Raw genomic sequence first — 115,343 nt, 5'->3', positions numbered from 1 at the left:
TCGCCGCCGCGCGCCCCAGCCAACTCGCCGGCGTGGTGCCGCCGGAGATGCCCACCCCCACGCTGCTGGTCAGGTACACGGCGAAGACGAAGGTCGCCACGATCGCATTCAGGCCGGTGGATCCGCAGTCCCACAGCGCCCACGCCACCACTCGGGATGGCACGGGCGTGAGGGAACGCGACGACGGCTGGCCCATGCCGGGCAGCCTATTGCTTCCGCAGTCGACCCGCCGCGCCCGGCTTCGCCGCGCTCGCGATCGCTGCGATGTGTTCCGCAGTCGACCCGCCGCGCCCGGCTTCGCCGCGGCGGCTGTCTACGATTGGCTCATGCCGATCCCCGCTCCCAGCCCGGACGCGCGCGCCGTCGTCACCGGCGCTTCGCAGAACATCGGCGAAGCGCTGGCCACTGAACTGGCCGCCCGCGGCCATAGCCTGATCGTCACCGCCCGGCGGGAAGACCTGCTCAACGCGCTCGCCGCCCACCTGAGCGACAAGTACCGCGTCGCGGTCGACGTGCGCCCCGCGGACCTGGCCGACCCCGGCGAACGGGCGAAGCTGTGCGACGAACTGGCCGCCCGGCCCATCTCGATCCTGTGCGCCAACGCCGGTACCGCGACCTTCGGTCCGGTGGCGACGCTGGACCCGGCGGTCGAGAAGGCCCAGCTGCAGCTGAATGTGCTGGGGGTGCACGACCTCACACTCGCGGTGCTGCCCGGCATGGTCGAGCGCAGGGCCGGCGGCATCCTGATTTCCGGCTCGGCTGCGGGCAATTCGCCGATCCCCTACAACGCAACCTATGCGGCCAGCAAGGCGTTCGCGAACACCTTCAGCGAGTCGCTGCGCGGCGAACTGCGCAACTCGGGTGTCCACGTCACGCTGCTGGCGCCGGGACCGGTGCGCACCGATCTCCCCGATGACGCCGAACGGTCGCTGGTCGAACGGCTGGTGCCGGACTTCCTGTGGATCTCGACCGAGCACACCGCCAAGCTGTCGCTGGATGCCTTGGCGCGCAACAAGATGCGGGTGGTTCCGGGCCTGACGTCCAAGGCGATGTCGGTGGCCAGCGGGTACGCCCCCCGCGCGATCGTCGCGCCAATAGTGGGCAGCTTCTACAAGAAGCTCGGCGGCGGGTAAGGGTCAGCGGCGGCGGCGGCCTCGGCCGGTGCCGAACAGGTTCTTCGTAATCTCGCGTATTGCCGTGTTGATGCCGCTTTTCACGGTGGGGTTGTTCAGTACCTCCTCCCACACCGCGGGCCCCTTGGGCTCCGCAGGAGCCGGCATCGGCGGTGGCGGCTCGTTGCGCGGCACCGGCGGGTACTCCGACTGGGCCTGCGGTGGCTGCGGCGCACCGGCTTGTCCGTCCCGCGGACCGGCCTGAGGCTGCGCCGGTCGTTGAACCGTTTGACCGTACTTCGCCTGCAGCGGACTGTCTTTCGCCGCCCGCGCGATCGCGTCGTCACCGATGGAAGCCATCAACGAGCGCGGCACCCGCATGCGGGTCCACGCGACGGGTGTGGGCGCGCCCTTCTCCGACAGCACCGTGACGACGGCCTCCCCGATGCCCAGCGACGTCAACGCCGATTCCAGGTCGTACACATCGGTTTTCGGATAGGTCCGCACCGTCTTGGCCAACGCCTGCTGGTCGTCGGGGGTGAATGCCCGCAGCGCGTGCTGGATTCGGGCACCCAGCTGGGAGAGCACATCGTTGGGCAGGTCGGTGGGCAACTGCGTGCAGAAGAACACCCCGACGCCCTTGGAGCGGATCAGCTTGACTGTTTGCTCGACTTGCTCCAGGAACGCCTTGGACGCGTCGGCGAACAACAGGTGCGCCTCGTCGAAGAAGAAGACCAACTTGGGCTTGTCGACGTCACCGACTTCGGGCAGCACGGCGAACAAGTCGGCGAGCACCCACATCAGGAACGTGGAGAAGATGACCGGACGCAGCGACTGACCGCTGAACTCGAGCAGCGAAATGATGCCGTGGCCCTGGTCGTCGACGCGCAGCAAGTCCTGGGGGTCGAGCTTCGGCTCACCGAAAAACGTGTCGCCGCCCTCGCCGGCGAGGTTGACCAGCGCCCGCAGGATGACGCCCGCCGTCGTTGGCGAAACACCGCCCAGGTCTTTCAGGTCGGCCTTGCCCTCGTCGCTCGCCAGGTGGCTGATGACGGCGCGGAGGTCACCCAGGGTGACCAGCGGACGGTTGGCCTGCTGAGCCCAGTGGAAGATCAGTCCCAGCGTCGACTCTTGAGTGGCGTTGAGCCCCAGCACTTTCGACAACAGAACCGGACCGAAGCTGGCAACGGTCGCGCGGACCGGGACGCCAACCCCGCCGGTGCCCAGCGACAAGAATTCGACCGGGAATCCGGTCGCCGCCCAGTCGTCACCCGTGTCTTTGGCCCGCGCCGCGGTCTTGTCGTTGGCCTCCCCCGGCCGGGCCAGACCCGACAGGTCGCCCTTGACGTCGGCCATCATCACCGCAACGCCCGCCGCGCTGAGTTGTTCGGCGATCAGCTGCAGCGTCTTGGTCTTGCCGGTTCCGGTCGCACCGGCCACCAGGCCGTGCCGGTTGATCGTGGCCAGCGGGATGCGAATCTGCGCCGTCGGGTCGACGGCGCCGTCGACAACGACGGTGCCCAGTGCGAGTGCCTGTCCGTCCACGGCGTACCCGTTGGCAATCCGGCGCGCGGGTGTTCCCGCGGATTCGGTGCTCATCGTGCTGCGCCCCCGTTCCCAGTGGTTCGGCATGCGGTCCGGCAACGCTCACCCTACTTCTCCGCGGGATTGGGGGGCGAAGGGCAACGTAAGCGCCACCTGGGCCTAGTGTGAGCGCTGTGCGAGACGAGTTGGTGTGGATCGACTGCGAGATGACCGGGCTGGATCTCGGGTCGGACAAGCTGATCGAGATCGCGGCCCTGGTCACCGACGCCGATCTGAACATCTTGGGGGACGGCGTCGACGTGGTGATCCACGCCGACGAGGCCGCGCTGTCGTCGATGATCGACGTCGTCACCGAAATGCACACGCGTTCAGGGTTGATCGACGAGGTGAGGGCGTCCCCCGTCGACCTGGCGACCGCCGAGGCCATGGTGCTCGATTACGTCGGCAAGCACGTCAAGCAACCCAAGACTGCGCCGCTGGCGGGCAATTCCATCGCCACCGACCGCGCGTTCATCGCCCGCGACATGCCCGCGCTGGACTCGTTCCTGCATTACCGGATGATCGACGTGAGCTCCATCAAGGAACTCTGCCGGCGCTGGTATCCCCGCATCTACTTCGGCCAGCCCGTCAAGGGGCTCGCCCACCGGGCGCTGGCCGACATTCATGAATCCATCCGCGAGCTGCGGTATTACCGCCGGACCGCGTTCGTCGCCCCGCCGGGGCCGTCTACCAGCGAGATCGAGGCCGTCGTCGCCGATCTGGACGGCGGAAAGGGCACACCGGGACCAATCGATTCGGCCCCCGAGCCACCGACGGGCTAGTATCGACGTCGCCGCTCGTTGGCCGAAAGGCCGGATGGCGGCGATGGTGGCTGTAGTTCAGCTGGTAGAGCACCAGGTTGTGATCCTGGGTGTCGCGGGTTCGAGTCCCGTCAGCCACCCCACAGGTCAGAGGCGGTATCTAGCCCCTCTGACCTTTTGCTTTGCGAGGGCCCCGTGCGATTAGCGTGCGACTCGCCCCAAAAACTGGGCGAATTACACTCACGATAGATAGAAAACCTATATCTGCAGTTCAGCCGCCGTGCCGAAAATTAGTGACCATCGACTCCGACAATCTTGCGGTTGTCCGTGGTCATGATTACGGCATGAAGCACCACGAGACGACGCTGCCGGCACAGCCGACCATGCAGCAGGCGGCCGAACACTTCGGCGTTGATATCAAAACGATTCGGCGATGGATTGCGGCCGGGCACTTGACCGCTCATCGCATAGGGCCGCGACTGATCCGGGTCGACCGGGCATCCATTCTCAAGCTAGGCAGCCCGATCGGCGGACGGTGTTGAAGTAGAGAAGCACGTCAGCGCTTAGCCGAAATCGTGAGTTTGGCTAACAATCGTGAGTGTAATCGAATCGATGGATTTAATGCGCTCAGAGCGCACCCCATTTGATAGGCTGAAGCTATGCGGAACGTTCTCTGTCGAACGTTCCGCATAGCCCTTTGGGTCACCCCCATTTGTGGCATGTCTGCCACAACTACTTTAGCGTTACCTTTACTAGAATCGACCTACATTGACTAACTTCTATGCGGTCCCGTCGCGTTAGCATCACTGGCTTCGAAGAAGCATTGAGATGGGAAGTGAACGAGGCGGGCGTTATTTACAGGCAGCGCCACCGACAACCCATCACCAATCTGATCCATTACCTGCCAACAGTAGATGTCGGGCCCACCTACGCAGGCCCGGTTCCGCCGCCAGGGTGCGCCGCGGATTGTCCAGGCTGCAGAGGCGACGGCGCCAAGCACAAGCCCAGCACTCTGCGTCTCGTTGAGGAGATCGTGTGCTACCAGTTCCACGGCGCCCCATCGAGCTGGAACGCTTGCCGCGTAGTGCATCACGACGGGGACGATGGGAACTGCAGTGCCGGTAATCTGTCGTGGATCGCAGACGCGGAGTATCTGCAGCGGCAGGACGAGCTTGTGTATCGCAGGTTCATGCGACCGTCCAACCTGCCGCCCTCGCGCGCCAAAGGAATAGCTGGCAGCAGCGGCCTCCTCGTGGCTCACAAGGTGGGCAACTCCGAGCCGCTCTTTACCGGTTCATCGAACGTCCCCGGCCACCTACCGACCCGCTCCGAAAGAATTGCATGACCACTATTAACTACAATGAGCGCACTAAGCGCCGTGTAAGTGCTCCAGTACACCTCTACCCTGCCAGCGTTGAGGTACTGGTCGATAATAACCCACCCGAGGGTCTAGAGCCTGTCATTGCCTTGCAATTCGAACACCCCTCGGGCCCGATAATTACGCCCCTCACCTACGAATGCGCAAAGCAAACGGCGTACATGATGCTGCAAACCCTCCTTGCCGTGGCTCCGCAAATGCTTCTCGGTGAGTGAAACGTGGAAAAGGTTACTATTTCCGACCCCCACCGGATTGAAATGAGCGCGTCGCGAATGAGCGATGGCCGGGTCATCGTGCACACGCCGGGCCGGCCTCCCTTGTTCTTCTCGGTTGCGGAGTGTGAGCGGCTGGCCGCCTTTGCCGGCAACAAGCCCCGCCTGATGCGCTTCACTGCCGATGGCGCCTAGCGGCTGCCCACTAAGCATTCCGCCGCCGCCCTGGTGGGGTTCCCCTCTAGCGCCTATCGAGCACGACTCACCCGCCTACAACGGGCTACCCGGGATGGCTGGCAGCTTCCCCGGACAAACGGGCGGCGACCAACGCCGCTATCTAGCCCTTGAGATGAGGGGACGCTGCTCGATGTGCGGAATTTCAATGCCCCGTGGTAAGCCCGTTTACGGGATCTTTAACTGCGCCGAAGGCCGGGACGCGTTGAGCGAGGCTGAAAAGCATCCCGGCGGCGTTTATGTCCGTTTCTCGCACCCGGGCAGCATGCATCGGTCATGCGCGATCTACAGCGCCATGGTTTGCCCATACCTGCGGCATCGTCGCGCACGGCGCCACCGCCTGCGGCCATGGGAGATCAGGCGCGGCCGGGCCGAGGTCTTGGGCTTCGATCATCGCGGCATCGGATTCTTTACCGAGACGCCGACGAACGCTAGCGATAACCGCGCGTGGGCCTACTTCGGACTCGCCGAGAGCATCCCGTACGGGAGCTGGCGGGAGCTTTGGCCCCTCTATGACGACGCCATCGCGGCCGACGGCAAGATCATCGACTACTCCTCCCGGCTGCACTGGACTGACTCTCAAGAGGACCAAAACCGCCTGGCCTACTTGTCGAGCGTGGACCGGGCGACGGTAGCCCGCATGCGGGCAACGGCTACAACGGCGATGGGCGGCTATGTCTACCGGCTGGCTGTCCTCGCATGACGACGAAGCCCAGCGGCTGCCCGGCGCACAACGACTTCCCCGAACCCCCATGGATGAAGGATCTTCCGCGCCTCGCGGCTGACCCGGAACCCGGCTATCACCGGCCGCCCACTTTTCAGCAGCTCGGGGGCGCCCCTGGCGCTGTCCCCGGGCATACGCCAAGCTGCCTGAAACGTTCCCTGGCGTTAGGGCTGCGCTTCCGCTGTTGGGCATGCGGATGCCGCATCTCAGGGCCGCTGCGCCACACCATCTTTCATTCGTCCCCGGAAGAACAGTCTGGCGACGAATTTCCCGGCGGCCTGTTTACGAGCCAGCTTGGCTCGATGCACCGTAGCTGCGTGATTTACGCGGCGGCGGTGTGCCCATTTCTGCGCCACCCGTCAGCGAAGCGGCACTATGGCCGTGGCCGCGGGAACAGGCGCGGGAACGCCCAAATCGTCGCCTTCCGCCGCTACGGGTTAGCCCACTACGACGAGCCCTTGGGGTGGTATGACGACGAAGTCGGCGCCCACTGGAATTGGGCGTACACGGGCCTAGCGGGACGCACCGCATACGGCTCGTACACAGAGCTTCAGGAGGACTACCGCGAGGCGCTTGACGCGGACGCAAAGACCATCGATGTATCTACGCGACTGTATTGGGGCGCTGACGATCGAGACAGGATCCGGCTCGCACAGACAGATCAAAGAGATCAGCTGGCCCTCGCGCATCTGCGGAGGACTGCTTGGGTCACCGCCCGATCCGCCGGCCCCGACGGCTACTGGGTGTCGTGGTTATGACGTGCCCACTTTTGCCGAATGTGCTTGTGCCGTATAGCCGTTGGGGCACCAAGCGCATTAGCAGCGGTCATCTTTATGATGAATGAGAGCCGTTGCACCCCTTGATGATTGGCAACCGCGAGATTGGCTGTCTGCCAAGGAATTCCGACCGTGGGGGGGTGGTGGAGAATCCCTAGCGCAGGCGGCCCTCCGCGACCGTCCCGCCGCCGTCTTGCGTGCGCAAGAGAGGCGCGACCACTTTTTTGCAGCGCGAGCAGGGGAAATGGAGATCATTGAGTGATTTGACGCCTCCGCGCCCCATGACTTCGGTGGCGCGAGAAATATTCGACCGCCATGCTAAAAGAATATCCGCGGAGGGCCGCTGGGGTGCGGTCGATCACGACATGCTGGCCGCCTATGCCGAGGCCTGCGAGATTTATTTGGCATGCAAGGAGGCCGTTGATGAGTACGGCGTCCTCATTCCGGGTCGGACGACTTCGAGCGAGCGGGTGAAAAACCCTGCGCTGGTGCCGTTGAACCAGGCCCGGGAAGCGATGCGCCGCCTTGCGCTCACTGTCCCTCTGGTGGATCACAAGGCCGCTGGCGAGCGCGCCGACTGGGATCGATTTTTGGAGGAGATTTCGTGAGCAACCATGAACACGAGGACGCGATTCTTGAGTGGCTGGATCAGTGGGTGGGCCGCAGTGATGCCGTCGCCCGCCGCTATGCGAGGGCTGCCGCGAAGTGGTCTTTGCTGCGTTTGAAGCGGTATCGGGGGGAAGCCGGCGAGGCCGAGGAGCGCCAGTACGCGGTGTTGACCGCGTTGGTGCGGAAGCTGAGCGGCGAGTTGGGGATGCGCCTGTGCACCGAGGGGGAGCCTAGGGAGGCGCGGATCGGGGACAAGGTGGTTTACGACGTGAATCCGGTGCCGGGTATCACGACCAGCACCGGGCACCTCCCGTGTGACCGCGGGGCTTACATCATTGGCGATACGTGGCAGGACGCGGTTGCGGTGTTCCACGGGCTGTGTAACTGGCAGCAGGGCGATCAAAGTGCGAGTAGCTCACGTGGCCGCTAACGCTGCTGGGATTGGTCATCGGTTTTCTCGCCTGATGCTCGCCGTGCTCGAAGGCCATCCTGTCGACCCGAACGAGGTCCTGGTGGCTGCTGAGGCGTTTTTGTGTGCCGCGCAGGATGGTGACCCCACCAGCTTGTCTCTGTGCCGCGAAATGGGTTATAGGGCTATGGATTGGGCCGTTTTCGGCCGCCCCGAACTTTATGCCGAACTGCGACGGGCCGTGAGAATTTTTTCCATGTTCAACCAATTGAGACTTCGGTAACATCACCCTCACCCAACGAGGGGAGTGGTCATGTCGATTCGCGCTCTCATCCTTGCCGCTCTGCTGGCGCTTACTACTGTCACCACATCTGGCTGCCTTCCCGCCTGTACCCCGGGTGCTGGGGGCTATGTGAATCCGTATAGCTGCGCAGCCTAGAACGATGAAACGACCCGCTCGCCCCGGTTAAGGGATACCGGGCACGGGGGCGTCAATCTGACGCCCCTTCCCAAGAACTTCGGTGATCAGTGTCGATCACCTTTGGCCGAGTTTTTAGCCCGCTCGCCGCTCACCTAGGCCGCCTCCCCCCGGGAGCCCGCTGTTTGGTGACCCATGACCCGGCTGTGAAATGACGCCGACTGACCGCACCCTTGTGGTCCCGTCAGATGTAAGAAATTCCATCTGAAATAGAAAGAACATTTAGGTGAGTGCTATCTCACGAAATTTGATAAATCAAAAAGCCGAGCTTGAGGTACGCAAAAGCGACCTTAAGAGGCGTTATGGCGAATTTGAACGAAAGGGTTGGCCCGCCGCGAGCGATCCCATCCTTAAGGCGTTCGACCGCGATCTAGAGCGCTGGTTTGCCGATGCCGAGGCATACAAGTCGGACCGTGAACGCCAGGATGCGGGCAATGACTTTGTCGGCAAGATGACCAATTGGGGCGACATCCCCAATCCCGGGTTCGCTAAAAACATTGAAGGAAATAATCACAACATGAGCGACAGGCTCAGCGCCGCAAAATTTGTCGGTGTCGACGGGCGCGTCATCGAAACAAAGGGCGCGCAACTTTCCCCGCTGAATGTTGACGACAACGCCGTAAAGGCGATGGATCAGCATCACCGCACCGGCCTGCCGGTGAACGTCAAGGGTATGACTGCCGCTCAGGGCAGTGTCGGTTTGAAGACTCTTGACGCCTCGATGCCGACTATGACCGGCCTGATCCCCGCGCAGCTGCTGCCTGGGATCGTTGAGCGTGTCTGGCCTTTCCGCATCGCGGATCATCTTCCCTCCATCGGGGGGGACGCGGCACAGTTCACGTACATCAAGGACACGACTTCCGCTGCGGCGCAGGCTGCCGTGGTAGGTGAAGGCCAGGTCAAACCTACTGTCGACGTGGCCCTGACCGCCGTCACTGCCGCCTATGCCAAGATCGCCGGTAAAGCCATCTTCACCCGTGAGCAATCCGACTATCCTGCGGCGTTCTCCTATCTGATTAATCAGCTACAGAAGAATGTTATTTCGGCCGAAAATCACCAAATTTTGTATGGTGACGGCTCGACTAATTCTGACGGTTCGGTCAACATGATCGGGCTTAAGAACCTGTCGGGTATTTTGACGGCAACTGCTACAACTCCTACTAGCCCCCGCAGCTATTTGGATAACATCCTGGCGGCGATCGATAGTATGAATACGGGCGCGGCCCTGGCGCAACCTAACCTGATGCTGACCCACCCGAGCACTTACCATGCGTTAGTCCAGCAGCTGGACGGGTTGAATCGCTCGCTGTTGGCCCCTGACCCGTCGCGTTCGCCGCTGACGGAGATTTACGGGGTCGAAGTCAGGCTCAGTACGGACGTGACAGCCGGCGACTGTTTCTTCATTGACAGTACGAAACTCGGCTATCTGGTAATTCGAGAGGCCATGAACATTATCACTGGCACGAATGCGGATGACCTGGCGCGTAACCAGAACACCTGGATTGCGGAGCTTCGCGAGGGGCCTGCTTGGGTGCGGGCGAGTGCTGCGTTTTATTTGACTGGGCTGCCGACTTCGGTCGCTGTCTAGTCAGATGTTGCACAACTATCAAGGGCCGTTCCCCGTTCGGGGGCTCGTGGACCTCGGGCCATATTGTGGTGCCGTCGAGTATGTGCGGACCGTTGAACCCGAGGGCGAGTCCTCGGGTTTGATTTTTGTCCGTGATGACGATGTGGAGGATGGGCGTCGGCGTGGCCGGCGCCCCATTCCGCCCGAATGAGTGAATGACTGTTCCTGGGGGTGAGTAAGCACCCCTAGGAAATCCGGTAGCGGACTCTTCACCCCGCGTGACCGGTATGCGATGGTGGTCGTTTTGCCTTTCCATCGCTGGGTCTGTGATGGGACTTTTTACGGGTTTTAGGCATATTGTCCCGTTACTCCTTGCCCATTGCAGCCCCGGGCCGGGGGATGTGTTACCTCATCCGCATCCTCCGGCCCGCCCCCAAGTTTTCAATTTTTCGTCTGCGCGCCCCCTCTGGCCCGGCTGCTGCGCGGCGAAATAGGCCGGGCGGTGTCCGCTGCTGTGCGCCGCCCGGCCCCCCCAAAAAAACGCCGGGCCGCCCCCGGAGAGTAGGGGCGACCCGATCACCTATTCAGACGTGGGCCCGTCCGCGTCGGTTCCGAGAAAAAAGAGAAAGGCCCCCAGCCATCCGGGACTGGGGGCCTTCTTGAGGGCTTCAGCTACTTACCTCTCTTCTTCTTGGCGGCATCCGCTAGGGCACTAGCAGCAATCTCCTTAGCCTTCTTGCTCGACTTGGGGTTGGCCAGCACCCTGCCGGCATCACTCGCGACCTTCTTCGATGTGGTCATCTCGCACTTCCCTGATCTCGTGTGCCCGACTTCCCCGTCGGGGGGTGTCCACGATGGACGCCCAATACGAATCTAGGTCCGGACATCGACATCCTTGGTCCGCGACACGCCGAAGGAATGGAAATGCCGCCGACCGTTATCAAGCTCCAGCATGATGCCCCTGAAGTGTGTCTTGGGTGAGCCCGGCCGCGCGGACTGAGTAGTCAATGAAACCACTCCCCGACGGACAAGAGCGGCGGCTGCGGCCAGATCGTTCGACATGGAAGGCGCGAACATGGACGACGACCTACCCAGGCCGGCACGGGTCGCGATTTCGGTTGTCTCGCCCGAAGGCGAACTCGTAGAGATCGCTTTCATCTTTACAAACATTGTTCGGCGCGACACGGCAGATTTCCGCCAAGAACTTGAGAACCTAGTGAACTCGCTTGCCGAAAGCGCTTCGGATACTAAGCCTTTCATTACAGAGCAGGAAACTCCTTACCCCGGCGGCGGCCTCGCCCAATACGGCATCCATTTCTTGGTGGGGTTGCCGATGGCGCTTGCCGGTGCTGGCATTTACGACCTTTTGAAGAACCTGTCGAATCGGTTCTCGACTGGCGGGTCAACACCCGCCAGAGAACAACTGCTGATGGAAAACGCAAACCCCATGGCGCTGGGAGCAATCGAGCAAGCGTTTGGAGTGACACGGGATGACTTGAGGCCGGTCATCACGGACGTCCAGGGCGAACACGCCAAGCTTGTTTACCAGGCGAAAGACGGATCGACCTTCACCGTGAACATGGAAATGACTGACAAGTGTGCAGTCACCGGTATCACCAAGAGTTGGCCCCAGACTGAGAGCGGCGGCGAGTCATAGCCGTCCCACACTCACCGTCTACCCGCTGCTCACTACATGGGCCGGCCTGGTGAGCCAAGCTGGGTGCCTTTATGGGCGCACCGAGCGCTGCCGGGGCAGGCCAGCCATCAGGTGTCCGCATTCACATCGCAGTACACCAGCGTCCACTCGCCGATCGTCCCCCTCGGGACCTCCGACAACTTCTGTCTTAACGACTCGGCAGCGCGCCCGTACATCATGGTGCGCCCGTACTCGTTCCCGCATTCTCGACACGGCCTGTCGAAAATCCCGTGGTCATGGTCAAACGGCTTGATTCGTCCATGTTCGATGACCTGGGGCTCGACACCCGGGCTGGTCTGCCACAGTTGGGTAATTGGGTGAAGGTGCTTGTCGCACTTCAGGTTCAGGCGCGCGTCCAGAGCTTGGACTCCATCGTCGGAGAGGTCATAATTCATTTGTCGGCTCTCCCTTATCTCGCGAACTGAGGGCAGTAGGCCCGAAGCGCTTGGTTCACAACTAGTGCCGCCTGCCAGGGCGCTAGCGATGGACTCTTGGCCAAGGTGCCGCTGACGTATGGCTCGATACTTCCGCCGTTGGCCAGATCCCGACACATCGCCCGGGCTTCGGAGTCGACGGTGGCCGGGGAATCGGTTGGGTGTAGGCCATTCCCGCCCTGCGTCTGCGGCCTGTCGCTTCTCAGCGCTTGGGTGAACTGCTGGTGTGCCGCAGGGGGCGGGGCCTCCACGGGTGGTGCTGGTTGCGCCGCATGCTGAGGCACCTCCCTTTGCGCTGCGGGTGGCGGTGGGGCAAGTTTCGACGGCACCGGGAATGGCCCAATCTGCGGGGGCGGTACAAATGTCTGCGCGGGGCTGGGCGGCCGGGCCGTCGGGAAATGCAGGTTGGCTCTCTCCCCGATCACATAGGCGCCGAGGCCGATCCCGCACACCACCACGCTGGACAGCAGGATCATCAGCGCCGCGGGCAGTGGGCGCCGGTCTGAGTCGTCCAGGTCATCCGCGTCGTCACTCTCGGTCCACGCCAGTACGCGCTCTGTGTCTGCTAGCGGGCCCGCGGGCGCTTCCGCTGCCTGCGTGTCGTCGGTCATGGCGCTATGCCACCACCCTCGGCACCTCGCGGAACCCGTGGTTCTTCATTTGGGTAGCCAGCTCGGCCTTTACGGCCGCCTGCCCTTCGGCAACCAAGTCCGACAGCCCGCGGATGAGTTCCTCCGCTTGGGCGAAGCTCAGCAGCTCGTACCCGACGGCGATCCCCCAGTCGAGCACCTCGCCGTGCGGATATGCGGCTTGTCGGCCTTCGATGCGCGCCTCGATGCCGCTGACGCGGATCGACTTGCCGCGGAAGGTGCGCGTGACGGTCTCCTTGTTGACCTGCCATTCGCCGACGTCGAGTGCGCCGGCCGGAAAGGGCACGGGGGTTGCGTCCATGGTTGTCTCCGTTCGTAGGCCCCGGTTGCGCATGTGTGCAACAACGATAGATCCATGTTAGCCGATGCGACCCGCTGCTGTCGAGTGCGATCTTACGAATCACGCTGTGCTGTAAGGAATTTGCACCGATTCGGAGTGTCATCCGTACGGCTACAGTACGGTCTAAATCCTTTGCTGCCGTACAGTAGCCGTACGGCAAGAGCCCAATTGTTGTGGCGCTGCCGCCTAGACCACGCCCGAGCCGAAACCCGCTAGCTCCGAGAGCTTTTCAGCGATCGCGGCATCTCTCTCCTTCGCCGCAATTTGATAACGCATCGACATCGCGGGCGTTGTGTGGCCAATTCGAGCCATTAGCTCTTTGGTGGTCGCGCCCGCCTGCGCAGCCAACGTCGCCCCGACATGCCGAAGGTCATGGACCCTCATGTCGGGCTTGCCCACCTTCGCAAAACCGTTCTTGAGCGTCTTGGTGAAAGCCGTCTTTGACAGGCGACGGCCCCTGGTCGTGGTGAACACGAATGATTCAGGCCCCTTGCCCGTGTGCTCCTTCATGTGCGCCCGCAGCGCTGCGGCGACATGCGGGGGGACCGTAACGTTCCGCACGCCAGCATCCGTCTTGGGTTTGCCCACTACAAGTTTCCCGTCGACAATCGTGGCCGCCCTGCGAATCCTCAGCACCATACGGTCCTCGCCTACGACGACATCTTTACGGCGCAGCTCGATCAACTCCCCGAACCGCAGCCCGCACCATGCCGCCACTGCCACGGCGGCGCGGTAGGCGACGGGGACGGACTCTGCCACCTTCTCTAGTTCTGCCGGCGTTAGCGCCTGAACGTCGCGCGGCTTCGGCGCCCGCGCGGCGGTCTTAATCTGGCAAGGATTCTCCGTGATCAGCTTGTCCTCGCGGGCGGTGTTGAACATCGCACGTAGGAGCTGGTAGGCGTGCCGATTGCGGGTGGGCGTCTCGGGGAGGCCTACCCACCATGCGCGCACCGTTGCGGGCGTGATGGCCTTGACCATCTCCTCGCCGAACGTCGGCAGTATTCGGCTTTCCAGCAGATCGCGATAGAGCGCCCGCGTCCTCTCGGTTAAGTCGCGGTGTTCAAGCCATCCCTTGGCAAACTCCCCCAATGTGATGCCGCCGAGGGCTTTCACTTCGGCACGGGTGCGGGGCGGGGTCCAGTCGCCTTGGTCGATCAGCTTGCGCTCATCTCGCAGCCAGCCCTCCGCGTCGATCATGGTCGAAAACGTATGCGGGGCTGTGTAACGGCGTCCGTCGTCGTGGACGTAGCTTGCCTGTACATACCCACTGGGCAGCCTGCGCAGATAGCCCCATGACCGCCGCGTCGATTTCTTGCGCGCTCGCGTTGCCATGGGTGCGAGCATACCGTGCGATTAGCGTGCGACAAATGAGTCAGATCAAGACCGTTTACCAGGGGATTTGTCTGCTCGTGTCCGAATGGTTTGCTGGCAGGAAATATGCTTTGAAGTGCGCAAAAGCACTGCTTTGACGCTCAGGTTGTGATCCTGGGTGTCGCGGGTTCGAGTCCCGTCAGCCACCCCAACCGGCAGGGGATGCGTTCCCGCCCAACGCGTCAGGTATTGGCGTTGCCCGCTTTCCACTGCGGCCAGGGGATGTTCCAGTCGCCCAGGCCCTCGGTGCCCGGCAGCGTCGGTCCCACGGTGTTGATCACCTCGACGATGTCGCCGCTCTTGCTGTGGTCGTAGAACCACTCGGCGTTGCTGGGGCTCACGTTCAGGCACCCGTGGCTGGTGTTGGTGTGGCCCTGGGCGCCGACCGACCAGGGTGCCGAGTGCACGAAGACACCGCTATAGGACATCTGGGTGGCCCAGTCGACTTCGGTGCGATATCCGTTGGGCGAGTTGACCGGAACGCCGTAGGTCGACGAATCCATGATGATGTGCTTGAACCGGCCGCCGATGATGTAGAAGCCGTTGTCGGTTGGCGTGCTGTCCTTGCCCATCGACGTCGGCATCGTCTTTACCACTTCGCCGTTGACGCGCACGGTCACGGTCTTGGTGGTGTCGTCGGCGGTCGAGATCACCTCGTCCCCGACGGTGAAGTGCGTCTTGACGTTGTCCTCGCCGAACATCCCGTCACCCAGGTCGACGCCGTAGGTGTTGACCGCCACATCGATGGCCGTCCCTGATTTCCAGAAATGCTCCGGGCGCCAACGCACTTCGCGGTTGTTGAGCCAGTAGAACGCGCCCTCGACGGGCGGGTTGGTGGTGATGGTGATGGCTTTCTGCGCCGCCGCCCGATCGGCGATGTTCTCGTCGAAGCGGATGGCCACCGGCTCGCCGACCCCGACGACGTCACCGTCGCCCGGATAGACGTAGGGCATGGTCAGGTGAGCCGGGGAACTGGTCTGGAAGGTCATCTGCCGATTCGCGGCGCCCCCCATGCCCAGCGCTTTGGCGCTCAAGGTGTAGCGCCTGTTGTAGCCGAGTTGCTCGGTGGTCGACCAGCGCAGACCATCGGGGCTCAACTGACCGCTTATCGACTTGCCGTTCTCGTTGACCACGGTGACCGACGCGAGAACGCCGTCGGCGACACTCACCGTCACAGGCGTATCCACGGTGACGCCGACGGCCCCGTCGGTCACCGACGCGGTGAGCTTGGGGACGAGCAGATCGGCGAATGGAGTGCCCTTGTCGAAGATGACCTTCGCCGGTGCCGCGGTGTGGTCACCGCCGCAGGCAACGCCGAACACAGCAAGCGAAGCGATCGCGGCAGCCAGCCACGACCGTCGTCTGCGCAAAGGCGTCATCAAGTGACCTTCCATGAAAATCGATGTAGTTGGTCACCGCTGACCAGAAACAGTGGATGCATTGTAATGGGTTTTTTCGCGCGCACATGCCGTCCTCGGTGGGTCCCCGAGCGGGTGTCGCGGGCCGGCGATCAGGCCGGTTGGCCGACCGTGTCGCGGCGTTCCGCCTCGACCCGATCGCGCGTCGCGACGGCCTCGACACGCGCGAGCTGAACGATGGCCACCGCGACCACCAGCACGGCCACCGCCAACGCGACCATCCCGGCGCGACCCGCGCTCAACGTCTCGTCGAGCACGCCCACCCCCAGCACCGCCCCGACGACCGGCTGTGCCACCTCCAGCGTGGGCATCGACGCGGTCAGCGGCCCGGCCCGGAACGCCGCCTGGCTCCACACCACCCCGCCCACGATGACCAGGACCGCCGCGTAGAGCTCCGGGGTTCGGATCATCGCCCATCCGCCATCGCCGAGCCGGGCGACGACCTCTTTGGCCAGGACGGCAAAGATGCCCCACAGCGAGCCCGACACGAGCGCGAACAGCACCGCGGCCGCGGCGCCGCCGAGGATGCGGCCCGCAACAACGCAGGCGACCAACAGCGGGCCGAGGGTGACGGCCACCACGGCCCACGTACGAAGCGGCGCGGAGGCATGACCGGCCTGCGGATTGCCGACGACGACGATCACGGTCACCGCGGCGGTGAGCAGACCGGCCCACATCCACTCGGCCCCGGTCACCCTGCGATGGAACAACCGGGCGTTGATCGGCAGCGCGAACAGCAGCGAGAACATCAGCAGCGCCTGTACCAGCAGGACCGATCCCTGACCCAATGCGGCCGCCTGCAACGCGACGCTCCCGGCGAGCAGCAGCGCGCCAAACCACCACCGCCTGTTGCGCAGCAGGGTGGCGAACAGTTCGACGTGGCCAACCGAGCGCTCCTCGATGCAGTGCGCGACGCGTTGCTGCAGCACGTCGCCGCTCGCGACGCACAGCGCCGAGGCCAGTGCCAGCAGGATGGCGATATCCGTCTTGGCGATCAAGGGTTCTCCGTCGACATTGGATACGAGCGCCAATACCGTTGCGGTGCAATACCTTCCGTTAAGTTAGCCACGGTACGTGGCGGCTTTGGTGGGCCACCTCCGGATCGAGGGGCGCTGCGGTTCCGGCGCGTCACCCGCCCAGCGGCGCCGCCCCACCGCGGCGGCGGCGTCTTCACCGGTCTCGGACCGCTGCCGCAGCCACTCCAGCGGTTTGGGCGCCCACCACGTCCACCGGCCGAGCAGGTGGATGAACGCCGGAACCAGGACCATCCGCACCAGGGTGGCGTCGGCCAATACGGCAAGGGTCAGGCCCAGCCCGAGCATTCGCATGAAGGACACGTGCGCCGGTATCAACGCGGCGAACGAGATCGACATCACCAGCGCCGCGGTGGTGACCACCCGCCCGATGCCCGCGATGCCCAATGCCGTGCTGTCGTCCGTGGCGGCGCGGGCCTCCGCGGCGGTCGGCGGCGCTTCCTGGATCGCCTGCGACGCCAGCCAGTATTCGTGGATCCGCGACACCAGGAACACCTCGTAGTCCATCGCCAGCCCGAAGGCGATGCAGAACAACAGCACCGGGATGTTCGCGTTCAACGTCCCGTTGGGCGTGGTCCCCAGCGCACCCAGGTTGCCGTCCTGGAAGATCCACACCATGGCCCCGAACGCGGCCGTCAGCGACAGCAGGTTGCACACGAGCGCCTGCAGCGGCAGCACCGCGCTGCCGGTCAGCAGGAACAGCAGCGTGAACGTGATGAGGGCGATCAGCGCGAACACGACGGGCAACCCCTTGGTGATCGCGCCGACGCTGTCGCGGTTGATCTGGCTCAACCCGGTCATCTCCACCGACCGCCCCGCCGGTCCTCGGACCTTGCGCAGTTGGTCCAGCTGGGTGTTCGAGGCTGGCGAATAAAGCGGTGCGCTGCTGGTCACGGTGAAGAAAGCGCTGCCGTTGGCGGCGCCGGTGGCCGCGGCGGGCGGTCCCACCCGCCGGCCCTCGACGAACGTCCCGGTCGGGGCGGTGACCGCGGACACGTCGGACACCCGCGACAGGGCCGCGGCATAGTGGTCCAGGTCGGCCGGGCCTACACCCTGCGCGTCGGGAACGACAGCGGTGACCCCCGTCCCGAAACCGTTGGCGAAATCGTTGTCGAGCATGTCGGCGACTTGGCGCGCCGAGGCCGACCGGGGCAGCACTCGCTCGTCCGGAAAGCCCCACTTCACGCCCAAAAACGGCACCCCCAGCAACAGCAGTAACGCGACGACGCTGAGGCCGACCGGCAGGGCGTGGCGCAACACGTACCTGGTCGACCGGTACCAGAACTGTTGCTCGAGCGGTTTGTGCGCGTGATCCCGGAACGACCGCTGCCCGTGCAGGATGCGATGCAGCAGTGGGCGCGCGTCCAGCGCGTCCAGCCGGGGCCCCAGCAGCGCGATCGCCGCCGGGGTGACCACGATCGCCGCCAGCGCCACGATGACCGCGGTGGCCACGATGGTGTAGGCCGAGGATTTCAAGAAGTACATCGGGAACACCGCCATCACGGCCATCGACAATCCGACCGTGGTGGCGGAGAACAGCACCGTCCGGCCCGCGGTGGCCATCGTCCGTACCAGCGCCCGCTCCCGGTCGCCGCTGCGGGCCAGCTCCTCGCGGTAACGGCTGATGATCAGCAGGTTGTAGTCGATCGCCAGGGCAAGCCCCATCGCGATACTTAGGTCCAGGGCGTACGTCGAGACGTCGGTCACCATGCTGATCAGGCGCAACACCGACATGGTGCAGACGATGGCCAGGGTGCCCAGCACGATCGGTAGCGCCGCCGCCACAACGCCACCCAGCACCCAGACCAGGACCGCGAAGCTGAGCGGGATCGCGATGGATTCCATCAACAGCAGGTCCCGCTCGTTCTGATCGTTGATCTGGGCGTACGCCACGGCCACGCCCCCGGCGCGCACGGTGACGCCGTCGCGGTCGTGCACCAGTTCGTCGGTGAGAGTGCTGGCGTACTTCTGGGCGTCGTTCTCCCCGCCCTTCAGGCCGGCCACGATCATCCCCGACTTCTGGTCTTTGCTGACCAGTTGGGCGGCGGCCTGGGGCGGTGACGTCCACGCCGAGGACACATTCAAGACCCACGGCGATGTTTTCAGGCGGTTGGCGATGTCGGTTCCGACGTCGCGCGCCTGGTCGCTCTGGAAGCCGGCCGGGGCCGTCACCATGATCAGCATCTGCTGATCGGTTTGGTTGAACTTGTCGCGAAGCACGTTGGCCGCCCGAGCAGATTCCGACGTCGGGTCCTGAAAGCCGCCGCCCGACAGGCTCTTGGTTACCGGAAGACCGAAGATCGCCGCCACTACAAGGACCAAGAGCGCGATCGCGATTATGCGACGCGGCGCGGCGATGGCAAGGCGGGTGATCGCTTGCAGCATCTTCGTCCTTTCATCGCCAGTCCCCAGCCCTATACCCGAACGCGGCCGGCTGACCCACCTTCCCCAGAGGCGGCTCGACGACGTTTGACAATTCGCCACTCGGGTATCGAACGAAAAGGGGTGCATTCAGCTACTCATTCGCGTGCGGAGCGCCGGTTTGGCTGGGCTATAAGCGGATTGGATCAGCGATGAATTCGATGGACAACGCCATCAGCATGAGACATCCGACCGAAGACGACTTGCAGGCGGTTTACCGGAACCAGGCTCGCACTTTCGGGGACCCGGTCGACGCGTGCGGCATCGAGGCGTGGAAACGCCGCGTCAAAGTCGACGACATCCTGGTAGCCGAGGACGTCTCCGATCCGCAACGGCCGTTGCTGGTCGGAACGTCCATCATCTACCCCACGCAGCTCACGGTGCCGGGTGGGACCAGCCTGCGGGCCGCGTGGCTGACGATGATCGCCGTCGCGTCAACGCATCAGGGCAAGGGGGTATGGGGACAGCTCAGCGCCAAGGGGCTGGGCATCCTCATCGACCGCGACTATCCGATCGTCTTCGGTGTGCCGACGCAGACCGCGATGTACGACGGCTTCGGCGCCGGCGTCGCGAGCTACCTCCGCAGCTACCGCATCGACCGTCGATTTGCCAAGCTGCGCACCCCGCCGAGCGATATCCGGGCTCGCGAGGTGCACACCGAGGAGGCGCAACGCCTGCTGCCGAAAATCTACGAAAGATGGTGCGCCACAACGCCCGGCGCGGTGACCCGCGACGAAGCCTGGTGGGCGGACTACTTCGAGGACAGGCCAAGCCAGCGCGGGAACGGGACCGCGTTGAACTACACGATCCATCCAGACGGCTTCTTGACGTATCGGGTCGTTGGCCAGTCGAACCACGGGTACCGACCCCCGTTGGGGACCGTGGTGGTTGAAGACTTCTGCCCCGTCACGGACGAGGCGCACACCGAGTTGCTGCAGACATTGCTGGTCTTGGAGATGTTCGACACCGTCGAGATCGACGTGCCGGTTGACGACCCGCTGCCGCTCAAGCTCACCGACCTGCGGGCCGCGGAGACCACCGGCGTGAACGATTTCCTGTGGGTGCGGATCAACGATGTCCCCGAAGTGCTCGGCAACCGCGCCTATGCCGCGGACGCCGAGGTCACGCTGGAAGTCGACGACCCGCTCGGCCTGGCGGGCGGGCAATTCGCCCTCCAGACCCGCGATGGCGTGGGAAAGTGCACGCCGCACGACGGTCCCGCCGACGTGAAGATCAGCCTGGCCGATCTCGCCACGATCTATACGGGTGCGCACGGCGCCTCCGAACTCAGCCGAACCGGCCGGATCACCGAGCTGCGGCCGGGCACGATCCGCGAGCTGGATTCAGCCTTCGCCACCGACCGGGCCCCGTACTGCGGGACGCTGTTCTGAGCTGTCCCCGTGACCATGCGCCACAGGTCCTGCCTGCCATGGCAGGGCGTCTATCCTGGAGGGGATCGGAGGATTTCACACCGCGGCAGGACGCCTGTTATTGTCGCGTACGCGGTCTCGGCCGTCGAAAGCGCCGTTAGCTCAGTTGGTAGAGCAGCTGACTCTTAATCAGCGGGTCCGGGGTTCGAAACCCTGACGGCGCACCACAGACCTATTCACGCAGCGTGTCGCCCCCACATCAGCATCGATGCGTCGGTTGTCGCGGCCAGGATGGGCGATCGGCGGGGCCCGCACGACACGCGCCGCCAGCTGTTCGGTTCATCGAACTTTCCCGCCGCAGCCCGAGCCGGCCGCGCTCACCTCATCGGCGGCGGCGAGTTTGCCCCAGCTCACCGGGAGCGACTCGAGGGCAAAACTCTTCGAAGGAAACTTGATCTTCGGGACGTAATCCCGCGCCACTTCGAAGTCTGGGATGTGCTTAAGCCACTCGTCGACGACGATCGTCAGCTCTATGCGCGCCATGTGGGAGCCGATGCAGCGATGCGGTCCGCCCCCAAATCCCCAGTGGCGGTGCACCTTTCCGTCCATGACTAAGTCGTCGGTCGATATCTCGTCGGTACCGTCCCGGTTGATCGCGGCCGTACACAACCGCACTGATGTGCCGGGTGGAAGGGTCATGCCACCTACCTTGACGAAGTCCGTGGTCACCCGCGCCGCCAACGGGGCCGCCGGCTCGAGTCGGACGATCTCTTCGATGAAAACCTTGACCTGCCCTGGCTCGTCGCGAAGTTCCCTGCGCAGGTGGGGTCTGCGCGCCAGTTCGAACAGCGAGAACCCGATGGCCGCGGCCACGGTGTCCAGACCGGACAACACCAGCAGGTGGCTCAGACCGAGGAGCTCGAGATCACTCAATTCACCCGGGCTCGTCATTATTTGCGACAAGAAGTCCGAGCCAGGTTTCTGCCGACGACGCAAGATGGCGTCGGTGAAATATTCCAGTAGCTCGTTCCCCTCGGGCCCGCCGTTCACTGCGGCGTCCTTCCAGCCGATCACACGGTCCCGGTCTTCCAGCGGCAGCCCGTAGAGGTCCATGAACACCTGGTAGGGGTAGAGCCGCGCGAAATCCGCCATCACCTCGCATCCGCCTCGACCGGCGAGATCAGCGATCATGTCGACGGCGTGGCGTTCCATCACGGGCCTGGATCTGGCCAAGGCGTGCGGGCTGAAGTGCGGTTGCAGGATCTTGCGGTAGCGGGTGTGCTCGGGAGGGTCGAACGCCGACGGCAGCACCGGCACCGGGCTGCCGGGAGGCTGGAGCGCCAAATGCGCCGAGAAGAGGTTGGGTTGGCATAGCGCCGCCAGCACATCCTCGCGGCGGGTCAGGTAATACGCGCCGTTCATGAAGACGACGGGCCCGGCGTCCCGCAAGGCCTTCCATCCCACGCCTCGATCGGCGGCCAGCGGCAACGTGGAATGCTCCAGCCTCGGTAGGTGGAACGTCTGTGGTCCGCATGCGCCGAGCGGGCAGCCCGGAGGTACGTGTCGCGGATTGGACTCGTGCCCCGGCGAGTTCATTGCCATCCCCCCCGGCACGCGAGACAGGGATGAGTGCTGCTGTTGAACATGGCTGTTCCTCAAGGGGAAGGCGACAGGCCGACCCTCGGCGCGTCGCAAGGGTTGAAGGAACGGCATTAGCCGCTCAGGTGATTGCCTTGCGCGCGCGCAAACGCGCAACATCATCAAGGCAGGTTGGTGCGCGCGTTGACCTCACGGCCTAGTCGGACGCACGAAGAATTTGCGCCGACCTCTCAGCAGCGGATGACGCAGAGCCTGTTCGAAATATCGCGACCGGGCGGAGCCACCGTGGGCGGAGCCCAGCTGGTCGAAGACGCTGGGGCGAAAGACATCGGGAGGACCAGCCAGGCAGCGTGCGACGACATGGGGGGCCAACTGTTCGGCAACTCACGCGTCATCCACATGCTGTGGAAGGGTTTCTTGTCCGTCGGCGTGGCCCCAGTCGCCAGGCCGTGGTGCAGACGACTGCTGGCTTGGGCCGCGTGAGCTGGCGCCTCACCGGCTTGCGTGTGCGCACTGTGGGTGCCGTGGGTCCAGGCCGCCGGCTCCGGGAGTGTGCCCGCCGCGAATTGCGGACGCAGAGAGGATCCCGCGATCAAGGCGATGAACAGGCTCAGCGCGGACACGACGGCGACGATCGACCGCCGTCGTCGGGTCATCCGAGCGCTCTCACGGCCCACAGTGGCAGGACTATACAAGACGTTACTTGCCAGCTGGCCACCAATGAGCTGTGAAAACGATCAAAGTCAGATGTGCGGCGTCGGGTTGGTGACCAACGTGACCCGGGCGGCGTCGACTCGGCCCGAAAGGCAGCCCTACACAATGGTTTTGCAGTTGATAGCCGCTTCCGTCCCGCATTGTTTGCCGGTCCACCGCCGTTGGAGGCGTACGAAATGCGGGTCGGCGGTACCGTCCGCCGCCGAAAACGGGCCCGGCCGCCGGGATTCGGCCCCATCCGTGGCCGAGTCGGTCGTGCCACTTTCTCAAGTCCCGAAAACTACTGACCTGCAGGTTATTTGAGTTCGTACGTAACATCCGGACAACGCGGCGCCGCACGCAGCGACTGGCCATCTAGAGGCGAAAACCGACCGCCAGCGAGACGCAAGGAACCGACGAAATTTTTGCCGCCGTATGCCCACACGATAGCTGTTGCTCCAGGTAGTTTTTGCTGGCACCGGTCAGCGCCCACGGCGCGGCCGGGGTCAGTGGGACGAGTGCGCCGAAGGAGCCGCCATGGGGTTCATCCAGCCGAATCTGCCCGTCGTCGACATGGCCGAATGGAGCAAGCAGAGCCGCGCGCGACGGATCGTGCCGATGGTGCGTCACATCGCGGAAAACGGGTTCGGCACCCCGCTGGTGATGCATGTGATGTACGGCGCGAAGATCGCGCTGTACGTCCTCGGCGGCTGGGTGTTCGGGTGGTGCACGACGGGCATCGGCAGCTTCACGGGCATCGCCGCCTGGTGGTCGGAGCCGATCGTGTTCGAGAAGGCCGTGCTGTACACGATGCTGTTCGAAGTCGTCGGCCTGGGTTGCTGCTTCGGCCCACTGGCCGGGCGTTACTTCCCGCCGATGGGCTCCATCCTGTACTGGCTGCGGCCCGGCACCATCCGGTTGCCACCCTGGCCCAACCGGGTCCCGCTGACCAAGGGCACCGTACGCAGCCCGATCGACGCGGCGCTCTACGCCGCTCTGCTGGTGTTGCTGGCGATCGCGTTGGTCTCCGATGGCACCGGCCCAATCCCCGCCCTGCACACCCAGATTGGGGTGTTGGCGCCCTGGCACACCGTGGCGATCCTGGCGGTCCTGGCTGTCGTCGGCCTGCGCGACAAGGTCATCTTCCTGGCCGCTCGCGGTGAGGTCTACGCGCCGCTCGCACTGGTGTTCTTGTTCTCCGGGGCGGACTCGATCATCGGGGCCAAGGTGGTCTTCATGGTCATCTGGCTGGGGGCGGCCACGTCAAAGCTCAACCGGCACTTCCCGTTCGTCATCTCGACGATGCTGGCGAACAACCCGTTCATCCCGTCGGGCCCGCTCAAACGGTCGATGTTCAAGCGCTATCCAGACGACCTGCGCCCCAGCGCGCTGGCCGGGTTCATCGCGCACTTCTCCACCGCCGTGGAAGGCCTGGTGCCGCTGGCATTGCTCTTCTCCCACGGTGGCTGGCCCACGGCCATCGCCGCGTTCGTGATGATCGTGTTCCACCTGAACATCCTGTTGGCCTTCCCGATGGGGGTGCCGTTGGAGTGGAACGTGTTCATGATGTTCGGGGTGCTGTCGCTCTTCGTGGCGCACGCCCGCCTCGGACTGTCCGATTTGGCCCACCCGTTGCCGGTGGCGATCCTGTTCGTGGTCATCGCCGGAATCGTCGTCGTCGGAAACCTCTACCCGCGCAAGGTGTCCTTCCTGCCGGGCATGCGGTACTACGCGGGCAACTGGGACACCACCGTATGGTGCGTCAAGCCATCGGTCGACGAGAAGTTCCGCACCGGGTCGCGCGCGTTGGGGCCGATGCAACACCTGCAGCTCCAGCGCCTCTACGGCTCCAAGGAGGGGACGCTGGTCCCGCTTCACCTCGCCATGGCGTTCCGCGGGATGAACACCCACGGCCGGGCGCTGTTCACCCTGGTGCACCGCGCGCTGGCCGGCTACGACGAGGACGACTACAACCTGTGCGAGGGCGAGGTCCTGTGCTCGATGGTGCTGGGCTGGAACTTCGGCGACGGGCACATGCACAACGAATGCCTGATCGAGGCCCTACAGCAGCGCTGCGATTTCCAGCCCGGTGACGTGCGGGTGGTCATTCTGGACGCACAACCCATCCACGTCCAGCGGCAGGAATACCGGCTTGTCGACGCGGCGACCGGCGAATTCGAGCGCGGCTACGTCGACGTCGAGGACATGGTCGCGGCGCAGCCCTGGGACGACGACATTCCGGTGCACGTGCAGAGCGGCACGGGCGCCGGCATGACCTGACTTGTCAGCGGTTGCGCACCCGGTGCACCACCACCACGACCACGAGCGCACCGACGCCGGCCAGGGTCACCGTCACCGCTGGTTTCTTCACGAACTCGATCGCCTTAGCCTTCAGGTCATCGGCGAGGCGGCGCGGGTTGGCCCGCACGGCAAGAGTGTCGACGGTGGCCGCCAGCTGATCGCGGGCGACGTCGATGTCCCGCTTGATGGCCTCGGGGTCCCGGTCCGCCACGTGTCTGTCCTCCCAATCGGCCTGATGCACCTGACGCACTACCCTAGATCAGCTGGCGGTAACCCCAACGCTCCGGTGAACAGAAAGGGGCCCAGAAGATGGCCGAGACCACGCGGCTTGCGCCGGGCGACAAAGCGCCCTCCTTCAGCCTGCCCGACGCCGACGGCAACCAGGTGTCGCTGGCCGACTACAAGGGGCGCCGCGTCATCGTGTACTTCTACCCGGCGGCCTCCACGCCGGGCTGCACCAAACAAGCCTGTGACTTCCGCGACAACCTGCACGAACTCAGCGACGCCGGCCTCGACGTGATCGGCATCTCCCCCGACAAGCCGGAGAAGCTGGCCAAGTTCCGCGACGCGGAGAAGCTGACGTTCCCGCTGCTGTCGGATCCCGAGCGCAAGGTGCTGACGGCCTGGGGCGCCTACGGCGAGAAGCAGATGTACGGCAAGACCGTGCAGGGCGTGATTCGCTCGACCTTCGTGGTCGACGAAAAGGGCAAGATCGCGCTCGCGCAGTACAACGTCAAGGCCACCGGGCACGTCGCCAAACTGCGCCGCGACCTCGAGGTGTGAACCCCGGAGCGTTAACCGCTCCGGTTAAGCCCGTCAAGCCAGGTTGGCCAGCAACAGCGCCTCGGCCATCGCCGCGCGTTCCAGCACGCCCAGGTGCAGGCTCTCGTTGATGCTGTGCGCCTGGGTGCCGGGGTCCTCGACGCCGGTGACCAGGATCTTGGCCTGCGGGAAAGCGGCGGCGAACTCGGCAATGAATGGAATCGAGCCACCCATGCCCATGTCGATCGGGTCGGTGCCCCACGCCTGCCGGAAGGCCGCCCGCGCGGCGTCGTACACCGGGCCGCTGGCGTCGATGGCGTAAGGCTCGCCGATGTCTCCGCGGGTGACGGTCACCCGCGCGCCCCACGGGGCGTGCTTTTCCAGATGCGACATCAGCGCGTAAAGGTGCTCCCCGGCGTCGCCGCCCGGTGCGACCCGCATGCTGATCTTCGCCCGGGCGCGCGGGATCAGCGTGTTCGACGCCTTTTCGATGGGCGTGGTGTCGATGCCGATCACGGTGATCGCTGGTTTGGCCCACAGCCGCTGCGGCGCCGGACCGGAACCGATCTCGGACACACCGTCCAGCAGCCCGGAGTCCGCACGCACCCGCTCGGGCGGGTAATCCACTGCGGCGGCGGTGCTTTCGTGCAGGCCGGCGACGGCCACGTTGCCGTCGTCGTCGTGCAGGCTGGCCAGCAGCCGAACCAGGACGCTCAGCGCGTCGGGCACCACCCCGCCCCACAGGCCGGAGTGCAGGCCGTGGTCGAGGGTGGCGACCTCCACCACGCAGTCGACCAGCCCCCGTAGCGAAACCGTCAGCGCCGGAACGTCGGTGCTCCAGTTGTCCGAGTCGGCGATGACGATCACGTCGGCCGCCAGCGCGTCGCGGTGTGCGGCCAGCAACCGGCCTAGCGACGGCGAGCCGGATTCCTCCTCGCCCTCCACGAAGACGGTCACGCCGACCGGCGGTTGCCCGCCGTGTGCCCTGAAGGCCGCCAAATGCGTTGCGATGCCGGCCTTGTCGTCGGCGCTACCGCGTCCGTAGAGTCGGCCACCTCGTTCGGTGGGTTCGAAGGGTGGCGACGCCCACTGGCCGGCATCGCCTTCGGGCTGCACGTCGTGGTGGGCGTAGAGCAGCACGGTCGGCGCGCCCGGCGGCGCGGGATGCCGCGCGATGACTGCAGGGGCGCCGTCCTCGCTGACGATCTGCACATCGCCAAATCCGGCCTGCGACAACAGGTCCGCCACCGTTCGCGCGCTGCGGTGGACCTCGTCACGACGGCCCGGGTCTGCCCACACCGATTCGATGCGCACCAGGTCTTCGAGGTCGCGCCGCACCGACGGCAACACCTCGCGGACGCGCTCCACAAGATCACTCATGCCGTCGAGGCTAGTCCCCCGGCCGGCGGACCCTCCCGGCGAGCGTCCCCAAAATGTCACTGTTTACCGGCGTGTTGTGTACAAACACGGGCGCTCGGCAACGCTCAGGTCGTCTCCAGGATCGCCACCGCGGCGGCGGTGTCCCCCTCGTGCGTCAGCGACACGTGAATCGTCACGTCGGCCAGGTGCTTGGCGATGTCGCCGCTCAGCCGCACCCGCGGGCGCCCCCACATGTCGGTGACCACCTCGATGTCGCGGTGGATGTCCTCGGGCAGCACGGGCCGCTGCGCGAACCGCGATCCCGACCAGGCCTTGATCACCGCCTCCTTGGCCGCCCAGCGGGCCGCCAGGTGGCGCGCGGCCGAGGAGCTCTTGTCCGAGGCGTCGCGGCGCTCACCGGGTGTGAACGTCTCGGAGAAGACGGTTCCCGGCTGGTCGACCTGCTCGGCGAAATCAGGGATGGAGACGACATCGATCCCCACACCGACAATTCCCATGGGACGCCAGGCTAACGGACGGTCGACGACGTCATCCGGCCGAGACCTCGTAGGCATCGCCCTCGCCCAGCCGCGACGCCGGGTTCAGCAGCATCGCCGCCTCCTGCCGCTTCTCCGGTACGTCGTGGTCGAAGCGACGGTCCGGTGGCCGCTCGTACATCGGCGCGCCGCCGGCGATCGCCGAGGCCAACCGGCGCTGACCGGCCAGCAGCCGCGCCTCCGCGCGCTTCTGGTAGTCCGCGCGCTGCTCGGGGTCGAGCGCGGCGATGAAGGCCTGCGGGTGCACCAGCGCCACCAGCCCGGACACGTGGCCGAACCCGAGGCTGGTCAGCATCCCCGCTTTGAGCGGGAACTTCTCGCCCAGACGCAGCGTCTCACGCACCCAGACGAAGTGGGCCGACCCGGCGAGCTCGTCGTCGACGCAGTCGAGGCTGCGGTTGGGCGGAATCACCCCGTCGCGCAGCATCTGGCACAGGCCCATCATCTGGAAGACGGCCGCGCCGCCCTTGGCGTGTCCGGTGAGGCTCTTCTGCGACACCACGAACAGCGGGGCGCCCTCCGAGCGGCCCAGCGAGTCGGCCAGCCGCTCGTGCAGCTCGGTCTCGTTGGGATCGTTGGCCAGAGTCGATGTGTCGTGCTTGGAGATCACCGCGATGTCGTCGGCGCCGACGCCAAGCTTGGCCAGCGAGCGCGCCAACGCCGAATCCTTGCCGCCGCGGCCGGCGCCCAGTGCGCCCAGACCGGGGGCCGGGATCGAGGTGTGCACGCCGTCGGCGAACGACTGCGCGTAGGCCACCACAGCCAGCACCGGCAGACCCATCTTGAGGGCCAGGTCACCGCGGGCGAGCAGGATGGTGCCGCCGCCCTGCGCCTCGACGAATCCAAGGCGCCGCCGGTCGTTGGGCCGGGAGAACTTCGAATCGTGAATGCCCCGGCCGCGCATCATGGAGGTGTCGGCGGTGGCCGCCATGTCACCGAAGCCGATGATCGCTTCCAGCGTCAGGTCGTCGAAGCCGCCGGCCACCACCAGTTCGGCCTTGCCGAGGCGGATCTTGTCGACGCCCTCCTCGACCGACACCGCCGCGGTCGCGCACGCGCCGACCGGGTGGATCATCGCGCCGTAGCTGCCCACATAGCTCTGAATGACATGCGCGGCGACGACATTCGGCAGCACTTCCTGCAGGATGTCATTCGGCTTGTTCCGGCCGAGCAGGTTGCCGTGATACATGGTCTGCATCGACGTCATCCCGCCCATGCCGGTGCCCTGGGTGCTGGCCACCATGCCGGGGTGGACCCACCGCATCAGCTCGGTCGGGGTGAACCCCGCCGACAGGAACGCATCGACGGTCGCGACGATGTTCCACAGCGCCACCCGGTCGGTGGAGCTGGCCATGTCCTGGCTGATGCCGTACACGGTCGGATCGAATCCGGTGGGGATCTGCGCGCCGACGACCCGCGACAGCTTGGTCTTGCGCGGTACCCGGATCTCGGTGCCGGCCTTGCGAGTGACCTGCCAGTCGCTCGAATCGGGGACCGGCCGAATGACGGTGTGCTCCGGATCGAATTCGACGAACCCGCGAGCGTCGGCCTCCGAGGAGACGACGAAGGTGAAGTCCTTGTCCAGGAACACCGACACCAGCAACGGCGACGCGTGATCGGGGTCGATCGCGCCGTCGTCGACGAACTCGCGAATGCCCACCCGCTCCACGACGACGTCGTGGTAACGCTCCACCAGCTCGGCCTCGTCGACCAGATCGCCAGATTCCGTGTCGTACCAACCGGGTTGCGGGTCGTCCTCCCAGCGGAGCAGTCCCGTGGTCCACGCCAGCTCCAGGACGCCCGCCGCCGACAGTTCGTTGTCGACCTCCATCTCGAACCGGGTGCGCGACGAACCGTAGGGTCCGATCTCGGCGCCACCGACGATGACCACCAGGTCGGCCGGGTCGACGTCGAGGTCCGCCCATTCCGGCGGGGGTGCCGGGGTGAAGCCGCGCGGTGGGGACGGCAGCGCGGCGATGGTGCCCTCGGGCGCAACGCCTTCCGTTGCCTGGTCGCTCGACGTGGCCTGCTCCCGGGCCTTGGCGGCCAGTTCGGCCATGTCCAGGTTGGCTTCGCCGAGACCGCCGGTCAGGTCCGCCTTGATCGGCGCGCCGGCCGCCGCGACCTTCGACTCGACGTCGCACAGGTCCAGCAGCATGGCCGCCATCTCGTCGGTGGAGTAGGTGGTGACACCGGCCTCCTCGACGGCGTCGACGATGGCGTCGTTGTGTCCCATCAGTCCGGTGCCGCGGGTCCACCCGATCAGCGCGTGCGCCAGGCTGACCCGCGACGCCCAGGAGGATTCGGCGTGCCAACGGCTCACCAACGCATCCAGCGCCGACTTGGCTTCGCCGTATGCGCCGTCACCGCCGAACATTCCGCGGTTGGGCGAGCCGGGCAACACGACGTGCAGCCGCGACGCGATGTCGCGCTCGGCGCCGATCTTGGACAGCCCGCCGATCAGCCGCTGCACCGCCCACAACAGCACCTTCATCTCCATCTCGGAGCGCGAACCGGCCTCCGAGAGGTCGCCGGCCACCCGGGGCGCCGCGAACGGGAACAGCAGCGTGGGGGTCTGCGCGTCCTTGATGTGAATCGATTGCGGCCCAAGGCTTTCGGTCTGCTCGGTGCCGATCCATTCGACCAGCGCGTCGATGTCGGAGTAGGACGCCATGTTGGCGGCGACCACCCATAGCGCCGCGCCGTAGCGGGCGTGATCCCGATACAGCCCGCGGTAGAACGCCAGCCGCTCCTCGTCGAGCTTCGATGTGGTGGCGATGACCGTGGCTCCACCGTCGAGCAGCCGCGCGACCACCGACGCCGCGATCGAACCCTTCGAGGCGCCCGTCACCACGGTAACCTCGTTGCTGTAGGGGCCGGGATCGGGGTTCTCCGCGCCCGCGGCGATGCGGCCGTACAGCGACGCGTGAATCTGGCGACCGGCCGCCAGCGACTTGCCCTGCCACCAGGTGGCCTGGGTGGCCACGACATGGCCTGCGCCCTCGAACCTTTCGGACAGGCTCTGCCACTGCGCGTCGATGTCGCCCTCGTCGGTCAGCCAGAGCGTGACCAGGTCCTCGCGCGCGCTCGCCCACCGGTCGTCGAACACGACGGCCTTCTTGGCGTCGAACGCCGGCGCGACAAGACGCGGCCAGTCCGCGCCGAGTTCGGCGGTGACCAGATCGATGAGCTCGGCGTCCGTGGCCGTCGGGATGGCGCTGACGGGATCGTCGTGGCCCAACTGGTTGAGGATCAGCCGAGCGGCCGAGGCGAGCACGCCGTCGCGACCGGTGATCTGGTCGGTGAATTCGCTCAACGCTGCCGCGTCGACCGTGGCACCGCCACCGCCGCCCGACGACGGCAGCGCCACCGCGATGCCGCGGCGGGCGGCGACCGAGGCGACCGCGGCGTCGATGACCTTGTCGACGGACGCGGCGTCGGCCAGAGCGCCCTCGTGCAGGTGGCCCATGGCGCCGCCGCGCACGCTGGTGCCCTCGCGGGTTCCCAGCGCCACTTCGACCGTGATGTGCTTGGCCCACCCGTCGCCGAGCTCCCAGGTCTTCTTGACCCGCTCGGCGATCGCGGCCGGCCGCTTGCCCGAGGGCCCCAGCACCGTGCGCAGCTGGTCGTTGATCGCGTCGGAAAGCACTGGGCCGAAAGGCTTGTACGTGCGCGCCAGCTTGGTCACCTGCGAACGCAGCCCGGCCAGGTCGGCCTCGGCGGCGCCGTCGATGGCGCCCAGGTTCAACTCCGAACCCAGGTCCACCAGCAGCTGGTTGCGCCGCGACGAGGCCCCGTCGGTGATGGACTCGATGGAGTCCAGCTCCTCGATCTGGTCGAGGCGCATCTTGGCCGACAGGGCGATCAGCGCCAGGGTGGCGTCGGCCGCATCGAAACCGATGTCGTCCGGCCGTGGAGCACCCGACGGAGCAGCGGCGGGAGCCGCTGCTCCGTCGGGGGCGACATTGGAGTTGGGCCCGACGTCCGACGCGGCAGCGTCGGAATCAGCCTCGACCTCGTCAGCCTCTGGCTCGGGATCGGTGTCGGTGGCGAACAGCACCGCGGCGTCGCGCTCGGCGTTGAGCACTTCGACTGTGCTGTGGGCGTATTCGGGCAACTTGAGGGTGTTGGTGGCCAGCCCGGCGACGGTCGGCGCCGACTTCACGCCGATCTCGACGAACCGCTCCACGCCCAAACCGCCCGCGGCCTCCTCGGTGAACAACAGGTCCTGGGTTTCGATCCAGCGCACCGGGCTGGCGAACTGCCACGCCAGCAGCTCGATCAAGACGATGCGCGCCATCTCGTTGCGGCGCTCACTCAGCCAGGTCTCGTAGTCGGCGAGGATCGCATCGAGCGGCTCGGCGGGCACCAAATCCCGGATCTCCTGGATGAAGTCGCGGTCCAGGGTGAACGGACGCGGCACCAGGTTGGGGATGTAGCGCCCGATGATGACGTCGGGATCCTTGTCGCGCGGCATGACGCGCTCCAGTGAGCGGCGGAACTCCGCCACGCCGACGCGCAGCACCCGGGAGTGGAACGGCACGTCGATGCCCGGCACCAGAATGAACGACCGCTTGCCGCCGGTGAGCTCGCGACGCCGCTCCACCTCGGCTTCCAGCTCCTCGAGACCGCGCACCGTGCCGGCGATCGCATACTGCGAGCCACGCAGGTTGAAGTTCACGATCTCAAGAAACTCACCGGTTTTCGCCGCAATATCGGCCACGAACGCGGGCACCTCGTCGTCCGGCAGGTCGATCTGCGACGGCCGGATCGCCGCCAGCCGGTAGTTGGAACGGCCCAGCTCGTCGCGGGGCACGATGTCGTGCATCTTGGAGCCGCGGTGGAACACCGTCTCCAGCAACGCTTCCAGCTCGTAGATGCCGGTCACGCAGGCCAGCGCCGTGTACTCCCCGACCGAGTGGCCGCAGGCGATGGCATCCTCGACGAACGCGCCCTGCTCGCGCATCTCGGCGACCTGCGCCGCCGCCACGGTCGCCATCGCGACCTGGGTGAACTGCGTCAGGTACAGCACACCCTCGGGGTGGTTGTAGTGCACACCGCTGGCGATGATGCTGGTCGGGTTGTCGCGCACCACGTGCAGCACCGAGAAGCCCAGCGTGTCGCGGGTGAACTTGTCCGCCTTGTCCCACACCTTGCGGGCGGCCTTGGAGCGGGCGCGGACGTCCATGCCCATGCCCTTGTGCTGAATCCCCTGACCGGGGAAGGCATACACCGTGTGCGGGGAGGCCAGGCGCGCCGTCGCCGACATCACCAGATCGGACCCGATGCGGGCGGACACGTCCAAAACCTCTGCGCCCTGGTCGATCCCGACGCGCTCGACGCGGAAGTCGACCTCGTCGCCGGGACGCACCATGCCCAGGAACCTCGCGGTCCAGCCGACCAACCGGGCCGGAGGCCGGGCCTGGCCGTCGGTGGCCGTCACCGCGTGCTGCGCGGCCGCCGACAGCCACATGCCGTGCACGATGGGCGATTCCAGGCCGGCCAGCAGGGCGGCCGCCCGGTCGGTGTGGATCGGGTTGTGGTCACCGGACACCACGGCGAACGGCCGCATGTCGACCGGGGCGGTCAGCCGGACGTCACGTCGGCGACGACGCGGGGTGTCGGTCGCGTTCTCCGACACCGCGCCGCCCGCCCGAACCGGCTCGGTGAGTTCGGCGGAGCCGGTGCGCCCCAGGATCGCGAACCGCTCGTCGAGACTGGCGATCGTCGCGCCGTCGGCGCCGGCGATCGTGACCGCGACGCGAACGACACGGCCCATGTCGGTGTCGATTGCCGCCGAAGCCGTTGCGGTGATTGCCAATTCGGCCGGGACCTTGGGCAGTGCGCCGACCACGTGGGCGGCGTGGTCGAGGTGCACCAGGCTGAGCAGGCCCTCGACGACCGGGACGCCGGTGTCGGTGACCGCCGAGCCGATCGCCGCGAAGACCGCGGGCCAGCACAGACCCACGAGCGCGTCGGGCACGGTGGTGAGGCCGGGCGCCAGCGGCTCGGAGAAGGTGGCCGTGACACCGGTGTGGTCGGCGACGCGCTCGGGATCCCAGTCCACCGTCACGGTGGCCGTCCCGCCGACGACCGCCGGCAGGAATTCCGGCCCGTCGACACCGGCGGCGATCGCCAGCACCGCCCGCATGGCGGTGGCGGCGTCCTCGGTGGATACCACCGGGGTGCCACCGTCAATGGTGTTGGCGGGCAGGGTGAACGGGATGTCGATCCAGGTCCCCGATACCGGAACGCTCAGCACCACCCGGTCGTCGTCGACCTCGAGCCGCGCTCCGGTGGACGAGTGTGTGGCGCGGCGACTTTCGGGCCCGTCATGCACGAGCCAATCGGCGGGGTCGGCAATCCGGTGGACCGGGTTGATCGCGGTGCGGCCGGCCCACTGCACATCCGGGGCGTCGAGTACGACGGCCAGCGGCCCGGTCACGTCGGCGCGACCCATCCGGCGCGACGCGACCGCGCGGGGCTGCCCGTTGGACGCCAGCACCTCGTCGATGGCGGCCTGCTCGAAGCGGTCCAGCAATTCACCGACGGGTTCGTCCATCCTGGTGATGCCGGCGACCGCCGCCGTACCCGGGATGATGCACACCTGTTCGGCGTCATAGCGGGCGTCGTGGGCCTGCCACAGCGAGTCGCTTCGCCACCAGCGCCGCACATCCTTGTCGATGACCGGTACGAAGTTGACCGGCTTGCCCGGCGTCTTGCACAGCGTGACGAAGAAGGGGACGTCGGCCGGGTGCAGCTGCACGGCTTGCGCGTCCGGGTATTCGGCGAGCAGCGTGGCGATGGCCTGCTGCGGACTCTCCAGCAGCGCCGCGTCGCCGAACAGCGTGGCGATCGGGCCGGAATCGCTGGCGTGCAAACGGGCTTCGGCGCGCTGCAGCATCTGCTGGAAGCGGTCGCGCCACGTGTCGGCGAGCCACGGGCTGCCGGGCGAGGCGGTGTCTGCGGTGGAGTTGCCCTCCCCGATGGCCAGCTCCACGTAGCGTTGCAGCCACTGCAGGTAGGTCATGTCGGCGACGTCGCCGAAGTACGGCTTGGCCGTGTTCGCCATCGCCGCGATGATCTCGTCGCGACGCTCGGCGACGGCGTCCGCGTCGCCGGCGACCTCGTCGAGAAGTCGGCCGCAGCGCGACGCGCTGTTGTCGATCTCGTGGATGTCGGCGCCGAGCTGGCTGCGACTGGAAGCCATGCCGTTCACGGCTTTTCCGGCGCCGACCCACTGGTCGGTGCCTTGAGTCTCGACCAGCATGCGCTTGACCGACGGCGAGGTGGTGGCCTCCTTGGTCGCCATCGCCGCGGTGCCGACCAGGATGCCGTCGATCGGCATCAGCGGGAAGCCGTACGCCTGCGCCCACCGCCCGGACAGATACTCGGTCGCCCGCGCGGGGGTGCCAATGCCACCGCCGACGCAGACCGTGATGTTGGAGCGCGACCGCAACTCCGAATACGTTGCCAGCAACAGGTCGTCGAGGTCTTCCCACGAGTGGTGGCCACCGGCGCGCCCACCCTCGATGTGCATGATCACCGGCTTGGTGGGCACCTCGGTGGCGATGCGGATGACCGAGCGGATCTGCTCGACCGTGCCGGGCTTGAACACGACGTGACTGATGCCGACGTCGTTCAGCTCCTCGATCAGCTCGACGGCATCCTCCAGGTCCGGGATGCCGGCACTGATCACCAGGCCGTCGATAGCCGCACCCGACTGACGCGCCTTCTGCACCAACCTCTTTCCGCCGACCTGCAGCTTCCACAGGTACGGGTCGAGGAACAGCGCGTTGAATTGATAGGTGCGGCCCGGCTCGAGCAGCGTCGCGAGCTCCTCGACGCGCCCGGCGAAGATTTCCTCGGTGACCTGCCCACCGCCGGCCAGCTCGGCCCAGTGCCCGGCGTTGGCCGCGGCGGCGACGATCTTGGCGTCGACGGTGGTCGGGGTCATGCCCGCGAGCAGGATCGGCGAGCGGCCCGTCAACCGGGTGAACTTCGTCGAAAGCTTGACCCTGCCGTCGGGCAGGCGAACAACGGTCGGGGCGTAGGTCGACCACGCCCGCGCCACCTCGGGGACGGCCCCGACGGTGAAGAGGTTGCGCTGCCCGCCGCGGGTCGCGGCGGGCACGATGCCGACACCCAGTCCGCGGATGACCGGCGCGGTCAGCCGGGTCAGGATGTCACCGGGACCGAGGTCCAGAATCCAGCGCGCGCCGGCCTCGTGCACACGGCTGATCTCCTCGACCCAGTCGACCCGTCGCACCAGGATCGCTTCGGTCAGCTCGCGGGCCAGGGCGACGTCCAGGCCCACCTTCTCGGCCCAGCCGCCGACGATGTCGATGCCGTCGGCCAGCCGCGGCGTGTGGAAGCCGACCTCCACCTGGACCGGATCGAAGACGGGCGAGAAGACGTCCCCACCGCGCAGCTTGTTCTTGCGATCGGCCTCTTCCTTCTCCGAGATCTGTTGGCAGTAGAGCTCGAATCGGGACAGCTGTTCGGGCGTCCCGGTGATCACCACCGAACGCCGGCCGTTGCGGATGGACAGCACGGGCGGCAGGACGGTGCGGACGTCCTGCGCGAACTCGTCGAGCAACCGGCTGATGCGCTCGGGGTCGGCGTTGGTCACCGACACCATCGGTGGGCGATCACCGAGCACGGAGATCCCGCGCCGGCGGGCCACCAGCGTCCCGGCCGCGCCGATCAGCTGGGCCATCGCCAGCAGCTCGGCGTCGCGGGCGCCCGCCGCCTTGAGGGCCTCGACGGCGAGCACCCCTTGGGAATGCCCGGCGACCGCGACCGGCGGGGTGGCCTTGAGGTCCATGCCCTGGCGCGCCAAAGCGCGCACGGCGGCGATCTGAGTGAGCAGCACGCCGGGGATCGACACCGCGGCCGACGTCAGGTGCTTGTCCGACGGGACCGGGTCCTCGGCCGCCAGCGCGCGCACCCAGGCGAGCGGCTCGAAACCGATCGGACGCACCACGACCAGTTCCTTGGCCACCGGCTCGAGCAGCAGCTCGACCTCACCGACAAGCGTTGCCAGGTCCGATTCGATCCCGGCCGACGAGACCAGTTCCTCGAGGGTTTCCAGCCAGGCGCTGCCCTGGCCGCCGAACGCAACGGCGTACGGCTCGCCGGCCGTCAGACGGTCGACCAGAGCGTGGGTCTCCCCGGCCGACACGTGGGGGCCATTTCCATCGCGATCAGCGGACACCCGGTCGTGCTCATGGATCGTCACCTTCTATGTCTCCCTGTATGCGTCTTTACGTATCGGTTCGTTCGGCCGGTCATCACCGGCGGGCGGGTTCGGCGATTCCGCGTCGAATCAATGCCGGGAAACGGCTGACCGGTGTGTTGTCGGCGGACCGCCCGTGTGGGTTGAGCGGCGCGGCGGACTGCATCGGCTGTACTAAGAGTGTCATAAGGATCGCCCCCGTTTTTCGTGGTGATTGGTTACTGATGAGTTCTACGCACGGGTAACCGTGTCGTGGGTAACACCAGGTTTAATCGGCGGCGCGGGCGTGGCGAACAAACCTGCTGCATGCAGGTGGTTACGGTCGAGTAGCTATAACTGCCCTGATCAAAGCAGTTTTGTTATGTAATCGTTATGTAAAAATTTCGAGCCGCGAAGTCACGTTCGGCCCGCCCGCATCGTGCCGTCCGGTCGGCGATCGCGGTCGTCGCGCCGAAAAATGAGCGAACGAGTGTTTGCTGGGATCCTTAATAGACCCGGGCCACCGAGCCGCGGCGAGGCAGCGCGAGCGCTACACCCACTGCCCGAATTGCGGCTTGAGGATCTCGTTGATGTCCACCCCGACCCCGCCGACGCTGCGTTTGTCGATCTCGACCTGATGCAGATGGGCGGCGGGGTGAGTGAAGCCCTTGGGCGAGCCCCAGTTGTGCTGCCAGAAGTAAGAGCCCAAACCGTCGTGCAGCGCCCAGTCGATGGTCTTCGAATTGGCGTACACACCTGTGCGCTGATGCCCGATCACCGACTCCCACGACCGCAGGTAGGGAGCGATCAGCTGTTTGTACTGGTCATAGGATGGGTCGTCGTCGATCGAGGCGTAGATCGGCGCGCTGGCCGGCCCACCCGCGGCGGCGTGCAGTTGCATCCCCCGCTGCGCGTGCTGGAGCCCGGCATTGGCTCCGCCCAGCCAGTCGGCGGTGTCGCCCTTGCCGAACTGGTAGCAGGAGACGATTTTCAGCCCGTTGCTGTTGAGATCACGTGCCTCGGCGACCTGGATCGGCTTGCCCAGCATCCAGTTGCCACCCGGACGCCGGTCGGATACGTACCGGATCGAACCCACGGCGCCGGCGGCCCTGATCTGGCTGGCCGGGATGACCCCGGCGGCGTAGTCCAGCAGGGTGCCGAGCGAGGCCGACGCGGGTGCCGGGCGCAGCGACGCACCCGCGACACCCAGGCCCACCAAGGCCGGGCCCGCGGCGGCCCATTTGAGTAGGTCGCGTCGCGAAACCGAGGACACAAGCGACAGAGTACGACAGGAACACCATCCGACACATTGACCACACTGGTCACATCTGCATCACAGTGTCACATCTCGGGTTTGGGCCGCCGTCGGCGCGGGCAGCACGATGACGCTCACGGCCACCAGGCCCCGGCGAGCGGTCTGACGGGCGATCTCGTCGAGGAAGTGGGCGGCCGCCGGGTTGATGGATCCGGCCCAGGCCCGGAATCCCTGCACGATCACGGGGTCATGTTCCAGTGACGGCTGCACCGCGCGAAGCACGCCGACCACGTCGTCGGGCAGTGGGTCGGCCAGCTGCCGGTCGACCCAGCTGCGAGCCAGCTCCGTTGCCGCCACCCGATCATCACCCAACCGGATCACGTCGCCGGCGAGGTTGCGCAACCGGTCGAAGAGCACCTGACGTCCCGGCAGCTCAGCCAGTTGTGCCAGCAGGGTGCTGGCCGCCGGCGGCAGGACCATCTGCCCGAACAGCGCCGGAACCGGCAGGTCCCACTCGTCGAACAGGTCGGCGTACATCGTCGCGACGGGCGCCGACAGCGGCGCGCTGAGCCGCCCGATGACACCGATGCTGTCGCGGTGCGTCGTCGCCAGGGTGCGCAGAATGTCCTCGTTGATATCGGCGCCCGGGCATTCGGCGGCGGCGCGGGACGCGACCCGGGATCGGTCGATGGCCGCGATCAACTGATCCAGCCGATCGCGCTGACGCAGCAACAGCGTCCGGTGCTCGTCGAGCACGTCGGCCAGCGAGCTGCGCCCATCGGCGACCAAGCGCTGAATGTCGTTGATGCTGATGCCGAGACTTCTCATCAAATCGATGCGCAGCAGGTCGAGCACCTGCTCCACACCGAACACCCGGTAGCCGTTGGACAGGTGCTCGGCACGCAGCAACCCGACCTTTTCGTAGTGGCGGATGCGACCGGACCCGATCCCGGTCAAGGCCGTGACGTCGCCGATCAGCAACTGGTCAGGCACGCCTTGACCTTACAACTGTTGCAAGGTCTGTACTGGGCAGGTGGAACGCGACCAACTCATCGACCTGACCCGCCGCGCCTTGAAGCTGGCGCGCGACAAGACCACCGATCTCGCCCCGGGCGAGCACCGGGTCGAGGCGCGCGCCTACACGTCGGCCGAACGCCACGACCGGGAGCGGGCCAAGGTGATGGCCAGCCCGCAATTGGTCGGCTACGTCTCGGAGCTGCCCGGCCCGGGAACCTACTGCACGAAGACGGTGATGGGGCGGTCGATTCTGTTGACCCGAACCGCCGATGGATCGGTCAAAGCGTTCGACAACGTCTGCCTGCACCGGCAGTCGCAGGTGGCCACGGGTTGCGGCAGCGCGAAGCGGTTCACGTGCCCGTATCACGCGTGGACGTACGACAACGACGGACGGTTGGTCGGCCTGCCGGGCCGTGAGGGCTTTCGTGACATAACCCTCAAGGCCGACGGTCTGACCGAACTTCCGGCCGCCGAGTTCGCCGGGTTCCTCTGGGTCGCATTGCATCCCGGGGCCGCTCTGGACGTTGCCGCGCACCTCGGACCGCTGGCCGACGAGCTGGATTCGTGGGGCATCGGGCGGTGGTCGCCGCTGGGCGAGAAGGTGCTGAACTGTCCGATCAATTGGAAGCTCGCGGTCGACACCTTCTCGGAGAACTACCATTTCGCCACCGTGCACCGGCAGACCTTCGCCACCATCGCCCGCAGCAACTGCACGGTGTTCGACGCGTTCGGACCGCACCACCGGTTGATCTTCCCGCTCAACACGATCCTGGAGCTGGACGGGGTCCCCGAAGAGCAGTGGAATCCGTTCCAGAACATGGTCGTGATCTATGCGCTGTTCCCGAACATCGTGCTGTCGGTGACCATCGCCAACGGCGAACTGTTCCGGATCTACCCCGGGGACCGGCCGGGAAGATCGATCACCGTGCACCAGAACTCCACCCCGCTGGACCTTTCCGACGAATCGGTGGCCGCCGGCGCGCAAGCCGTCTTTGACTACGCGCACGCCACGGTGCGCGACGAGGATTACCGGCTGGTCGAGAGCCTGCAGACCAACCTCGAGTCGGGCGCCAGGGACCACCTGCTGTTCGGCCGCAACGAACCCGGACTGCAGCATCGCCACAACGCCTGGGCGGAGGCGCTTGCCGGATCAGCGACCCTGAGTTGACCCCTCGGCGGACAGCACCGCCATGAGGTCGTCCAAAAGCGTTGCCAGCGCGTCTTTTTGAGCCGCGCGGACCGTGGTCAACAACCCGACCGCTTCGCTACGGCGGCCGCGGGCCAACAACCGCACCAGCAGAGCCGCGGCCATCTGCAGGTCCCGGTCGGCCGGCTCCATGTTCGCGACGGTGGTGGCGAGCACTTCGACCAGCTCCCAGTCGCGGTACAGGGCCAGGGAGCGTTCGTTGAAGGCGAAGCCGGTCACGGGTTTACCCCATAGTGTTCCGCGGTAGCGGTACGGGCCCTCCATGTATTCGATGGGCAGGCCGTGCGCGGGAGCGGGCACCAGTGGCTCCCCGACGATGTCGAGCTGCATGGTGCGGCACGTGATCCGGTGGCGGTCCGGCATGTAGCGGGCCGCGGCGTTCGGCCGCACCAGCGGTTGCACCGCGTCCGGCCAGCGCACGTAACTGCTGACCTCCACCTCGACGTCCTCGGCGCATTCCGGCGGCACGGCCGGATCAGGATGACTCATCGTCACACCCGTAAACGGTTGCAGCGCATTGCGGTTGGTGCGGTCGAACTGCCGCCAGATGCTCAGGTCCACGCCGTTGTCGAAGTTGATGGTGCGCCATTCGTGGGACCGGGCCCGCGGGTCTCCCCCGGTCCCTCCACCGCCGGCGTACTTCGGGAACCACTGCCGGTCGATATGCCCGCTGCTGCCGGAAACCTGGTGGACCAGGCCGCCCCAGCGCAGCGTGCCCGTCATCGCCATGCCGGTCTGGAAATAGGAATAGGTCTCGGTCTGGCCGAAGCAGCAGATCTTCCCGTTGTACGTCGAGGCGCCCACCGGTGTCGGTGCACGCGTTGGGGTTACCGCCAGGTCGAGGCGCATGGGCCGCCCCGCCTGGTCCTCGCCGACCAGGCTGACGCGATAGGTGTAGGGCAGCAGTCCACCTTCGTTGTCGCGGCAGGTGATCCAGGACGCGGTGCCTGCCCCGCTGGCGTAGTGAATGTCCAGATAACCCGGCGCCAACGTCAGCTTGCGCTGCGCCCCTGGTTTCATGTTGTCCGGCGGCATGTCGTAGTCCGTGTAGGTGCCGTAATCACCGGAATCCAGGTCGAAGAGCGCCATCGTGTAGAAGTCCGCGACCACGGTGCCGCCGGGCCGGTTCTTGTTGAAGATGGTCAGGAAGGCGAAAGACCGGTCGGTCTCGGCGGCCTCCAGCTGCCCGGCGATGAACCAGGTGTCCGACTCCTGGTCCGGGTGCTCGCCCTCGGCGGCGGGGAAGTCCAACTGGCTGTCGCCGGGCACCAACTGGAAGGGGTAACTGCGCCAATCGCTGGTCATATGAGCCTCGCTGCTTTTTTCGCTATGTTAGCGTCAATAGCGAAATCCCGGTCCCTGTCGCATCGCGCCCGACCCTCGAGGAGGTGCCGGATGACAGAATCCGCCGGCCACCGGTCCTACGACGAACTCTTCATCGGGGGGCAGTGGCGCAAGCCGGCCAACCCGCAACAGCTCGCCGTCATCTCCCCGCACTCCGAAGAACCGGTCGGCCACGTCCAGGTGGCCGGGCCCGAGGACGTCGAAGCGGCCGTCGCCGCCGCTCGACACGCCTTCGACCACGGCCCCTGGCCGCGGATGACCCACACCGAGCGGATGGCCAAGGTCGAGCAGCTGGCCGCGATCTATGCCGGCCACATCGAGGAGATGGCCGACCTGATCACCGACGAAATGGGTTCCCCGCGCAGCTTCAGCAGGATGGGCCAAGCCGCCGCCGCGGCGACGCTCATCCATCTGGCGCTGACCGCCGCACGCGACTTTCCGTGGGAGGAACGGCGCCAGGGTGTCCTCGGCGAAGTGCACCTGCGCAGGGCCCCGGTAGGGGTGGTCGGCGCGATCGTCCCGTGGAACGTTCCGCAATTTTTGATCATGCCCAAACTGATCCCGGCGTTGATCGCGGGGTGCACGGTCATCATCAAGCCCGCGCCCGAAACCCCTTTGGACTCCTTGTGGTTGGCGGAGATGATCGAGCAGCTGGACCTTCCCGAAGGCGTGGTCTCGGTGCTGCCGGGCGGACCCGAGATCGGCGAGGCGCTGGTGCGCCACCGGGGTGTGGACAAGATCGCGTTCACCGGCTCGAGCGCGGTCGGGCGCCGCATCGCCGCCCTGTGCGGCGAGCAGCTCAAGCGGGTGAGCTTGGAACTGGGCGGCAAGTCGGCGGCGATCATCCTCGACGACGCCGACATCGGCAAGACAGTGGCCGGGCTGAAAACCGCCGGCCTGATGAACAACGGCCAGGCATGCGTCGCGCAGACCCGGATCCTGGTCAGCGACCGGCGCCACGACGAGGTGGTCGACGCGCTGGCCGACATGATGTCGTCCCTCAACGTCGGCGATCCGGCCGACGACGCCACCGACATCGGACCCCTTGTCGCACGACGCCAGCAACGCCGTGTCCAGGACTACATCAAGTCCGGCCAGGCCGAGGGCGCCCGCGTGGTGCTCGGCGGGCTGGACAGCCCGTCGGACCGCGGCTGGTATGTGCAGCCGACGCTGTTCGCCGACGCCACCAACGACATGCGGATCGCCCGGGAGGAGATCTTCGGTCCGGTCCTGACCGTGCTGCGTTATCACGACGAGGGCGACGCAATCCGGATCGCCAACGAGAGCGACTACGGTTTGGCCGGTTCGGTGTGGACCTCCGACATCGCACACGGGTTGGAGATCGCGGCGGGGGTGCGCACCGGCACGTACGGCATCAACATGTACACGCTCGACATCGGCGCTCCCTTCGGCGGCTTCAAGCAGTCGGGCATCGGACGCGAATTCGGCCCCGAGGGTCTGCACGAATACGTCGAACTCCAGACGTTGGTGTGCAAGGGGCAGCTGCCCCCGCTATAGACCCGTCCGAGACGCCTGACCCATGAGCGGCCCAGCGTTCGCCGCGGCACCGCTGGATTGAGTTCACCTCCGTCATCCACCGGACACCTGCAACGTGAGCTCGACCGGGCAGCACAGCGCACCGTGCTGATTGGTCACCTGGATCTCGACGTCCACGAGGCAGCGCGGCGGATCCACCGACGTGTCTTGCCGTTTGGCGACCGCGCGGCCCCGGCCGATCATGGTGTCGCCGGCGCATATCGAGCCCGTCAGCCGCAGCGAGCGGCGCACCACGCGGCTGCTCGGTCCCGCCCAGTCGGTCGCGACGCGGTCGGCGAAGCCGGCGAGATGCATCGTGTTGACGTAGATGGTCGGATTGCCTTGGCGCCGCGCGTATTCGGGATCGAAGTGCCCCGGAAAGTAATCCCAGGTCGCACCCGCGTTCTCCACCACACGCTGGTAGCTGATGTGGTCGACAACCTCGGGCAGGTCGACGGGAACGGCGATCTCGTCGAAGCTCAGCTCGCCTGCGGTCACGGGGACGCTGCAGGGGTGAAGCGGAACAGGGTGTTCCGGCACGTGGCGACCACCGTCGCGTCCTGGCGCCGATAGGTCTCCAGCGTCTCGACGAAATGACCGACGCCCAGGCGGGTCCGCTTCTCCGGCGACACCGACAGCAGTTCCTCGACGACGGTGAGCAGATCGCCTTCGACGATGGGCAGCAGGAACTCGACGTCGTTGGCCGCGTTGATGAATGTGGTGCCCGGCAGCGGCACCCGCAGCACCAGGGATGCCACCGGCGGTCGGCCCTGCGGCTCCCAGGGCGGAGGGATCAACCAGCCCATCAGCAGGGCCGGGGGCGCTAGTAGGCCTCCCCATTTGCGGTGGGCGAACTCGGCGTCCCAGTAGGAGCGATTGCCGTCGTGGACCATTGCGGCGAACAACTGGATGCGCGCCCCGCTGACGGCCGTGGTCGCGGTGCGCGGCTCGCTCGTCGCGCCGACCATCCGCAGCGCATCTTCATAGGTGCCGAAGGCCAGCTGGTAACTGAAATCCGGGTCCACGCCGCTCACATAACGAGCGGGTGCCGACTGGGCACCGAATCCCATTGCAGCTTGCGGGAAGTGAAGTACCAGCCGCCGCGCTCGTAGATCAGCGTGTCCTTGAACACCCCCGTCGCGCGCAGAGTGGTGTCGCCGTACATGCTGGCGAATAGCACGACGACACAACGCTGTACGGCGTTCACCCCGTCGATGCGGATCTCGTGGTCGACCGTCACCAGGCGCTGGCCGTCGCCGCCGTCGAAGGCGGCGCGCAGATCGTCGAACGTATCGCCGTCACGGGTGTAGGTGGCGCCGGAATGACGGAACGTGGCGATCCAGCGGTCCCGGTCGCCCTTGGAATATGCCCGGTTGTGCCGGGCGTTCAGGTCCAGGATGGCAGCGCGGCCGGCGGCGGCCAGGAGCATTTGCTGTTCCTGATAAGACATCGTCATTTTGGTCCCCAGCCTGTCTCGGAAAACGCCTGCCTATGAGCGAAGTGACGTAACCGTAGCGTAACTTTCCGACTATTACGTAACATTAACGTAACTTACCGGCTAACGATATAGCCCTGAGTTTCACTATCCCACGCCTCCCGAGTCACCCCCCGCGCGCGCAACAGGTCTTTGCGTATTCGTCCGATGACATTCTTCGGAAGTTCGCTGACGATCTCCACGAATCGGGGCACGCAGAAGTACGGCATCCGGGCCGCGCAGAAATCGAGCAGCTCGGTGTAATCCAATGTGGCCCCTAGCCGCAACGTCACAACGACCAGGATGTCGTCTTCGCCCAATGGGCTGGGCACCCCGACGGCGGCGGCTTCGGCCACGGCGGGATGGCGCGTGACCACGGTTTCCACTTCCACCGAGGAGACGTTTTCCCCGCGCCGGCGCAGCGAATCTTTCCTGCGGTCGACGTAGGTCAGGTTGCCCTCGCCGTCGAACCGGCCGAGATCGCCGGTGCGAAACCATTCCGGGTGGGGAATCGCCCGCAACCCCGGGCCGACATAGCCTTCGCTCATCACGTGCGGGTGGCGGGGCCGGCAGGTGATCTCCCCTACCGCGCCGGCGGGCACCGGTTCGCCGTCCTCGTCGACGATGCGCACCTGGAAATGGGGATTCGGCCGGCCCGACGTACCGGGCACCCCGTCGTCGGCGAGGGCCTTGACGGCGATCGGAAACGCCTCGGTCATCCCGTACATCGTGACAATGCGGCAGCCGTAACGCTTTTCGATGTCCCGGTAGTCCTTGGCGTCGATGGGAGCCGCGGAGATGAACCGCAACGGCAGCCGGGCATCGCGCGGATCCGCGGGCAGGTTGCGCAGCATCGAGACCATGGCGCCGGCGCCGGCGAAGCCGACGGCGCCGCGGGCGCGCACCTCGTCCCACACCTGGCCGGGATGAAAAGCTTCGGCCAGCACGGTCGTCGCGCCGAGCAGCATCGGGGCCAGCACGCTGGGCGCCGCGCTGAGGTGAAACAGCGGCATCGCCGTCCACAGCACTTCCCCCGCGCGCAATTCCCAGGCCGACGCGACCGTCGCGGCGACCGTGAACAGGTAATGCCAGGTCGTGGCGACCGCTTTCGAGGGCCCGGTGGTACCCGAGGTGTAGAAAAGGCAGCCCACGTCCGTCGCCGCGGCGGCGGTGTCGGCAAGCGGTGTGCCGGCTCCTCGGCTCAGCGTCGATGCGAGTGAATCGCCTTGCACCACCACGGTCGGCGGGTGGTCCAACGCGCCGGCCACCTCGTCGAGCCGGGGCCGGCGCTCGGCATCGGTCAGGACGACCTTCGCCTGTGACGGCCGCAGGGCGTCCAGCAGGAAGTCCCCCTTGTTCGCGGCGTTGACAGCGGCGCTCACGGCGCCAAGGCGCGCCGCGCCCAACCAGAAGTAGACCCATTCGGGGCAGGTGCCGGTGAATAAGGCCACGCCGTCTCCACGACAGATCCCCAACTCCGCCAGCATGTTCGCCGCGGCGCACGACCGCTGCCGCATCTGCTCGAAGGTCACGTCGACGCCGGCGATCGACATCATCACCCGGTCGGCATACTGTTCGGCGCGCCGATCGAGCACGGCCGCGACGGTGAAGCTTTCGACGCCGAAGTCGGCGGGTCCGGGCATCAGGCTTTCGCGGCCGCCGGGTCCGGCTGACCGTCGGCGGTGTAGCCGAAGTCGGACGGCGAGGGTTGCGCGCCCGGGTAGAAGCGATGCGCCCAGCGGCGTAGGGCGGCATAGTCGTGGGCCTCTTCGGGAGCCAGGTTCGGCTTCTCCAGGTACTTCATGTTCTCCCACGTGAAGAAGTCTTGTTTGATGACTTCCTGCTGCAGCCCCAGGAATTTGGCCGCGCGACCGGTCGGCACGTCGCCCATGTCGCCGGGCTCGCGGACGGAAGCCTGCGTGTAGAAGTAATCGGTGTAGTCTTCGTCGACCGGCGTCTGCCCGGTGACCTGCACCGTGGCCACCAGTTCGCTGGGGAAGCGGACGACCCCCAGACCCAGCGAGTAGTTGTCGTAGATGATCTTGGCGTCGACCGGTCCGTTGGGGGTCAGCCAGGTCGACGCGCGGCCCCCGCCGAAATGGGCGTTGACGGTCGCGTGCAAGTGGTAACCGGACACCTCGAACGACGCGGTGGTCGCGGGATTGGCGGCCTTGTGCACGTACTGCACGTGATACGGGTCGGCGGCGTTCTCGATGATCATCTGCGGGTGCACCTTCACCCGGTTGAGCATCTGGGTGTGCGGGTGCAACGGGTAGTACTCGTTGGTCTCCAGTTCAGGGAGCACCGGCGGTTGCCAGTACGGCGCCCGCCCGTGCCGCTCGTGCCACACGAGCACGAAGCCGTACCACTCCATGGTCGGGTAGGTGCGGATGCGCACGTTGTTCTTGCACCCGATCTTGCTGTAGGGGATCAGCGCGTTGCTACCGTCGCCGCGCCACTGCCAGCCGTGCCAGGGACAGACGATGTTCTCCCCCTCCACGGTGCCCCCGACACCCAGGTTCGCACCGAGGTGCTGGCAGTAGGCGTCCATCACGTGCACGCGGCCGGCCTCGGTGCGGAAGATGACGAGCTCCTCACCGAAGTAGTGCGCCCGCTTGACGTCACCGGCGGCCAGGTCGGATCCGAAGGCGACGATGAACCAGCCTGTCGGGAACCGGTAGGTCGACAGTGCGATACCCGCCTGCCCGAACTCGCGTTCCGAGGGATCTCCGGCCGAATCCGGTGCCGGGTCCGAAATTGTATGCGTCACGAGCTCTCCATATCCCGCCCAGGCGAAGCGTGCCCAGCGCAACCGGGCCGCGCTTCACTCACCACGGTTCGACGACACCGTCTATTTTTACTATCTTAAGCATTGAACGTCAACGCGGCGCGGACGCGCCCTGGCAGAGCGGGATATCACATGACGGCTGCGGCGGTGGACCTTTCCGACTTCGCCCTGTGGCGCAATGGTTTTCCGGACGAACTGTTCGCGGAGTTGCGACGCAGCCGGCCGATCTTCCGCCACGACCTGACCCCGGGCGTGGCGCAGACCGTGCACCGTGATTTCTGGGTGGCGACCAAACACCGGCACGCCGTCCGCCTGCACCGGGACACCGAGTCGTTCACCGCGGCCGACGGCCCGCTCATCCAGCCGGTTGCCCTGTTCTCGGCGTCCCCAACGATCATCACGCTGGACCCGCCGGAACTGAACAAGCGCCGCAAACTCATCTCCAACGCGTTCAATCCGCGGGCGATCGCCAAGCTGGAGGACGGCATCCGGGCGCGTGCGGCACGGATGATCGATGCGCTGCTCGCCAAAGGCGGCGGGGACTGGATCGAGGACGTCGCCGACGCCCTGCCGATGACGGTGATCGGCGACATCATCGGCATCCCGGACGAGGACCGTCCGCGGATATTCGACATCTTCGACCGCATCCTGAAGGTGCTTGCGCCCGAGGCGGGCCCGAGCGGGCGGGTAGAGCTCGACCTCTTCGCGTCGGTGTTCGCTTACGCGACGGAGCTGACCGCGGAGAAGCGGCGCAACCCCACCGATGACATCTGGAGCACGTTGGCGACCGCGGCGATCACCGGCGAAGACGGCGAGGAATTCAGCCTGCCCGCCAACGAACTGGAGTTCTTCTTCTTCGTGCTGGCCTTCGCCGGCAGCGACACCACTAAGAACGCACTGGCCATCGGGCTGCAGGCCTTCATGGCGAATCCGGAGCAGATCGAGCGCTACCGCGAGCAGGAAACGCTGCGGCCCGGCGCCATCGAGGAGGTGCTGCGCTGGGCCTCGCCGGTCGCGTACTGGACGCGCACCGCCAAGGTCGACGTTGAAATGGATGGCCAGCACATCGCAAAGGGTGCACGGGTGGTGTCGATGCTGCGCTCGGCGAACCGCGACGAGGAGGTCTTCGCCTCGCCCTTCACGTTCGACATCGGCCGTCAGCCGAACCCGCACGTCGCCTTCGGGGGCGGCGGACCGCATCACTGCCTGGGCGCCATGCTGGCCCGCGCCGAGCTGCGGGCGGTGTTCGACGAACTGTTGTTGCGCTGCGAGGAGATCGAAATCGGTCCGGCCAAGGTGAATTACCCGAACCTGACCACCAACATGTCGATCTACGACGCGATGCCGATATCGCTGAGCGAGAGGCGATAAGTTAGTAGGGCGCCGGCGAATCCCCGAAAACCGCGAGAACCGCCAACGGGTCCAGGTAGTCACGCCAATGCACGATTTTGCGATCCTTGACCGTGATGACCGAAACGAACCGGTTGACGTACGGCGCACCTGTGCGCACCACCGTGCCGTGCATGGTGTACTCGAGAACCACCACGGACTTCTCGGGATCGTAGTAGCGGTGCACGTCACTGCTGTGGCTTTGAACGATCGAATCGCCGTAGTCAGAGTAGAGCTCGGCGAGCGCCTCTCGTCCCACGACCGTGCGCGGATAGTCGGGGACGGTGATGACGAATTCGACCACCACATCCTCGGCATGCATGTCGAAAAAGTCGGCACCGTCCACCAGAGCCTTCAGGCACTCGGCGACAACGTCGAAGTAGGGCCGCATCGCGGCGTACCGAGTCATGTCTCGCAACGACATAGACGCACTCTATGGCGCACCGCCGACAGGTGCAGGGCGCGTCAGTCGATCAGCCGCAGCGCGGCCTTGGGGCACTGATCCACCGCGGCGCGCACGTCGATCTCCAGCCGCGGCGGCACGGGGCCGTCCGCGATCTGCACCACGTCTTCGTCCCCGAGTTCGAAGACTTCCGGCGCCAGCGATTCGCAGAAACCGTTGGCCTCACACAGGTTTTCGTCCACTGTCACGCGCACCAGATGCCCTCCACTTCTCTAGAGGCCCTTGGGTCGGGTCCCGATCACCCCACTGGTTGCGAGGCGTGTCAGTTCGTCGTCGGTCAGCCCGCACCGATCGCGCAGTACGTCTTCATTGTGCTCGCCCAATCGCGGCGGTGGCCGCAGTAGCCAGTTGTCCTGGCCGGCCAGCCGGGCGAACGGGGGGCATGGATATAGGCCTGCACCGGTGCTGGGGTGGTGCAGGGTCTCGAAGAATCCGCGGTGCCGTAGTTGGAGATTGTCGGTGACCAATGACGGCGAGACCACTGGCGCGGCGGGAATGCCGGCGGCGGCCAATTGCTCCACCGTCGCGCCGAGGGGCAGGTGGGCGAACCACTCCGCGAGCCGGCGATCGACGTCGTCCGCCCGATGACGCCGCGCCGCGACGGTGGACAGCTCCTCGTCGCACCAGGCCGGTCGACCGATCAGCTCGACCAGCGCGCGCCACTGCGGGTCGTCGCGCACGGTGACAGCGATCCAGTCGTCATCGCCGGCGCACCGGTAGATGTTCTGGATCGCGTCGCCGTGCCCGCGGTTGCCCCGCCGGGTCAGTGTCGCGCCGAAGACCTCGGATTCGATCGCCTGGATCGCGGTGGCGTTCAGCACCGTTTCGAGCATCGGCAGCTCGACGAGCTGCCCCGATCCGGTCCGTTCGGCGAAGTTCAGCGCCGCCAGCACGGCGAACGCGGCGTGCACGCCGGCCAGCGGGTCGCAGGCCCCCCGCGGGGTCACCGGTGGCTCGTCGGGCAGCCCCGTCACCCAGGCCAGGCCGGCGATCTGCTCCATGGTGGGGGCGAATCCGACCCGATCCCGCCACGGCCCGTCCAGCCCGAAGGCGGGCATGCGGGCAACCACGAGTTCGGGATTGACGTTCAGCAGCACGTCGGCGGTCAGGCCGAAGTGGTCCATCACCCGTGGTGAGAAGTTCTCGATGACCACATCGGCGCCGGCGGCCAGCTCGGTGAACAGGCGGCGCCCGTCTTCGGAGCCCAAATCCAGCGTGACGGAACGCTTATTGGTGTTCATGGCGTGGAAGACCCAGCCGTACTCCCACCAATCGTCGACATCGGTGCGCATGCCACCCGAATAGCGAATGCCATCGGGTCGCTGGATGGATTCCACCTTGACGACATCGGCGCCGAAGGCGGCCAGCAGGTGGGTTGCCGCGGGACCGGCCCAGAACGCGGTCAGGTCGACGATGCGCACACCGGCCAGGGGTAACGTGCGCGGAGCCGAGCCCACCCCGGGTTCCCTTGCGGGCCAGAGCGTCTCATCGTTGGCCTCGCCGACAACGGGCGCGGCCCCCGGCGGTGCGGGCGCGCACGCCGACATCAGCCATGGCGGCCGGGGCTGGTGAAAGCCGGCGGGATTGGCAACGAACGCCCCGCGCTGGGTCACGTACTCCATATTCCGGATCGTGGAGCCGTTGCCCAGCGCCGCGATCGGCAGCCGGAACAGTTGGCCGAGCTCAACTATCTCCTCGACCGTGCGTTCGGCCAGCCATGGGCGGATCTGTTCACGGATCAGGTCGCGGTAGGCCCACCGGCCGATCTGGAACCGCAGCTGCTCGATCTCCTCGAGCTGCGGACACCCGACCATCGCGAGGAAGTCGAGCCATTGCTGGCCTGTGACCATGGTGATCCCGACGTAGCCGTCTTTGGCCGGCTCGATGGAGGGCACTTCGAGGGTACGGCGGATCGGCGGCACCCGCAGCAGCTGGGAGTGCAGCCATTCGCTGCTCTGCATGGCGGTGAGCGCCTCCAGCATGGACAGGTCGAGGTGCTCACCGGGGCCGCCGCGGTCGACGCGGCGGCGCACGGCCAGCGCACCGAAGGCGGCGTACACGCCGCCCATGTACTCCCCCAGGTCGCCGCCGATGGAGATGGGCGGCCCGGCGGGATCGCCGCGGAAGCCGGGCGAGCCCGCCCACGCCTGCAGGGTGAATTCGCTGGCGGCCCGGTCGGCGTACGGTCCGGCCCAGCCGAAGTCGGAGATCGTGGCGATGATCGCGCGCGGGGAGGCCGCCAGCAGCCGCTGCGGGTCGACGCCCAGGGCCGCCGCCCGCTCCCGGCCGGCCGTGATGACGACGACGTCCGCGGCGGCCAGCAACGCGTGCATACCCTCCGCATCCGGCGGGTGGGTCACGCTGCGCTTGCCGGCGTTGAGGTACGCGAACAACGGCGCACTCCGCCCCTCCGGCACCGGCGACCGAGTGGCGGAGTACCGGCGGAGCCAATCGCCTTGCGGTGGTTCGATTTTGCACACCTGAGCGCCCGCGTCGGTCAGCAGCTTCCCGCAGTAGCTGCCCGCTATCCGGTCGCTGATCTCGACGACGCGCAGGTCATGCAGCGGCGTGGGCCGGCTGTCGGACCGCTCGCTCACTTACTACCCGCCCTCCCGATCGACACGCGATCGAAGAAGCTATTTATACCATTACTGCTAAAATAGCTAAGCCAGCGAGTTGCTTTGCATCGAGGATCGGATGACCGCCTTGGGAATTGGGCAGGACGCCCGTCGCCGATTATCGGCGCCGCGGATCGCAGAAATCGTAGCCGACGAGTTGCGCCGCCAGATCATCAACGGCGAGCTCGCCGACGGCGATCTCTTGCCGCGTCAAGAGGTGCTCGTCGAACAGTTCAACGTGAGCCTGGTTTCCCTGCGCGAAGCGCTGCGGATCCTGGAAACCGAGGGGCTCGTTTCGGTCCGGCGGGGTAACCGCGGCGGGGCCGTCGTGCACGCCCCGGCGAAGACGAGCGCCGCCTACATGCTGGGATTGTTGCTGCAAAGCGAGTCCGTGGCCGTCGCCGACCTCGGCATGGCGTTGCAAGAACTCGAACCCGCGTGCGCCGCCCTGGCCGCCCGGCGGCCGGACCGGGCGGACACCTTGGTGCCCGAACTCAACCGGGTCAACGACTCCATGGCCGAAAACATCGAAGACGGTGGGCTGTTCACCGAAATCGGCCGCGAATTCCACGATCTCGTGGTCCGCGGCTGCGGTAATCACACCATCATCGCGGTGGTCGGCAGCTTGGAGACGCTGTGGACCAGCCACGAACAACAGTGGGCGGACGAGAGCGCGGCGCGTGGCACCTATCCTTCGTTGGCGCAACGCCGGGCCGTGCTCAGCACGCACGTCAAGCTGACCGAGACCATCGCGGAGGGCGACGTCGACCGGGCGCGCCGCATCGCCGGTCGCCATCTCGCCGACACCCAGACCTATGTGCTCTCCGGTGGGCCCGATCAACGAATCCACGCGTTGTCGCCGCAAGCCTTGTCGCGGACGCGGGATTTCCGGCAATCGTAAGCGGCGGCCGTTGAGAACCGCATTGGTCACCGGCGGCAGCGGCGGGATCGGCAAGGGGTGCGGCCGCAAGTTGGTCGAGCTCGGTTACGACGTGGTGCTGGCGGCGCGGCGCGAAGCGCCGTTGCGTGCGGCCGCCGAGGAGATCGGTGCCCGCCACGTCGTGGCCGACGCGTCGGACCCGGACGGATTCGCAGCTGCGGCAAGCGCATTGGAAACGATCGACCTCGTCGTCCACGCCGCGGGCACGTTGGGCGGGACCTACGCACGCAAGCAGACGTTCGAGCAGTGGCGGACCATCATGTCGGCCAATCTGGATTCGTGCTTCGTGGTGACCGCCGCCACGCTGCCGAGGATGCGCCCGGGTTCGCGATTCGTGTTCATCTCCTCGTCGGCCGCGCACGAACCGATGATGGCGCGGACGGCCTACTCGGCGTCGAAGGCCGGTATGAACGCATTCGCGCGGGCCCTGGCATTGGAGGTCGATCGCGACGGCATCAACGTCCACATCGTCACACCCGGTCCGGTGGAAACCGAGATGCTGCAGGACGTTCCCTTCGAGATGTACGCGATTCGGGTCTCGGATGTGGCGGACGCGGTCGCCTGGCTGGATACCGTCGACCCGTCCGTCGACCTCCCGGAGATTCGGCTGAGCGCGGTGCAACGCGGCCCGTACGCCCGGCCGCCGGTGGTGCCTACGGAGGCCCGCCGCCGGAGGCAGCGAACGCCTTGATCACCGTCTCGCCGAATTCGTCCAGGGAATCGGGCACGGCGAAGTCGGCGAACCACACGTAGAACCGCTCGACCCGCTGGGCGGTCAGTCCGGTGAAGTGTGCGATCAGCTCGCCGGCGTCGCCGCACACCAGCCCCGAGCCCAGGTTGCCGAATCGCCGCTGGCTGACCTCGCGCACTTTGTCCGGATCGCCGCCCGTGCGGACGAACCCCACCATCTGCTGGACCGACACCCGGGCCGTTCCCGCGGAGGGCGCCAGCTTGGGCAACTTGTCGAGGTGGTTGGCCGGCACGTTCCACCAATCCGCATGTCTGCGAACCAATTCCATCATCCTGGGGCCGGTGCCACCCAGGACCAGCGGTATCGGATACGACCTTCGGGGGGCCTGCGGAGCCGGGCCGCCCTGCGGATCGTCGCCCCAGTACCGCCTGATCAACTCGAGGTGGCGCCCGAGTTGTTCCACCCTGGCCACCGGATCCTGCTGGCCGACATCGAATCTGGTGAACTCCGCGGGCCAGGATCCGGCGCCGAGACCCAGCTCGAATCTGCCCCCCGACGCGTCCGACAGGGTGACGGCTTGCTTGGCCAGCACGGCGGGGTGGCGAAACGCGTCGCACAGCACCAGGTGTCCGATCCGCAGCCGCTCGGTCTTGGCCGCCACCCAGCCGGCAATGCTTATTGCCTCCCAGATGCTTTCATCGGGCAGACCGGGGGCCTCGAGGTGATCGATGAACGCCATGCCGTCGAAGCCACTGGCCTCGGCGTGGCGCGCCCGCTCCACGATGTCGGCCGCCGACAGCCGCACCTGCGGCAGGAACAAATACCACTCGACCATGCGCCCACCTATGCGTATATCGCCGTGCGATTGCGAACCGGGCCGCTAGTTTACTATTTTTATTATGTTAGGGGTCTTATGGATGTCGGACTGAACGCGGACCAGCTGTCGCTGCGCGACACGGTGCGCGACATCCTGCGCACGGAATGCCCGCCCGATGCGGCCCGGCAAGCGATCACCGATCCGGAGCGCTGGCGCGCGCTGTGGAAGACGGTTGTCGACCTCGGTTGGACGGAGCTCGCCGAGGCCGGCGACTACGGGCCGGTCGAGCTCGCGGTGGTGCTCGAGGAATGCGGTGCGGCCCTCGCGCCGGTGCCGTTGCTGAGCAGTGTCGGTCTGGCCGCGGGCGCGCTGCGGCACACCGGTCTCGAGGCGGTTCTCGACGACATCGCGGGCGGAGCCGTCGCAACGTTGGCCGTGCATGCCAGGGGTTCCCGGCTGGCGGGTGTGCCGATGACGCTGCACGGCGGACGGCTCCGGGGCCGGGCGGTCGCGGTTCCCAACCTGTCCCGGGCCGACCTGCTCGTCACGCTCGCGCGGGCCGACGCCGTCCCCGGCGGCACAGTGGTGGCGGCCGTTCGCTGCGGCGACGGGGTGACAGTGATCGCCGGCGAGTCGACCGACCCGGCGCAACCGCTCGCGGACGTCGAGGTCGACGCCGAGCCGGTGGCCACGGCACCCGTCGACGTGGACGCGGCGTTGACGCCGCCATTGGTGGCCGCCGCCGCAGATTTGGTCGGCGTCGCCCGCGCCGCCCTGCATCGCGCCGTCGAGCACGCGAAGACGCGCCGCCAGTTCGGCGCGCCGATCGGCGCCTTCCAAGGCATCAAACACGCGCTCGCCGACAACTACGTCGGCTTGGAGCGCGCGCGCAGCCTCACCTACGCCGCGGCCGCGCGACTGGCCGATCCGACCTCGTCCCCCGCGGCCGCGTGGACCGGCGCGGCGCTCGCCAAGGCGGCGGCCGGCGAGGCGGCCGTCAATTGCGCCAGAACCGCGGTCCAGGTGCACGGTGCACTCGGGCAGACCTGGGAGCACGACGCTCACCTCTACGTCCGGCACGCCTGGCAGACCGCCGCGATGCTGGGAGACAGCCGCGCGCTGTACCACGAGGTGGGCCGCCGCTTCGCAGGAACCGCGAAATGACCGCGCCGACAGAGGAATTCGGCGCCTGGCTGACCGACTTCCTGCCGAAGGACTACTACGCCAACTATCGGCAATACCGCTGGGACCTGACACTGCGGCGGGCCTACCAGCGGGCCGCGTTCGAGGCCGGATGGATACAGCCGACCTGGCCGCGGGAGCACGGCGGCCGGTCCCTGGGCTTGCGGGATGCGATGGAGGTCAGGATCGAGGCGGCGCTGCGGTCGGCGCCCAAGCTGCCCAACATCGCCGGCCCCAACGTCGCCGCACCCGGGATCCGGCAATTCGGCACGCCCGCCCAGATCGACCGCCTCCTGGTACCGCTGCTGCGCGGTGACGAATGGTGGGCGCTCGGCATGTCCGAGCCCGAAGCGGGATCGGATTTCGCCGGCCTGCGTACGCGGGCCGAGCGTGACGGCGACGCCTTCCGGGTGAACGGGCACAAGATCTGGACCACCCAAGCCCACGAGTCGCGGTGGTGCACCCTGTATGCCCGCACCGATCCGGAGGCACCCAAACACCGGGGTATTTCCTGCCTCATCCTCGACCTGCAATCGCCGGGGGTGCGGATCGAGCCCATCCGGATGGCATCGGTCTCCGACGAGACGTTTTGCGAGGTCTTCCTCGACGACGTCGAGGTGCCCGCCGACAACCTCCTGGGGCCGCTGGATGGGGGGTGGAACGTCGCGTTGTCCTCGCTGCACCACGAACGCCAGATGATCTGGATCATGAACTGGGTCGAGATCAAGCGCGGACTCGACGCCGTATGCCGCGCACAGCCGACGGCGGATATCTGCGCCGAGCTCGGTTCCCTGCTCGCCGACGCGGAAGCGTTGCGGGCCACCGGATACCGCGCCCTGGGCAACGAACTGGCGGGGCGACCCAGCCCCGAAGCCGACACCATGAAGCTACTCGGATCGGTTACCCTGCAGCGGGTTTGGGACCTGGCCGCCGCAACCGAGGGAATGCAGGCGCTCGGCGATCCAGACCTGCTCTTCGAACGCCAGGACGCGCTGGCCGCGACGATCTACGGCGGAACATCGGAAGTGCAGCGCAACATCATCGCCGAGCGGCTGCTCGGGCTGCCGAAGGGATGACGACGATGGATTACGACCTCGGCGACGACGCCGCAGAGTTGCGGAAACACCTGCGAGAGCTGATATCCGACCACATTCCCGCCGACTTCCTCGGGGCCTGCACCGAGAACCCGCGCGATCTCGCCACCACCGAGACGTTCTGCAAGCTACTGGCCGCGGAGGGACTGCTGGCGCTGGCCTGGCCGAAAGAGCATGGCGGCGGTGGGGGTTCGGTGTGGCAGCAGACCGTGCTGCGCGAGGAGATGTGGGCTCAGCACGAGCCACGCGGTCCCCAGTACATGGGCATCAACTGGGTGGGCCCGGCGCTGATGCGCTACGGAACGGACGAGCAGAAGGCCAAGCACCTGGCGGCCATCGCCGCCGGTGACGTGATCTGGTGTCAGGGGTTTTCCGAGCCGGAGGCCGGAACCGACCTCGCCTCGCTGCGTACCCGCGCCGTCCCGGACGGGGACGGGTGGCGCATCACCGGCCAGAAGGTGTGGACGTCCTACGCGTTGATGGCGTCCTGGTGTGTGCTGGCGGCGTGCACCGATCCCGAGGCCCCAAAGCCCAAGCGGCTCACCCTCTTTCTGATTCCGATGGACCGGCCCGGCTTCACCGTCCGGCCCATCGGATCGATGCTGGGGCCGCATCACCTCAACGAGATGTTCTTGGACGGCGTACCGGCGTTTCCCGGCGACGTCCTCGGCGAGGTCGGCGACGGCTGGCGGGTGATGCGTGAGGCGCTGGCGTTCGAGCGCGTCGGCATCGCCCGTTACGCGCGGTGCGAGTCGTTGCTCGAACGGATGCGGGCCCAACTCGGCGACGACTGGGACACGCTGCCCGAGTCGCTTCGATCGCGGTGGGTGCGGGCGCTCGTCGACCTCCGGGTGGCCCGGCTGCTGGCCTACCGGGCGGTGTCGCTGCAGGATGACCCGGCGGCGGGCGCGGCGGCCAGCGCGGCCCGCATCGCCACCACCACCTGCGATCAGCAGGTCGCCGAGCTGCTCTTCGACGTGCTGGGTCCGATCGCACTGGACAGCGGCTCCGGCGCGGCGCTGCACGGGGCGATCGAGGACCATTGGCGCTATGCCCAGGCGGCCACCGTGGCGTCGGGCACGATCGAAGTGCAGAAGATGTTGGTGGCCCGCGACGTTTTGGGAGAACACCGATGAAAACCGAACTACCCCAAGACATCAGCGAATTCGCCGCGGTCGCGGCCAAGCGATTCACGCGGCTGGGCGGCCCGCAGGCGGCGTTGTGCGCCGAGACCGACGACGGCGTCCGGGAAGCCGCGCGCACGGCCTTGAGCGAGGTCGGCGCGTTCGACCTCGATGTCCGCACGGAGGCGGACGACCTGCTCGCGGGGGCCGTGCTGTGCCGGGCCGCCGGGGCGGCAGCGTTGTCCTATCCGGTGGTCGAGGAGCTGTTGGCGATCGACGGCGCCCGCCTTGCCCTGGTCAACCCCGAGGCGCCGCGCATCGACCACGGTGACCTGCCCGGTGATTGGGTCGCCGCCGACCTCGACGGCACCCGCTACCGCCCGCGCCCGGCGTCGCGGACCACCGCCAAACTCGGGCCGTTCCTGGTGCCCGCTTCCCTCGGGGAACCCGATGGAACCATTCCGGCCAGTGACGTTAACCTTCATCTCGTGCTGGGATCATGGCGGATTCTGGGATCGGTGGAGCAGGCGCTGCACATCGTCACCGACCACGTGCGCGCCCGCATCCAGTTCGGTAAACCGCTGGCGGATTTCCAGGCCGTCAGGTTCGCCGTCGCGGAGGCCGCCGTCGCCGTGCGCGGGCTCTGCGAATTGGCGAAATTCACCGTCTGCCGGCCGGAATCGCTACCCACAGAGATCCATTCGGCGGACGCACTCGTTCTTCGGCTCAAGGCATCCGACACCGCGCGGCAGGTGCTACGCACCGCCCACCAGCTGTTGGGGGCGTTGGGTTTCTGCGATGAGTCCGACATCAGCGTGCTCGACCGGCACACCCAGCCCTTGATCCGCCTGCCATTGGGCGCCGAGGCGCTGACATTGCGCCTGATCCCCGACGTCCGGGACGGCTCGCTGGAAACACTGTTCAGCGGGCCGGTATCCGCGTGACGCGCGCCGGCGACGATGCAGAGCGACGCGATGAGGAGGAGCGGCGCTCATGACGGAGCCCGCCGCGGACGAGGCGACGGCCAACCCGTTAGCCGACGGAATCCCCTTCGGCGTCAAGCTCCACGAGCTCGCCGAGCGGCGCCCGAACGACCTCGGGGTCACCATCGTCGCCCTCGACGGCACCACGCGCTCGCTGACTTTCGGTGAACTCGACGCCCGCGCCAACCAGTGGGGCCGGGCGCTGGCCGCCAACGGCGCTAAGACCGGATCCCTTGTCGCCGTGGCGATCCCCAACTCCGAGCACCTTGTGCTGGCCACGCTGGGGTGCTGGAAGATCGGCGCCGTACCCGTGCCCATGCACTGGGACCTGCCCGAGTGGGAGCGCGACAGGGTGCGCGAGGTGATCAATCCCGCTGTGGTCGTCGACAACGCGAGCCGGTGGCGCCTGGCGGCGCAGGCGGCGGCCGAGTCCGCCGACGTCCTGCCCGTGGCCGTCTCCCCCAATATCAACGGCATCTGCAGCAGCGGATCCACCGGCGTGCCAAAGGTGATCCTCAGTCTGGCACCGTCGCTGTGGACCCCCCAGCACGGCGAGCCGTTCCTGTCGAACTGGACGCCGGTAGCGCAGCCGCAGACCATCATGGTGCCCGCGCCGATGTACCACACCAACGGCTTCGCCACCTTCTTCTTCCTGCTGGCCGGGGACCACCTGGTGATACTCGAAAAGTTCGATGCGGCTGTGGTTCTGGACGTGATAGAAGGCTTCCGGATCACCAACTTCACCGCCACGCCAACCATGCTGGCGCGGATTGCGGCCCGGCCGGACGTCCGGCAGCGGGACCTGTCCAGCATCGTGTTCGTCCTGCAGGGCGCCGCCGTGATGCCTCCCTCGCTGATGCACACCTGGTTCGAACTGCTGAGCCCCCAGCAGATCGTGTCGGCCTACGGCATGACCGAGAATCTCGGGCTGACCGCGCTGCGCGGCGATGAGTGGCTGGCTCATCCCGGCAGCGTCGGCCGCGGTTTCCGCGACACCGAGATCCGGATCCTCGACGCAGGAACCACAGAGCTGGGTCCCGGTGAGCACGGCGAGATCTATCTACGCGCACCGATGAGCGCGGGCTCGCGCTATGTCGGCGGCGCGCCGCCGCTGCCCTCGACCGAAGACGGTTTCCGCTCGGCCGGCGACATCGGCTATTTGGACGAGGACGGCTATCTCTACATCGTCGACCGCCGCGTCGACATGATCATCACCGGCGGCGCGAATGTGTTTCCGGCGGAGGTGGAGTCGGCGTTGGCCGGCCATCCCGGCATCGCCGACGTCGTCGTCATCGGCCTCGCCGATGCGCAATGGGGGCGCAGGGTGCACGCGGTGGTGCAGCTGGCCGACGGTGCGGCGCTGACCGAAGATGACGTGATCGAGTACGCGAAGAGCCGGCTGGCCCACTACAAGGCTCCCAAGACCGTCGAGTTCGTCGACGCGATTCCCCGCACCGCGGCGACCAAGGTCAATCGCTCCGCGATGATCGAGGCCCGGGGCGGCTGAACCGTCCGACGCCGAAAGCTTCACCCAACCGGTGCGATTCCCGAACTCGAGATGGTGAACCCGCGACCCGAGACGACGGTGCACGTCACGCCATCGGTCTCGGACCGGCATGTGAACGGCCCGGCTCCCATCGTGTGGCCATAACCGAGGATCGGAGTGCCTTCCGCCGGGTTGGCCAGACAGCTTTCACCTGTGCAGCGTGAGAGGGTCCCGCTGGTGTCCATGCTCACCGACGCCGGTGGCGCCAAGGTGAAGCAGAATGTTTCGTCCGGGATGCCGCGACGCTGGTAGTTGATCTCGCAGCTGATGTTGCGTGACGGGGACAGGAAGGCCACGTAGTTATCCTGATCCGCGATGGCCGACGGGACGAGCAGGGTGCTCCCGACGCCCACCAGAACCGCCGCGACGGTCAGCGCTTTTCTCAACACATGCCAACCGTGCCACAGCGGGGGAAGCGACGGACCGATTCGGGCGTTCCGTTACGGATGTTCATGTGCGACGCCGTATGCGTTGACATCTATCACCAGCAGAAGACATCCACCGAGTTAACTAATCGTGATACCCCGTATAGGTATCTATGCTGTTCCGTTTGATACACGGGTCTCGTCGATCATCCTTGAAACCCAGCTCCTATTAGCGTAATCCGTGAACGACTGGCCGCAGGCGTCAAATCGAGCTCGCCGCACCTGACATATACCCCCTGGGGGTGATAGCATCACGACCATCATGCCCTTGCAAATCGCCCACACGAACCGGTGGCTGCGCTACACCACCGCAGTCGTGGCACTTTTCTGGGCAGTGGGCGTCGCCGCAGGGTGCCACCTACCGCACCTTGCCGCAGCGGCTCCGGGAACGTCATCCCACACGTCGACTGCCGAGCGTCCCGAAGTTGCCACGCCGGCTCACCTTGTAGCCCCCGGCAGCGACTCATGCTCGCCCCTGAACCAGGGCTGCAAGCACGTCGTTCAGGCATCCTCAACCAGCGATCTGGCAGCACTTACCGTCGCCTTCGCAACGGTGGTGGCCGGGTCGTTGGCCTGGCCATTGCCTGCGGTGCCGCGGGGTCCGCCTCGAACCGCCGGGGTCACCTTTCATTGTTCGGGTCGAAACCTCTTGACCCGCTTCTGCATCGCTCGTATCTGATCGGTCAGCGTCAAGCCGTCGCGGGTTCCCGTCGGCTGGTTGCCGCTGTCCATATTCATCGCCGCGGGCGAATCGCCACGGCATTCATTTTGAGAAACGAGAGATACATGAGTCTTGCATTGTCTGCATATCGAAATCATTCCGGCAGTGTCACTTTGGAGAGCCGACGGGAGGAGCGGTCATGACGGCACGTCCGGAACAGCCAGGCGCGCTGGTGATCGGGGCCGGTGTGAGCGGCTGGACCACCGCGCTGGTGCTGGCCCGGCGAGGCTGGCGCGTCGTCGTGGCCGCGGACCGGTTCGGCGTCGACACTGTGTCGACGGTGGCCGGCGCCCTGTGGGAATGGCCACCATCGGTGTGCGGCCGCCACCACAACGAGTCCGTATTGGGCCGTTCGGCGGAGTGGGCACGCTATTCCTACATTCGCTTCGCGCGGCTCGCTGCCGATCCGCGAACCGGGGTCAGCCTGCGTCCGGCGGTGTTCTACTTCTCCCGGCCGGTCGATGAGGACCCGGCCGAGCTGGCCAAGATGACCGAGGTCGAACGGTTCGTGCCCGGGTTCGTGCGCGACCCCGACCTGATCGCCGCCCACGGTGTCAGCCCCGACGCCGGGGTGGTGGACGCCTACTCCTACCTGGCGCCCACCATCGACACCGACTGGTACCTGGCATGGCTGGCCCGCCAGGCCGAGGCCGCCGGCGTCACGGTCGTCCGGCGTAGCGTCCGCGGCCCGCTCGCCGATCAGGAGGACGAGCTGCTCGCCGAGCACGGGGTCGAGCTGATCATCAACTGCTCGGGACTGGGAGCGCGCGAGCTGGCCGGTGACCCGACCGTGGTGCCGCACCGAGGCGCGCTACTGCGGGTAGTCAACGACGGCAGTCACATGGCGCACGTGACTTCGGCCCACGCGGTGGCCAACGATGCGAGTACCGACAACCAGGACATGGTCTTCATCGTGCCCCGTGGGGCCAACCGGCTGTTGCTGGGCGGCCTGGTGGAGCACGGCGAGTACGGCACCGACCTCAACTTGGACGGTTATGCGCCGCTGCGGGAGATGCTCGACCGCTGCGTGCGGTTCCTGCCGATCCTGCGCGACGCCCGCCTGGATGCGGTGGACCCGGTCCGGGTCGGGCTGCGGCCCTTCCGCGAAGGCGGCGTGCGGCTGCAACGCGAACCCGGCAGCCGGATCGTGCACAACTACGGACACGGAGGTGCGGGCGTGACGCTGTCGTGGGGATGCGCGGACGAGGCTGCCCAACTGGCCGATGCCGTGCTCGCCCGACGGGGTGTCGCATGAACCGTTCCCGCGAGTGATCTAGGTCGAATTAGTCAGCATTTCAGAGGGATTCAGCTTCCTGTCATAGAAAGGATCAAAATCATGATGTCCATGCCCGCACCCGAGTGGGTGACGCTCTTAGCCTGGATGGTGACCGGCCTTGGCGTGGTTTTGGCCGGTTCCATGCTCGCGGATATCTACGTGGGTGGTTATCGGCAGCCACTGCGCGCGATGGAGGCAGTCTGGCCGATCACCGCGATCTATGCCGGTCCGCTGGCGTGGTGGGCCTACTACCGCTGGGGCCGGCCGGCGACCCCACGCTGGCAGCGCCAACACGGGCGCGCACCCGGGCTGGGCCTGGCTGCGACGGCGGCCGTTCAGACGATTCCCGGCGGCGCCGTCTCGTTCGTCGGCCACATGATCGCGATGCCGTTGGTGATGTGGACGGGGATGACGATCGCCGGTCAGGGCGTGTGGCCGATGATGTTGTTGATTGCGGCTTTTGCGCTGCCGCTGCTGATCACCTTCGAGTATCACTCGCTGTCGCTGACCGGTCGGACCCAGTCCGCGCGTGAGCGGCTGTGGGCGGCGGCGCGGATCTCGGTTCTCGCGATTGTCGCGTTCGACGTGGGCATGGGAGCCTCCATGTTGATCGCCGCGTTCGCGCTGGGCTACTCCCCTGCTTCCATGGCCTTCTGGCTCGTCATGTGGGGCGGCATGTGGCTCGGGTTCGCCACCGCCTATCCGATGGTGTGGTGGCTGCTTTCCAAGGAGGCGACCGAGGCGGAGGGCACGTCTGTGATCACCCGCACCTCACAGGTGGAGACGACACACTAACCACTCGCAACCGCGAAAGACGTTGTCGCCGTAGTCATCTACACAACCCGAGGACAGGCACCGGCGCCCAGGCCGATCGTCAACCCGCCGACGGCGCCGAGGCCTGCTCCATTCCCCGAGCGTGCCTGAGCATTCCTTTGGCCGCTCGCATCGACAACGCCGGCGAGAGCCGCTCGAGGTACCAAAATGCCTTCCACCACGCGGGCACCACGATGATCGCGTCCCCACGCAACACGGCACGAAGCGCGCGCTCGGCAAACTTATCGGGCGCCATCGGGTGCAGCCGCTCCCACATCTTGAGGATCTGCTCGTCGCTGATGCCTGCCAGCCCGGTCCGTCCGTACTTGCCGCCGGTGAGGATCGGGGTCCGGATCACGCCGGGGCAGAGCACCGAGACCTGCACCCCGTGGCGCTCTGCCTCCAGGCGCAACGTTTTCGAGAGCGCGACGACGGCGTGTTTGGCGGCGGTATAGCTTGCCTGGCCCGCAGTTGTCATGAGGCCGGCCATGGAGGCGGTGTTCACGATATGCCCGGAGTGCTGCCCGATCATGATCGGATACACCGCTTGGATACCGTGCACGACACCGCGCAGGTTCACATCGAAGACGTCGTTCCAGTCGTCGAGTGTGTATTTGTCGACCTCACCGGCGACTCCGATGCCCGCATTGTTGAACAGGTAGTCGATCCGCCCCGAGTGCTGCACCGCCTCGGCGACGGCGCGCTCGAACGCCGGATAGTCGCGCACGTCCAGCTCGATCGCGTGCGCCTTACCGCCGCGGCTGTTGAGGCCTTGCGCGAACTCCTGCGCGGGGCCGATCTGCCGATCGGCGATCCAAAGCTCGGCTCCGTTGTGGATCAGCTCGGTGGTCAACGCCGCCCCGATGCCGGACGCGCCGCCGGTGACGAATGCGACTTTCCCGAACACGCTCGCCGCCATTACAGCAGCCTAAGCGCGGTAACCTCATTCTCATAGCGCGCGCCGCGCGCCGAGGAAGGGGACGAAGCGCTCATGACCGACCTTGGCGACGACGTCGAAGTGACGCGCGGCGACCGCTTCATCAAGACGGCCGTGGCGATCTTGGGCGAAACCGGGCGCACCGACTTCACCGTGCAGGAGGTGGTCGCCCGCTCCAAGACGTCGCTGCGTGCCTTCTACCAGCACTTCAGCGGCAAGGACGAATTGTTGCTGGCGCTGTTCGACCGGACCATCGCGCAATCGGTGCAGACCTGGCGCGCCGAAACCCAGGGGTTGGACAGCACCGCGGCGTTGAAACTCGTGATCGACCGCATCAGCCAGCAGCCGGAATCGAGCACCCAGGACAGCCTCAATCGCGCATTGACCCTCTACAACCAGCACCTGGCCGAGACCCGCCCCCGCGACTACGCCCGCGTACTCTCCCCCCTGCATCAGCTCCTACGCGACATCGTCGGGCAGGGCATCACCGAGGGGGTCTTCAACCCGGGACTCGACGTCGGCGCGGCGGCCGCCATCGTCATGCAGACGGTGATGGGCGCACAGCGATTGCATTGGCTGGGAATGGAATTGAACGGAGCACCCGTCGACGCGGGGCAACTGTATGACTTCTGCAGCCGAGCCCTCGGCATCCGCGAGACCGACGAGGAATCGCCCGCGCCGTCGCTGACCGAGCTGTTCGGCCAGATCGGCATGCGGCCGGGCACCCGCGCAGGCGAGTTCGCGATGATGATGCCCGTCAGCCCGGCCGTCGTCAACACGTCCGGCGCGCTGCAGGGCGGCTTGATCGCGACGCTCGTCGATGTGGCGGGAGGACAGTTCGGGCTCGAACATCTCCGGCCGGGCACCACGATGACGACCGCCGACCTTTTCATCCGTTACCTGCGCCCCATCCGCCAGGGCTCCGCGTATGCGGTGCCCCGGATGCTGCGGTCCGGGCGGCGAGCGATGGTGATGCAGGTGGATATCTACGGCGACGGCGACGACGAACTGCTCGCCACGGCGACGGTGAACTTCGCGATCATCACCGGACCGACGCCGACATCCGGCCTCAGCGCGGACGGCTAACACCCTATTGCGCACAAGTGGTAACGTCATTACCGCCTACAGAGAATTCAAGACTTCTCCCGAGGAGATCGCCATGCCGTCTCGCGAACTTTCCTTCCCCGTGTTCGACGCCGACAACCACATGTACGAACCGCAGGAGGCGCTGACCAAGTTCCTGCCGGACAACCGCAAGCGCGTCATCGACTACGTGCAGGTCCGCGGTCGCACCAAGATCGTCGTGCGGGGCCACATCAGCGAGTACATCCCCAACCCGACGTTCGAGGTGGTGGCACGCCCCGGCGCCCAGGAGGACTACTTCCGGCACGGTGCGCAGGGCAAGTCCTATCGCGAGATTCTGGGCGAGCCGATGAAGGCCATCCCCGCCTTCCGGGAACCGGGCGCGCGACTCGAGGTGATGGACGAGCTCGGCATCGACTACGCCCTGATGTTCCCGACCCTGGCCAGCCTGGTCGAGGAGCGCATGAAGGACGACCCGGAGATGACCCACGACGTCATCCACGCGCTCAACCAATGGATGCACGAGCAGTGGTCGTTCAACTACAAGGACCGCATCTTCGCCACTCCGGTCATCACCCTTCCCATCGTCGAGCGCGCGCTCGAGGAACTCGAATGGTGCCTGGAGCGCGGTGCCCGCACCGTGCTGGTCCGCCCGGCGCCGGTGCCGGGCTACAAGGGCAGCCGCTCGTTCGGCCTCGAGGAGTTCGACCCGTTCTGGCAGGCCTGCATCAAGGCGGAGATCCCGGTCTCGATGCACGCCTCCGACAGCGGCTACTCCGAATTCGCGAACGTGTGGGAACCCGGCGACGAGTTCCTGCCGTTCAAGCCGACCGCCTTCCGCAGCTTCGCGATGGGTCACCGGCCGATCCTGGACGCGATGGGTGCGCTGGTGTGCCATGGTGCGTTGTCGCGCAACCCCGAGCTACGCATCCTGTCGATCGAGAACGGCGCCGACTGGGTGCCCGACCTGTTCAAGGGCCTCAAGGGCGTCTACAAGAAGATGCCGCAGTCGTTCAGCGAGGACCCCATCGAGGCGTTCAAGCGCTGCGTCTACATCACCCCGTTCTGGGAGGACCGGTTCACCGAGATCGTCAAGATGGTCGGCACCGACCGGGTGCTCTTCGGCTCCGACTGGCCGCACCCCGAAGGCCTCAAGGACCCCATCTCCTTCGTGGACGAGCTCACCGACTTCGACGAGGCGGACATCGCGAAGATCATGGGCGGCAACCTGATGAAGCTGATGAAGGTTTCGGCGCCGGCCAAGAAGCCCGTCTCAGCCTGACCGGTCGTCGGCGTCGGGCGGTTGCGCACCGGTGAAGACGGAGACCACACCTTTGGTCTCGAATATCGCCAGGCGAACATCGGCGGGTGTCCGGTGACCGTGTTGGCGCAGGATCGCATCCAGGTCCCCTCGGGTTAGCCTGCAGCGCTTCAGGTTCGCGTCATCGACTTCGCCGTCGCTGATGAGCACCCGCACCGGCGGGTCGACGAGGCGGTGCACCCAGGGGATGAAGCGCAGCCGCGCGACCAGGTCGTGGACGGCGATGAGGGTCAGCAGGGCGGCGGTCCCGGTGAACCACGAGGTGTCCGCGGCCGTCGCGGTGCGTCCGACGATGGCGCCGACCGCGACAGCGGTGACCCAGTCGAACGGCGTGAACTCGGCAATGGTTCGGCGCTGCGTCAGCCGGAAAGCCCCCACCGCAGTGAGGAACAACGCGAGCGCCTTGACGGCGGCATAGCCCGCCGGCCGCCAGCCGTTGAAGAGTTGCAATAGAAAGTCATGCATTTCAATAAGATTCGGCGATTACGCGCGGCCCCCTCAGCGCGCTATGGGTGTGCCGACAACACGGTATTCCTCGCGGGTATCGATCTGCGGGTCGACCTGTTCTGAAAGCGTCCGGGTCTCCCATGACCGGCAGGTACCCGCCGGGGCCGCGTGTAAACGGTCGCGCCCGGGTATACGGCACTGTGGGGTCGCGGCCGGAGCGACGGGAGCACACATGAGCGTGGCATCGGACGGGCGGGCGCCGGTAGCGATTACCGCCGACGTCGAGATGTTGACCGAGCAAGTCGAGGCCCTCCAAGCGTTGGGGCGCAAGGAGTCGGTCGAGGACGGCGAGGTATACGACGTCAGCGTTCGTTGGGGCGCGGCGCTGGCCGGACGGCTGCCGAGGCTGGTGCACTACAGTTCGCTCGGTCTGCTCGATGAAGGGGACCGACGGCGGTTCGAGTCCTTGTGCGAGCAACTCCGCGGCGTTTCCGGTCTCGCCGAAAAGTTGGGGTTGCCGCGCCCGGCGCTTCCCGGCGAGGAGACCGCACCGGCGAAAAGACGCCACCGCCTCAGGATGCGGTCGCGTTCTGCGGAGCGGAGGTCCCCAGGCTGAGAAAGTCCCTCTCCGGCAACACGATCCCGGTGCGCGGCTTCGGACATTCCGGATTACGACACGTCAGCGCCACCATGTAGGCGTCATCCTCCTCGTTGAGGAAGAGGAATCCGAGATGCAGGGCGTGTCCCACCTCGAAGTCGGCTCGGCCACACGCTTCGCAGTGGCCGCCCTTGGCGGAGACGTTCTCCATAACACGGTGCCGCGCAGCGGAATTCAGGTCGATGAGCTCCGGTCGCACCATCGGGTCGGTCATGTCAAATCTCCACGTCTTTGTCGTAGTGGACATGGTCCTCACGCCAGCCACCCAGCCCTTTACCGATGCCGGAGTAGTCGTCGACGAACTCGATTCCGTTGATCCACTTGACCATCTTGAAGCCAACCTGCGTCTCCACCCGCAGCCGCAGCGGGGCGCCATGCTTGATGGGCAACGGGCGGCCGTTCATCTCGTACGCCAGCAACGTCTGCGGTTTGTAGGCCAGCTCGAGGTCCATCACCTCGTAAAACTGGCCCCCCGGACTCTCTGCCGCGGGTTCGTCGCGTCCGGTGTCCTGCATGCTCAGGAAGCAGATGTACTTGGCTTGCGGCAATGGCCGCACCACATCCGCCAGTTGGGCCAGCGGAATCCCGCTCCACTCGCCGATGCTGGTCCAGCCCTGCACGCAGTTGTGCAGCGTCCGCTGCGTCCGCCGCTCGGCGAGCGCCCGCAGCGCAGCGAGATCCAACGTCACCGGGTTTTCGACGAGGCCGCCGACCGGCAGCCGCCAGTCGACGAAGTTGTGGACCGCCATGACCTTGTATTCGGTGCTGGCGGGCGGCTTTCCGTTTACCCGGTGATCTCTGGTCAGCTTGCGGACGGGGTAATCCTGCCGCGAGTTCAGCGGGCGCAGCAGGAGCAGCCGGGCGCCGGTGACCACGGCGCCTAGTATGCGGTGCACCTGGACGGGATGGCGCAAGCTCCATTTGGTGGCCGCGACGTGGACGGCGACGATCGCCCCGATGATGATCAGCGACAGAGCCGTCGCCCAATTGATGTTTCGGACGGAGCCGAAGATCATCGACGCCGTCAGCTGGCCCCAGCCCCAGAAGAAGATCATCGACAGGTGAATCAGGATGAAGACGACAAAGGCCAGCAACCCCAGGAAATGCAGGCTCCGCGCCCATTGCCGGCCACCCCACATCCGCACGTACCACGGGAAGCGGGCTTCGATCGCCGGGGACTGCGCGGCTCCCGTCAGGATCTGGAATGGCGCGAGGATGAAAACCACGCCGGCATAGGTCAGCTTCTGGATTGCGTCCAAGGGCTCACCGGGCAACAGCGGCGGCAGGTTGAACGACATGTACGTGACGATGTCATTGGCGGCCTCGGGAAAGATCGACCACGAATACGGCCAATAGCGGTGCCATTGACCGGTCGCGAAAAGCAGGACGTAGTACGACAGGCCGAGCAGAATCCAGCAGATCACCGAGAAGAAGTGCCAATGGCGCCCCATGCCCAATTTCCTGTGACCGGGCAACGCCACCAACGAGCTATAGGACTCTTCTTCATCGAGCGTGTCGTAGAGGCGATTCCGCGGCATGACCTTGCGCGTGAAACGCGCCCATTCGCTGCCCGGTTTGCTGTCGTCGTGCCAGTACAACTTGGGGTGGGTGCCCAGGATTTCGATGCCGCTGCGGATGATCAGGGTTACGAACAGGACGTTGAGCCAGTGGTCCACCCGCAGCCACACCGGGTAGTCAAGCGTCGTCATGGCGGGGCTCCAGTCAGTCGTACCACTGCTGCCGTTGCGGATAGGCCACGTTGATGCCCGACAGCACGGTCGTGTGCACCGCGATGAAGGCCGGGGCGAACGCGACAGCGAACGTGCCTGGCACCACGTCCCAACGGCCGGTCAACGCTTCCAGCCCGGGCAGGGTGACCCACCGGCTGGCCAGGTAGACCGCGAGGAAGGCCAGGCAGACCACACTACCGAAGTACCAGCCCGCCTGGGGCACGTGCGGTTTGGGGGCGAACGTCATCGCCGCCCCGGCCACCAGGCAACAGATCATCAGCAAAGCTGCGTAGACCACGAAGTACCCGGGCATCGCCGGTTCGGTCATGACGACATAGGCGTGGACGGCCGCCAGGCCCGCAAGCAGCGATCCGCCCAGGGCGGTCACCGTTCGCGGCAGGTTGAAGGCGACCCAGCCGTTCAGGGTGAAGACCGGTGCGGACATGACGCTTCGCCATGTCGAGATCAACCACCGCGGCACGACATCGACCATGAGCGCGTGATACCCGCACCGAGTAATTACAAACCGTACTGGCTTAATTGCCGGGCGGAATCTGGGCGCTGCTCCGCCGCGCGCCACGCGAGGAAACTGCTGCGTCGAGCATCCGGACGCCATTGATACTCTTAATGCCTGCGCCTGGCGCGTGCACAGCGCTTTATGACCAGCTTGCGAGACTCGGTCCGAAAAAGGGTCCGTAGGAGGGACAGCCAAATGGCGGCCGAGAGGAACTGGAATACGACCGTCGGTGCGGCCGATGACGTCCGCCGCGTTTTCGATCACGTTCCCGCCCTGTTGGTTGGCCTCGAAGGGCCCGACCACCGCTTCATCGCGGTCAACGCCGCGTACCGCACCCTCAGTCCGCCGATCGACACCATCGGCCTGCTCGTGCGCGAGGTGTATCCGGAGCTGGAGAGCCAGCAGATCCTGCCGATGTTCGACCGGGTGTACGAGACGGGCGAGCCACAGTCGGGGACCGAGTGGCGGGTGCAGGCCGACTTCGAGGGCTCGGGGACGGCGCAAGAACACTTCTTCGATTTCATCGTCACGGCGCGACGCGGCGACGACGGCTCGATCGAGGGTGTGCAGCTCGCCTTCATCGATGTGACCGACCGGGTGCGCGCACGGCTGGCCGCCGAGTCGCGGATGCAGGAGTTATCCGAGCGGTATCGCAACGTCCGCGACTCGGCCACCGTCATGCAGCAGGCATTGCTGGCGCCCTCGGTACCCGTCGTTCCCGGCGCCGATGTCGCGGCCGAGTACCTCGTCGCCGCGGAGGACACGGCCGCCGGTGGCGACTGGTTCGATGCGATCCCACTAGGAGACCGACTGGTTCTCATCGTCGGCGACGTCGTGGGCCATGGCGTCGAGGCGGCCGCGGTGATGTCGCAACTGCGCACCGCGTTGCGGATGCAGATTCTGGCGGGTTACCCGGTCGCCGAGGCGCTCGCGGCCCTCGACCGCTTCCACCAACATGTGCCGGGGTCGAAGTCGGCCACCGTGTGCGTGGGCTCGCTCGACTTCGTCACGGGCGAATTCCAGTACTGCACAGCAGGGCACCCACCGCCGCTGCTCGTCGGAGCGGACGCCGACGCGCGCTACCTCGTGCCGTCCGGAGCCGGCCCGTTGGGCAGCGGCACGGGTTTTCCGATGCGCACCGAATTCCTCGACGTGGGCGACGCGGTCATGCTCTACACAGACGGCCTGATCGAACGCCCCGGTCGGCCGCCGGCGGCCAGCACCGCCGAATTCGCCGACCTGGCCGCGAACATCGCCGGCGGCCAGGGCGGGTTCGTCATCGGGTCCTCGACGCGTCCCATCGACCGTATCTGCTCGGAGACTTTGGAACTACTGCTGCGGCCGACCGGTTACAACGACGACATCACACTGCTGGCAGCGCAGCGGCGCACCCCTCCACCACCGCTTCAAATCACAGTGGATGCCACCATTCAGGCCGCACGCGCGGTGCGCGGCCGCCTGCGTCAATGGCTCTCCGACGTCGGCGCCGCCTCCGACGACATTTCCGACATCGTGCACGCGATCTCGGAATTCGTCGAGAATGCGGTCGAACACGGCTACGCCACAGAGGTTTTCGACGGCATCGTCGTCGAGGCGTCACTGGCCGGTGACGGCAAACTGTACGCGTCGGTCATCGACCATGGGCAGTGGAAGGATCACCGCGAAGGCGAGCAGGGTCGCGGCCGCGGCCTTGCCATGGCCGAGGCCCTGGTGTCCAGCGCACACGTCACCCATGGGCCCGATGGGACGACCGCCAGGTTGACGCACTGCCTGTCGCGGCCGGCCAATTTCGTCACCGACACGCTCGTCAACCGGTCGGATCAGCACCGCTCGATCGACTCCGAATTCGTGTCGGTGGTCGCCGAACCCGGCCGCATCGTCGTCAGCGGCGACGTCGACTCCAACAGCGCATCCACGCTGGATCGGCAGATCGCCGTCGAAAGCCGTTCCGGGGTTGCGCCGCTGACGATCGACCTCAGCGCCGTCACCCAGCTCGGCTCGGCGGGCGTCAGCGCGCTGGCCGCCGGCCGCGACCGCGCACAACGACAGGGCAGTGAGTACGTGCTGATCGCCCCGCCCGGGAGTCCGGCGCACCATGTTCTGTCGCTGGTCCAGCTCCCGGTTGTCGGAGGTCTCACCGAGAATCTGGTCGCGGAGGGCTAGGGGCGGTCGGACCGCTGGCCGTGCCGCACCTGCTTGAACGGCACGCCCCGGTCGGCCGCGTATTCCCGCGGAAAGCCCAGCACCCGCTCACCGATGACGTTGCGCGCCATCTCCGTTGTGCCGCCGCCCATCGCGACGGTCTGGCGGGACAGGTAGCGCAGCCCGGTTTCCAGGCCGTCGCCGGGTTCCCCGACGACACCCGCACTTCCCGCGATCGCCATGGCGGTGTCGATGTCGAGGGTCACGGTCTCGGCGTGAAACAACCGGATCAGCGTCCCGGCGGCCGGCGGCAGCGCGCCGTCTCGGACGCTGCGGTACACGTGACCGATCAATTGTTCGGCCACCGCGCGCTGGACCAGGACGCGGCCCGCCATCTCCTGCAGGCGTTCATTACCGGCCTGGCCCGTCTTCTCGATAAGGCTCACATAGTCAACGGGATTCGCGTTGCCGCCCTCGCTACCGCTCCCACTGGCGAACTCGGACCCCTGCCCCACCGCCCGCCGCTCGTGGTACAGCTGGCGCGACGCGACCGCCCAGCCGTCGTTCACCTCGCCCACGACGGCGTCGTCGCCGACGTCCACCCCGTCCAGAAACTCCTCGCAGAACTCGGTGGAACCGCTCAGCATGGTGATGCGTCGCAAGATGATTCCCGGATGAGCGATGGGCACCAGGAACATGGTCAAGCCCTCGTGCTTGGGCACATCCCAGTCGGTGCGCGCCAGACACAATCCGTAGTCGGCGGCGAACGCGCTGGTGCTCCACGTCTTGGCCCCGTTGAGCACCCAGCGATCGCCACGCCGCTCGGCCCGGGTGATGACACCGGCCAGGTCGGATCCGCCGCTGGGCTCGGACAGCAACTGCACCAGCACCTCGTCGCCGCGCAGGGCCGCACCGATGTGTTGCCTTTTCTGCTCCTCGCTGCCGGTATCGAGCAGGGTGGCGCAGCAGATGGTGAAGGTCGGGGTGTTGAGGATCAGCGGCATTTCGTAAGCCAGGGACTCGGCGTCGAAAGCCTTCTGGTACTCGTAGTCCAGGCCGAGGCCGCCGTACTCGCGTGGGAAACAGATCCCGGCGAATCCGCCTTCGTAGAGCCGCTTTTGCAGTTCTCGGGCCCGCCGCCAGGATCGTTCGTCGTCGCGCGGGGCGGGCGGCGGCGACTCCGGGTCGATGGGGGGCATGTTGTCCGCGAGCCATGCCCTGGCCCGGGCCGCGAACTCGGCGACGGATTCGGTCGAGATCATCTGTTCGAACGTCCGGCCTTCTCGCATTCGTAGACGCGCAGATTGTGTTCCTCGGGCGTCCCGAACATCGAGCGGTACAACGTGATTCGGCGCAGGTACAGGTGCAGGTCGTGCTCCCAGGTGACGCCGATGCCCCCGTGCATCTGCACGCAGTCCTGCACGATCCGGCCGGCCGTCTCACCCACGTAGGACTTGGCGACGCTGGCCGACAGGCCCGCCCCCGGCGAGTTCGCGGCAACGTCGGCGACCGCGGCGGCCGTGGTCGCGCGGCAGGCCTCCAGCCACAGCTTCATGTCGGCGAACCTGTGCTTGAGGGCCTGGTAGGAGGCGAGCGGCCGCCCGAAGGTGTGCCGGTCCAGGGCCCACCGGACGGTCAGGTCGAACACCGTCTGCAGGATGCCGACCACCTCGGCGCATTGCAGGATCTGGGCGATGTGGCCCAGACGGTCGACCAGCGCGGCCGTCTCGGCGGGCGCGCCGACGGCCGCCGACGACTCCACCACGACACCGTCGAAACGCACCCGGGCATAGCGCTTGACCAGGTCGACCGACTGCTGGGGTTCGATGGTGACTCCCGGCGCATCCGCGGGGACCAGAAACTGGCCGAGACCGTCACCGCAGCGCGCCACCACCAGCAGCAGCGCGCTCTGCGCGCCGGCCTCGACCCGGTCCTTGGTGCCGTCGATGCGGAAGCCCGATTCGGTCGGAGTGGCCGTGACCGTCGGGCTCAGCGGTGCCCAGCCCCCGCCCGGTTCCGAAACCGCCCACGACGCCACGGTTTCACCGGACATCAGCGCCTCGATGGTGCCGGCGTGCGGTTGCCAGTCCCCGCACTCGACGAGTGCGGCCAGCACGACGCTGACTGGATACAAGGGTCCGGGCGCCACCGTCTTTCCCAGTTGTTCGGCGACCATGGCCAGATCCGCCAGGCCGCTGTCCGAGACGCTGCCGCCGCCCAATTCCTCCGGCACCAACAGTGCGGTCCAGCCGAGCTCCGCGGCGCGCCGCCACCAGGCCGGATCGAACGACACTCCTGCGGCGTGCATCTCCCGCACGCGGCTCAGCGGCGCTTCCTTTTCCAGGAACGCTTGGGTCGTCGAGGCGAACAGCGTCTTCTCGGGAGACTCGAGTGTCGTCATGCTGCCTCTCGTGGAGAATTCGCCGGCGTCTCCGATCGTAGCAACGAACGCTACGGTAAGAGATACCGGAGTTCCCTCGATAGCGCCGTTCGCTACATCGCGAACACGCGGCGCAGCGAACGCGCGTGTAGTGCCCGGTTCTCCTGAGAAACAACCCAATCGGGAACCAGCGAGTCGAATCCGTTGAATGCGGCTGCGATCACGTGCAATTCGGTGTGCACGTAGGCGTGCAACAGCCTGTTCGCGTAGTCGATGGCTTCGTCGCGGCACGGATCGATCTCCGCGCAGCTGATGAACGTGGGCGGCAGGCCCTCGAGGTTCGCCCGGTGCGCGGGGACGTGTTGACCGCTGGCGCTCGCGTGCCCGAGGTAATGACCCCACGCCCGGCTCACGGCCGGCCCGTTGAGGCCCGGCGTGCGCTGGAACTCGCGCCGTGACTGGGTGGCGTCGGAGTCGAGCATCGGCTGGTGCAGGATCTGCACCAGGATGTGCGGGCCTTCGTCGTCGAACATGCGCTGGCTGAGTCCGGCGACCAGCGCCGCACCCGCGTCCCGGCCCATCACCGCGATGCGGTTGAGGTCCACGTTCAGCTCGGCGCAGTTGCGGATGGCGTAGTAGAAGCCGGCCTCGACGTCGTCCAACGCCGCCGGGCAGGGATGTTCGGGCGCGAGCCGGTAGTCAACCGATATCAGCAGGCAGCCGGCTTCCCTGGCGAGCTCTGCGCATTGCGCGTGATCGGTGTCCAGGTTGCCGGTCACGAAGCCACCGCCGTGGGCGTACAGGACAAGGGGGGAACCCAGCCCCGCCCGATCGAGGTCGGGACCGCGGTAGGTGCGGAGGTTCAGCTGGTGGCCGCCGGGCCCGGCGATGCTGCGCGTTTCGATGGCCACGCCGTCGGTGTTGGCCGCCGCGGCGCGCTCGGCGGCGAGCCGGTTGGCGTGTTCACGTTCGGCGGGCAGTGTTTCGGCGCGGAATTCGACGACGCCGAGCGCGGTGGCAGCCTCCCGGAGCACCGGGTCGATGCGAGTAAGGCCCTGCGGCCGCGTCAGATTCGTCTGTGTCATACCTTCTGGTCTTCCGGGCTCGTGATTGGGGATCCTCGGTCCCGGCGCGGGCGGCGCCGAAGACCCTCTTCAAGGTAGACCCGCGATTCCGTGCGGTGAGAGACGAGGTGCTTGCGCACGAGCGCGGGCCGAATTCACCGTTCCCCGGGCAGCGCCTTGACGGTCGCAGGCAGGCCGTAGAGCGCGGTCGCGTTGCCCCGCATGATCCGCTCCCGTTGGTCGGCCGGGAATCGGTTGATCGCATAGTTCGGCGAGTCGTAGCTCCAGTGCGGGTAGTCCGTCGAGAACATCAGGTTGTCGCCCAGGTCCATCATCTCCAGGTACTCGCGGAAGTGCACTGTGTCGGCGTCTTCCAGCGGCTGGGTGGTGAACCTAACGTGTTCGCGCACATACTCCGAGGGGCGGCGCCGCACGTGGGGCAGGTCGCCGCGGCGGGCTTCCCAGATGCGGTCCATTCGCGACATCACCGGCATCGCCCACGTGAAGCCACCTTCGACGAAGACCACCCGCAGGTCGGGGTGGCGGTCGAACGCGCCGTCGAACACCAGGCTCATCAGGTGCGAGACGTACAGCAGTGGCCAGGAGGCGAAGAAGTCGTGCCAGTGCGCGGGGTTGCCAACGGGATACAGCGGGATCAGCTCGAACGGCGTCTGCCCCATCAGGTGGGTGGCCACCGGGAATCCGTTGCGCGCCGCGGCTTCGTAGAGCGGGTCGAAATGCGGGTTGCCGAAGGGGATCCCACGGGTCTGCGGTGTCATCAGCACCTGGGCCATATGGGGGTGGCCCGCCCACCGTTCGACCTCGCGCGCCGCCTGCTCGGGGGTCTGCGCGCTGACGCTGATCGAGCCGCGCCAGCGGCCGTGCCCATTGTTCTTGTCGAGCCAGACGTCGGCGAGCCAGTCGTTATAGGCGGACTTCAGAACGTGTTCCGCCTGCGGTAGTTGGGCGTCGCACATCGGCTCCAGCGTCGCGATGCTGACGCCGGCGTCGAGCAGCAACTGCTTGGCGGCGAACTCGGGGTCGCTGCCTGCGAACCCGCCACCCGGCGGGGCGGCGTCCATCCGCAGCGACATGGTCTTGTACGAATCCGGCGTGTCGTAGAAGTGCGGCACCGGGCTGACGGCGTTGCCTGTCGGCCAGATCTTGTCCACCCATTCGGCCGGCGCGTACGACTTGAGCACGTCGGTCGAGACGGGCAACGGGTGCACGTCGGTGTCGACGATGGTGACCGCTATCTCGTCCTCTTGACCGGTGGGTGAATCAACCCGCTCGATCGTCGTCATCACACACGCTCCTTCAGCCCGTAGAGTTCACTGGCGTTGCGCCACAACACCTTTTCGCGCTGGGCGGCATCGAGACCCTCCGCGAGGCTCTCTGGCGCCGAGGTCGACCAATGCGGATACGCCGAGCCGTACATCAGCAGGTCGGACTTGCCGGTGAAGTCCATCCAGCGCTGCACGTCGCCGGTGTCGGTCGGTCCGTCGAAGGCCGACGAGCAGAACCTGACGTGACCGGGCAGGTATTCGCTCGGGTAGCGGTCGACCCACGGCGTCTGATCGCGCATCGACACCCAGAAGGTGTCCAGTCGCCAGATCAACGGGGTGAGGATGTCGTAGCCGCCGTCGGCGAAAACGAACTTCAGGCCGGGGTGCCTGCCGAACACGCCCTCGATGATGAGGGTGGCCAGGTGCACGAAGTAGTTCAGCGGCATGAACGCCGCATATCCGGGATAGGTGTGGGCATGCCCGGCGAAGGTGGGCGGGTAGTCGACGCCGTTGCCACCGTTGATGTGCACCGCCACCGGTAGCCCGTGGGCGGCGGCGGCTTCCCAGATCGGCTCGAACATCGGCTTGCCGTAGGGCTCGCGGGACTGCATCGGGACGCCGACCTGCACCAGCTTCGGGTGACCGGCCAGCCGCTCGATCTCCGCGACGGCTCCCTTGGGGTCTTCCGGGTTGACGCGGATGGTCCCCCGCAACCGGTCGGCGGAGTCGGGTTCGAGCCAGCGGTCGAGCAACCAGTCGTTGACCGCCGCGCAGATGCGGCTGTTGAGCAGGTAGTCGGCGATGTTGCCACGGGTCAGCGGGTTGAGGATGGCGTAGTCGACACCGCGTGCGAACAGGTGCCGGCTTACCGTCTCCGGATCCGAGCCCGGGTAGTGCTCCCCGTAGAGGTCCTGCCGGTAGTCGCCGCCGGGCGCTTGGTACCACTGCTGTTCGACGTCGGGAATCGACCGCAACTGGTGCGCGGCCGGGAGATAGCGCCGGATCTCGGCGTTGTAGCGGAAGTGCGGTTGCACGTTGGCATCGACGATCATGCGGTCAGGTACACCTCCCCGTCGGTGACGTCGACCGGGTAGGTGCGGATGCGCCGGGTCGGATCTGCGACGTTCTGCCCGGTGGTAATGTCGAATTCCCAGTTGTGCCAGGGGCATCGGACGATCTGGCCGTCGCGTACCCGGCGCAGCCCGCCGGGTTCGTCGGGGGCGAACTCGTTGGTGCCACCGAGCAGACCGAGACACAGTGGGGCGCCCTCGTGCGAGCAGTAATTCACGATCGCATACAACTCGCCGCGCACGTTGTACACGCCCACGCCGAACTTCCCGACGTCGACCAGCTTCATCCCGCCGGGCGGCAGATCGTCCAGCGAACACACAAATCGCCGCTCGGGCATTCACCTCACCGCCTCACGACGCCACGCAGCATCAATACTGTGCCCGTTACGGTAACCGCGACAAGCCGTTGGGCTTAGTTGCTATTTATACTATGATAGCGATATTCCCGCCGTATCCAATCCACTTACCGGCTGCTCAGGAGGAGCGCGGATGACGCTCAGCACCGACCCCGCCAACCAGCCCGTCACGCTCGACCTCACCGGCGAAACCAGCCCTTACCCGTTCTTCGAATACATGAGGCGCACGGACCCGGTGTGGCACGGCGCACTGGCGGACCACTCGCAGATGCCGGAAGAGCTGCGGCCGAACGACGAGTGGGTGCTGTTCGGTTACGACCCCCTGTTCCAGGCGTTCCGCGACGACCGCATCTTCAGCTCCCACAAGTACGACGAGACCATCGGTTTGGTGATGGGCCACACCATTTTGGCGATGGGCGGCAAGGAGCACCACGATCACCGCAACCTAGTGGCCAAGGCCTTCCGGGCCACCGCCCTGGAACGCTGGGAGCCGTCGGTGATCGGACCGGTGTGCGATCAACTGGTCGACGAAATCAAGAACGACGGCCAGGCGGACTTGGTCAAGGCGGTGACGTTCGAATTCCCCACCCGGATCATCTCGACGCTGCTCGGTCTGCCCCCTGAGGACCTCGACTTCTTCCGCCGGTTGTCCCTGGACCTCATCTCCATCCCGACCGACATCATGGCCGGGCTCAATGCGGCCGCAGAGTTGCACGGCTACTTCCTCCAGCAGGTCGAACAGCGGCGGCGCAAACACACCGACGACATCATCGGCGACCTGGTGGCCGCCGAGATCGACGGCGAGAAGCTCACGGACGAGGCCATCATCGCGTTCCTGCGCCTGCTGCTGCCCGCCGGACTGGAAACCACCTACCGCTCGTCGGGCAACCTGCTATACCTGCTGCTAACCCACCCCGAGCAGCTGGAGCTCGTCTACCGGGACCGGTCGCTGATACCGATGGCAATCGAAGAGGGCCTGCGTTTTGAAACCCCACTGACCATGGTCATGCGGACCACCACCCAAGAGGTCGAAATCGGCGGCAAGACAATCCCATCCGACGCGCAGATCGACATGTGCATGGGCTCGGCCAACCGCGACGAGACCCGCTGGACCGACCCCAACACCTTCGACATCCGCCGGCCGCGCCAGGCGCACATCGCGTTCGCCGGCGGTATCCACATGTGCCTCGGCATGCATCTGGCCCGGCTCGAGACCCGGGTCATGCTGAACAGCCTGTTCGACCGCGTCAAAGATCTGGCCTTTGTGGCCGACGACGGAACCGGCCAGGAATCGAAGATCGTCGGGCTGACGTTCCGCTCCCCCAACAAGCTTCCGGTCACGTTCGCCCCGGCCACATAGGGAAGCCGCTTGAAAACTAGAGGAGCGCTCCTACACGACGTCGGCGGACCCTGGTCCGTCGAGGAAATCGAACTCGACCCGCCACGCGCTGGCGAAGTCCTGGTCGAGATGGCGGCGGCCGGGCTGTGCCACTCCGACGACCACATCCTCAAGGGTGACATGTCGGCGCCCAACGAGGTGATGCGATCCCTCGGCCTGCCGACCATGTTCCCGACGATCGGCGGACACGAGGGATCGGGCATCGTGCGGCAAGTCGGCGACGGTGTAACGGACTTCGCCCCCGGAGACCACGTGGTGATGTCATTCGTCGCGGTGTGCGGCCAGTGCCGGTGGTGCGCGACGGGCATGGAATACATCTGCGATGTCGGCGCCTTCACCCTGACGCCGGGCATGCCCACCGACGGCACCTTCCGTCATCACACCGCCGACGGGCGGCCGCTCGGACACCTGGCGAAGGTCGGGGCGTTCGCCGAACACACTGTGGTGTCGACGAATTCACTGGTGAAGATCGAGCCTCAGCTGCCGCTGGCTCCGAGCGCGTTGCTGTCGTGCGCCATTCCGACCGGCTACGGTTCGGCCGCCAATCGCGCCGGCGTGCGGGGCGGTGACACCGTCGTCGTCATCGGAGCGGGCGGGATCGGCACCGGCGCGATCCAGGGTGCGCGGATCAGCGGCGCCGCGCAGATCGTTGCGGTGGACCCGGTGGAATTCAAGCAGAAATCGGCATTGCAGTTCGGCGCGACCCACAGCACCGCCACGGCCGCCGAGGCGCATGCCCTGGTGCGGGACTTGACCTATGGCGTCATGGCCGACGCCGTGGTGGTCTCACCGTCGCTGATCACCGCCGAGGATGTGCGCGATGCGCTGCAGCTCACCCGCAAAGGCGGGACGTGTGTGCTCACCGGCATGACGTCGCAGCTCACCCGGTCGGTGAAGATCGATCTGCAGGACTTCATCCTGATGAATAAGACGCTGGCGGGGACCATATTCGGCTCGTGCAACCCGAGGGCGGACATCTCACGGCTGGCCAGGCTGTATCAAACGGGGCAACTTCAGCTCGACGAGATGATCACCCGCCGGTATCGCCTCGAGGAGATCAACGACGCCTACGACGACCTTCGCAACGGCAAGATCGTCCGCGGCATCATCGATTTCGGGATCAGCTGAGGCCTTTTCGGCCCATCACCCGCTGCAGTTGCCCGTAGGCGTCGATGGGGCTGTGCAGCGCAAGCCCGCCGTCGGCGTGCACGACTTGGCCGGTCACCCACGGCAACTCGAGCACGCCCATGATCGCGCCGGCCACGTCGGCGGCGTCCCCCAGACCGCCCAATGCGGTCCGTTCGGACAGGGCCTCCACCCAGCCGGGCAGCTGTTCGGGTTTGGCCAGCATCGGCGTCCGCGTGACACCCGGGCCGACGGCGTTCACCCGGATGCCGTGCCCGCCCCACTCCGCCGCGGCGACCTTCACCAACATGTCCACCCCGGCCTTGGACACGCAGTAGGCGCCCATATCGCGGTCGGCGAGAGTTCCGCTGATGCTGGAGACGGCAACGACCGAGCCGCCCACCCGGGCGTCGATCATCGCCTGCGCCGCGGCGCGGATCGTCAGCCAGGTGCCGGTGAGGTTGACGGCCAACACCCGGTTCCATTCTGCGGGCGACTGTTCGAGCAGTAGGCCCGAGGCGCCGATGCCGGCGCAGTTCACGACCCGGGTGGGCGCGCCGTGGTCGCGCACGGTTTGCGCCATGGCGGCCGACACCGCGTCGGGATCGCTGACGTCGCAGGCGATGTCGGCGCCGGCGAGGTCCCACACCACGACGCCGTGTCCCGCTTCGCGCAGTCGTGCGGCGACTTCACGGCCGATCCCGGACGCGCCTCCGGTGACCAGCGCCGTCATTGCGCCGGTCCGATCAGCTCGACCAGTACGCTGTCGGGCGAGGTGATGACGGCCATCGGCACTGTCTTTCCGCCGGCAGCCGGCACGGTGATTCGATGAACACCGTCGGCGAATCCCATGGCGAGCGTGGCGAGCGTTTCGTTGACATCGTGACGCAACATGGGCTTCCTCTCGATTGCAGACCTGTCCACCATCATGCAACGTCGATTGTTCACGCGGAACGCTTGTCTACATCTTGATCGCGGGTATCAGCCTGCTCAGATTCCAGACCCGGTCTCTTCGCGCGCACAGGCAGGAGATCGCCAGTGCGACAGCCGTTATCCCAGCCAGCACGATGATCGCCTGCCATAGTCTGGCGTCGATGCCGCCGAGTATGAGCTGCCGGAGTCCGTTGACGCCATAGGTCATCGGGTCGAAGCGGTGCAAGATCTGGAAAGGCCGTGACGTGGTTTCCACGGGATACATGCCGCCCGCGCTGACGAGCTGCAACATGAGCAGGGCCATGATCAGCACCCGGCCCACCGCAGGACCGACGAGTGCGTTGATTGCCTGCGTCGCGGCCACGAATGCGCCGGAAATCAGCATCATGAAGCCCAGCATCGCCGCTGGGTGCACGGCGTGCACACCGAGGGCGAACCGGACCACACAGTAAAGAATGATGGCTTGGAATACCGCGATCGCGGCGGCCGGTAGGTAGCTGGCGAGCACCACGCGGATCGCGAGCACCTCGGCGGCGATCGCGCGACTCTGCAAGGGCCGCAGCACCATCCAGAGCACCAAGGCACCGAAGAACAAGGCGAGGGTGAGGAAGAACGGAGCCATCCCAGTGCCGAAGTTGGGCGCGGCGTTCTCATGTGAAGCTTTGAGTTGTACCGGACCACCGATGGTGTCGGCGACCGCATCCTTTTGCTGGGTTGTCCAGCTGGGGACCTGCTTGGCCCCGTCGGCGAGTTTGGTCGCCAGCTCGGCCGATCCCGTCTTGAGTTGTCGTGCGCCGTCGTCGAGTTTGGCGATGCCGCCGGCCAATTCGGCATTGCCGGTGGCAACCTGCTGGGCTCCGTCGCGCAGCTGGGTCAGCTTGTTCGTCAGCTCCTGTCCCTTGCTGCCGACCTGGTCGAGCGCCGACCCGAGCGGACTGCCCGGGTTACGCAAACCCGATGTCAAGGCGATCGCCGCGTTCTGCGCATCGGTGAGCTGCTGGCGAATCTGGGGTGTGAACTGGTGACCCCGCAGCTGGTCTTGAATGGCGCGCAGGTTGTTCGCCAGCGGATCCTGTCGTGCGGAGAGCTGATCGATCACCGACGAAAGCGAGTTTGCGGCGGCATCCTGCGCCGTGGCGATGGCACCAATTTGGTCGTTGGCCTGCTGAAGCGCGGTTGCGCCCTGTTGCAGTTGCTGCGTGCTGCCGCCGATTTGCGACACCGCCTTGGTTACCGCGAGCAGCGGGTCGGTGGCCTGGTTGATTCCGTCCGACAGTTGCTTGGCTCCGGTGGCAAGCGTTGCCGAGCCGGACCGGGCGGTGTCCAGACCGGCCACCAACTGACCGGCGCCGTCATCGAGTTGAGCGGCCCCGTCGGCGGCCTGCTTGATACCCGATCCCGACGAAACCACCACCGACAGCATCTGATTGACGGCTTGCCCCGAGATCCGGCTGGACACGGCGTTGAGTACCTGGCTGATGGCGGTGCGACCGATACTCGTCGAGATGTAGTTGTTGGCGTCGTTGTAGACGGCGATCAGGTTGGCCTTCTTGGGTTGCCCGGTCACCGGTGATGCGATCGCCGCGCTGAAGTCCGGCGGCAACTCGACCATGAAGTAGTACTTGCCATGGTCGACGCCGTTGCGTGCCTCCGGCAAGTCCACGACGTGCCAGTCCAAACCGCCGTCCGCGGTCAGACTCTTGGCGATCTCCGCGCCGGCGTTGAATGGCTGCCCGGACACGACGGCGCCACGGTCGGAGTTGACCAGCGCCACCGGCATTTTGTTGGTGCGGCCGAAGGGATCCCAGAACGCCCAGAGGTACAGCGCCCCATAGACCAGCGGCAGCAGCATCAGCACGATGATCGCCACGCGCGTCAGTCGGCTGCGGCCGAAACGTTTGATCTCCGAGCCGAAGGCGAGTCCAGCCAGCATCTTCAGTCCTCTCCGGTCAGGATGCGGTGATCGTGTAGTTCGTGGTTGGGTGCGTCCGTGCCGAGCGGGTTGGTCACCCCGACGACAACGGTGCGTTGCTTGGCGATCACGCCGAGCCTGTCGGCCGCGATCGCTCGCCGGGAATTGTCACGAACCTGTTCGAGGTCGCCGACCACCAGGATCGGACGGTTCGACAGCAACGCCAGCGTGATTCGGAGCAAAAACAGCTCCAGGTCTGACAATTCAACGATGTAGGTGTCGTGGGACGGTGGGGGTATGTCGCCGAAGACCTCGGTCAGCTCGGCCGGACCCGATTGCAGCGGCACCGATGAATACCACGGTGCCAGCCAACGGCGTTGCTCGGCGAGCACGGTCCCCACGGTCACCGATTCCTCCAGATCGTCAATGTCTTCGAAGGCCGCGATCGAGCAGTGCCGGCGGATCGCGCGCGCGGTCGTTTCGCCGAGTACCGTCAGCGTGCCGCGGCTCGGCCTGAAACGTCCCGCGAGCGTCAGCAGCAGCGTGGTCTGGCCGGGTCCGCCGGGCATCTGAATCGCGTGAAACCCCGGTGTGAGCGAGAGATCGATATCCGAGAAGAGGGGGCCGTGCTCGCCGTCGACGCCTAAGCCGCAGGCGGTGATCACCGGCGCCGCAGCGTTCGGCACGTCATTTGCATCCATGGTCAGGCTCTTTCCCTAGTCTGCGGAAACCGGGACCGATTCCAGCGCTGCGGTGATCAGCCGCGCGAGCAGGTCGGGGTCTATGGCCCCTGGGCGCAGGATCTCTTCCATCGCGATGCCGAGGTTGATCGTGACGACGAGCTGGGCGACGTCGGCCAGCTCCCGATCGGACGCCAAGGAGGGGTTTGATCCGACAATGTGCAGCGCTTGGTCGGCGGCGGCGGCGCGACGGCGTTCGATGAGGCGCTCGCGCAGCTTGGGGTCACGCTGGGCGCGCAGCCAGTATTCGACGAACAACACGTAATAGTCGGAATGGTCGCGAACTGTGTCAAGCACCGATCTACTCAATTCGCGTGCGGCTGCGCCGATGTCGCCGCCGCTGCCGTCCAGCGCTGTCGCAATCTGCTCGCCACGAAGCTCAAACTGGCGGTCAAGGAGAGCCAGGAACAGTTCGTCCTTGGAGCCAAAGTTCGAGTAGACCGCGCCCTTGGTGAAACCCGCGGCCTGCCCGATCGCGTCGATGGTGGCACCGGCGAACCCTTCGGCGGCGAAGACCTTCGACGCGGCGTCCACGATCCGGTCGCGAACCTCGTCGCGAGTGGGACGAGTTCGGCGCGGCTTGACAGACGACATGGCCAACAGCATACTCGTCAGTATCGAATGGATACCAATTGGTATCGAGGGAATGCGGGGCGGCCGCGTGTGGGCTCGGTCCGGCGATCGCCTAAGCGAGCTTGGCCAAGGTGCGATCCCACAGCTGGCGCGCGAGCACGGGATCGTCGGCCGCGCGGTTGGCCCGCGCGACCCTGCCCTTCGAGTAGTACTCGCCGGAAGACCAGTCGACGCCGGCGTGCTCGAGGCCAGCCACACCAGCTGGTCGGCACCTCGATCCGGGGTCTTGATGAGGCGGCTCACCGGGGTGCATTGCATGGTCGTCAGGAACCGGGATCCCGATGAATGACCGATGTTGGTGTTGACAAACCCCGGATGCACCACGGCGGCCGAGAGCCCATCGGCGTGGTAGCGGCGATGTAATTCCCTGGTGAACATGATGTTTGCGAGTTTCGCAAGCGCGTAGGCGGTGCTCGGCCGGCGCCGGCCCGTCGCGTCGAAATCGGTGAGGGTGACGTTGCGGAGCAACCGCTGCGACGAGCTCGACGTGTTGATGATGGTGGCACGCGAGACCACCAACACGTCGAGCAACAGCGTGGTGAGCAGAAACGGGGCCAGGTAGTTGACCTGAAGGGTGATCTCGTGGCCGTCGGCCGTCTCGTGCAGCCTGCTGAACACCCCGCCGGCATTGTTGCCCAGCACGTCGATGCGCGGGTGCTCCGAGCGGATCTTGTCCGCCAGTGCCCGCACCTGGCTCAGGTCGGCGAAGTCGGCCACGAAATAGTCGGCTTTGAGTTCGGCGGCCAGGGCGGCGGCCTTGCGTTCCGACCGTCCGACCAGTACGACGTTCGCGCCGCTGCGGTGCAGCCGGCGGGCCGCAGCGGCGCCGATGCCGTCGCTGGCGCCGGTGAGCACAATCGTCTTACGCGTCATTGCCCAGTCCTCCCGGGGAACGTGCCGACCGGGATCGTCGGACACGCTGACTAAGCGGGTTGCTCAGCCCGGCCGCCGCTCAGGCCGGCGTGTAGCGAACCGGCAGGTGCTTGAGACCGCCGACGAAGGTGGTGGCCACCAGTTCGGGCTCCCCGGTCAGCTCAATGGATTTGAGCCTGGGCAGCAGCTCGGTGAAGAAGCTGTTGACCTCCATGCGGGCCAGCGCCGCGCCCATGCAGAAGTGCACCCCGTAGCCGAAGGCGAGGTGCTTGTTGGGGTCACGTCCGACGTCGAAGCGGAAGGGGTCGGCGAAGACATCTTCGTCGCGGTTGGCCGACACGTAGGACAGCAGCACCGAGTCTCCGGCCGCGATGGGCACCCCGCGCACGGTGGTGTCTTCGGTGGCGGTGCGCATGAATTCCTTGACTGGGGTGACCCAGCGGATCATCTCCTCGGTGGCCAGCGGCATCATGTCGAGATTGTTGCGCAGCCGGTCGAGCTGGTCGGGGTTTTCGATCAGTGCGTGCAGGCCGCCCGAGATGGTTGCGCTGGTGGTGTCGTGGCCGGCGGTGGCGACGATCAGGTAGTACGAAACGGTGTCGATGTCGGACAGGGGCTCGCCTTCGACGCGGGCGTTGGCGATCGCGGACGCGAGATCCTCGGTCGGGTGCTCGCGGCGCGACTCGGTCACCTTGTTGAAGTACTGGAACATGTCGAACAGGGCGGGCAGCTGGTCCTCGTTGGTGGCGCCGCGCTTGAATTCGGAGTCGTCGCTGCCGAACAATTCCTGAGTCAACTTGAGCATCCTGGAGAAATCAGCCTCCGGGAGGCCGAGTAGCGACATGATCACGTAGAGCGGGTAATTGACCGCCACTTCCTGGACGAAGTCACACTCGGGACCCGCGGCCATCATCTTGTCGACGTAGATCTTGGCCAGCTCGTCGACGCGGACCTTCAACGCCCGCATCGCCTTTGGGCGAAACCAATCGGAACCGATCGCACGCACCACGCGATGCTGCGGATCGTCCAGGTGGATCAGTGTGCGCACGCCGGCGGCGGCCTGCATCTCGTCGCCCTCGGCCGTGGTCAGGACGGGGCGCGGCCAATTCGTGAACAGCATGTTCGCGCGTTCGATGTCCATGATGTCGGCGTGCTTGGTGATCGCCCAGAATGGGCGGTAATCCGGGACCTCGACCCACGACACCGGGGCGCTGGCGCGCAGGTGGGCCAGCGCCGCGTGCAGTCGCCGCTCGTCGGTGTACGCCAGTGGGTCAGCCAGCAACCGTCCGGCGTCGTCCATCGTGGTTGCGGTCATCGGCGAAACTCCTTCATCGCGGCGGTAATACACGCATGAGTGGCGTGGTAAAAGATCGGCAGCACGCGGTCGACCACGCCCTCACAACGACTTTTCAGGGCGGCGCCGACCGTGTCGACGGGGCCCACGACCGCGAAAGCGGCGAGCACTGCGTCGTCGATCAGCGATCCCATCGCGTCCCATTCACCTTGCTTGGACAGCAGGTTCAATTCGGTGTGCAAGTCGCCCCAGCCATGCAGCGCAAGCACTTTCTGGTATGCGGGCGTGGATCCGTAGAAGGCGATCTGCTTTCGGGTGGCCGTCATCGCCGCCGCCAGCTCCGCTTCGTTCTCGCCGGTCGCCACCATGACCTCGCACGACACCTGGAAATCGGCGCGGTCGCGGCCGCCGCGCTGCATGCCCCGCAGTAGCGCCGGCATCGTCACTTCGTCGAGGTAGCGCCTGGACACCATCGGGTGACCGAGGTGCCCGTCGGCCACCTCGCCGCACATCTCGGTCATCGCTTCGCCCACCGCGGCGATGAACACCTTGGGCGCCGGATACGGCTGGGGCTCCGGTGTGAACATCGGGGTCATGATCTTGTGGGTGTAGAAGTCGCCCTCGAAACGCAATTTGCCGCCGTCGTGCCACGCGGACCAGATCGCGTACAGGGCGGCGACGAATTCCCGCATGCGACGGGCGGGATGACTCCACGGCATGCTGAAGCGCTTTTCGATGTGGGGCTGAATCTGGGTGCCCAGGCCGAGGATGAACCGGCCCTGCGAGTACGCCTGTAGGTCCCAACCGATGTTGGCGACGATCATCGGATTGCGGGCGAAAGCCACCGCGATGTTGGTACCGAGTTCGAGCCGCGACGTGTGTTCGACGGCCAGCAGTAGCGGCAGAAACGGGTCATGACTGGTCTCCGCCGTCCAGCCGCCGTCATATCCCTCGCGTTCCAGGGCGACCGCCGCATCGGTCACCCGCGCCAGCTGATTGGGAATGCCCCCGTCGACCTTGAGGCGGGCGGCGTCGGCCATGCGGGTAACTTTACAGTAAGCAATCCAGTATGTGACCCCGCAGATCTACTCGCGAGACCAAACTCCCATGAGGTAGGACATAGGCATGACAAAACCCCCGGATTGGGAGGAGACGCTCGAGGACCTCGACCGCCGCCGTCAGCACGCGCGGGAGATGGGTGGCCCCGAACGGCTCGACAAGCACCGCGGCAAGGGCAAGCTCGACGCCCGCGCGCGCATCGACCACCTGGTCGACCCGGGGAGCTTCCGCGAAATCGGCACGCTGGTCGGCGGCGACATCCCGGCCGACGGGCTGGTCGTCGGCTCCGGATCGATCAACGGTTCGCCGGTGATGTTGGGCTCGGAGGACTTCACCACCATGGCCGGCAGCATCGGACCCGGCGGCAACTCCAAGCGCTACCGCGTCGCCGAACTCGCGCTGCGCGACAAGGTTCCCCTGGTGATGCTGCTCGAAGGCGCCGGTTTTCGTCCTGGCGGTGGGCATTACGGCCGGACCCCGACGGACCTGCTCGCCCAGGCGCAGTGCTCGGGCCGGGTACCGACCGTCGCCGCCGTGCTCGGCCCGTCGGCCGGACACGGCGCACTCGTCGCTCCGGTCTGCGACTTCCGGATCATGAGCGCTCACGGCGCGATCTTCACCGCCGGACCGCCGGTCGTCAAAGAGTCCACCGGAGAAGAGATCTCGAAGGAGGACCTCGGCGGACCCGTCACCGCCTTGCCGAGCGGGGTGATTCACAACGTCGCCGAAGACGACGAAGCCGTGATCGCCGATATTCGGCGGTACCTGTCGTACTTCCCGCCGAGCGCGTGGTCCTACCCGGCGCCGCTGCCGCCGGACGAGGACAGCGGGCCACGTGCGACGCCCGAACTGCTGGACATCGTCTCCCGCGACAACCGCCGCGTCTACGACATGCGCGCCGTGCTCGACGTGGTCTTCGACCGGCCCGACTGGTTCGAAGTCCAGCCGCGGTACGGCAAAGCGATCATCTGCGCGTTGGCTCATCTCGGTGGCCACCCGGTCGCGGTCGTCGCGAATCAGCCCAACGTGCTCGCGGGCTCAATCGACGCCGATGCGGCGGACAAGGCGGCACATTTCATCATGGTGGCCGACTCGTTCCACCTGCCCATCGTGTTCCTTGCCGACAACCCGGGCATGCTGCCCGGTAGTCGGTCCGAACGCAGCGGCGTGCTGCGTGCCGGTGCGCGGATGTTCGCCGCGCAGACGACGGCGACCACGGTCAAATTGCACGTCACATTGCGCAAGGCATACGGGTTCGGTTCCATGGTCATGTCGCTGTTGGGTTTCGATCAGCAGAGCGCGACCTTCGCTTACCCGGGCGCGACCATGGGCGCCATGAGTGCGGCAGCGCTGGGGCGGGCGACGCACGCCGGTGACGACGTCACCGCGAAGCTGCGTGACGCCGAGTTGCAGGCCTCCTATCGCTCGGCCGAACATCTGGGCTTCGACGAACTCATCGATCCCCGCGAGACCCGCGACGCCCTACTCAGTTCGCTGCTTCGCGGACTGTCCAGCCGGCAGTCCGCGGCGGAGCCGGTCACCCGGACCGTCATCCTGCCCTAGGGCGTCGTTCCGCGCAGGCTCGGGCGTTAGGCGCCCGCCCGGTACGCCGCGACAACGGGCTCCAGCTCGTCCGGCGTCGCGCCGTGCATGATCACCGCGTCGGCCCCGTAGTCGAATTCCTTGCGGACGCGCTCCGCGCATTGCCGCGCCGACCCGGTGGCCGACGGCTCCAGCCACTCGTCGGGGATCAGCGTCGCGATGTGCTCGATCTGCTCGGCCGTGGCCTTGTGGTCGATCCCCCCCGCGATCGAAGTCACCACCGGGTCTTCCCGGAAGCGTTGCAGCACAGCGGGATCCCAGTTGTTCGTCCGTACCATCAGGTCGCCGTAGCCCTGCAGGTAGGTGGCGAGTCGGGCGACCGTCTTCTTCAGCCGCAACTCCTCGGGAAGGTGGTCACCGACCGTCGCGAAGCACGACCACACCCGCACGCTGTCCGGGTCGCGGCCGGCCCGTTCGGCCGCGGACTTCACCGTCCGGACGCAGCGTTGCAGGGTTTCGGGGGTGAAGTAGGTGTGCAGGATGACGTCGTCGAAGGCTCTGCCCCCGAGTGCGAGCGTCTTGGGTCCGAACGCCACCAATGCCAACCGGATGTCGTCGTTGAAATCCGGATCGAGGAACAGGATCGGGTAGTTGCCCATGGGCCCGTCGTGGTTGAAGATCAGCTCCCCGCGCCAGAGGCGACGCATGACCTGTGCCCAGTCCTCCATCTGCGCGGTTGTGACCGCCGGTATGCCGAACGCACCGTAGATCGCTGCGATCCCGCGGCCGATACCAAGCGTGAAGCGCCCGCCGGAGAGCCGGTGCATGGTGGTGGCCCACGACCCGGTGATCAGCGGGTGGCGGGTGTTGTGATTGGTTGCCGCGGTGGCGATCTGCATCCTGTTCGTCACCGCGCACGCGGCCCCGACGAGGGACGACGCCTCCTTGACGTTCCAGCGCTCGGAGATGAAGGCGGTGCCCATGCCCAGCTCCTCGCCGCGGCGGGCTTCGTCCATCAACGCCGCCGGGCCTTCTCCACCTGCACCGGCCAGCAGGTAGTACCCCAACTCATCAAGCGTGCGATCGCTCAACTCCAAACTCCTTGTTTGTAGCCGCAATTCCAGACTTCGGCGATCTTCCCATCGACGACGCGGAACACCTCGATGCTGGCGACGTTGGTTTCGGCGTCGTCCTTGGCGGTCATCGATGAGTCGTAGACAATCGCGACGTGCTCGCCGTCGTCCCCGGCCACGACGATGTTCAGATCGAAGCGCAGCGTGTCGAGCATCGCCCAGACGTCCTCGATCCGGTTGACCGCCTGATCGCGGGTGAGGGTGTGTGCCTCCCCCACCTCGTGCCGGATCACGGTGTCGGCGAAGAGCTCCTCGGCCAGGGTCAGATCGCGCTCGTTCCAGACGACCAGATTGTAGAGCTCGACGACCTCACGGGCCGTGCGTGCGGTGGCCATCAGCCGGCGACCTCGCGCAGGAATCGATCGGTCACCCGCTGAACGCGCCGGGAGAAAATGTGCCCGACGTGGCTGCCGTCGTACCAGTACAGTTTGCCGCCCCAGCGCTCCTGCAACTCGACCGCGGGATCGCGCATGGCCATCCGGTCGTGCCAGGCGCCGACGATGAGCCGTCGATGCGGCGGGGGCGCCGGGTCGACCCGCAACGGATCGATCACCGAGGTCAGCTTCGCCGCCTCGGGGGACGCCAGCAGGTCGCGGAACCTGTCGCGGGACGACCCCCAGCGGCCCAAGTGCCGGGCGATCATCGCGTTCAGCCCCAGGATCGGCGTGTATAGCGCGACCGCATCGACCTGCCTCTCCAGGTGGGACACCAACGCCGCGACCGGAGTCCCCATGGAAATCCCGGCTACCACAACCGCGCTCGCCTGTGGTTGTGCCCACCGCACCACCGCGCGGACCTCCGACACAGCCCGCATCATGCCCGCAACGTTGCCCAACGGATCCAGGTCCGGGTACGCAGGCCATTCGCGGCGCCGGCAGCCGTGGCCGGGCTGCACCGGCAGCGCAACGTTGAACCCGAGCTGGTGATGTATTCGGCCGATCCGACTCAACAACATGTCTTCGGCGCCGCCCTGGCCCGCGCCGTGCACCCAGATGAGCCAGGGCCTCGGGCCGTCGTGGTGCCGGCACAGGTGCACCACTGCCCTTGCCGGTCCGCCGAGTCCCTCGGCTTGCAGGGTTTGCGGCAACGCCGGATCATGCTCGAACGCCATCCGCTCGTACGCCAGATTGCCGACGCGGCGCCGCCGCACCGAGGTCGCGCGCAATGGCATCGGCTCCCGGTGCGCACGGTCGATGCCCAGAGCGGACAGCTCCTCTGCCGCGGCCATGCAACCGGCCAGGGGCCGCATTTCCGCCGGGCTCCCACCCAGCAGCGAAAAGCCGCTCAGCACAAACTCGTCCAGCATGACCTCGCCGAACAGCCGCACACCCCGCGGTGACACTGGAGCCCAGCCGGTCGATTCGTTCAGCCCGGCTACCGTCCGCGGCAACAACATGCCGAGCTCGCGGCTCGCCTCCCGGACGAGCCCCAGCCCGCGCGTCACCTTCGACATGCCATTCCCCTACGCCGGCTTCAAACCGGTGTCTCCGTCGGCCGCGCCCCGCACCGTCGGCGCGACGAGCGCGATGCCCTGTGTCATTTCACTCCTTGCCGTGCACGGGCCAGACTGCTGAAATCTATACTGTAACCCGCTTAGTATCAGGCAATCGGAGGCGCCGGCGTGAAAGTGCCCTTCACCTGGAAGGTCACCGGGTGGTTCATGGTGGGGTGGTCTCCGGAGTTTCCCCTCGGCGAGGTGCGGCCACTGCGCTACTTCGGCGAAGATCTGGTGGCCTACCGCGACGTGTCCGGCGAACTGCATGTCCTCGAGGCGCACTGCAAGCACCTGGGCGCGCACCTCGGCCACGGCGGCAAGGTGCTCGGCGACTGTGTCGAGTGCCCGTTCCACGGCTGGCGCTGGGGCCCGGACGGCACCAACCGGTACATCCCCTACCAACCCGACCGGCCCAACCGTGCGTTGCGGCTTCGGGTGTACCCGGTGCGCGAGCAGTACGACTGCGTATTCGTCTGGCATCAGCCGGAGGGCGAGCAGCCGCAGTGGGAGATGCCGGACATCTTCCGGAAGTTTCCGCAATTCGACACGAATCCGGCGGCCTACTACCGCGCTTACCCGGAGTTCTCCCGGCGCGCGGAGCGCGAACCGGTGCATCCGCAGATCGTCGCGGAGAACGCCCCGGACAGCGCCCATTTCGAATACGTGCACCACGCCACGGTGACCCCGCGGGTGCTGGACTGGAAGATCGTCGAACACGAGTGGCAGTTCACCGCGGGATGGCCGGACGCGCGCAGCGACGACCCTGAGGATCTCGCGCTGCGCTTCCACAGCCATCTGTTCGGCCTGGGCGGGGCCATCAGCGTCTTCGAGGGGGCGCAGAACCATCGGCTGATCTTCACCTGCACGCCGGTCGACGACGAGTGTTCGGATCTGTTCTACTCCATCTGGTGGCCCAGGATCCCCGGTGACACCTCCGACGTACCAAGCGGCAAGCTGCGCGAGGTCATCGAAACACAGTTCCTGTCAACGGTCTTCGACGATCTGCGAATCTGGCGATACCAGAAGTACGTGGAGAACCCGGCACTGTCCAAGGCCGATGCGAAAGGGTATATGGCACTGCGGAAGTGGGCGCAGCAGTTCTATGACGTCTCGCCGGAAGCATCCGCGTCGGCATGACACCCGACCTTGCCGAAGTCGCGGCGCCCAGACACACCGCAATCGTCACGCAGGAATGCCAAGGAGCCGTCATCGGACCCGACGCCGGGCTGGCAATGCTGGCCGAGGAGGCCCGTCGCGTCGCGCTGCCCAACATCGTGCGGCTACTGCCGGCGGCGCGGGCGGCCGGGGTCCGCGTCGTGCACTGCCTGGTGCGGCGGCGGCCAGACGGGCTCGGTTCCAACCACAACGCCAAGATATTCGCCATGGGACAAGGTCGGGTCGACATCGCCCCCGGTACTGCGGGGGCCGCCCTGTTGCCCGAATTGGGACCCGAGCCAAGCGATCTGGTGCTCAGCCGCTGGCACGGCGTCGGGCCGATGGGCGGAACCGACCTGGACGCCGTACTGCGCAATCTCGGGGTGTCCACCATCGTCGTCGTCGGCGTGTCACTGAACATCGCCATCCCCAACGTCGTCATGGACGCCGTCAACGCCGCCTACCGCGTCGTCGTGCCCCGCGATGCCGTCGCCGGCATACCCACCGAATATGGAGAGGCCATCATCGCCAACACACTGTCGTTGCTTGCAACCATCACCACCACCGACGAGCTGCTTCAAACATGGCAGCCGGGAGAAGGAACGCGATGACGGAAACAGCGCCGGAGGTTCGTAGCGGATTCCCCGACGTCAAACCCGTCGAGGACGCCCCCGAGGAACTGGGTCCGTTCGTCGCGGCGCTGCGCCGCCTGCAGGACCTGACCGTGTCCACCAAGCCGGACCCCGCGCTCTGGGCCGCCGTGACCGTGCACCTGGAGAACGCTTGTGCGCTGCTGGACGGCCACCGGGTTCCCGAGACCGAGGCGGTAGCCGGCCGCGTGCTGAGCCTGCCCGGGTTGGCCCATCCCTTGATGCCGCCGTGGATGGTGACGGGGTCAGGCCCCGACGGCGTGACCATGGCCGGTCATTTCACCACCTCACACATCGGCGGGAACCGAGCCGTGCACGGCGGAATGATCCCGCTCTTCTACGACTGGCTGCTCGGCATGGTCGTGTCCACCGCGGACATCCGGCCCACCCGGACGGCCTATCTGCACGTCGACTACCGCAAGATCACCCCGATCGACGAGCCGTTGACCGCTCAGGGACGAATCTGCGGCATCGACGGTCGGAAGGTTTTCATTGACGCTACTATGACAGCCGCCGATGGAACCTTGCTCAGCGAAGCCAACGGCCTGATGGTCCGCCTGCTACCCCACCAGCCGTGAGAGGCTAGATGTCCGACACAGCAACACAATTCACGGTGCCCGCCGTCGCGGCAGCCGTCGCGGCCGCAATTCCCGACCGGGAGTTGCTCATCCAGGGCGGACGCCGGTACAGCTACCAACAGGTGATCGAACGGTCGCACCGCCTCGCCGCCTACCTGCACTCCCGTGGCCTGGGTTGCCACACCGACCGCTCCGCGCTCGCCGGCCACGAGGCCGGTCAGGACTTACTCGGCATCTACGCCTACAACGGCAACGAATTCGTCGAGGCGTTGCTGGGCGCCTTCGGAGCCAGAGTCGCGCCGTTCAACGTCAACTTCCGCTATGTCAAGAGCGAGCTGCAGTATCTGCTGGCGGATTCGGGGGCGACCGCGCTGATCTACCACGCCGCGTTCGCGCCGCGCGTGGCCGAAATCCTGCCGGACCTACCCCAGCTGCGGGTGCTGATTCAGATCGCTGATGACTCCGGCTACGAATTGATCTATGGCGCAGTGGATTACGAAAGCGCACTCGCGTCCTGCGCGCCCGAACCACCCCCGGTGCAGTATTCGGCCGACGACCTGTACGTCCTGTACACGGGCGGCACCACGGGAATGCCCAAAGGCGTCCTGTGGCGCCAGCACGACATCTTCATGACGTCCTTCGGCGGGCGCAACGTGATGACCGGCGAGCCGTTCGAGTCCATCGAGGCGATCGCGGCGGGGGTCGCCGCCGGCCCGGGCACCAAGCTGATGGTCCTGCCGCCGCTGATGCACGGCGCGGCGCAGTGGAGCGTAATGACCGCGATCACGACCGGGCAATCCGTCGTCTTCCCCTCGATCGTCGATCGTCTGGACGCCGATGAGGTCGTCCGCACCATCGAGCGCGAACGGGTGGCCGTCGTGACGGTGGTCGGTGACGCGATGGCCCGCCCGTTGGTCGCCTCCATCGAGAAGGGGATCGCGGACGTGTCGTCGTTGGCCGTGGTCGCCAACGGGGGCGCGTTGCTCACCCCGTTCGTCAAGCAACGATTGATCGAAGTCCTGCCGAACGCCGTGGTGGTCGACGGCGTCGGATCGTCGGAGACCGGCGCTCAGATGCACCACATGTCGACGTCGGGGGCCGTATCGACCGGCACCTTCAACGCGGGTCCGGACACGTTCGTGGCCGACGAGGATCTGGGCACCATCCTGGAACCGGGCCACGACGGGATGGGCTGGTTGGCGCAGCGTGGCTACGTCCCGCTGGGCTACAAGGGCGATGCCGCCAAGACCGCCAAGACATTTCCCGTCATCGACGGGGTGCGCTATGCGATCCCCGGCGACCGGGCCCGCCACCGCGCCGACGGCACCGTCGAACTGCTGGGTCGCGATTCGGTGACGATCAACTCGGGCGGCGAAAAGATCTTCGTCGAGGAAGTCGAGACCGCAATCGCTTCGCATCCCGCGGTGGCCGACGTGGTGGTCGCCGGACGGCCCAGCGAGCGGTGGGGCCAGGAGGTCGTCGCCGTCGTCGCGCTGGCCGAAGGCGCCCACGCCGACGCCGAGGAGTTGGTCGCTCACGCCGGGCAGTCGTTGGCTCGGTACAAACTCCCCAAGGCGATCGTGTTCCGCGCGGCGATCGAACGCAGCCCGTCAGGCAAGGCCGACTACCGGTGGGCGCGCGAGCAGGCGGTGAACGGCTGACGGCGGGCCTGCCCATATTGTCTACTGTAAGAATTACAGTACGATCTTAGGCAAGGCCTGCCCCGTTCCTGCTGGAGATGCTGGAGTGCTACGTGACGACCGACGTTCGCAGCAGTGACGAGACCGTCAGCCGGCGCGACCCCTACCCGTTCTTCGCGCGAAAGCGCCGCGAATCCGGGGTGTTCCGCGGGACGGTGATGGACTATTCCAAGACACCCGAGTCGCTGATGCCCAAGCGCGAATATTCCGCGGTGTCCTTTGATGCGGTGAACACGGTGTTTCGCGACGGCCGGATTTTCAGCTCCACGCCATATGACAAGACGATCGGACTGTTCATGGGGCCGACCATCCTGGCGATGGAAGGCAAGAAGCATCGCGACCACCGCAACCTCGTTTCCGCCGCTTTCAAATCCAAGGCGCTGGCCCGCTGGGAGAACACCATCGTTCGGCCGATCTGCAACGCGCTCATCGACGAGTTCATCCACACCGGCGAAGCCGACCTGGTCCGGAACTTCACCTTCGAATTTCCCACCCGCGTCATCGCCCAACTGCTCGGATTGCCCGCCGGCGATCTGCCGACCTTCCGTAAGCGCGCCGTGCAGTTGATCAGCTACCACGTCGACTACGAAAGCGCCTTCGAGGCGTCGGCCGCGCTCAGGGATTACTTCGTCGAGCAGATCGACCACCGCAGGTCCGAACCCACCGAAGACATCATCGGCGACCTGGTCAGCGCCGAGATCGACGGCGAAAAGCTAAGCGACGAAGCCATTTACTCCTTCCTGCGGCTGCTGCTGCCGGCCGGGCTGGAGACCACGTACCGCTCGTCGGGCAACCTGCTCTACCTGCTGCTCACCCAACCGGACCAGTTCGCCGCGGTGCAGGACAACCGGGAGCTACTGCCACAGGCGATCGAGGAGGGATTGCGCTTCGAGACGCCGCTGACCACCGTGCAGCGATTCACCACCGAGGACACCGAGCTGGGGGGCGTCGAGATTCCGGCGCGGTCGGTGATCGACGTGTGCATCGGGGCTGCGAACCGCGACGAGCGGCGCTGGGAGCGTTCGGAAGAATTCGACATCTTCCGCGAGCACCTGCCACACATCTCGTTCGCCGCCGGTGAGCACACGTGCCTGGGCCTGCACCTGGCTCGGCTGGAAACCCTGGTGGCAGTCGAATGCCTGCTGGATCGGGTGACCAACATCAGGCTGCTCACCGACGACGACCCCCACATCCACGGCCAGCCCTTCCGTTCACCGACGGCGCTTCCCGTCACGTTCGACGCCAAGTAGGGTCCCGAAAATGGTCAAAGTGATGTCGGGCTTCCGGGTCCTGGAACTCGCGCAATTCACCTTCGTCCCGGCGGCGGGCGCCATCCTGGCCGACTGGGGCGCGGACGTCATCAAGGTCGAACACCCGCTGCGCGGCGACACCCAACGTGGCTTCATCAACATGGGTGGCATCCAGCTCGATCCGGAGCGGCACCCGCTGATGGAGCATCCCAACCGGGGCAAGCGCAGCGTCGGGATCGACGTGTCCACGCCGGGCGGCCAGGAGGTGATCTACGAGCTGGCCAAGACCTCCGACGTGTTCCTCACCAACTACATGCCCGCTCAGCGGCAGAAGCACAAGTTCGACGTGGAGCACATCCGCGCGGTGAACCCGAACATCGTCTACGCGCGCGGTTCGGCATACGGTGACAAGGGCGCCGAGCGTGACGTGGGCGGCTATGACGGGACGGCGTTCTGGACGCGCAGTGGCATCGGATACGCGCTGACGCCCGAGGAGCTGGGTGGCGCGCTGGGGCAAGGCATTCCGGCATTCGGCGACTCCATCGGCGGCATGTTCATCGCCGGCGGCATCTCGGCGGCGCTGCTGCATCGCGAGCGCACCGGCGAAGCCCTCGAGCTCGACGTGTCGTTGCTGAGCACGGCCTGGTGGGCGGCGGGAGCGAGCGTGACGCAGGGCATGGAGACCGGACAGGTGATGCGCACTCCCATGCCGGGCTCCGCCACCGCGATGTCGGTGAACCCCTTCATGGGCAACTACGAAACCTCCGACGGCGGCACCATCAACCTGTGCATCATCAGCCCGACCGGGTTGATCCGCGACACGTTCGAGCATCTCGGCATACCCGAGGCAGCCGACGATCCCCGCTTCTCCGACGTGCTTCCGCTGATCCAGAATGCCAACGCGGCCGCCGAACTGATCGCAAAGGCCTTCGCCGGCAAGCCCTTCGACTACTGGCGGCAGCACCTGAAAACGATGAAGGGTCAGTGGGCGCCGTTCCAGAGCCTCCTCGACCTCGTCGAGGACGAGCAAGCCCTGGCCAACGACATGGTCAGCGAGGTCGAGCTCGCCAGCGGCGGAAAACCTTTCCGTGTCGTGCGCGGCCCCGTGCAGTTCAACCACGAGCCGCTGGTCACCACGCGGGCGCCCCAGGCCTCCGAGCACACCGAGATCGTGCTGATGGAACTGGGCATGGATTGGGACCGCATCGAGGAGCTGAAGGACTCGGGAGCCATTGCGTGAACCGCGCCGCCGCACAGTGATCGGCATGGCTTCATCGCCGAACGCGCGTTTGCGGCGAAGGCACTAATGACTCGCTAGAACGAGTGCACCATCTGTTCGCTGACGCTAAGTGCGATCTTGCCCCGCGAGGGCGATGCGAAGTTGATTGGACGTACGAAGGCCTCCTATCGACGGTCTCGGCTGCATCCGACGCAATGGCGGACAGGGCCGACAGAGAAATACGGTGTTTCCCTACACAAATGATGTGGCAGCCGGTTTGGCGCGACTTTGCGCCTCAGACTCACAGGCCGCCGGTGACGTCTTGTTCGACGTGGCCGAACTCGTCGTCTTGGCCATTGAACGTGCCGTGGCATGACACCACCAAGTGATACTTGACGCCTAGCGGTGGCGCCAGGAAGTCAAGTTTGGTGGCATCATTCGGGTTGACGTTGAAGTCGCGGTGCACCGCCGGCATCAAGAGCCCGTTCTTCGGCGCGGCGTCATACGTGCACTTGCCAGGCAATGTCGAGGTGTTCTTGACGTTCACCGCCACTGACGTCGGTGATTGCTCGACATTGACCGCGATCGCGTTCTTCGGCGGCTTCGGCGCAGGAGGCGACGGATTGGGCGTCTTGGAGCAATCCGAGCCGGCAGGCAGCTCGTAGTTGCCGGTACACCGCACCGGAAGGTTGTTCGGACTCGCTGCCGCCTTACAAGTCTGCCCAGCCGGAACGGTCGGAGTCTCCGAACCAGCCGGACACTGGACGGCCGCCGGCGGCGCTTGGGGGGCGGCGGCCGGCTTACCGAGCACGATGGCGACGGTATCGTCATCTCCCTTGCGGAAGAAGCCCACGCCGAAGTCTTTGTTGCTGCAGTCGTTGATGGCAGGAGTCGCTTCGCCAACGGCGCCGCGGGTAGCCCCCTCCGCGTTGTTCGCGCTCCCGAAGGGAGCGGCCAACGTGACGGTGAAGGTGCCCTTGTACTGCCCGGCCGGGGGCACCCCCGGCAGGTTGTTGCCGATGGCATGCTGCGCCTCCCCCTCAAGGGGGATGCTGTAGTTCAAAGGGGGACAAGTCGATCCTGCTCGCGCATTGTTAACCGCCTGGCGGATGGCAGCGAGTGGATCGGCGGACGCGATCGGCGCCATCGTCAACGCGAGCACCGAACCCGACAGCGCCGCGAACGCAACTGCAACTGCTGCTTGGGTTCTGGGCATGGTGATCTCCTTTTCGTCGCCACCCACGCACGCCGGATGCGACAGGCCGGCGTGTCGGTGTCCGTCCGACATGCACGACGCTAAGTGGAACGGTCAGATGCGGAAATAAGGAGAATCCCTACATTTCTGTTCGTTCATTGACCTGTCAGGGCTATTTGGGTACCTGCGGGGGCGATTTCGTGAGCAAGTTTCACGGCGGCGGCGTTGGCCTGCTCCGCGGAGAGCCGCAACACGCCCACCTGCACGGTGTTGACGCAATTACCGCGGCGAAGTCCACCCCGCCACCAAGCGTGTCCTGTCGAAGGCCCTACCCGCTTGTTGTCGCACAGGCATCTCTTCTAATCAAATCTGTTTCGCTGCAGCGCTTTTCGTTCGGACAAGCCTATTGCTTGGCCAACACCACGGTAACGACGTCGACGCTCCGGTCATCGTGCCGGATGAAGCCCACTCCGAAGTCGGTGTAGTTGCAGTTCGTGAGTGCAGCGGCTTTTCGGTGGTTGCGTACTGCTGGGCAGCGCCGTCGAGGTCGCCACGTGCCGTCAGTCCGGGGCACTCTCAGCTCTACGGGGCGCCGGCACGGCCACGCGGCTATCCTGACGACCTGAGCGCGGGCGCGCTATCGGGCGATGCTATGGCTGCACGTGCAGCGTTGGTCAGCGGGCACACGTTTCATCACGCTCTCGGCGTGCGAGCCGCACCCCGCCCACGTGATCTTTCCGCAGCGCCGGCAGCGCACGGGGTAACACATGGTTGCTCCCTATTGTCCAGGGCGAAGCGATTGCGCCACTATGCCCCCACGGCAGCTCTGCGCTCGGCGATCTTGGCGCGGACCTTTTCCATGTCAAGACCCTTGACCTGATCGATCAAGTCGTCGAGCACGGCTGGTGACATCGCTCCGGGCTGACTGTAAATGAGGATGCCGTCGCGGAACGCCATGATTGTCGGCACCGAGCGGATGCCTACGGTCGCGGCGAGTTCGCGCTCGGTGTCGGTGTCCACCTTGGCATGCACGATCTCCGGGTGGCTCTGCGAGGACCGTTCGAAGACCGGCGCGAAAGCCCGGCATGGCCCACACCAAGGGGCCCAGAAGTCGACGAGCACAATCGGGTTTGCGACCACCGTCGACTCGAAATCGGCGGCGGTCAGTGTCTTGACGGTCATGGTTGCTGCTCCTTTCGAAAAGCGAGGGTGAGGATCGGCCCGAGGCGGCGGTGGCCGCTCATTGCGCCGGCCCCGCGGTGTCGTCCGCGATCTTGTCGGCGAATTCGCAAAATGCGCTGTAGGCGCGTGCACCGTAGATCGTCGCGGGGCCACCATGCATGAGAATGCTGACGCCGATCGCCTCGGCGGCCTCTTCCTTGGATGCTCCGGCACGGGCCGCCCCCTGAGCGTGGGAGGCGATACAGCCGTCGCATCCGGCGACGACCCCGATCGCCATCGCGATCAACTCCTTGAACTTCTTGTCCAAGGCGCCGGAGGTCAGTGCGCCGTTGCTCATTTCGGCGAAACCCCGGTACACGTCCGGGATCATCTTGCGCAGGGCACGGTGCTGGGGGTTGAGGTCGTCCAGCACTTGTTGGTAGTGATTGTGTTCCGTCATGGCATGTACAATACCTATACGGGTAGGGGTATTCCCGCGATATGCGCTCGATTTTTTTCTTCGGTGCGCATATGCCCCGGCCAATAGAGTCCATCGGCCCTAGGAACGCGTCACCGCGGGGCGCAGTCTGGCCTCGGAGCGCCCGGCGTTCCCACGCGGCGACAACCATGTCGTGCGGCGATGCCGGCGCATGTGATAGAGGAGCATCAATGGCACGAGTCGTCGTCCTCGGCGCTGGTATCGCCGGGCATACCGCCGCGCTACACCTTCGCCGATGGCTGGGCCGCAGTCACGAAGTCGTCGTGATTTCTCCCAATGCCGACTGGAATTGGATCCCGTCCAACATCTGGGTCGGCGTTGGCCGCATGGATCCGGCCAAGGTTCTCATTCCGCTCGAACCCATCTACCGCCGCAAGGGCATCGTGTTTCATCAAGCGCTTGCCACCGCGATCCATCCGGAGGGCACCAAAGATCAGTCGGCGCCGTCGGTGGACTTCGTCTACACCGACGAGGAACACAACGGCCAGAGCGGCACCATCACGTATGACTACCTCATCAATGCCACCGGGCCGCGCCTGAACTTCGCGGCGACCCCCGGGCTCGGCCCCACCGGCCACTCATACTCGGTGTGCACCGCGGCCCACGCCGTCGAGGCGGCCGAGGCGCTCGACCGGGTCATCGCCAGGCTGAAGGCCGGCGAGAAGCAGCGCCTGGTCATCGGCGTCGGGCACGGCACCTGCACCTGCGAGGGCGCGGCCTTCGAATACGCCTTCAACGTCGAGCACACGTTGCGAGCCGCCGGTGTGCGAGACCTGGCCGACGTCGTCTACCTCACCAACGAGTACGAGCTGGGTGACTTCGGCGTCGGTGGCATGAGTTTCGTCGAAAAGGGCTTCGTGCAGTCCAGCCGGCTATGGACCGAGTCGCTGTTCCGTGAGCGCGGCGTCAAAGCCGTCACGCAAGCGGCCGTCCACGAGGTGATGGACGGCAAACTGCGCTACGAGCAACTGGACGGCAGAGAGCACGAGTTGGACTTCGACTTCGCCATGCTGTTACCACCGTTCAGGGGAGCAGACCTGGCGGCATACGACAAGGACGGCAACGACATCAGCTCCGTTCTGTTCGCGCCGTCAGGCTTCATGAAGGTCGACGCGGACTACTCGGGCAAACCCTATGACGAATGGTCCGCCGAGGATTGGCCGCACACCTACGAGTCCCCCGCCTATCCGAACATCTTCGCCCCGGGCATCGCGTTCGCGCCCCCGCACCCCATCTCTCGACCGCGCACGAGTCCCAACGGGACTGTGATCACGCCCAGTCCGCCGCGCACCGGCATGCCGTCGGGCATTATGGCCAAGACGGTTGCTGAAACCATCCGCGATCGAATAACCAAGGGAACCACCGCGGTTGCACACCGCGCCTCGATGTCGAGCATGGGCGCCGCATGCGTCGCCTCCGCAGGCACCGGTTTGCGCGAAGGCTCGGCCGCCGCCATGACAATGTTCCCGGTGGTACCCGATCCGGTGAAGTACCCCCAAACGGGTCGCGACATCGCCGGCACCTCCGGTGAGCTCGGCTTGGCCGGCCACTGGATCAAGCTGCTGCTGCATTATCTCTTCATCTACAAGGCGAAAGCCCGCCCATTCTGGTGGCTGATCCCTGAATGAAAGGCACTTCGATGGACGACGAAAACTCCTACTCGGACGTGAACGCGCTGACGGCCGAGCGCATCGCCGACGCACCGCTGCCCACTCGGGCAACACTGCGGACGCGGCAGAACGTCTTCCTGCAATTCGGGCGGTTCATCCGTATCAATCTCAAGATGCTGCGGATCATCTACGGGCACGGCTGACCCGGCGCCCGGGTCCAACAGGCATCAACCTGGCGGCGCCCGGTTAGGAGACCTTCGTGACCGGCGGCGCGTACGCGGGTTTGCCCAGCCCGAGCATGTACTGGGCGATCATGTTGCGGAAGACTTCCAGCGTGCCGCCATAGATGCCCACCAGTGGGGCGAACCGGTAGGCATATTCGGCGCTGCCGTCGTCGGCGGCCGCCTCGGCTCCATACGGCAGCGCGGACGCGGCGCCGAGGATGTCCATCAGTTCCGGGGAGATGTCGCGCATCGTTTGTGCGATGGCGACCCGGCCGAAAATGCCCGGGGTGGCCAGCGCCACCTCCAGTCGGGCAACGCTGCGGCCCAGTCGATATGCGACCGACTTGTCCTCGATGAGTCGGCGGCCGTCGCCATCGGTGCGCGTCACGCATGCCGTCGCCTTGTCCACCGCCTCGGACAGAAAACTCGCCTGGTGCATCATGATTGACGTATCCTGCAGACCGTCCGGGGCGGCGGCGACGGCGCCGTGCTCGACGTTGAGCGGTTCGCGCAGCACCGTCCAGCCCCCGTTCACCTCGCCCAGCCGGTACTTGTCGTCCACGCGGACGTCGCTGTAATAGACGATGTTGGTCCGATCGCCATCCACCGTGCGGATGCCCTGGATTTCGATGCCGGACGAATCCAGCGGAACCAGGAACATGGTCAGGCTCTTGTGTTTCGGCGCGTCCGGGGCGGTGTTGGTGATCAGGAAAACGTATTGGCAGTTATGGGCGCCGGTGGTGAACATCTTGGAGCCATTAATGATCCACTCATCACCGTCGCGTACCGCGCGGGTCTTACAGGTGGCGACATCGGAGCCGCCTTCTGGCTCGGTGTAGCCGAGGCACAACCGAACCTCGCCGCTGAAGACTTTCGGGAGCACCTCGTCGCGCAGTTGCGGTGACCCGAACTTGTCCACCGAGCGGGCCACCATCGCGGTCGTCCCCCACGTCACCCACGGCACATGTGCCCGCCGCTTCTCCAACTCCCAGATGCGCCGCCGCACCCGGCTGAAACCGCCGTCGGACTCCGGTTTCCATTCCGCCGCCAAATAGCCTGCGGCGCCGAACTTCAAATGCAACCCCTCGTCGAAGTTGTCGCCGGTTTCCCTGTCCCGGCGCCTGACCTCTTCGGTCATGTGCGTGGCCAGAAAGCTGCGCGCTTCGTCGCGGAATGCCTCGTCCGCTTCGGACAGCTCGACGCGGGAGAAATCCATCGTGTTGCCCCTTCCTACGCCGGCAGCGCCGCGCCCTCGCGGGCGGCCACGATCTCGGCCACCCGTTGGGCCGTGGCCCCCGGATCGCCGCCGGCCAGTGGCCACCCTCGGGCGCGCACCAGATACGCCGTCGCCGCGGCCTCGGCCGAGACCCCGAGGCCGCCTTGAATGTGGACCGCCATGGTCGCCGCCCTCGCCGCCTCCTCGGCCATGAAAACGAAGGCCGACGGCGCCAATTCGCGCCGCTCGCCGGGTTCATTGTCCAGGAACCAGGCGGCGCGGCGAGCCAGATTGCGGCCGCCCTGGACGGTGATGGCCATATTCGCCAGCGGGTGGGAGATGGCCTGCAACGTGGAGATGGGCACACCCAGCGTGTATCGGGTCTTGGCGAACTCGGCGGCGATGGTCATGGTTTCCTCCACCAGCCCGACGAGCGCCGCCGCGGTCAACAGCCGCCATTCGTCCACCGCCAAAAGGCAACTCGCCAGCGCATCGGGACCCTCGGCGATGACCTCACGCGTGTCGGCCGCCGCGGGGTCCACCCACGCCATGGGCAGGCGGCCGATGTTGTCGACCTTCGCCGGGCGGCTGGCGAAGGTCAGGCGCGCGACTTCGCCGCCGTCGCGGACGACGATGTGGTCGGCGATCGACCCCGACGGAATCAACCGCGGGCCACGCCCGGTGTCGATGCGCGGGTCCAGCGCGGCAAGCTGCTCCCCATCGGCTATGCCGGCGGCAGCCTCGCCCAGCGCGCCGAGCCGCCCCAGAAGCCGTGCGGTGCAGACGTGGTCGATCCACGGAACCGGCGCCAGCGACCGGCCGACCTCCTCGGCCACCAGGGTGAGGTCGACCAGGGTCGCGCCGTCACCGCCGCAGGACTCCGGCAACGCCATCGTGGTCGCGCCCATCCCGCACAACCTCTCCCACAGGTTCTTGTCGAAACCCGACGGCTCTGCGGCACGGACGGTTTCGATGGAGCAGTGCGTCTTGAAGAACTGCTTGTAGGCGTCCCGCAGGGCCACATGATCGTCGGACAGGCTGTAGTCCAGTCGGCGTAGTTCGAAGCGGTCCATCGTCAGTGCTCCCGTTCTCGGTCAGGCGCGGTCGCCGAAGAAAAAATCCTGCGCGTTGCTGTAAAGGTAGTTATCCAGGACGTCGGCCGGCAGATCAAGGGCACTTGCCTCGGGGATGACCCGCCGCATGGGCAACACCGGCCAGTCGGAGGCGTAGATCACCTTGTTGGGACCGCGCGTGCGCATGTAGTGCAGCAGGCCCTCCGGCAGCCGCTTGGGCGACCACGCCGACGTCATGAGGCGCAGGTTCGGGTACTTCAGCAGCAAGCGGATCGCGACGTCCCACCACGGGTCGGCGCCGTGAATCATGCACAGCCGCAGTTCGGGGAATCGTACGCACACCCGATCCAAGTGCATGGGGTGCTGCACCTCGCCAGGTATGGGCGGCCCCGGGATGCCGGTGTTGATGCACAGCGGGAGGTCTATTTCCGCGCATTTGGCATAGAGCGGGTAGTACACGGCGTCGCTGGGCGGGTATTGGCCGTCACCCCAAAAGCTCGGCCCCACTACGGCATACGCGACGGGCAGGTCGCCCGCGATCTCGGCGAGCTTGCGCAGCGACGGCACCGGGCGAAGGAGGTTGACCCCGCCCATGGCCAACGCGAAGCGGTCCGGCCTGGCGTCGACGAATTTGCGCGCGGTCGTGGACGGGTTGGCGAGCGAGTCCATCAAGATCGCCTTGTGCACACCCTGTTCGTCCATCTCGGCGAGCAGTTCGGAGAGATCGACCGGGGCGAACATCGACTCAGGGCCCTTGAAGTAGTCGTCCCTCACCTTGAGCATCCATGTCGGCTGTGATTCGGCTTCGCCGAAATGGACGTTCACCAGGCAGTCAATCGCTTGGGTGTTCATGACTTCCTTCGGCGTCGGACCATACCAGCGCGGTCACCGGAACGTGTTGAGTGGCTTGCTCTCTGGCCCATCGGTAGTTGGGCTTGCCGTTGCCGAGGCGTTGGATCTGCTCGACAAAGATGACTGCCTTCGGCGCCTTGAAATGCGCCAGTTGTGCCGTGCACGCGTGGTAGAGGGTGTCCTGGGTGAGCCGCGCGTCGGGTTGCGTCGCGACGAGCGCGACGACCTCTTGACCCCACCGGTCGCTTGGTCGGCCGACGACCAGGGCATCGGCGACGCCCGGCTGAGCGCGCAGCACTTCTTCGACCTCTTCGACGAAAACCTTTTCGCCACCGGTGTTCACGACCAGCGAGTCGCGGCCCAGCAGGCGGATGGTGCCGTCCTTCTCCAGCGATGCCCGGTCGCCGGGTATCACCACCCGCCGGCCGTCGATCTCGGGGAAGGTCCGTTGCGTGGCCTCGGCGTCGCCGAAATACCCGAGCGGGATGCGGCCGGTCCTGGCGGCCCAGCCGACTTCCCGCTCACCGGGCCGCAGAAACCGGCTGCGGTCGGCCGACACCACGGTGGCCCCCTCCCTGGGTTGGAAGGTTTCGCTGGCGGTCCCCTCGCGGCTGTGCCCGAACGCCATGTTGCCGCTCTCCGACGACCCGTAGCCCTCGATGATGGTGATGTGCGGCAGGCATTCCATCAGTGCGCGTTTGTGTTTCGCATTCGTCGCGGCGCCTCCGGTGCCGATCGCGTGCAGCGAGGACAGGTCGTAGGCACGCGCGCGCAGCTCGGCGATCAGCGGGCCGGCGTACGCGTCGCCCACCATGGTCATCATGCCCACCTTCTCGCGCTCCGCGGTTTCCCACACCGACCGCACGTCCAGCCTGTTGCGGTCGTCGTAGAGCACCACGGGCAGGCCGGCGCAGAGCGCGGAGAACGCGGTCCACATGCCGGCGGCGTGCATGAGCGGGGAGACGGCGAACCACGGCTGCCCGCCCGCGGCGACCTTGTCGTGAATCTCCGTGACGCTGGCATGATCGGCTCCGACCATTGACGACACGTACATGTCGCTCTGTCGCCACAGCACGCCCTTCGGGCGCCCCGTCGTCCCGCCGGTGCACATCATGATGAGATCGTCCGGGGATCCGGTCTCCTCGCGATCGGGGCTGACGGACGCCAGGGCGTCATCGAGCGAGATCGCCTTCGGCAGTTGGGGAGCCGTACTGCCATCGTCGATGGAGATCAGCAACTCGGTACCGATCGGCGGCAGGACCTCGGCGAACCGGACGCCGAGGGAGCGGTGGTAGATGATCCCCCGCGGGCGGACGTAGTCGAGCAGGTCGTGGATTTCCCGGGGCGAGTAGTGGTGGTTCACGTTGACCGGGACGGTGCGAGCCTTCAGGCAGCCGATGACCATGTCGGGGTATAGGTCGTTGTACATCAGCAGCGCGATGCGGTCCTGTCCGCATTCCCAGCGCTGCAGCGCGTCACGGGTCGCGTAGACGCCGAAACCCTTGCCTTCGAGGTAGTTCGCCAATCGGTTGGTGCGGACCGCGGAATCGGCGAAGGTGCTCTTGCGGTCGCCGCAGACGGTCATCAGCCGGTCCGGCACGGCGTCGGCGATGGCGTCCAGAACCGCGCCCACAGTCCATTCACTCATGGGGGCGCTAAACGGCCGACGGGACCGGAACGCCCAGCAGCTCGAGGGCGTTGTCGCGCATCACTTTTCGGATATCGACGTCGCTGAACCCATGCAGCTCGTCAGCGAACGACACCGGTGTCTCCAGGCCTTCCCCGTGCGGCCAGTCGGACCCGAACAGGATCTTGTCGATGCCGATCACATCGGCCAGCTCGGGTAAATCGTCCTCGTAGTACGGAGCGATCCAAACATTGTTGCGCAATTGCTCCACCGGGTCCTCGGCAAAATGCCGCGGGTAGTTGTTGGCGACCTTCTTCAGCCGCTTGATCAGCCGATGCACGAAGTAGGAGCCGTTTTCGATGCTGACCGCCCTGAGCGCGGGGTGGCGGGTGAACACACCGTGCACGATCATCGAGGCCATCGTGTCGTGGATGGCGCGGTCGTCGAGGAGAACCTGATCCAGTGGGTCCTTTTCGCCGAACCCCTCGAAGGTCGCCTTGCCGCCCCATTGTGCGGCGATGTGCAGATAGCCGCTGTCGCTGAGGTGGAAGCCCACCGGCACCCCCGCCTCGGCGAGCCGGGCCCACACCGGGTCGTGACTGCGATCGCCCAGGGATCTCGGCTTCACCACACCGGGCACCGGCGCGGGCCGCACCAGCACCAGCTTGGCACCGCGCGCCAGCACGAACTCGACCTCTTCGAGCGCCTTGGCCGGGTCTGCCAGTGAGATGATGGGGGCGGCGATGATTCGGTGATCGGGCCGGTCGAAGCCCCAATCTTCGTCGAGCCAGAGGTTGAACGCGTGCACCGACGCCATCGTCGCCTCGATGTCTCCTTTGAGCGCCTCCTCGACGCCGCACGCGAAAGTCGGCAGCATGAATACCGTTTCGATGTCCTGGGTATCCATCACCGCAACCCGCGCGTCGCGGTTCTGGTACTCGGGGTGGCTGGCCAGCCGCTCGACCTTCATCAGCGAGGCGGGGTCGACGCCGCCGGGTATTTCGCCTCGGAACAACAGGTCCAGGCAGCCCGGCACGATGATCGGGTCAAAGGTCGGGTTGGGGATGAAGTGGTTGACCCGGTCCCCGATCACGGCCCAGGTGCGCTTGCCGTCGTTGAGCATCTGCACGCCCCGCCGCTTGAACTTCTTGTCCAGGTGGCGGGTGAAGGCGTCCAGCGGTTCGTAGTAGTGGTTGTCGACGTCAATCGCCTTGTAACCCAAGCTGGTCATGATCATCCTTTCCGGCAGCACCGGCGAACACTAAGCGTCGGTCGGATCGAGCGAGGGGAATCGGGGGGGCCGCTTCTCCAGGAAGCTGGTGATGCCCTCGATGACGTCCGGCCGCGGCATCGCCTCGTGCAGCAGCACCTCGGCACGGGACGTGGCGTCCACGACATCGCAAGTGGCGTCACCGTATACCTGCCTCTTGATCACTTCCATGGACGCCGGCGAGCAGTTGCGGGCGATGTCCTCCGCGTATTCCAGCGCGCGCTTCATCAGATCCTCGGACGCGACCACTTCCTTGACGAGGCCGAGGTCGGCCGCCTCCTCGGCGAGGAAGGTGCGACCGCTCAACAGCAGATCCAGGGCGACGCCCCACGTTGTCAGTCGCGGCAGTATCCAGGAGATGCCGAACTCGGCGATCAGTCCGCGGCGGGCGAAGACCGCGGCGAACTTGGCGCCGGCCGCCGCAAACCGCACGTCACACATGAGCGCCTGGGTCAGGCCGATGCCGACGCAGGCACCGTTGATGGCGGCGACGACGGGCTTGCGCAGCGTGGTCACGAAATGCGGCGGCCGTTCCCCGACCAACTCGGCGAGGTTGGTCTGACTCGCCTTCTCCATCGTGTCGCCGTACCTCGGTGCGGAATTCGGCGTGCCCAGATACGCGCCGGCGCAGAATCCTTTGCCCCGGCCGGTCAGCACGATTGCCCGGATGGCCGGGTCCTGTTCGGCGCGGTCGATCGCCGAGTAAAAGCCGGCGGCAATGTCCGGCCCCCAGGCGTTCAGGCGTTCCGGACGGTTGAAGGTCAGAATCGCGACGCCGCTGCCGGTGGACTCGTAGAGCACTGCGGCCCCGGAAGCGTCGTCCCTGCCGGACATCTCCCCCGCTACCTCCTCACGACCGCCTACCCGATTCCGCGACGATTTGTACGCATACTGTATACCTATCGGTACTGTTTTCCACAACCGCCCATGCGTGCCCGCGAACCCCGGCCGAACAGGGGATTTCGGCTTGCTGAACCGCACCCCTGACCGCCGTCGGCGGGGCCACTGGTGACCCGGCGCGGCTCGGGTATCCCGGGTGTGGCGAGCACCACGCGCCGATCGCGTTTCCTCCTGCCGGCGAAAAGGGAAAGCCAACATAGATACCCACTACCAGGAGGGGAAACGCAATGGTTGACATCAAGAGCGGCCCGGTCGAGCTGATCCAGGGCATCGTCGAGGCGGTGTTCGGTAAGGCCAAGGAGATCGTCGGCACGATCATCGGCCGCAACGATCTGGTCAACGAGGGCCAGGCGCAGCAGGACAAGGCCGACGCGCAGCGCAGCGCGGCGAAGAAGGAAGCGGCGGCCGAGAAAGCCCGCGGCAAGGCCAAGGCCGCGGAGGCGCGCGAGCAGGCCGAACAGTAAACGGTCAGGCACAGGCCCGGTCACCTTGGTGGCCGGGCCTTGCTCAATGTGTTCCGCTGTGGCGCAGACGTTTTGGCCGCTCCGTTAGGCCTCGATGAGCCCGAGCCGGCGATATGCGTCCTCGATCTGCGACTTGGCCTCCGGCGGCAGCTCGGCCTGCGGCGGCCGGGAATGCGGATACGCGCCTATCGGCAATCCCAGAAGCGAGGCGGCGTACTTGAACGCCCCACCCCAATGGGTGAAGTAGTCCGGCCGTCCCGGATAGCACGTCCACCACGATCCGACGTCGAGGTCGAACTGGTCCAAGCCCGATTCGCGGCCGAAGTCCATCGCCTCGAGCAGCTTGTCGCTTTGCACCAAATCCCAGTATTCAGAGAACAATCGCCGCTGCGGCGTCTCGAACAGGTAGCCCGCGGTGCCCAGTTGCGCCGGACAGACGATCCCGTCGCGTAGCCAACCGGCGCGATACACGGTCTTGTCACACTCCCAGAGCACCAGGCCGGGCGCCAGCCGGTGGAGCATCCGGCTGCTGGCAGGCCGGAAGGCGCCCTCTTTGGTCGCGCACACGGCGGACACCTCGTCGTAGATCCGCGCGCTCTCGGCGGCGGTCAGCACGTAGCCAGACGACGGCGAGTTGAACATGCCCAGGGCGATGTCGGTGCGCGCGGCGATGTATTTGAAGAATCGCAGAACGCCCTCGCCCCCATGCACCTCCATCATCGGCGTTTGGATGTAGACGATGTCGGCACCGGCTTCCTGGGCGTGCAATGTCAATTCCAGACAGTCCTTGGCGGCGATGGCGGCGGTGCAGGCCTGCACGACGACGTCGGGATTGACGGCACGCCCTTCCTCAATGGCCACCTCCAGCAAGCGCTTTCGCTCATCGATGGTCAACGACCAGAACTCCGAGAGACCGCTGGTGCACCACAACATCGGGTGCCCGAGGTCACCCACGCAGTAACGGACCAGCGTCCGGTAGGCCTCCCAGTCGACGTCGTCGCCGTCCGGCCCGCAGAACGGGGTGTAAAGCGAGTCACCGATTCCGCGCAATGCGCCACGCGCCCAGGCGCGGGCCTCGCTTGCCGTCGCCACGTTCGACTCCTTCTTTCGGCCGAGCCTTTTCGTTCCGGGCGGTCAGGTGAAGTCCGAACCGCCGTCGACATTGATGTTGGCCCCCGTCATGTAGGAGTTGCGCCGCGACGCGAGGAATGCGGCCACCGGCCCGATCTCCTCTGGCAGCCCCGCCCGCGGCATGTGGGCCGGATGGCCGAAGTGCTTGCCGATGGCGTCCATCAGCGCGTAAGGATCGCCGCCGTCGACGCCCACCGATTTCGCCCAACCGACGAGCGACTCGGACGCGATGCTGCCGGGCGACACCACGTTGACCAAGATCTCGTCCTTGGCCAAGAACAGAGACAGGTTCTTGGAAACGCTGGTCAGCATCGACTTCGCCGCCGTGTAGGCGGGCAGCATGACGCTCTGCCGCTGGGTCGAGTGGGCCGAGAAGTTGACGATCCGCGCCCATTGCGCCTTGCGCAGCAGCGGAAGTGCCGCGCGCACACAGCGCACCATGCCCATCACCCCGTCTTCGACGGCTTGGCGCCACTGCTCGTCGGCCAAATCGTCGAACGTGCCCGCCGCTCCCGGCCCGACCGTATTGACAAGGACATTGAGTTCTCCGCCCCATCGCCGGCCGAGTTCGGCGAACGCCTCGTCAACCTGCCCGGGATCGGCGATGTCCGCGACGAGCCCGACGGCGTCGGAGCTACCGCGTCCCGTCAACTCGGCCATGGCGCAGTCGAGCGCGCCGCGACTGCGGCCGATGACCGCGACCCGGGCACCTTCGTCGGCGAGGCAGCGGGCCGTGGCCAAACCCATGCCGCGGCTCCCGCCGACCACCACCGTTGCGGCATCCGCCAGCCCTAAATCCATGGCAATTCCCGTGGCTCATCGGATGACTGGGTGAATGGCTTGCGCCCGGTCATGTTCGCCCGCCCGGCCTTGTTACCAAAACGCCTACGATAGGTATTACAGTAGCAGATGGAAAACTGCACGAAAGCCCGGTTGACGGACATCGTCGAGCGGCGACACGGCTAAGCTTGCGCAGGTGAGTCGGTACGGCTCTTGGACCGCATACACAGGATACATCGTGACGGAGGTGCCCGTAGTGGCAAAGCAGGCTACCGCCGATAGGCGTCAGCGCCGCGAGCGCGGATCCATCAATCCCGATGACATCATCAGTGGCGCATTTGAACTCGCGGAACAGGTGTCGATCGACAATTTGAGCATGCCGCTGCTTGGCAAACATCTGGGTGTCGGCGTCACGAGTATCTACTGGTATTTCCGCAAGAAGGACGACCTGCTCAACGCGATGACCGACCGCGCATTGAGCAAGTATCGGTTCGCCACGCCCTACGTCGAATCCAGCGACTGGCGCGAGACATTGGCCAACCATGCGCGCTTGATGCGCAAAACGTTCATGGGGAACCCAATTCTGTGCGACCTGATTCTGATTCGCGCCGCGCTCAGCCCGAAGGCGGCACGGTTGGGTGCCGAGGAGATGGAAAAGGCCATCGCCAACCTGGTCGAAGCCGGCCTGTCGCCGGAGGACGCCTTCGACACCTACTCGGCGGTTTCGGTGCACGTCCGCGGCTCGGTGGTGCTGCAACGGCTTTACGAGAAGAATCAATCCTCCGATGAGGGTGCGCGTGCCATCGAGGACGCCGTCGCCATCGACCCCGAGAAGACCCCCCTGCTGGCCCAAGTCAGCCGCATCGGGCACCGGATCGGCGCACCCGACGAAACCAACTTCGAGTACGGGCTCGGCTGCATCCTGGATCATGCCAGCCGGTTGATCGAAGAGGGCAAGGGGTCGAAGGACGGCAAAGCTGCGCCGTCACGGCCACGCAAGGTGGCCAAGTCACCTGCGTCGCGCGCACGCACCAAGGCCCCGGCCGCGCGCTAGCCGGCTACCGAATACAGCTGCTACGCTTCGGGTTCCGGCACGTCGAAGTGTTCGTCGCGGAGCCGGAACGCTTCCTTGGTCCCATGCTGTGCGCGGGTCTTGACGAAGTTGAACTCTCCCGGCCCGAATTGCAGGTTGGTGCCGAAGGCGTGGAAGAGATAGCTCGCGACTTCCTCACCCTGATATGCCTGGCTCTGCTCGACGAGACGGAAAGCCTCCTTGGCGATGACCACCCCGTCGGCGGGCATCTTCGCCGCCTTTTCCGCCCAGTACCGCGCCCGCGCCGGGACGGCGGCGGAATCGCAGGTGTCGGTGAAAATTCCGAGATGTTCGAGCTCGCCGGCCTCGATGATGTCGCCGGTCAGCAGCAGGCGCCGGGCCAGCACCGGACCCAGCCGGTGGAAGAACATGTGCAGGCTGCCGAGTGCGGGCCCGAGGAAGCGGGTGGCCGGCATGCCGACCTTCGTGTCGCGCGCTATCACGGAGATGTCGGTCATCAGCGCCATCTCGAAACCGCCGCCGAGCGCATAGCCGGTGATCTCGCCCACCGTGACCTTGGGAAAGCCCATGAAGTTGTGGTAGAAGCCAAAAGACTTGCGGTCCACGGTAAGTCGCCGGCGTTGACTGGGACGGCGCTTGTCCGACGCGTCGCCGGGCGTGGCCTTTTCGCCATACCAGCCATAGGCGTTGTTCATGTCGGCCCCGGTGGAGAAGACATCGCCGGCGCCGCGCAACAACACCACCGTCAGGTCGTCGTCTTCGGCCACCCGATCCAGACAGCGGGCGAGTGCGTCGCGCATGGCGGCGTCATAGGAGTTGCGGTGCGCCGGATTGTTG

At 66.3% G+C, this 115,343-nt stretch carries 102 protein-coding genes, 2 tRNA genes and 1 pseudogene (1 of these 105 running past the window's edge); 44 read left to right on the top strand and 61 right to left on the bottom strand.

Going from position 1 to position 115,343, the window contains the following annotated elements:
• Nucleotides 1-196: the beginning of an MFS transporter gene (locus tag A5692_RS17285; protein ID WP_068057989.1), read on the bottom strand. 1,145 nt of this gene lie to the left of the window's left edge; the window shows 196 of its 1,341 coding nt (coding positions 1-196); it begins with the start codon at nt 194-196; its stop codon lies beyond the left edge, outside the window.
• Between the two features lie 130 nt (nt 197-326).
• On the opposite strand from A5692_RS17285, the gene cmrA reads away from it, so the two are divergent.
• The gene (gene cmrA, locus A5692_RS17280) at nt 327-1,133 is read left to right on the top strand and encodes a mycolate reductase (protein WP_068058093.1); all 807 of its coding nucleotides are present in this window, start codon (nt 327-329) and stop codon (nt 1,131-1,133) included.
• Nucleotides 1,134-1,136: 3 nt separating this feature from the next.
• Here the strand turns inward: cmrA and A5692_RS17275 are convergent, their stop codons facing one another.
• Nucleotides 1,137-2,711, bottom strand: a complete 1,575-nt coding sequence (locus A5692_RS17275) for a helicase HerA-like domain-containing protein (protein ID WP_068058091.1) — start codon at nt 2,709-2,711, stop codon at nt 1,137-1,139.
• A gap of 119 nt (nt 2,712-2,830) precedes the next feature.
• Between A5692_RS17275 and orn the strand changes: the two genes are divergently transcribed.
• The 10 genes from orn to A5692_RS17230 all read left to right on the top strand — a co-directional run bounded on the left by orn (nt 2,831) and on the right by A5692_RS17230 (nt 11,501).
• Nucleotides 2,831-3,478 (top strand): oligoribonuclease, encoded by a 648-nt coding sequence (orn, locus tag A5692_RS17270; protein WP_068057987.1) that lies wholly within the window; start codon nt 2,831-2,833, stop codon nt 3,476-3,478.
• A gap of 46 nt (nt 3,479-3,524) precedes the next feature.
• Nucleotides 3,525-3,600, top strand: a tRNA-His gene (locus tag A5692_RS17265).
• Nucleotides 3,601-3,750: 150 nt separating this feature from the next.
• Nucleotides 3,751-3,999, top strand: coding sequence for a helix-turn-helix domain-containing protein (locus A5692_RS28415; protein ID WP_231984352.1), 249 nt, complete (start codon nt 3,751-3,753; stop codon nt 3,997-3,999).
• Between the two features lie 1,054 nt (nt 4,000-5,053).
• A complete protein-coding gene (locus A5692_RS29145) occupies nt 5,054-5,242 on the top strand; it encodes a hypothetical protein (RefSeq protein WP_156766129.1) in 189 nt (62 codons plus the stop codon).
• A 244-nt stretch (nt 5,243-5,486) separates the two neighbouring features.
• Entirely contained in the window at nt 5,487-5,984 is a 498-nt protein-coding gene (locus A5692_RS17260) for a hypothetical protein (protein WP_156766128.1), read from the top strand.
• Nucleotides 5,985-7,035: 1,051 nt separating this feature from the next.
• Nucleotides 7,036-7,389 carry a P27 family phage terminase small subunit gene (locus A5692_RS17250; RefSeq protein WP_231984351.1) on the top strand — a complete coding sequence of 118 codons (354 nt, stop codon included), beginning with the start codon at nt 7,036-7,038 and terminating at the stop codon, nt 7,387-7,389.
• Nucleotides 7,386-7,820, top strand: coding sequence for a hypothetical protein (locus tag A5692_RS17245; RefSeq protein ID WP_068057980.1), 435 nt, complete (start codon nt 7,386-7,388; stop codon nt 7,818-7,820). Before A5692_RS17250 ends, A5692_RS17245 begins: the two co-directional genes overlap by 4 nt.
• 34 nt (nt 7,821-7,854) lie before the next feature.
• Nucleotides 7,855-8,082 (top strand): hypothetical protein, encoded by a 228-nt coding sequence (locus tag A5692_RS17240; RefSeq protein ID WP_068057978.1) that lies wholly within the window; start codon nt 7,855-7,857, stop codon nt 8,080-8,082.
• Between the two features lie 421 nt (nt 8,083-8,503).
• Complete coding sequence (locus A5692_RS17235) at nt 8,504-9,865, top strand: phage major capsid protein (protein ID WP_156766126.1); 1,362 nt, start codon at nt 8,504-8,506, stop codon at nt 9,863-9,865.
• Nucleotides 9,866-10,919: 1,054 nt separating this feature from the next.
• On the top strand, nt 10,920-11,501 hold the full coding sequence (locus A5692_RS17230) for a hypothetical protein (RefSeq protein WP_068058089.1): 582 nt from the start codon (nt 10,920-10,922) through the stop codon (nt 11,499-11,501).
• A 107-nt stretch (nt 11,502-11,608) separates the two neighbouring features.
• Here A5692_RS17230 and A5692_RS17225 read toward each other — a convergent pair whose 3' ends face one another.
• The 7 genes from A5692_RS17225 to A5692_RS17200 form a co-directional block, all read right to left on the bottom strand.
• Nucleotides 11,609-11,935 carry a hypothetical protein gene (locus A5692_RS17225; RefSeq protein WP_068057974.1) on the bottom strand — a complete coding sequence of 109 codons (327 nt, stop codon included), beginning with the start codon at nt 11,933-11,935 and terminating at the stop codon, nt 11,609-11,611.
• Between the two features lie 14 nt (nt 11,936-11,949).
• Nucleotides 11,950-12,450, bottom strand: a complete 501-nt coding sequence (locus A5692_RS30435) for a DUF732 domain-containing protein (protein WP_369830299.1) — start codon at nt 12,448-12,450, stop codon at nt 11,950-11,952.
• 139 nt (nt 12,451-12,589) lie between these two features.
• The gene (locus A5692_RS17220; RefSeq protein WP_156766125.1) at nt 12,590-12,925 is read right to left on the bottom strand and encodes a hypothetical protein; all 336 of its coding nucleotides are present in this window, start codon (nt 12,923-12,925) and stop codon (nt 12,590-12,592) included.
• A 225-nt stretch (nt 12,926-13,150) separates the two neighbouring features.
• Entirely contained in the window at nt 13,151-14,161 is a 1,011-nt protein-coding gene (locus A5692_RS17215; protein ID WP_231984350.1) for a site-specific integrase, read from the bottom strand.
• Nucleotides 14,162-14,517: 356 nt separating this feature from the next.
• Nucleotides 14,518-15,729 (bottom strand): Ig-like domain-containing protein, encoded by a 1,212-nt coding sequence (locus tag A5692_RS17210; protein WP_068057970.1) that lies wholly within the window; start codon nt 15,727-15,729, stop codon nt 14,518-14,520.
• Nucleotides 15,730-15,845: 116 nt separating this feature from the next.
• On the bottom strand, nt 15,846-16,748 hold the full coding sequence (locus tag A5692_RS17205; RefSeq protein WP_068058085.1) for a DMT family transporter: 903 nt from the start codon (nt 16,746-16,748) through the stop codon (nt 15,846-15,848).
• A gap of 66 nt (nt 16,749-16,814) precedes the next feature.
• The gene (locus tag A5692_RS17200) at nt 16,815-19,172 is read right to left on the bottom strand and encodes an MMPL family transporter (protein WP_068057967.1); all 2,358 of its coding nucleotides are present in this window, start codon (nt 19,170-19,172) and stop codon (nt 16,815-16,817) included.
• Nucleotides 19,173-19,360: 188 nt separating this feature from the next.
• Between A5692_RS17200 and A5692_RS17195 the strand changes: the two genes are divergently transcribed.
• On the top strand, nt 19,361-20,599 hold the full coding sequence (locus A5692_RS17195; protein ID WP_068057965.1) for a GNAT family N-acetyltransferase: 1,239 nt from the start codon (nt 19,361-19,363) through the stop codon (nt 20,597-20,599).
• 130 nt (nt 20,600-20,729) lie between these two features.
• Nucleotides 20,730-20,805: transfer RNA gene (locus A5692_RS17190), tRNA-Lys, on the top strand.
• 112 nt (nt 20,806-20,917) lie between these two features.
• Here the strand turns inward: A5692_RS17190 and A5692_RS17185 are convergent.
• Complete coding sequence (locus A5692_RS17185; RefSeq protein WP_369830298.1) at nt 20,918-22,066, bottom strand: cytochrome P450; 1,149 nt, start codon at nt 22,064-22,066, stop codon at nt 20,918-20,920.
• A gap of 1,341 nt (nt 22,067-23,407) precedes the next feature.
• On the opposite strand from A5692_RS17185, the gene A5692_RS17175 reads away from it, so the two are divergent.
• Nucleotides 23,408-25,150: a DUF3556 domain-containing protein gene (locus A5692_RS17175; RefSeq protein WP_068057960.1), complete on the top strand. Its 1,743-nt coding sequence runs from the start codon at nt 23,408-23,410 to the stop codon at nt 25,148-25,150.
• A gap of 4 nt (nt 25,151-25,154) precedes the next feature.
• On the opposite strand, the gene A5692_RS17170 is transcribed toward A5692_RS17175, so the two are convergent.
• Nucleotides 25,155-25,382, bottom strand: coding sequence for a DUF3618 domain-containing protein (locus A5692_RS17170; protein WP_067923571.1), 228 nt, complete (start codon nt 25,380-25,382; stop codon nt 25,155-25,157).
• A 98-nt stretch (nt 25,383-25,480) separates the two neighbouring features.
• Here A5692_RS17170 and bcp point away from each other — a divergent pair, with 98 nt between their 5' ends.
• Nucleotides 25,481-25,954, top strand: a complete 474-nt coding sequence (gene bcp / locus A5692_RS17165; RefSeq protein ID WP_068057957.1) for a thioredoxin-dependent thiol peroxidase — start codon at nt 25,481-25,483, stop codon at nt 25,952-25,954.
• 33 nt (nt 25,955-25,987) lie between these two features.
• On the opposite strand, the gene A5692_RS17160 is transcribed toward bcp, so the two are convergent.
• The 5 genes from A5692_RS17160 to A5692_RS17140 form a co-directional block, all read right to left on the bottom strand.
• Entirely contained in the window at nt 25,988-27,313 is a 1,326-nt protein-coding gene (locus A5692_RS17160; protein WP_068057955.1) for a dipeptidase, read from the bottom strand.
• Nucleotides 27,314-27,417: 104 nt separating this feature from the next.
• Nucleotides 27,418-27,810, bottom strand: coding sequence for a holo-ACP synthase (locus A5692_RS17155; RefSeq protein ID WP_065444533.1), 393 nt, complete (start codon nt 27,808-27,810; stop codon nt 27,418-27,420).
• Between the two features lie 31 nt (nt 27,811-27,841).
• Nucleotides 27,842-37,090 carry a type I polyketide synthase gene (locus tag A5692_RS17150; protein WP_068057953.1) on the bottom strand — a complete coding sequence of 3,083 codons (9,249 nt, stop codon included), beginning with the start codon at nt 37,088-37,090 and terminating at the stop codon, nt 27,842-27,844.
• Between the two features lie 526 nt (nt 37,091-37,616).
• The gene (locus A5692_RS17145) at nt 37,617-38,339 is read right to left on the bottom strand and encodes a glycoside hydrolase domain-containing protein (protein WP_068057952.1); all 723 of its coding nucleotides are present in this window, start codon (nt 38,337-38,339) and stop codon (nt 37,617-37,619) included.
• A gap of 60 nt (nt 38,340-38,399) precedes the next feature.
• Complete coding sequence (locus A5692_RS17140; RefSeq protein ID WP_068057950.1) at nt 38,400-39,314, bottom strand: MerR family transcriptional regulator; 915 nt, start codon at nt 39,312-39,314, stop codon at nt 38,400-38,402.
• A gap of 40 nt (nt 39,315-39,354) precedes the next feature.
• Here A5692_RS17140 and A5692_RS17135 point away from each other — a divergent pair, with 40 nt between their 5' ends.
• Nucleotides 39,355-40,506, top strand: coding sequence for an aromatic ring-hydroxylating dioxygenase subunit alpha (locus A5692_RS17135; protein WP_068057948.1), 1,152 nt, complete (start codon nt 39,355-39,357; stop codon nt 40,504-40,506).
• On the opposite strand, the gene A5692_RS17130 is transcribed toward A5692_RS17135, so the two are convergent.
• Entirely contained in the window at nt 40,489-41,850 is a 1,362-nt protein-coding gene (locus tag A5692_RS17130) for a lipocalin-like domain-containing protein (protein ID WP_068057946.1), read from the bottom strand. The genes A5692_RS17135 and A5692_RS17130 overlap by 18 nt on opposite strands.
• A 90-nt stretch (nt 41,851-41,940) precedes the next feature.
• Here A5692_RS17130 and A5692_RS17125 point away from each other — a divergent pair, with 90 nt between their 5' ends.
• The gene (locus A5692_RS17125) at nt 41,941-43,407 is read left to right on the top strand and encodes an aldehyde dehydrogenase (protein ID WP_068057944.1); all 1,467 of its coding nucleotides are present in this window, start codon (nt 41,941-41,943) and stop codon (nt 43,405-43,407) included.
• A gap of 72 nt (nt 43,408-43,479) precedes the next feature.
• Here the strand turns inward: A5692_RS17125 and A5692_RS17120 are convergent, their stop codons facing one another.
• The 5 genes from A5692_RS17120 to A5692_RS17100 form a co-directional block, all read right to left on the bottom strand.
• Nucleotides 43,480-43,923, bottom strand: coding sequence for a MaoC family dehydratase (locus A5692_RS17120; protein WP_068057942.1), 444 nt, complete (start codon nt 43,921-43,923; stop codon nt 43,480-43,482).
• Nucleotides 43,920-44,450: a MaoC family dehydratase N-terminal domain-containing protein gene (locus A5692_RS17115; protein WP_068058083.1), complete on the bottom strand. Its 531-nt coding sequence runs from the start codon at nt 44,448-44,450 to the stop codon at nt 43,920-43,922. The genes A5692_RS17120 and A5692_RS17115 overlap by 4 nt, the downstream gene beginning before the upstream one ends.
• 5 nt (nt 44,451-44,455) lie before the next feature.
• A complete protein-coding gene (locus A5692_RS17110) occupies nt 44,456-44,881 on the bottom strand; it encodes a nuclear transport factor 2 family protein (RefSeq protein WP_067916601.1) in 426 nt (141 codons plus the stop codon).
• 95 nt (nt 44,882-44,976) lie between these two features.
• The gene (locus tag A5692_RS17105) at nt 44,977-46,542 is read right to left on the bottom strand and encodes an AMP-binding protein (RefSeq protein ID WP_068057941.1); all 1,566 of its coding nucleotides are present in this window, start codon (nt 46,540-46,542) and stop codon (nt 44,977-44,979) included.
• A complete protein-coding gene (locus A5692_RS17100) occupies nt 46,542-47,669 on the bottom strand; it encodes a Rieske 2Fe-2S domain-containing protein (protein ID WP_068057939.1) in 1,128 nt (375 codons plus the stop codon). The genes A5692_RS17105 and A5692_RS17100 overlap by 1 nt, the downstream gene beginning before the upstream one ends.
• Nucleotides 47,670-47,771: 102 nt before the next feature.
• Between A5692_RS17100 and A5692_RS17095 the strand changes: the two genes are divergently transcribed.
• Nucleotides 47,772-49,058 carry a cytochrome P450 gene (locus tag A5692_RS17095; RefSeq protein ID WP_369830297.1) on the top strand — a complete coding sequence of 429 codons (1,287 nt, stop codon included), beginning with the start codon at nt 47,772-47,774 and terminating at the stop codon, nt 49,056-49,058.
• A gap of 1 nt (nt 49,059) precedes the next feature.
• Here the strand turns inward: A5692_RS17095 and A5692_RS17090 are convergent, their stop codons facing one another.
• The 3 genes from A5692_RS17090 to A5692_RS17080 are packed head-to-tail and all read right to left on the bottom strand — an operon-like array spanning nt 49,060 to nt 52,136.
• Nucleotides 49,060-49,500, bottom strand: a complete 441-nt coding sequence (locus tag A5692_RS17090) for a nuclear transport factor 2 family protein (protein WP_068057935.1) — start codon at nt 49,498-49,500, stop codon at nt 49,060-49,062.
• Nucleotides 49,501-49,541: 41 nt separating this feature from the next.
• On the bottom strand, nt 49,542-49,733 hold the full coding sequence (locus A5692_RS17085; protein ID WP_046185638.1) for a ferredoxin: 192 nt from the start codon (nt 49,731-49,733) through the stop codon (nt 49,542-49,544).
• An 18-nt stretch (nt 49,734-49,751) separates the two neighbouring features.
• Nucleotides 49,752-52,136, bottom strand: a complete 2,385-nt coding sequence (locus tag A5692_RS17080; RefSeq protein WP_068057933.1) for a CoA transferase — start codon at nt 52,134-52,136, stop codon at nt 49,752-49,754.
• 100 nt (nt 52,137-52,236) lie between these two features.
• Here A5692_RS17080 and A5692_RS17075 point away from each other — a divergent pair, with 100 nt between their 5' ends.
• Complete coding sequence (locus A5692_RS17075) at nt 52,237-53,058, top strand: FadR/GntR family transcriptional regulator (protein ID WP_067916594.1); 822 nt, start codon at nt 52,237-52,239, stop codon at nt 53,056-53,058.
• A 10-nt stretch (nt 53,059-53,068) separates the two neighbouring features.
• On the top strand, nt 53,069-53,788 hold the full coding sequence (locus A5692_RS17070) for an SDR family oxidoreductase (protein WP_068057931.1): 720 nt from the start codon (nt 53,069-53,071) through the stop codon (nt 53,786-53,788).
• Here A5692_RS17070 and A5692_RS17065 read toward each other — a convergent pair.
• Nucleotides 53,751-54,623, bottom strand: coding sequence for an LLM class flavin-dependent oxidoreductase (locus A5692_RS17065; RefSeq protein WP_068057929.1), 873 nt, complete (start codon nt 54,621-54,623; stop codon nt 53,751-53,753). The two genes, A5692_RS17070 and A5692_RS17065, sit on opposite strands and share 38 nt — an antisense overlap.
• Before the next feature lie 78 nt (nt 54,624-54,701).
• Between A5692_RS17065 and A5692_RS17060 the strand changes: the two genes are divergently transcribed.
• From A5692_RS17060 to A5692_RS17040, 5 genes are read left to right on the top strand one after another with little or no spacing between them, the layout of a single operon-like run.
• Nucleotides 54,702-55,769, top strand: a complete 1,068-nt coding sequence (locus tag A5692_RS17060; RefSeq protein WP_068057927.1) for an acyl-CoA dehydrogenase family protein — start codon at nt 54,702-54,704, stop codon at nt 55,767-55,769.
• Nucleotides 55,766-56,863, top strand: coding sequence for an acyl-CoA dehydrogenase family protein (locus A5692_RS17055; protein WP_068057925.1), 1,098 nt, complete (start codon nt 55,766-55,768; stop codon nt 56,861-56,863). The genes A5692_RS17060 and A5692_RS17055 overlap by 4 nt, the downstream gene beginning before the upstream one ends.
• The gene (locus A5692_RS17050) at nt 56,860-58,017 is read left to right on the top strand and encodes an acyl-CoA dehydrogenase family protein (RefSeq protein ID WP_197514494.1); all 1,158 of its coding nucleotides are present in this window, start codon (nt 56,860-56,862) and stop codon (nt 58,015-58,017) included. Before A5692_RS17055 ends, A5692_RS17050 begins: the two co-directional genes overlap by 4 nt.
• Nucleotides 58,014-58,949, top strand: a complete 936-nt coding sequence (locus A5692_RS17045; RefSeq protein ID WP_068057922.1) for an acyl-CoA dehydrogenase family protein — start codon at nt 58,014-58,016, stop codon at nt 58,947-58,949. The genes A5692_RS17050 and A5692_RS17045 overlap by 4 nt, the downstream gene beginning before the upstream one ends.
• 49 nt (nt 58,950-58,998) lie before the next feature.
• On the top strand, nt 58,999-60,495 hold the full coding sequence (locus tag A5692_RS17040; RefSeq protein WP_068057920.1) for a class I adenylate-forming enzyme family protein: 1,497 nt from the start codon (nt 58,999-59,001) through the stop codon (nt 60,493-60,495).
• Nucleotides 60,496-60,515: 20 nt separating this feature from the next.
• Here A5692_RS17040 and A5692_RS17035 read toward each other — a convergent pair whose 3' ends face one another.
• Nucleotides 60,516-60,923 carry a hypothetical protein gene (locus tag A5692_RS17035; protein WP_231984349.1) on the bottom strand — a complete coding sequence of 136 codons (408 nt, stop codon included), beginning with the start codon at nt 60,921-60,923 and terminating at the stop codon, nt 60,516-60,518.
• Nucleotides 60,924-61,819: 896 nt separating this feature from the next.
• On the opposite strand from A5692_RS17035, the gene A5692_RS17030 reads away from it, so the two are divergent.
• Nucleotides 61,820-62,935: an FAD-dependent oxidoreductase gene (locus tag A5692_RS17030; RefSeq protein WP_068057918.1), complete on the top strand. Its 1,116-nt coding sequence runs from the start codon at nt 61,820-61,822 to the stop codon at nt 62,933-62,935.
• An 81-nt stretch (nt 62,936-63,016) separates the two neighbouring features.
• Entirely contained in the window at nt 63,017-63,751 is a 735-nt protein-coding gene (locus tag A5692_RS17025; protein WP_068057916.1) for a DUF4396 domain-containing protein, read from the top strand.
• 79 nt (nt 63,752-63,830) lie between these two features.
• Here A5692_RS17025 and A5692_RS17020 read toward each other — a convergent pair whose 3' ends face one another.
• Complete coding sequence (locus A5692_RS17020) at nt 63,831-64,688, bottom strand: SDR family oxidoreductase (RefSeq protein WP_068057914.1); 858 nt, start codon at nt 64,686-64,688, stop codon at nt 63,831-63,833.
• Between the two features lie 72 nt (nt 64,689-64,760).
• Between A5692_RS17020 and A5692_RS17015 the strand changes: the two genes are divergently transcribed.
• On the top strand, nt 64,761-65,792 hold the full coding sequence (locus A5692_RS17015; protein WP_068057912.1) for a hotdog fold thioesterase: 1,032 nt from the start codon (nt 64,761-64,763) through the stop codon (nt 65,790-65,792).
• 73 nt (nt 65,793-65,865) lie between these two features.
• Nucleotides 65,866-67,071, top strand: a complete 1,206-nt coding sequence (locus A5692_RS17010) for an amidohydrolase family protein (RefSeq protein ID WP_068057910.1) — start codon at nt 65,866-65,868, stop codon at nt 67,069-67,071.
• Here A5692_RS17010 and A5692_RS17005 read toward each other — a convergent pair.
• Entirely contained in the window at nt 67,063-67,575 is a 513-nt protein-coding gene (locus tag A5692_RS17005; protein ID WP_068057908.1) for a DUF421 domain-containing protein, read from the bottom strand. The genes A5692_RS17010 and A5692_RS17005 overlap by 9 nt on opposite strands.
• Nucleotides 67,576-67,789: 214 nt before the next feature.
• Between A5692_RS17005 and A5692_RS17000 the strand changes: the two genes are divergently transcribed.
• Nucleotides 67,790-68,173 (top strand): hypothetical protein, encoded by a 384-nt coding sequence (locus tag A5692_RS17000; RefSeq protein ID WP_082962810.1) that lies wholly within the window; start codon nt 67,790-67,792, stop codon nt 68,171-68,173.
• Here A5692_RS17000 and A5692_RS16995 read toward each other — a convergent pair.
• Genes A5692_RS16995 through A5692_RS16985 form a run of 3 tightly spaced genes read right to left on the bottom strand, consistent with a single transcriptional unit; the run spans nt 68,130 to nt 70,438 of the window.
• On the bottom strand, nt 68,130-68,429 hold the full coding sequence (locus A5692_RS16995) for a hypothetical protein (RefSeq protein WP_068057906.1): 300 nt from the start codon (nt 68,427-68,429) through the stop codon (nt 68,130-68,132). The two genes, A5692_RS17000 and A5692_RS16995, sit on opposite strands and share 44 nt — an antisense overlap.
• Before the next feature lies 1 nt (nt 68,430).
• Entirely contained in the window at nt 68,431-69,924 is a 1,494-nt protein-coding gene (locus A5692_RS16990) for a molybdopterin-dependent oxidoreductase (RefSeq protein WP_068057905.1), read from the bottom strand.
• A 13-nt stretch (nt 69,925-69,937) separates the two neighbouring features.
• Nucleotides 69,938-70,438, bottom strand: coding sequence for an oxidoreductase (locus tag A5692_RS16985; RefSeq protein ID WP_068057903.1), 501 nt, complete (start codon nt 70,436-70,438; stop codon nt 69,938-69,940).
• Between the two features lie 219 nt (nt 70,439-70,657).
• Here A5692_RS16985 and A5692_RS16980 point away from each other — a divergent pair, with 219 nt between their 5' ends.
• Nucleotides 70,658-72,625, top strand: a complete 1,968-nt coding sequence (locus A5692_RS16980) for a SpoIIE family protein phosphatase (protein ID WP_068057901.1) — start codon at nt 70,658-70,660, stop codon at nt 72,623-72,625.
• Here A5692_RS16980 and A5692_RS16975 read toward each other — a convergent pair.
• The 6 genes from A5692_RS16975 to A5692_RS16950 all read right to left on the bottom strand — a co-directional run bounded on the left by A5692_RS16975 (nt 72,622) and on the right by A5692_RS16950 (nt 78,742).
• Nucleotides 72,622-73,866, bottom strand: coding sequence for an acyl-CoA dehydrogenase family protein (locus A5692_RS16975; RefSeq protein WP_068057900.1), 1,245 nt, complete (start codon nt 73,864-73,866; stop codon nt 72,622-72,624). The two genes, A5692_RS16980 and A5692_RS16975, sit on opposite strands and share 4 nt — an antisense overlap.
• Nucleotides 73,863-75,005, bottom strand: a complete 1,143-nt coding sequence (locus A5692_RS16970; protein ID WP_068057898.1) for an acyl-CoA dehydrogenase family protein — start codon at nt 75,003-75,005, stop codon at nt 73,863-73,865. The genes A5692_RS16975 and A5692_RS16970 overlap by 4 nt, the downstream gene beginning before the upstream one ends.
• Before the next feature lie 92 nt (nt 75,006-75,097).
• The gene (locus A5692_RS16965) at nt 75,098-76,069 is read right to left on the bottom strand and encodes an alpha/beta hydrolase (protein ID WP_068057896.1); all 972 of its coding nucleotides are present in this window, start codon (nt 76,067-76,069) and stop codon (nt 75,098-75,100) included.
• 134 nt (nt 76,070-76,203) lie between these two features.
• On the bottom strand, nt 76,204-77,352 hold the full coding sequence (locus A5692_RS16960; protein WP_068057894.1) for an amidohydrolase family protein: 1,149 nt from the start codon (nt 77,350-77,352) through the stop codon (nt 76,204-76,206).
• Nucleotides 77,352-78,386 carry an amidohydrolase family protein gene (locus A5692_RS16955; protein ID WP_068057892.1) on the bottom strand — a complete coding sequence of 345 codons (1,035 nt, stop codon included), beginning with the start codon at nt 78,384-78,386 and terminating at the stop codon, nt 77,352-77,354. Before A5692_RS16955 ends, A5692_RS16960 begins: the two co-directional genes overlap by 1 nt.
• Complete coding sequence (locus A5692_RS16950) at nt 78,383-78,742, bottom strand: Rieske (2Fe-2S) protein (protein WP_068057890.1); 360 nt, start codon at nt 78,740-78,742, stop codon at nt 78,383-78,385. The genes A5692_RS16955 and A5692_RS16950 overlap by 4 nt, the downstream gene beginning before the upstream one ends.
• 151 nt (nt 78,743-78,893) lie before the next feature.
• Between A5692_RS16950 and A5692_RS16945 the strand changes: the two genes are divergently transcribed.
• Both A5692_RS16945 and A5692_RS16940 read left to right on the top strand, forming a co-directional pair.
• Nucleotides 78,894-80,120, top strand: coding sequence for a cytochrome P450 (locus tag A5692_RS16945; RefSeq protein ID WP_068057888.1), 1,227 nt, complete (start codon nt 78,894-78,896; stop codon nt 80,118-80,120).
• Between the two features lie 9 nt (nt 80,121-80,129).
• A complete protein-coding gene (locus A5692_RS16940; protein ID WP_068057886.1) occupies nt 80,130-81,287 on the top strand; it encodes a Zn-dependent alcohol dehydrogenase in 1,158 nt (385 codons plus the stop codon).
• On the opposite strand, the gene A5692_RS16935 is transcribed toward A5692_RS16940, so the two are convergent.
• The 8 genes and pseudogenes from A5692_RS16935 to A5692_RS16905 all read right to left on the bottom strand — a co-directional run bounded on the left by A5692_RS16935 (nt 81,280) and on the right by A5692_RS16905 (nt 88,709).
• On the bottom strand, nt 81,280-82,017 hold the full coding sequence (locus A5692_RS16935; RefSeq protein ID WP_068057884.1) for an SDR family NAD(P)-dependent oxidoreductase: 738 nt from the start codon (nt 82,015-82,017) through the stop codon (nt 81,280-81,282). The two genes, A5692_RS16940 and A5692_RS16935, sit on opposite strands and share 8 nt — an antisense overlap.
• The gene (locus A5692_RS29140) at nt 82,014-82,214 is read right to left on the bottom strand and encodes a hypothetical protein (protein ID WP_156766123.1); all 201 of its coding nucleotides are present in this window, start codon (nt 82,212-82,214) and stop codon (nt 82,014-82,016) included. The genes A5692_RS16935 and A5692_RS29140 overlap by 4 nt, the downstream gene beginning before the upstream one ends.
• A gap of 31 nt (nt 82,215-82,245) precedes the next feature.
• Nucleotides 82,246-84,150 (bottom strand): YhgE/Pip domain-containing protein, encoded by a 1,905-nt coding sequence (locus A5692_RS16930; RefSeq protein ID WP_068057882.1) that lies wholly within the window; start codon nt 84,148-84,150, stop codon nt 82,246-82,248.
• Between the two features lie 2 nt (nt 84,151-84,152).
• Nucleotides 84,153-84,830, bottom strand: a complete 678-nt coding sequence (locus tag A5692_RS16925) for a hypothetical protein (protein WP_068057881.1) — start codon at nt 84,828-84,830, stop codon at nt 84,153-84,155.
• 15 nt (nt 84,831-84,845) lie between these two features.
• Entirely contained in the window at nt 84,846-85,475 is a 630-nt protein-coding gene (locus tag A5692_RS16920; RefSeq protein ID WP_068057879.1) for a TetR/AcrR family transcriptional regulator, read from the bottom strand.
• 79 nt (nt 85,476-85,554) lie between these two features.
• A pseudogene (locus A5692_RS16915) lies at nt 85,555-86,375 on the bottom strand (SDR family NAD(P)-dependent oxidoreductase).
• 79 nt (nt 86,376-86,454) lie between these two features.
• Nucleotides 86,455-87,675 (bottom strand): cytochrome P450, encoded by a 1,221-nt coding sequence (locus A5692_RS16910; protein WP_068058075.1) that lies wholly within the window; start codon nt 87,673-87,675, stop codon nt 86,455-86,457.
• Nucleotides 87,676-87,686: 11 nt separating this feature from the next.
• Nucleotides 87,687-88,709, bottom strand: coding sequence for an LLM class F420-dependent oxidoreductase (locus A5692_RS16905; RefSeq protein ID WP_068057877.1), 1,023 nt, complete (start codon nt 88,707-88,709; stop codon nt 87,687-87,689).
• 85 nt (nt 88,710-88,794) lie between these two features.
• Between A5692_RS16905 and A5692_RS16900 the strand changes: the two genes are divergently transcribed.
• Complete coding sequence (locus A5692_RS16900) at nt 88,795-90,291, top strand: acyl-CoA carboxylase subunit beta (RefSeq protein WP_068057875.1); 1,497 nt, start codon at nt 88,795-88,797, stop codon at nt 90,289-90,291.
• 26 nt (nt 90,292-90,317) lie between these two features.
• Here the strand turns inward: A5692_RS16900 and A5692_RS16895 are convergent, their stop codons facing one another.
• From A5692_RS16895 to A5692_RS16885, 3 genes are read right to left on the bottom strand one after another with little or no spacing between them, the layout of a single operon-like run.
• Nucleotides 90,318-91,361 carry a TIGR03857 family LLM class F420-dependent oxidoreductase gene (locus tag A5692_RS16895; RefSeq protein WP_068058073.1) on the bottom strand — a complete coding sequence of 348 codons (1,044 nt, stop codon included), beginning with the start codon at nt 91,359-91,361 and terminating at the stop codon, nt 90,318-90,320.
• Nucleotides 91,358-91,738 carry a nuclear transport factor 2 family protein gene (locus A5692_RS16890; RefSeq protein WP_068057873.1) on the bottom strand — a complete coding sequence of 127 codons (381 nt, stop codon included), beginning with the start codon at nt 91,736-91,738 and terminating at the stop codon, nt 91,358-91,360. The genes A5692_RS16895 and A5692_RS16890 overlap by 4 nt, the downstream gene beginning before the upstream one ends.
• Entirely contained in the window at nt 91,738-92,856 is a 1,119-nt protein-coding gene (locus tag A5692_RS16885; protein WP_068057871.1) for a PHB depolymerase family esterase, read from the bottom strand. Before A5692_RS16885 ends, A5692_RS16890 begins: the two co-directional genes overlap by 1 nt.
• Before the next feature lie 168 nt (nt 92,857-93,024).
• Here A5692_RS16885 and A5692_RS16880 point away from each other — a divergent pair, with 168 nt between their 5' ends.
• The 6 genes from A5692_RS16880 (at nt 93,025) to A5692_RS16855 (ending at nt 99,471) form a co-directional block, all read left to right on the top strand.
• On the top strand, nt 93,025-94,035 hold the full coding sequence (locus tag A5692_RS16880; protein ID WP_068057869.1) for a Rieske 2Fe-2S domain-containing protein: 1,011 nt from the start codon (nt 93,025-93,027) through the stop codon (nt 94,033-94,035).
• Nucleotides 94,032-94,664 (top strand): cysteine hydrolase, encoded by a 633-nt coding sequence (locus A5692_RS16875; protein ID WP_068057867.1) that lies wholly within the window; start codon nt 94,032-94,034, stop codon nt 94,662-94,664. The genes A5692_RS16880 and A5692_RS16875 overlap by 4 nt, the downstream gene beginning before the upstream one ends.
• Nucleotides 94,661-95,281, top strand: coding sequence for a PaaI family thioesterase (locus tag A5692_RS16870; protein ID WP_068057864.1), 621 nt, complete (start codon nt 94,661-94,663; stop codon nt 95,279-95,281). Before A5692_RS16875 ends, A5692_RS16870 begins: the two co-directional genes overlap by 4 nt.
• A gap of 8 nt (nt 95,282-95,289) precedes the next feature.
• Nucleotides 95,290-96,942: an acyl-CoA synthetase gene (locus A5692_RS16865; RefSeq protein ID WP_068057862.1), complete on the top strand. Its 1,653-nt coding sequence runs from the start codon at nt 95,290-95,292 to the stop codon at nt 96,940-96,942.
• A 92-nt stretch (nt 96,943-97,034) separates the two neighbouring features.
• Complete coding sequence (locus tag A5692_RS16860; protein WP_231984348.1) at nt 97,035-98,231, top strand: cytochrome P450; 1,197 nt, start codon at nt 97,035-97,037, stop codon at nt 98,229-98,231.
• Nucleotides 98,232-98,253: 22 nt separating this feature from the next.
• Nucleotides 98,254-99,471, top strand: coding sequence for a CaiB/BaiF CoA-transferase family protein (locus tag A5692_RS16855; protein ID WP_068058071.1), 1,218 nt, complete (start codon nt 98,254-98,256; stop codon nt 99,469-99,471).
• Between the two features lie 280 nt (nt 99,472-99,751).
• Here A5692_RS16855 and A5692_RS16850 read toward each other — a convergent pair whose 3' ends face one another.
• The 3 genes from A5692_RS16850 to A5692_RS16840 all read right to left on the bottom strand — a co-directional run bounded on the left by A5692_RS16850 (nt 99,752) and on the right by A5692_RS16840 (nt 102,266).
• Nucleotides 99,752-100,738: a hypothetical protein gene (locus A5692_RS16850; RefSeq protein ID WP_231984347.1), complete on the bottom strand. Its 987-nt coding sequence runs from the start codon at nt 100,736-100,738 to the stop codon at nt 99,752-99,754.
• A 714-nt stretch (nt 100,739-101,452) separates the two neighbouring features.
• Nucleotides 101,453-101,827 carry a thioredoxin gene (gene trxA, locus A5692_RS16845; protein ID WP_068057857.1) on the bottom strand — a complete coding sequence of 125 codons (375 nt, stop codon included), beginning with the start codon at nt 101,825-101,827 and terminating at the stop codon, nt 101,453-101,455.
• Nucleotides 101,828-101,885: 58 nt separating this feature from the next.
• A complete protein-coding gene (locus tag A5692_RS16840; protein ID WP_068057855.1) occupies nt 101,886-102,266 on the bottom strand; it encodes a carboxymuconolactone decarboxylase family protein in 381 nt (126 codons plus the stop codon).
• Between the two features lie 209 nt (nt 102,267-102,475).
• Here A5692_RS16840 and A5692_RS16835 point away from each other — a divergent pair, with 209 nt between their 5' ends.
• Nucleotides 102,476-103,933, top strand: coding sequence for an NAD(P)/FAD-dependent oxidoreductase (locus tag A5692_RS16835; protein ID WP_068057853.1), 1,458 nt, complete (start codon nt 102,476-102,478; stop codon nt 103,931-103,933).
• 11 nt (nt 103,934-103,944) lie between these two features.
• On the top strand, nt 103,945-104,118 hold the full coding sequence (locus A5692_RS29135) for a hypothetical protein (RefSeq protein WP_156766122.1): 174 nt from the start codon (nt 103,945-103,947) through the stop codon (nt 104,116-104,118).
• A gap of 43 nt (nt 104,119-104,161) precedes the next feature.
• On the opposite strand, the gene A5692_RS16830 is transcribed toward A5692_RS29135, so the two are convergent.
• From A5692_RS16830 to A5692_RS16805, 6 genes are read right to left on the bottom strand one after another with little or no spacing between them, the layout of a single operon-like run.
• On the bottom strand, nt 104,162-105,355 hold the full coding sequence (locus A5692_RS16830; protein ID WP_068057851.1) for an acyl-CoA dehydrogenase family protein: 1,194 nt from the start codon (nt 105,353-105,355) through the stop codon (nt 104,162-104,164).
• Nucleotides 105,356-105,369: 14 nt separating this feature from the next.
• Complete coding sequence (locus A5692_RS16825) at nt 105,370-106,428, bottom strand: acyl-CoA dehydrogenase family protein (protein WP_068057849.1); 1,059 nt, start codon at nt 106,426-106,428, stop codon at nt 105,370-105,372.
• Between the two features lie 21 nt (nt 106,429-106,449).
• Entirely contained in the window at nt 106,450-107,280 is an 831-nt protein-coding gene (locus tag A5692_RS16820) for an amidohydrolase family protein (protein ID WP_068057847.1), read from the bottom strand.
• Nucleotides 107,261-108,928 (bottom strand): acyl-CoA synthetase, encoded by a 1,668-nt coding sequence (locus A5692_RS16815; RefSeq protein WP_068057845.1) that lies wholly within the window; start codon nt 108,926-108,928, stop codon nt 107,261-107,263. Before A5692_RS16815 ends, A5692_RS16820 begins: the two co-directional genes overlap by 20 nt.
• Before the next feature lie 7 nt (nt 108,929-108,935).
• On the bottom strand, nt 108,936-110,138 hold the full coding sequence (locus A5692_RS16810; protein ID WP_068058067.1) for an amidohydrolase family protein: 1,203 nt from the start codon (nt 110,136-110,138) through the stop codon (nt 108,936-108,938).
• A 30-nt stretch (nt 110,139-110,168) separates the two neighbouring features.
• Complete coding sequence (locus A5692_RS16805) at nt 110,169-111,011, bottom strand: enoyl-CoA hydratase (protein ID WP_068057843.1); 843 nt, start codon at nt 111,009-111,011, stop codon at nt 110,169-110,171.
• A 293-nt stretch (nt 111,012-111,304) separates the two neighbouring features.
• Between A5692_RS16805 and A5692_RS16800 the strand changes: the two genes are divergently transcribed.
• Nucleotides 111,305-111,541, top strand: a complete 237-nt coding sequence (locus tag A5692_RS16800) for a general stress protein CsbD (RefSeq protein WP_067922399.1) — start codon at nt 111,305-111,307, stop codon at nt 111,539-111,541.
• 84 nt (nt 111,542-111,625) lie between these two features.
• Here A5692_RS16800 and A5692_RS16795 read toward each other — a convergent pair whose 3' ends face one another.
• Together A5692_RS16795 and A5692_RS16790 are read right to left on the bottom strand one after the other, a co-directional pair.
• Complete coding sequence (locus tag A5692_RS16795) at nt 111,626-112,633, bottom strand: dihydrodipicolinate synthase family protein (RefSeq protein WP_068057842.1); 1,008 nt, start codon at nt 112,631-112,633, stop codon at nt 111,626-111,628.
• Nucleotides 112,634-112,675: 42 nt separating this feature from the next.
• On the bottom strand, nt 112,676-113,473 hold the full coding sequence (locus A5692_RS16790; RefSeq protein WP_068057840.1) for an SDR family NAD(P)-dependent oxidoreductase: 798 nt from the start codon (nt 113,471-113,473) through the stop codon (nt 112,676-112,678).
• 235 nt (nt 113,474-113,708) lie between these two features.
• On the opposite strand from A5692_RS16790, the gene A5692_RS16785 reads away from it, so the two are divergent.
• Nucleotides 113,709-114,506 (top strand): TetR/AcrR family transcriptional regulator, encoded by a 798-nt coding sequence (locus tag A5692_RS16785; protein WP_068057838.1) that lies wholly within the window; start codon nt 113,709-113,711, stop codon nt 114,504-114,506.
• 20 nt (nt 114,507-114,526) lie between these two features.
• Here A5692_RS16785 and A5692_RS16780 read toward each other — a convergent pair.
• On the bottom strand, nt 114,527-115,343 hold an 817-nt coding region (locus A5692_RS16780), incomplete at its 5' end, for an enoyl-CoA hydratase/isomerase family protein (RefSeq protein WP_068057836.1).

The organism is Mycobacterium sp. E342, from assembly GCF_001667665.1.
Classification (GTDB): Bacteria; Actinomycetota; Actinomycetes; order Mycobacteriales; family Mycobacteriaceae; genus Mycobacterium.
Note: the sequence above shows the minus strand (reverse complement) of the source record. Positions and strands in the feature narration are given on the sequence as shown.

What these genes read in the sequence shown, in the direction of transcription:
- cmrA (WP_068058093.1), top strand. Translation starts at nt 327, where the DNA reads ATGCCGATCCCCGCTCCCAGCCCGGACGCGCGCGCCGTCGTCACCGGC.
- A5692_RS17275 (WP_068058091.1), bottom strand. Translation starts at nt 2,711, where the DNA reads ATGAGCACCGAATCCGCGGGAACACCCGCGCGCCGGATTGCCAACGGG.
- A5692_RS17240 (WP_068057978.1), top strand. Translation starts at nt 7,855, where the DNA reads ATGCTCGCCGTGCTCGAAGGCCATCCTGTCGACCCGAACGAGGTCCTG.
- A5692_RS17230 (WP_068058089.1), top strand. Translation starts at nt 10,920, where the DNA reads ATGGACGACGACCTACCCAGGCCGGCACGGGTCGCGATTTCGGTTGTC.
- A5692_RS17225 (WP_068057974.1), bottom strand. Translation starts at nt 11,935, where the DNA reads ATGAATTATGACCTCTCCGACGATGGAGTCCAAGCTCTGGACGCGCGC.
- A5692_RS30435 (WP_369830299.1), bottom strand. Translation starts at nt 12,450, where the DNA reads ATGATCCTGCTGTCCAGCGTGGTGGTGTGCGGGATCGGCCTCGGCGCC.
- A5692_RS17220 (WP_156766125.1), bottom strand. Translation starts at nt 12,925, where the DNA reads ATGGACGCAACCCCCGTGCCCTTTCCGGCCGGCGCACTCGACGTCGGC.
- A5692_RS17215 (WP_231984350.1), bottom strand. Translation starts at nt 14,161, where the DNA reads ATGATCGACGCGGAGGGCTGGCTGCGAGATGAGCGCAAGCTGATCGAC.
- A5692_RS17210 (WP_068057970.1), bottom strand. Translation starts at nt 15,729, where the DNA reads ATGGAAGGTCACTTGATGACGCCTTTGCGCAGACGACGGTCGTGGCTG.
- A5692_RS17200 (WP_068057967.1), bottom strand. Translation starts at nt 19,172, where the DNA reads ATGCTGCAAGCGATCACCCGCCTTGCCATCGCCGCGCCGCGTCGCATA.
- A5692_RS17195 (WP_068057965.1), top strand. Translation starts at nt 19,361, where the DNA reads ATGAATTCGATGGACAACGCCATCAGCATGAGACATCCGACCGAAGAC.
- A5692_RS17175 (WP_068057960.1), top strand. Translation starts at nt 23,408, where the DNA reads ATGGGGTTCATCCAGCCGAATCTGCCCGTCGTCGACATGGCCGAATGG.
- bcp (WP_068057957.1), top strand. Translation starts at nt 25,481, where the DNA reads ATGGCCGAGACCACGCGGCTTGCGCCGGGCGACAAAGCGCCCTCCTTC.
- A5692_RS17160 (WP_068057955.1), bottom strand. Translation starts at nt 27,313, where the DNA reads ATGAGTGATCTTGTGGAGCGCGTCCGCGAGGTGTTGCCGTCGGTGCGG.
- A5692_RS17155 (WP_065444533.1), bottom strand. Translation starts at nt 27,810, where the DNA reads ATGGGAATTGTCGGTGTGGGGATCGATGTCGTCTCCATCCCTGATTTC.
- A5692_RS17130 (WP_068057946.1), bottom strand. Translation starts at nt 41,850, where the DNA reads ATGACCAGCGATTGGCGCAGTTACCCCTTCCAGTTGGTGCCCGGCGAC.
- A5692_RS17125 (WP_068057944.1), top strand. Translation starts at nt 41,941, where the DNA reads ATGACAGAATCCGCCGGCCACCGGTCCTACGACGAACTCTTCATCGGG.
- A5692_RS17110 (WP_067916601.1), bottom strand. Translation starts at nt 44,881, where the DNA reads ATGACGATGTCTTATCAGGAACAGCAAATGCTCCTGGCCGCCGCCGGC.
- A5692_RS17105 (WP_068057941.1), bottom strand. Translation starts at nt 46,542, where the DNA reads ATGCCCGGACCCGCCGACTTCGGCGTCGAAAGCTTCACCGTCGCGGCC.
- A5692_RS17090 (WP_068057935.1), bottom strand. Translation starts at nt 49,500, where the DNA reads ATGTCGTTGCGAGACATGACTCGGTACGCCGCGATGCGGCCCTACTTC.
- A5692_RS17075 (WP_067916594.1), top strand. Translation starts at nt 52,237, where the DNA reads ATGACCGCCTTGGGAATTGGGCAGGACGCCCGTCGCCGATTATCGGCG.
- A5692_RS17065 (WP_068057929.1), bottom strand. Translation starts at nt 54,623, where the DNA reads ATGGTCGAGTGGTATTTGTTCCTGCCGCAGGTGCGGCTGTCGGCGGCC.
- A5692_RS17060 (WP_068057927.1), top strand. Translation starts at nt 54,702, where the DNA reads ATGGATGTCGGACTGAACGCGGACCAGCTGTCGCTGCGCGACACGGTG.
- A5692_RS17055 (WP_068057925.1), top strand. Translation starts at nt 55,766, where the DNA reads ATGACCGCGCCGACAGAGGAATTCGGCGCCTGGCTGACCGACTTCCTG.
- A5692_RS17050 (WP_197514494.1), top strand. Translation starts at nt 56,860, where the DNA reads ATGACGACGATGGATTACGACCTCGGCGACGACGCCGCAGAGTTGCGG.
- A5692_RS17045 (WP_068057922.1), top strand. Translation starts at nt 58,014, where the DNA reads ATGAAAACCGAACTACCCCAAGACATCAGCGAATTCGCCGCGGTCGCG.
- A5692_RS17040 (WP_068057920.1), top strand. Translation starts at nt 58,999, where the DNA reads ATGACGGAGCCCGCCGCGGACGAGGCGACGGCCAACCCGTTAGCCGAC.
- A5692_RS17030 (WP_068057918.1), top strand. Translation starts at nt 61,820, where the DNA reads ATGACGGCACGTCCGGAACAGCCAGGCGCGCTGGTGATCGGGGCCGGT.
- A5692_RS17025 (WP_068057916.1), top strand. Translation starts at nt 63,017, where the DNA reads ATGATGTCCATGCCCGCACCCGAGTGGGTGACGCTCTTAGCCTGGATG.
- A5692_RS17020 (WP_068057914.1), bottom strand. Translation starts at nt 64,688, where the DNA reads ATGGCGGCGAGCGTGTTCGGGAAAGTCGCATTCGTCACCGGCGGCGCG.
- A5692_RS17015 (WP_068057912.1), top strand. Translation starts at nt 64,761, where the DNA reads ATGACCGACCTTGGCGACGACGTCGAAGTGACGCGCGGCGACCGCTTC.
- A5692_RS17010 (WP_068057910.1), top strand. Translation starts at nt 65,866, where the DNA reads ATGCCGTCTCGCGAACTTTCCTTCCCCGTGTTCGACGCCGACAACCAC.
- A5692_RS17005 (WP_068057908.1), bottom strand. Translation starts at nt 67,575, where the DNA reads ATGCATGACTTTCTATTGCAACTCTTCAACGGCTGGCGGCCGGCGGGC.
- A5692_RS17000 (WP_082962810.1), top strand. Translation starts at nt 67,790, where the DNA reads ATGAGCGTGGCATCGGACGGGCGGGCGCCGGTAGCGATTACCGCCGAC.
- A5692_RS16995 (WP_068057906.1), bottom strand. Translation starts at nt 68,429, where the DNA reads ATGACCGACCCGATGGTGCGACCGGAGCTCATCGACCTGAATTCCGCT.
- A5692_RS16990 (WP_068057905.1), bottom strand. Translation starts at nt 69,924, where the DNA reads ATGACGACGCTTGACTACCCGGTGTGGCTGCGGGTGGACCACTGGCTC.
- A5692_RS16985 (WP_068057903.1), bottom strand. Translation starts at nt 70,438, where the DNA reads ATGGTCGATGTCGTGCCGCGGTGGTTGATCTCGACATGGCGAAGCGTC.
- A5692_RS16980 (WP_068057901.1), top strand. Translation starts at nt 70,658, where the DNA reads ATGGCGGCCGAGAGGAACTGGAATACGACCGTCGGTGCGGCCGATGAC.
- A5692_RS16975 (WP_068057900.1), bottom strand. Translation starts at nt 73,866, where the DNA reads ATGATCTCGACCGAATCCGTCGCCGAGTTCGCGGCCCGGGCCAGGGCA.
- A5692_RS16970 (WP_068057898.1), bottom strand. Translation starts at nt 75,005, where the DNA reads ATGACGACACTCGAGTCTCCCGAGAAGACGCTGTTCGCCTCGACGACC.
- A5692_RS16965 (WP_068057896.1), bottom strand. Translation starts at nt 76,069, where the DNA reads ATGACACAGACGAATCTGACGCGGCCGCAGGGCCTTACTCGCATCGAC.
- A5692_RS16960 (WP_068057894.1), bottom strand. Translation starts at nt 77,352, where the DNA reads ATGACGACGATCGAGCGGGTTGATTCACCCACCGGTCAAGAGGACGAG.
- A5692_RS16955 (WP_068057892.1), bottom strand. Translation starts at nt 78,386, where the DNA reads ATGATCGTCGATGCCAACGTGCAACCGCACTTCCGCTACAACGCCGAG.
- A5692_RS16950 (WP_068057890.1), bottom strand. Translation starts at nt 78,742, where the DNA reads ATGCCCGAGCGGCGATTTGTGTGTTCGCTGGACGATCTGCCGCCCGGC.
- A5692_RS16945 (WP_068057888.1), top strand. Translation starts at nt 78,894, where the DNA reads ATGACGCTCAGCACCGACCCCGCCAACCAGCCCGTCACGCTCGACCTC.
- A5692_RS16935 (WP_068057884.1), bottom strand. Translation starts at nt 82,017, where the DNA reads ATGACGGCGCTGGTCACCGGAGGCGCGTCCGGGATCGGCCGTGAAGTC.
- A5692_RS29140 (WP_156766123.1), bottom strand. Translation starts at nt 82,214, where the DNA reads ATGATGGTGGACAGGTCTGCAATCGAGAGGAAGCCCATGTTGCGTCAC.
- A5692_RS16930 (WP_068057882.1), bottom strand. Translation starts at nt 84,150, where the DNA reads ATGCTGGCTGGACTCGCCTTCGGCTCGGAGATCAAACGTTTCGGCCGC.
- A5692_RS16925 (WP_068057881.1), bottom strand. Translation starts at nt 84,830, where the DNA reads ATGGATGCAAATGACGTGCCGAACGCTGCGGCGCCGGTGATCACCGCC.
- A5692_RS16920 (WP_068057879.1), bottom strand. Translation starts at nt 85,475, where the DNA reads ATGCTGTTGGCCATGTCGTCTGTCAAGCCGCGCCGAACTCGTCCCACT.
- A5692_RS16910 (WP_068058075.1), bottom strand. Translation starts at nt 87,675, where the DNA reads ATGGACGACGCCGGACGGTTGCTGGCTGACCCACTGGCGTACACCGAC.
- A5692_RS16905 (WP_068057877.1), bottom strand. Translation starts at nt 88,709, where the DNA reads ATGGCCGACGCCGCCCGCCTCAAGGTCGACGGGGGCATTCCCAATCAG.
- A5692_RS16900 (WP_068057875.1), top strand. Translation starts at nt 88,795, where the DNA reads ATGACAAAACCCCCGGATTGGGAGGAGACGCTCGAGGACCTCGACCGC.
- A5692_RS16890 (WP_068057873.1), bottom strand. Translation starts at nt 91,738, where the DNA reads ATGGCCACCGCACGCACGGCCCGTGAGGTCGTCGAGCTCTACAATCTG.
- A5692_RS16885 (WP_068057871.1), bottom strand. Translation starts at nt 92,856, where the DNA reads ATGTCGAAGGTGACGCGCGGGCTGGGGCTCGTCCGGGAGGCGAGCCGC.
- A5692_RS16875 (WP_068057867.1), top strand. Translation starts at nt 94,032, where the DNA reads ATGACACCCGACCTTGCCGAAGTCGCGGCGCCCAGACACACCGCAATC.
- A5692_RS16870 (WP_068057864.1), top strand. Translation starts at nt 94,661, where the DNA reads ATGACGGAAACAGCGCCGGAGGTTCGTAGCGGATTCCCCGACGTCAAA.
- A5692_RS16865 (WP_068057862.1), top strand. Translation starts at nt 95,290, where the DNA reads ATGTCCGACACAGCAACACAATTCACGGTGCCCGCCGTCGCGGCAGCC.
- A5692_RS16855 (WP_068058071.1), top strand. Translation starts at nt 98,254, where the DNA reads ATGTCGGGCTTCCGGGTCCTGGAACTCGCGCAATTCACCTTCGTCCCG.
- A5692_RS16850 (WP_231984347.1), bottom strand. Translation starts at nt 100,738, where the DNA reads ATGTCGGACGGACACCGACACGCCGGCCTGTCGCATCCGGCGTGCGTG.
- trxA (WP_068057857.1), bottom strand. Translation starts at nt 101,827, where the DNA reads ATGACCGTCAAGACACTGACCGCCGCCGATTTCGAGTCGACGGTGGTC.
- A5692_RS16840 (WP_068057855.1), bottom strand. Translation starts at nt 102,266, where the DNA reads ATGACGGAACACAATCACTACCAACAAGTGCTGGACGACCTCAACCCC.
- A5692_RS16835 (WP_068057853.1), top strand. Translation starts at nt 102,476, where the DNA reads ATGGCACGAGTCGTCGTCCTCGGCGCTGGTATCGCCGGGCATACCGCC.
- A5692_RS29135 (WP_156766122.1), top strand. Translation starts at nt 103,945, where the DNA reads ATGGACGACGAAAACTCCTACTCGGACGTGAACGCGCTGACGGCCGAG.
- A5692_RS16830 (WP_068057851.1), bottom strand. Translation starts at nt 105,355, where the DNA reads ATGGATTTCTCCCGCGTCGAGCTGTCCGAAGCGGACGAGGCATTCCGC.
- A5692_RS16825 (WP_068057849.1), bottom strand. Translation starts at nt 106,428, where the DNA reads ATGGACCGCTTCGAACTACGCCGACTGGACTACAGCCTGTCCGACGAT.
- A5692_RS16820 (WP_068057847.1), bottom strand. Translation starts at nt 107,280, where the DNA reads ATGAACACCCAAGCGATTGACTGCCTGGTGAACGTCCATTTCGGCGAA.
- A5692_RS16815 (WP_068057845.1), bottom strand. Translation starts at nt 108,928, where the DNA reads ATGAGTGAATGGACTGTGGGCGCGGTTCTGGACGCCATCGCCGACGCC.
- A5692_RS16810 (WP_068058067.1), bottom strand. Translation starts at nt 110,138, where the DNA reads ATGACCAGCTTGGGTTACAAGGCGATTGACGTCGACAACCACTACTAC.
- A5692_RS16805 (WP_068057843.1), bottom strand. Translation starts at nt 111,011, where the DNA reads ATGTCCGGCAGGGACGACGCTTCCGGGGCCGCAGTGCTCTACGAGTCC.
- A5692_RS16800 (WP_067922399.1), top strand. Translation starts at nt 111,305, where the DNA reads ATGGTTGACATCAAGAGCGGCCCGGTCGAGCTGATCCAGGGCATCGTC.
- A5692_RS16790 (WP_068057840.1), bottom strand. Translation starts at nt 113,473, where the DNA reads ATGGATTTAGGGCTGGCGGATGCCGCAACGGTGGTGGTCGGCGGGAGC.